Source organism: Pseudomonas sp. NBRC 111130 (assembly GCF_001320485.1).
In the GTDB taxonomy this organism is placed as follows: domain Bacteria; phylum Pseudomonadota; class Gammaproteobacteria; order Pseudomonadales; family Pseudomonadaceae; genus Aquipseudomonas; species Aquipseudomonas vlassakiae.
Window position 1 is genome coordinate 1 of sequence record NZ_BCBG01000018.1, and the last position, 111,179, is coordinate 111,179.

Consider the following 111,179-nt stretch of genomic DNA (forward strand, 5'->3'; position numbering starts at 1 on the left):
GTCGGCCGGGCCGAACACGGCCAGGTAGAACGGTGCGTAGGGGCGGGAGAAATCGATGACGGCGGCACGCTCGGGGTTCTTGCCCAGGCTGGAGATCACCAGGTCGACCTTGCCGGTGGTGAGAAACGGAATGCGGTTGGTGCTATTGACCGGCGTCAGCGCCAGCTTTACGCCAAGCTTGTCGGCCAGCAGCTGGGCGGTGTCGATGTCCAGGCCTCGAGGCTTGAGGTCGGGGCCGACCGAACCGAAAGGCGGGAAGTCTTGCGGCACCGCCACTTTGAGCACGCCACGGGCGCTGATGTCGGCCAGCGCATCGGCCTGCGCGCCTGGCAATGCCAGGGCGCCGCCGCAGAACAGAGTGGCCAGGAACAGGGGGCGGAATATCTTCATCGGATGGCCTCGCAAGCATTCAGGAAGTGGACTGCCGCCAGGGCAGTGCACGGGCCATGCCAGAGTGCGCCCGGGCACATCACGAAGCGGTGGAAAGCGCGCACTGAACGGTCTTACTGGTCTGAACAGTTGCCCGTCGGCCGCCCGCGTCGCCGAGGGCACGCCCCGCTTTCGTGCAGCCGGGCACTACGCTGCGCCAGGGCGGAGCAGCACTTGCCAGCGCAAGGCAATCGCCGTAAAAAGCCAAAGTCATCGCCCTCCGACCGGTCTGAACAGCATGCTCGATACCCTCCCCCGCGCCGTCCCCGAACAGGCCCTGCAAGGCATTCGCAAGCTGATCGACGAAGGCACCTATCAACCCGGCGATGCCTTGCCCTCGCAACGTGACCTTGCCGAGCAGCTGGGGGTGAGCCGGGCATCGCTGCGTGAAGCGCTGTCGTCGCTCAGTGCCCTGGGCCTGGTCAGCGTGCAACCGGGCAAGGGTGTGTTCGTGCAAGCGCCGGTGCCTGCAGCCTCGACGTTTGCCTGGCCTTATGCCGAGCAGGTGTCCGCCAGTGACACCTTCCAGTTGCGTTACGCCCTGGAAGGCTTCGCCGCCGGGCAGGCGGCACTGGCCCTGACCGCAGATGACATCGATCGCCTGGAGGAAAATGTCGAGGCGATGCACCAGGAGTTGCGCGCGGGCCGCTTCGAAGCCGCGGCCCGGCTGGACTTCGCGTTCCACCAGCGGTTGCTGCAAGCCTGCGGCAACCAGGCGATGCTGCAGGTGATCACGGCGAGCCAGGAGATCTTCCTCGAGAGCCAGAAGCTGCCCTTCATTCGCCCGGAACGCGCCCTGGAAACCTGGCAGGAGCACCGCAAGATTCTCCGCGCCCTGAGCCGCCGCTCGCAGGCGGCCGCGCAGAAGGCGATGCAGGAGCACATCCGCAACGCGGCCTCGCGCACCGGCGTGGTGTTTACGGTGTAGCGTCGGCCCGTTGCGGTCGTAACAGGCATCCCGATGTCGCCCTGAACGATGCACCCGCCCCCGCTGACCCGGTCTACTGGCCCTTGATAACAACGATGGCGCGCCTGAGCGCGCCACATTCATCCAGGCTGCCTATGGAAACCGGAGAGCTTCCGTATGTCTGCATCGCATGAGGTATCCCCCGCCACCCTGCGCAGGGTCATCGCCGCTTCGGCCATCGGCAACTTCGTCGAGTGGTTCGACTTCGCCGTCTATGGCTTCCTCGCCACGCTGATTGCCGGGCAGTTCTTCGCCAGCGAAGATGCCAGCGTCGCCCTGCTCAAGACCTTTGCCGTTTTCGCCGTGGCCTTCGCCTTGCGCCCGCTCGGCGGTATCGTGTTCGGTGCACTGGGCGACCGCCTGGGGCGCAAGCGTATCCTGTCGCTGACCATCCTGCTGATGGCTGGCTCCACCACCTTGATCGGCCTGCTGCCGACCTATGCCAGCATCGGCCTTGCCGCGCCGGCACTGCTGACCCTGGCGCGCTGCCTGCAAGGCTTCTCGGCCGGCGGCGAATATGCCGGCGCCTGCGCCTACCTGATGGAACATGCGCCACGCAACAGGCGTGCGTTCTACGGCAGCTTCGTACCTGTGTCGACCTTCTCGGCCTTTGCCTGCGCGGCGGTCATAGCCTATGGTCTGGAAGCCAGCCTGTCGGCCGAAACCATGGCCGCCTGGGGCTGGCGCATCCCGTTCCTGGTGGCCGCGCCGCTGGGACTGGTGGGCTTGTACCTGCGCTGGCGCATGGAGGAAACCCCGGCGTTTCGTGAGGCTATCGCCCAAGGCAAGGAACATGAACATTCGCCGCTCAAGGAGACCCTGCGCAAGCACGGCCGCGCGATCCGCAACCTGGGCATGTTCATTTCGCTGACGGCGCTGTCGTTCTACATGTTCACCACCTACTTCGCCACCTACCTGCAACTGGTCGGCAACCTGACCCGCGCCCAGTCGCTGCTGGTGACCACCGTGGCGCTGCTGTTCGCTGCCGTCGGTTGCCCGCTGGCCGGGGCCTTCTCGGACCGGGTCGGGCGGCGCAAGACCATTGGCTTCACCTGCCTGTGGGTGATGGTCTGCGTGTTCCCCGCTTACTGGCTGGCCAGCTCCGGGTCGATGTCGGGGGCGCTGCTGGGGGGGATCCTGCTGGCGGTGGGGGCGCTGTGCAGTGGCGTGGTGACGGCGGCATTGCTGTCGGAGAGTTTCCCTACGCGGACCCGCTATACCGCTTCGGCGATTACCTACAACGTGGCGTATACGCTGTTTGGTGGGACTGCACCGCTGGTGGCGACCTGGTTGATCGGGCAGACCGGCAGCAGCCTGGCGCCGGCGTTCTACCTGGTGGTGATTGCGCTGGTGGCCTTGGTGGGCGGGTTGGCGTTGCCGGAGACATCGAGGATATCGTTGCATGATGAAGCTGGGGTTGATGTGAGCCCTGCAGTCCGCGCTTCGAGCTGAGGCCCTTGGGGCTGCTTTGCAGCCCTTTCGCGACACAAGGCCGCTCCCACAGGGACTGCGCGATCCTTGTGGGAGCGGCCTTGTGTCGCGAAAGGGCCGCAGAGCGGCCCCGGCGATCTCAATCCTCTTCGCGCCTGTATGCCCACTGATAGAGCGCTGGCAACACCAGCAAGGTCAGCGCCGTCGACGACAGAATCCCGCCAATCACCACCGTCGCCAGCGGCCGCTGCACCTCGGCCCCGGTCCCGGTTGCCAACGCCATCGGAATGAACCCCAACGACGCCACCAGCGCGGTCATCAGCACCGGCCGCAAGCGCGTCAACGCCCCCTCCTCGACCGCCGCACGCACACCACGCCCTTGCTCGCGCAGGTTGCGGATGAAGGCAATCATTACCAGGCCATTGAGCACCGCCACACCCGACAAGGCAATGAAACCCACCCCGGCAGAAATCGACAGCGGAATCTCGCGAAGCCACAGCGCCAGCACCCCGCCGGTCAAGGCAAACGGAATCCCGGTGAACACCAGCAGGCCGTCCTTGAGGTTGTTGAACATCATCAGCAGCAAAGCCATCACCAGCAACAGCGCTACCGGCACCACCACCCGCAAGCGCTCGGCCGCCGACTGCAGCTGCTCGAACTGGCCGCCCCAGCGGGTCCAGTAACCCGGCGGGATCTGTACCTGCGCAAGCAACGTCTGCTCGGCCTGCTCGACAAACGAACCCAGGTCGCGCCCGCGCACGTTGGCGCTGACCACCACCACGCGCTTGCCATCCTCGCGGCTGACCTGATTCGGCCCCAACTGCAGGTTCAACGTGGCCACCTGCGAAAGCGGGATGAAGCCGATCCGTGCCGCGCCGGCCGCCGCGCTGGCGGGGACCGGAATCAGCAGGCTGCCCAGGCCATCGACATCGGTCCGCAGGGTTTCGGGCAGGCGTACCACCATGTCGAAGCGGCGATCGCCTTGGTACACCGTGCCCGCCGTGCGCCCGCCGACGGCGATGGCGATGGCGTCCTGCACGTCGCCCACATTCAGACCATGGCGCGCAGCCTTGTCGCGATCGATATCAATGGTCAGCACCGGCAGGCCGGTGGTCTGCTCGACCTTCACCTCCGCGGCGCCGGGTACCTGTTGCAGGCTGCTGGCGATCTGCGCGGCGGTACGGTTGAGCACTTCCATGTCATCCCCGAACACCTTCACCGCCACATCGCTGCGCACGCCGGAGATCAGCTCGTTGAAGCGCAACTGGATCGGCTGCGACAGCTCGTAGTTGCTGCCCGGCACGCTGGCAGCAGCGCGCTGCACCTCGGCAATCAGTTCCGTGCGGGGCTTGCCGGGGTCCGCCCACTGCTCGCGCGGGCGCAGCATCACGTAGGCATCGGAGATGTTCGGCGGCATCGGGTCGGAGGCGATCTCGGCGGTGCCAGTGCGGGCAAACACCCGCTGCACTTCCGGCACCTGGGCGATGATGGCCTGCTCCAGGCGCTGCTGCATGTCCACCGACTGCGACAGGCTGGTGCCTGGAACACGCAGCGCCTGCAAGGCAAAATCACCTTCGCTGAGGCTGGGGATGAACTCGCTGCCCAGGCGGCTGGCCATGACCCCGGACAGCAGCACCAGCCCGGCGGCTGTGGTGAACGCCAGCTTGCGCCGGCCCAGCACCCAGTTGAGCACCGGTGCGTAGCGCAGGCGGGCGGTGCGCATGAGCACGCCCTCTTCCTCCTTGACCTTGCCGGTGACGAACAGCGCGATAGCGGCCGGCACGAAGGTCACCGAAAGGATCATGGCACCCAGCAGTGCCATCACCACGGTGAAGGCCATCGGGTGGAACATCTTGCCCTCGACCCCGGTCAGGGCAAAGATCGGCAGGTACACCACCATGATGATCAACTGCCCGTAGATCAGCGGCCGGCGCGCCTCACGGGCGGCGGCGAACACCTCGTGGAAGCGTTCGGCACGGGTCAGCATGCGGCCATGGCGCTGCTGCGCATGGGCCAGGCGGCGGATGGCGTTTTCGACGATCACCACCGCGCCATCAACGATGATGCCGAAGTCCAGGGCGCCAAGGCTCATCAGGTTGGCACTGACCTTGTTGCTGAACATGCCGGTGAAGGTGAACAGCATCGACAGCGGGATGATCATGGCAGTGATCAGCGCAGCGCGGATGTTGCCCAGGAACAGGAACAGCACGGCAATCACCAGGATCGCGCCTTCGACCAGGTTCTTCTTCACCGTGGCGATGGCCTTTTCGACCAGGTGGGTGCGGTCATAGACCGTGACCGCGACCACACCCTTGGGCAGGTTGCGATTGATCTCGGCGAGTTTGGCCGCCACCGCCTGGGACACAGTGCGGCTGTTTTCGCCGATCAGCATGAACACCGTGCCCAGCACCACCTCGCGGCCGTTTTCGGTAGCCGCGCCAGCGCGCAGCTCTTTGCCCAAGCCAACCTGGGCAACATGGCTGACGCGGATGGGCGTGCCATCGACAGTGGAAATGACGATGTTGGCGATGTCTTCGGCCGAGGCCACCTGCCCCGGCGCACGAATCAGCAGCTGCTCACCGTTGCGCTCGATGTAGCCGGCGCCCACGTTGGCGTTGTTACGCTCCAGCGCCGCGATCAGGTCGTTGAGGGTGAGCTTGTAGGCTGCCAGGCGCTTCGGGTCGGGGGCGATCAGGTACTGCCTGGCGTGGCCGCCGATGCTGTTGACCTCGGCGACGCCGGGCACGTTGCGCAGCTGCGGCTTGATGATCCAGTCCTGGATCACCCGCAGGTCAGTCTCCGTGTAAGGCGTACCGTCGTCCTTGAGTGCGCCCTGCTCGGCCTCCACCGTCCACAGGAAGATTTCCCCCAGCCCCGTGGAGATCGGCCCCATGCCGGCCTCGATGCCTTCGGGCAACTGCTCGCGAGCGACCTGCAGGCGCTCGTTGACCAGTTGCCGGGCGAAGAACAGATCGGTGCCATCGTCAAAGATCACCGTTACCTGCGACAACCCCGAGCGCGACAGCGAGCGGGTCTGTTTCAGGCCCGGCAGGCCTGCCATGGCGGTCTCGATGGCGAAGGTGATGCGCTGCTCGGTCTCCAGCGGCGAATAGCCCGGCGCGGCAGTGTTGACCTGCACCTGGACGTTGGTGATATCCGGCACCGCATCGATCGGCAGTTTCTGGTAGCTGTGGATTCCCACGGCAGCCATCAGCACCACGGCGAGCATCACTACCAGGCGCTGCTCGATGGCGAATTGGATCAGGCGTTCGAACATGCAAGCATCCCCGCAGTCAATGGCTGTGCTCGGCAGAGGCTTTGCCGAGCTCGGACTTGAGGACGAAGCTGCCGGCAGCAGCCACCTGGGTCCCGGCGGCCAGGCCCGAGGTGATCTCTACCTGGCCGGCGTCGCGGCGGCCGGTGTTCACCGGGCGGGCCTCGAAACCTTCGTCGGTGCGGGCGAACACCACGGTCTGCTGCTCCCAGCTCTGCAATGCGCTTTCGGGCACGACGACGGCCGCCTTGAAGCGTTCGACACTGACCCCGATATTGACCAACAGCCCCGGGCGCCAGGCACCGCTGGGGTTGGCCAGGGTGACGCGCACGGTGGCGGCGCGGTTCTGCTCGCCGAGCAGGCTGCCGACGTAGTTGACCGTGCCTTCGGTTTCGGCGCCGAGGTCCGGCGCGCTGACGGTCACGCTGCGCCCAGTGGTGACCCTCGCCAGTTCGCGGGGTGCGACAGCGAAGGTCGCCCACACGCGGCTGAGGTCGGACAGGGTGAAGGCGTTGCTGGTCTCGTCGACCACTTCGCCTACGGTCAGGTGCTTCTCCACCACCACCGCATCGAACGGGGCACGCAACTCGTAGCGGTTACCGGCACCGGCCGGGCCGACGGCGGCCACTTTATGCCGGGCATTGGCCAGGGCGATTTCGGCTTCTTGCAAGGCCTGGCGCGCCTGCAGGTAATCCTGCTCGGCACTGATGCGCTCCTGCCACAGCTGCTGCTCGCGCTGGAAAGTCAGGCGCGCCAGTTCGAGGCGGCGCTGTGCGGCCTGCTGCTCGCTGCGCAAGTCGGAGATCTGCTGGCTGGCGATGACCGCCAGCACCTGGCCGCGCCTGACCGACTGGCCGAGCTCGGCCTGCACCGCTTCGACCACGCCCGGCACCCGTGGTACCACATGGGCCGTGCGGTCTTCATCGAAACGGATCTCGCCGGGGAAGCTGATGGCGGTACCCAGTTCGCGTGGGCCGGCGGTGGTCAACTGGATGCCGGCCGACTCGATCTGGGCAGTCGACAGGTGCAGTGCGCCTTCCTTTTCCTGATGCGCTTCAACCGCTTCATCAGCGTGACCGTGGCTGTCTTCGCCATGGTCGTCGTGGCGGGGCTCTGCTGGACTGGTCTGGCCTTTGCTGGCCTGGCCAAGGTTGCCGGTCCAGGCCAAGCCACCCATGCCGAGAATGGCAATGGCAGCGGCCAGGAGGGCGAATTTGCGGGGGTTAGTCATTGTTGCTCCTGCTGCTCGAAATGTTGCTCAAACCGTCCAGATCGCCGTAGATCCGTTCGACCTGTGCCCGTGCATCGGTTGCCGTGGCCAAGGCCTCGAGGTACAGGCCGCGCGCGTCGATCAAGGTGCGCTGGGCGTCGAGCACGTCGAGGAAAGCGAATTTGCCCATTTCGAAGCCACGGGTAGCGGTGTCCACGGCCTGCTGCGCCGACGGCAGGATGGTCTGGTCGTAGGCCTGCACCTCCTGCATCGCCGTGCGCCACTGATCAACGGCGCTGCGGGTTTCGCTGCGCAGGCGCAGTTCGACCGCGTTGCGCAGGTCACGGGCCTGGTCGGCGCGGCGTGCCGCGGCGAGCACGTTGCCCTGGTTACGGTCGAACAACGGCAAGGGCATCGACAGCCCGACCACATTGACCCGCTCACGGTCCTCACGGCTGTACTGGCTGCCGACACTGACGGTGAGGTTGGGCACGCGCAGGGCCTTTGCCGACCCCAGCGACGCTTCGCCGCGCTCGACCTGGGCAGCTGCCAGGCGCCATTCGGCGGTCCGTTCGAGCTGGCCGAGCAAGGCCTCGGCCGAAGGTGCGGCGCCAGGCGATAGACTGGCCGTCGGCAAGGTGTCGAAGGTCGCCAGCGAGCTGCCGGTCAACCGCGCCAGGGCCTGGTAGGCCACGGTGCGCTGGGTTTCGGCGCGTCTTACGTCGGCCCGGGCCTGGGCCAGCTGAACCTGGGCACGGGTGACCTCCACCGGTGACGACTGGCCGGCCGTGACCCGGCCCTGGACTACCCGCAGGCCACGCTCGGTCAGCGCTTGCGACTGCTGCGCCAGTTCCACGCCGGTCTGCGCACGCAAGGCGGCGTGATACGCCTGGATCACATCGGCGCGCAGGCTATTGCGCTGCCTTTCGAGGTCAAGCTGGGCAATGGCCTGGCCGGCGCCGGCCACCGCAATGCGCGCACCGCGCTTGCCGCCCAGTTCCAGTGGCTGGCTGAGCGTGACGGTGCTGGTGCTGGTATCGCGGCGGGTGTCTTCCATTTCCCAGGCCAGTTCAGGGTTGGGGATCAACCCGGCCTGGCGCCGCTCGCCCTCGGCAATGCCGATTTCGCGACCGGCTGCGGCCAGTTCAGGGTTGTTGGCAAAGGCGGCGCTCAACGCCTCGGGCAGGCTCATGCCTGGCCCGGCCTGGGCGCTGGCGGTAGCCGCCAGCAACAGGCCGAGCAAGGCGATCTTGCGGGGGGTGGGCACTTCGAGAGTCCTCGTCGACAAGCGTTGGCGATGGACTGTAAAGAAGGCTGGTTATCGAGGCGGTGGCGTCAGCATTACAATTACGTAATCCGGCACGCTGCCGGACAAGTTCGATAATCGCCCACTTTGCCCCCCTGCGACACCTGAGCGGATTGACGGAATTAACCACCCGGTACAAACATAGCGGCATTCAACAACAACAAAGCGATGCCCGTCATGAAGCCCCTTATTCTCGTGCTCAATGGCCCCAACCTGAACATGCTGGGAACCCGCGAACCCGCCCAGTATGGCCATGAAACCCTGGCCGACCTGGCCCAGGGTTGCGCCGACACTGCCCACGCCCACGGCCTGGAAATCGAATTTCGCCAGACCAACCATGAAGGCGAACTGATCGACTGGATCCACGCCGCCCGCGGCCGCTGTGCCGGTATCGTGATCAACCCCGGCGCCTGGACCCACACATCGGTAGCGATTCGCGATGCCCTGGTGGCCAGCGAACTCCCGGTCATCGAGGTACACCTGTCCAACGTGCACAAGCGCGAGCCGTTCCGCCACCTGTCGTTCGTCTCGTCGATTGCCGTGGGGGTCATCTGCGGCCTGGGCAGCCATGGCTACCGCATGGCCCTGAGCCACTTTGCCGAGATGTTCCAGGAGCCGCGCGCATGAGCCAGCCCGCCATCCTCGCCGGCCTGATCGGCCGTGGCATCCAGCTTTCGCGCACCCCTGCCCTGCACGAACACGAAGGCGACGCCCAGCACCTGCGTTATCTCTATCGCCTGATCGACGCCGACCAGCTCCAGCTGGAAGACAGCGCCCTGGCACAGCTGCTCGATGCGGCCCAGCACACCGGCTTTACCGGGCTCAACATCACCTATCCGTTCAAGCAGGCCATCCTGCCGCTGCTCGATGAGCTGTCGGACGAGGCACGTGGCATTGGTGCGGTGAACACCGTTGTGCTCAAGGATGGCAAGCGGGTCGGCCACAACACCGACTGCCTGGGCTTCGCCGAAGGTTTGCGGCGCGGTTTGCCGGATGTTTCGCGCCGGCGCGTGGTACAGATGGGCGCCGGTGGCGCCGGTTCGGCGGTGGCCCATGCGCTGCTGAGCGAAGGGGTCGAGCAACTGGTACTGTTCGAAGTGGACGCAACGCGCGCCCAGGCTTTGGTGGACAACCTCAATGGCCATTTCGGCACGGGTCGCGCGGTACTTGGCACGGACCTAGCGGTCGAAGTGGCCGAAGCCGATGGCCTGGTCAATACCACGCCAGTGGGCATGGCCAAGTTGCCAGGCACGCCACTCCCGGTGGCGCTGTTGCACCCGCGTCTGTGGGTGGCTGAAATCATCTATTTCCCGTTGGAGACCGAACTGCTGAAAGCCGCTCGCGCGCTGGGTTGCCGCACGCTCGATGGCAGCAACATGGCGGTGTTCCAGGCGGTCAAGGCGTTCGAGCTGTTCAGTGGCAAACAGGCAGATGCCGAGCGGATGCAGGCGCATTTCGCCAGCTTCTCCTGACAGACCGCAGAGCCTTCTTCGCGGGTAAACCCGCTCCCACAGGGACTGCGCAGACCTTCAAGGCTTGCGCGATCCTGTGGGAGCGGGTTTACCCGCGAAGAGGCCGGCACAAGCCTACCCTTTCTCATCCAGCAACGCCTTTATCACATTCTCCTGCCCAGCATAATCACCTTCACCAAAGTGCACATGCCGCACCTGCCCATGCCGGTCGACAAAGTAATGCGCTGGCCAGAACTGGTTACCCCAGGCATTCCACACCTGATAGTCGTTATCCACCGCCACCGGATACGCGATACCCAGGCTGGCCACCTTGCTTCGCAACTGGCTGACATCATGCTCGTAGTCGTACTCCGGCGTATGCACGCCCACCACCACCAGGCCCTGGTCGGCATAGCGCCGTGCCCAGTCGTTGACGTGCGGCAGGCTGCGCTGGCAATTGATGCAGTCCCAGGTCCAGAAGTCCACCAGCACCACCTTGCCCTTGAGCTCCGGGGCGTCCAAGGGTGGCGAGTTGAGCCACTGGCTGGCACCGGCCAGCGACGGCATGCTGCCGAAACTGTCGCGAGCCATCAATTGCCCTCCAGCGAGGCCCAGGCCAACCAGCGCCAAGGCCACGCTCGCCACGTTCAGCAGCCGTCGGCGATCAGTTGTCATGGCAACCGCTCGTGGCGTAGCTGCGGTACTCGACGCTCTGATACTGGCCTTGGGAGTCGAGGTAGTCCATGCGCGTCTTGACCGGGCCGCAGGCATTGCGCTGGTCGTCTTTCAGCGACAGCACCTTCTTTACATCCAGGTGATCGCCGTAGCGGTACTGCATGACGCTGGCGTCGTTCATGGACGTGGAACTGGCATTGGCGGCAACGGCAGCGAAGCTGAGCACGGCGAACACACTGGCGCTGGCGATGGTCTTGAAGTTCATGGCATCTCTCCTTGCAACATTTCAGGAATGGGGATCACTGTTCCCCGGTGAGAGCCATTTCACGCCCGCCAGGTATCTCGCATGTGTCGCCCCGGCCTGTGATCTGCTTCCTGCTGTATCTCCACCCAGCCCAGATACACTGCAATACAAACCCGCACAGGCAAGTCCCTACGCGCTCGGTACACTGCGCCCACCCCCCCTTTTGAAAAGGAACGCTGCAAATGGAACATGTCGATCACATCCTGATCGTCGACGACGACCGTGAGATCCGCGAGCTGGTCGGCAATTACCTGAAAAAGAGTGGTTTGCGCACCAGCATCGTCGCCGACGGCCGGCAGATGCGCGCGTTCCTCGAGGCCAACAGCGTCGACCTGATCGTCCTCGACATCATGATGCCTGGCGACGACGGCCTGCTGCTGTGCCGCGAACTGCGTGCCGGCAAGCACCGCAACACGCCGGTTCTGATGTTGACCGCACGCAACGACGAGACCGACCGCATCATCGGCCTGGAAATGGGCGCCGACGACTACCTGACCAAGCCGTTCTCCGCCCGCGAACTGCTGGCGCGCATCAATGCCGTGCTGCGCCGCACCCGCATGCTGCCACCGAACCTGACCATCAGTGAAAGCAGCCGCCTGCTCGCCTTCGGCCAGTGGCGCCTGGACACCACCGCCCGCCACCTGCTCGACAGCGAAGGCACACTGGTGGCGCTGAGCGGCGCCGAATACCGCCTGTTGCGGGTGTTCCTCGACCATCCGCAACGGGTGCTCAGCCGCGAGCAGTTGCTGAACCTGACCCAAGGCCGCGAGGCGGACATCTTCGACCGCTCCATCGACCTGCTGGTCAGCCGCCTGCGTCAGCGCCTGGGCGACGATGCCCGAGAGCCGAGCTGCATCAAGACCGTGCGCAGTGAGGGCTATGTGTTCTCGCTGGCAGTGCAACTGCTCGAGTCACCGGCATGAAATGGCCGCGCACCCTCGCCTCACGCCTGGCACTGATCTTCTTCACCGGGCTGGTGCTGGCCTATGGCTTGTCGTTCAGCCTGCAGGCGTACGAGCGCTACATCAGCAGCCGCTCGATGATGCTCAGCAACCTCGAGCAGGATGTGGTCACCTCGGTGGCCATCCTCGACCGCCTGCCTGCTGCCGAGCGTGCAGCCTGGCTGCCGAGGCTGGAGCGACGCACCTATCGGTACCGGCTGGACGAAGGCTTGCAGGGTTCAGCGATGCCAAGCACCGATCCTCCCATGGCTGCCGAATCGATCGTCAAGGCCATCGGTGCCCAGTATCCGCTGACTTTCCAGGACATTCCCGGCCCCAATGCCCACTTCCAGGCCCACCTGCGCCTGGCCGATGGGGCGCCACTGACCATCGATGTCACGCCGGCACCCGTCCCGGTAGCGCGCTGGTTGCCGCTGGTACTGCTGATCCAGCTGGCGGTGCTGCTGTTCTGTACCTGGCTCGCCGTGCGCCTGGCCATCGGGCCTCTTACCCGCCTGGTCCAGGCAGTGGACACCCTCGACCCGGACAAGCCTGGCGTGCTGCTGGATGAAAGCGGCCCACGCGAGGTCCAGTACGCCGCCGTGGCGTTCAATGCCCTGCAGGCGCGCATCGCCGCCTACCTCAAAGAGCGCATGCAACTGCTTGCTGCCATTTCCCACGACCTGCAAACACCGATCACGCGCATGAAACTGCGGGTCGAGGTGATGGACGATGGCGTCGAGAAGGACAAGCTCTGGCACGACCTGGACGCCATGGAGCACTTGGTCCGCGAAGGCGTGGCCTACGCACGCAGCATGGACATCAACACCGAGGCGCCCTGCCGGATCAACCTTGACGCCTTTCTCGACAGCGTGGTGTTCGACTACCAGGACAGCGGCGCCCAGGTGGAGCGCAACGGTAGTACCGGCAGCCTGCTGGAAACCCGCCCGCATGCTTTGCGCCGCGTGCTGGTGAATCTGGTGGACAACGCCTTGAAATTTGCCGGCAAGGCACAGCTTGAGGTCAGCCGCGAGCGGGGCAAGACGCTGATCCGGGTGCTCGATGAAGGCCCCGGGATCCCCGCCGAAGAGCTGGACGAAGTGCTCAAGCCATTCTACCGGGTAGAAAGCTCGCGCAACCGCAGCACGGGCGGTACCGGCCTGGGGCTTGCCATCGCCCAGCAACTGACCCAGGCCATGGGCGGCAGGCTGACCTTGAGCAACCGAAAAAGCGGCGGGCTATGCGCCCAGATCGAGCTGTAACGACAAACGCGGCGGCCCGCGCGGGCCGTCATACAGCTCCGGTAACTACAGTCCGATACACAAAGCCGCTTTCACCGACACACTGCAGATACTCATTCCCAACACACTCCCGGTCACACAACGATACTCCGGGAGTCACCCATGAAGCCGCTCACCCTGCCCTCCGGCTGGAAACTGTTCACCGCTCTTGCTGGCCTGACCGTGTTCATGACCGCCGTGGTACTGCTCAGCTACCCACCCGGTGCGGATGGCCTGCGCAGTGCCATCCGCGCCACTGCGCGCAGCTCTTTCGCACTGTTCCTGCTGGCCTTCCTGGCCTCGTCAATGGTCACCTTGCTGCCTGGCAATGGCAGCCGCTGGTTGCTCCGCGAGCGACGCTACGTGGGCCTGGCCTTCGCCTTTTCGCATACCGTGCATGGCCTGCTGATCTACCGCTACGCCCAGCAATTTCCTGAACTGTTCTGGGCCGGACGCACGGTCACCTCGAGCCTGCCTGGCAGCATCGGTTATGTGTTTCTGTTGCTGCTCACCCTGACCTCATTCAAGGCACCGATGCGCCTGCTGGGCGGCCGTACCTGGAAAACCCTGCACAGCACCGGCATGTGGGTACTGGCCGGAGTGTTCTGCCTGTCGTTCTACAAACGCATCCCCATGGGCGGCGGGTACTCACTGGCCTTCGCCCTGATGTTCAGCGCCATCGCCCTCAAGCTGACTGCCAAGCTGGCACCGCGTCGCGCTGCCGATGCCCTTTCCTGAGCGAGATAATCACATGAATGCACTGACGACCCGTACCTTCAACCTGATCGATCGCCTCGGCAGCTGGAGTGCCGACCTGCCACTGCGGCTGTTCCTGGCCTGGGAGTTCTTCGAATCAGGTTTGGAGAAGTTCAATGGCAGCAACTGGTTCGGCGACTTGCAAGGGAGTTTCCCATTTCCCTTCAACGCCCTGCCGGCGGAACTCAATTGGCAGTTGTCGATGTGGGCCGAACTGCTGTTGCCGCTGCTGTTGCTGCTTGGCCTGGGCACCAGGCTGGCGTCGGCGGGGCTGATGGTGGTGACCGTGGTGGCGATTGCCGCCGTGCACTGGCCCGCGCAGTGGTCCAGCCTGGCCGAACTGGCGCAAGGCTACGCCATCACCGATCAGGGTCATGGCAACTTCAAGCTGCCACTGATCTACCTGGTCGCGCTGATGCCCCTGCTGCTCAAAGGTTCGGGACGCTTGAGCCTGGACCACTGGATCAAGGCCTGTACACGATGACCCTGCAGCGTTCAGTCATCCAACGGTTTTGGCGGGGCAGCTGGCTTGGCGGGCTTGACCGGTTTGGCTGCCTTGCTGTCCTTGGCCTTGGGTTCCGGCGCAGCGGCCACGGGTTCCGGTGCGCTCACCGCCTTTTCACTCGCCGGCAAATGGTCGACCGCGTCGATGATCACTTGAGGGTCGATCTTATCGCCCGAGTCATCGTCCTTGAGCACATGTCGCTCGCCGTCTTTGCCCACCAGGATCACCTTGGTGCCCTTGCTCGCGCCCAGCTTGAGTTCGCGAATAAGGGCCATGGTGGTCTGTTGTTCAAGGTTCTTGTCCTCGCGCTTGCCCATCGTGTTGACAACGCTGAACATGATCAGGCTGCGCTCTTTGAAGGCTGCCTGGGTGGCGCGATCCTTCAGCGCTTCGTTCAGGCCGCGCAAAGTCGGGTCCTTATCGCTGGGTGCGATGACCACCAGCGGCCTGGCCTTGCCCAGCTCCTTGGCCAGTGGCGCATCACTGTCGGCGGCAAACAACGGGCCGGCGACGGCAAGCAAGGTGGCGAGGGTCAGTGACCGGACGAGCATGCGTATCTCCTTATTCTCTCGATTAACCAAAGACTGCGGATCAGGGAGAAAGATCCGGCCTGCGAGCCTAAACCAGCTGGGCAGGTGAACGCTTGGGCGAAAGGTAACAGCCAGTTTCTGACTGACCGCCAGAAACTTCCTACAACCCAAGCCGCTGACTTTCCTGCTGTGAGCATAGCCCAAGACCATGGCGGCAACGCCCGCCTTAAGGTTCCGGCACTTCTGGCAAGGGTTCCAGGTGATCGCCGATGGCTTGACGCGAGAGCCTCAACATCAATGCCCGCCGTGCCACTTCACGCTCGGCCTGCACCTGGTTCATTTCCTCGAGATAGCGCCCCTCAGGTAGGCTGTCGGAAGCATTCATCAACGCCTCCACGCGGGCATGAAATGTCACATCCAGCGATTCGAAGCGCGCTCCATTGGCCTGCAGCAGATGTTCACGCCAAAAATCGCGCTCGACCAGCGCCTGGCTGAGGCGTTCCGTCGTTTCATTGGCAAGTACATCATTGCGCGCCTGGTCGAGACGCGCCTGATCCAGGCCAGCCACTTCGGCGAACAGCATGTCGCTGGGTTGCGCAGGCAGGTCCAGCGTCGCCCGCAGGCCGACGCGGTACGCCAGCACCACCTCGATCTGGTCCGGGTCTGCACCTGCAGCACGCCGGCTTTCATAGTCGCGTTGGGCAATCCGGTCGACCTCATCCAGTCGCCACAACTGACGGCCAAGCCGCAGGAATGCCGCCTGCTCCCCTCCGGCGGCAGCGTCGACGCGCGCATGCCACACCAGCATGCGCAGCTCCAGGCCGCTGAATGACAAGGACGCGCTGTCCTGGCACGTCACCGGCAAGCTGGCCTGGGCAAACAATTCCTGGCGCAGGGTCTCGTGCTCGCACATCGCCCTGAGCATGGTGAAAACTCGGGTTGCCAGTGCCTCCCGGTGCTGCTGGTAATCGGCGGTTTGCAGCAGACGGATCAGCAAGCTGAAGAAATCGTCGCAACCGTCATACACCTCGAGCTCGTCCCACATCGCCGCCTGGTCGATACGCTCAAGGCTGTCTGCAGCGTCCAGCCAGCGCTGACGGGCTGTGCTCACGCCGATAGCTTCCTCGACGTCTGCCGCCCAGCCGTGGTCTCGCATGAACGCCTGTAACCTTTGCGCATCGACGCGCCCCAACGGGTTGCCCTCCAGGCGTATGCAACTGCTGACCCAGGCCGGTGCCCGATAGAAGCCGCCAGGGATGCTGGTGATGCGATTGTCGCGTAGGTCGGCCATGACCAGTTCGAGACTGGCCAGCAGGCCCCTGGGCAGCTCCGTCAACCCTGTGGCGCGCATGTGCAAACGCCGCAGCCGAGGCATGCTCTGCACCGGGAAAGCGCGACTCAACGGGTTGTAGGACAGGTTCAAGTACTCCAGGTGCGTGCAACGCGCCAATTGTCGGCTTTGCGCAGCATCGAGCACGATCTGGTTACCGAACAGGTCCATTTCCCGAAGGATGCTCAAGCGTCCCAGGCCCGATGGCAGCCGGGTCAGGCGATTACTGGAAAGCTCGAGGATGCGCACGGTCGGGAAAGCGCGCAGAAACCCATCCGGCACATCACTGATGCCCAGTGCCGTCAACGAAAGCTCGCGAACATGGGCGAAGCTCACCAACTCTGGCAGTTCCGGCAGGCTGCTCAGGGTGACATTGCGAATGGTCAGCCGATAATAGAGCGGCAGCTCGCCGCCAGCTCTGGACGCGGTACGCTGCCAACAGTTGCGCAAGCCGTCGGCGAAGCTGCGCCGATCCGCACGCTCAACGCGCGACCTGGCCGTTGCACACCAGCGGTTCATGCAGCTGTCCAAAGCTGCCAACTCAGCCTGCAAGCGCTCCAGATGGGCCTCGACCTGCAGCCCTGCCTGGCGAACCTGGGCCAGCCAGGCTTCAATCTGCGCGTCATCAAAGCTTGGGTAAACCGTGCGAACCATGGCATGAAGTGCCCGCGAACTGCCACGCCCGCGACCACTGAGCGGATAGCCGATGCGCCCGTAAGCCAGCCGCTGAGGTGGCCTGAACCAGCCCCGCGCTGGGGCCTGGCCAAGCAGGCGCCCGAGCTGTTGCCGGCGCGCTCCTGCCAGGGCGCCGAACTGCGCCCGCAAGTTGGCTGCAAATGGCTGCCCCAGGCCCATGATGCGCCGCTGAGCAGGGTCAAAGGCTGCGGCCATGACCTCGAACAGTTCGCCAGGCCCCGCCAGTCGGTGACCCGCCGCATCGAACAAGCGGAACTGCCCCTCGGCATACACAAGATCGACCGCCTTGCCGGCGCCTTGCGGCCCTGCCACCGCCAGCAGCGGCCCCTGTACCGAGCTGTCGAACAGACGCCAGTAGATTCCCGATGGCGCATCCGGCAGAGCTTCGCTCAGGCCCAGGGCAACCCGAGCCAGGTCGGCAGTCTGTGGGGCGTCCAGGTACAAGCCTTCGAGCGCCCTGACCAGGCGGATGTGGTTGACCCTGGTTCGCGCAGCCGTGGCCAGGCGCAGCGGTACGCGTCGCTGTTCATCCATTGCCATACGCTCGGCAGGCGTGGTGTCGCGCAGCAGCGCACGTGCCGCCAGCCGGTGCAGGCTCGGAAACTGTCGGCGTAGCAGTTCCTCGGCAGGGGTCGGCACGGGCTGGGCAGCTTGGTACAGTGCCTGGAAAAGCGACTGCCGTTGATGCGTCGCCAGCTCAGCGAGACCGGCATCATCCGGGACGGCACCGTCGGCCATGTACAACAACTGTTGCAAGGCTTCGCGGTCGTCAGTCATGTGTCCAGCGTCCAAAGCCTCGATCAACCTGCGCAGTCGACTGTCGAGAGCGAAACGCATCACGCTGTCCAGCAGTTCGGCGTCAGGTGCCTGCCCATGCACATACAGGTACCGCAAGTGATCGGCATCCAGGTCATGGGTGAACATCACCAGGTCGATCTGCCGATCATCGAGTTGGCCAAATGCGCCGCCCAAGCGCCGGAACATGCGCGGTGCATCTGCCCATTGGGCCGGCTGTTCGCTCCATAGCCGCCAGGCACCCGCACCATTGTGGCAGAGTTCGGGGCCATACCCAGAGCGGCTGCGCAGGTACCAGCGGCCAGTATCCGGGCGTTGCTCGACCGGATAATGATGCCCCTCCATCTCGACCCAGGCATCGTTGCCGTGCCGATACACCCCTGCCTCGTCACGTACTGCCTGTAACGCCGGTGCGGTGCCTCGATACGGTACCGCATCGTCGTGCCACAGCCGTCGGCTACCGTCGTCGAGCCGTGCCGGGACCAGCCCGTCGACCCATGCAGATCGCGCCCAGAGCCTGCGCACACCTTGAACGCCTGCAGCCGTTGCGGCCACCAGCGCAACATCGGTGGCAACATTTACCAGGTGTTCGAGCGCTTCGGCACTGTTACCTTCGTGCCAGGCCTCGATGCCATGGAACGCTTCATCGAGTACTTCCCAAGCGGCCAGCGCCAGCATCGCCAGGCCCAGCGCCGGCACGAACAGCCCGGCCAGGGTCAGCAAGGTCCAACCCTCGGCCGCCAGCCGCTGCTCGTGGGCCCGGCGGACTTCGAGGTCGACCGCCGCAGTTGCCATCGCGATCACACCAGCATCGTCCTTGATCTGCCTGATCCTGGCCTGCGCCCAGGTGTCGAACAACGGAGCCGGGTATTGGTGCAGACGTTCCTCGAGGTCGGCGTTGGCCAAGTCCGAAAGCCCGTCATAGCAAGCCGCGACCGCGCTGAAGAAGGCCTGGCTGTCGCGACGGCGCACGAAACGTGCGAAGAAGCGCTGATAGCTTGGCGTGCGCAGCCGCTTGCCCAGTGCGTTGGCGAAATGGCGCAGGTCGGCGAATACCTGCCAAGGTGCGTGTGGGTCACCTGGGATATGCACGAGTATCCGGTTGCTGGAGGTGTACAGGGGGCTGTAGCGCTCGTCGCGAACGTCGAGCACGAGTATCTGCTGCATCTGGCAACCCAGCAGGTCCAGACGCTTGGCCTGCACCGGGCGGCCGTCCAAGGTCAGCGGCTGATGGAGCCCGCAAAGGCGCACCAGCAACTGATGTTCCGTTTCGCTCAGCGCCCCTTTGATCAGCCCGACATGGGCATCGGCAAGCATGCCGTAGCGGTGGGCTCGCGCGAACAACGAGAGCACCCGCTGGCGCTGCTCAGCGGCCGCACCCTCCGTATCGGTAGACCCGGATGGTTGCAGGCAGGCGTCCAGGTGCCGCTGGTATTGCCCGCCGAGGTCGAGTTTCCGGCAGATTGCGGCGAAGCGCGTGGCGCTGGGCAGCGTGCGCGCAGGGTCGTCAGGATCGACCAGGCGATTGCCTGACAGTTGGCCATCGCTGCTCGCCTGTTCCTGGGTGAAATTGCCAAGTGCTGCTTCCAGCAACGGTATCTGCCGGTAGACCGGCTCAGTGACCGGGTAGCCGATTGGCTGCGACGTCAGCACCGGTTCGCGGTGCCCCCAACGCAACTGCAGGCGTGCGGCATCGAGTCCGATACCGAAGGCCTGATCCATCGCCAGTTGCAATCTGGGCAGGGCAAATGCCTCAAGACTGCTGACAGTGCCAAGCACTGCCCTGGCCTGCTCGGTAAAGTACAGACTCAGACTCATTGCATCGCCAAGCCAGCGCAGCTGCTGCAGGGTGGCGCCACGCAACCAGCCGGGTAAACGCTCGGCCAGCAACTTGTCCTGAAAAACCCGGTCCGCCGTTTCGCCCTGGCCGTCAGGGTGTTCGCTGAGGTTGAGCACTGGCGTTTCTCCTTCACAAGAAAACGCCAGGTTAGTGCCAGCGGCTCAGGCAGCTGCGGTGGCCGGCTACTACCCGGCTCAGAACAGCGGCAGTTGTTGGTCGGTCAGGCGGGCGAAATCGTCGCCGACCATCGGCAGAATGGCATCAGCCACCGGCTGCAATTGGCGGCTCAGGTAATGCTCGTAGTCGATCGGCGCCTGCAGGTTCTCGAGGGGCTCTGGGCCACTGGTGGTGATCAGGTAACTGATCCAGCCGCCGCGCTGATACTGCCTGGGGCGCCCGACACGACTGTTGTAGTCGTCCGCCAGGCGTGCGGCGCGCACGTGCGGCGGTACATTGCGTTGGTAATCGGCCAGTGGCCGGCGCAGGCGCTTGCGGTAGACCAGCAGCTCATCAAGCTCGCCTGCCAGGGTCTGGCGCACGTACTCGCGCAGGTAGTCGCGATAAGGCTGGCCACGGAAGATCCGCCCATACAGCTCCTGCTGGAAGCGCTGGGCCAGCGGCGACCAGTCGGTGCGCACCGACTCCAGGCCCTTGTAGACCACCTCCTCGCTGCCATCGGTGCGCTGCACCAGGCCGGCATAACGCTTCTTGCTGCCCTCGTCGGTACCGCGGATGGTCGGCATCAGGAAACGCCGGTAGTGCACCTCGAACTGCAGTTCCAGCGCGCTCTCCAGGTTCAGGGTCGTGCGCAGGTGCTCACGCCACCACTGGTTGACCTGCGCCACCAGCTCACGACCGATGCGGGCCGCGGCCTGTTCGTCATGAGCGCCCTTGAGCCAGACGAAGGTGGAGTCGGTGTCGCCATAGATCACCTCGTAACCCTGGGCCTCGATCAGCGCGCGGGTCTGGCGCATGATCTGGTGGCCGCGCAGGGTGATCGATGAGGCCAGGCGCGGATCAAAAAAACGGCAACCGCTGGAGCCGAGTACGCCGTAAAAGGCGTTCATGATGATCTTCAGCGCTTGCGACAGCGGCGCATTGCCTTCGCGCTTGGCCGCTTCCCGGCCCTGCCATACCCGCTCGACAATAGCTGGCAGGCAATGCTGGGTGCGCGAGAAACGACCGCCGCGGAAGCCTTCCACCGAGTGCTGGTCATCGGGCAGACGCAAGCCTTCTACCAGGCCCACCGGGTCGATCAGGAAGGTGCGGATGATCGACGGGTACAGGCTCTTGTAGTCCAGCACCAGCACCGAGTCGTACAGCCCCGGGCGTGAATCCATGACAAAGCCACCGGGGCTGGCCTCCTCCGGACGGCTGCCGAGGCTGGGCGCGACAAAACCCATGCGGTGCATGTGCGGGATATACAGGTGGCAGAATGCGGCGACCGAACCGCCGCTGCGGTCCACCGCCAGGCCGGTAACCGACGAACGCTCCAGCAGGAAGTCGAGCAGCCGGGTGTGGGCAAAAATACGCGTGACCAGCTCGCAGTCCTTGAGGTTGTAGCGGGCGAGCGCCGGTTTGTCCTCGGCGAAGCGGCGGTTGATCTCGTCCATGCGCTGGTAGGGTGTGTCGATGGCCTTGCCTTCGCCGAGCAAGGTCTGGGCAACACTCTCCAGGCTGAACGAAGGGAAACTCCAGGTGGCCGAACGCAGCGCTTCGATGCCATCGATCAGCAGCCGCCCCGGGGCCTCGGCGAAGACGTGGCCACCGCCGGCATGGCTGCGCAAGGTCATCGGCGCGCCGTTGCGCCCCAGCGCCAGTGGCACTTGCAGAAGCTTGGCATGCTCGTGCAGCAGGCGCAGGTCGAACTGGATCAGGTTCCAGCCAATGATCGCATCCGGGTCATGCTCGGCCATCCACTGGTTGAGACAGGTCAGCAACTCGGCGCGATCAGCGCAGTAGTGCAGGTCGAAATCCACGCCATCGGCATCGCCATTTGCCGGCCCGAGCATGTACACCTGGCGCTGGCCGCAGCCTTCCAGGGCGATGCTGTACAGCTCGCCGCGCTCGCTGGTCTCGATGTCCAGCGAGGCCAGGCGCAGCGTCGGGCGGTAATCCGGCAGCGGCTTGAGCTGGGCCTCGCAGTACACGCCCTGCGCGTCCCGCTGGCCGGTGAACTGCACCGGCGCCGTAATGAAGCGCTCCATCAGGTAGCGCTCCGGCGGCCGAATATCGGCCTCGAAGACGTCGATGCCAGCCGTGCGCAGGCGCTGCTCCAACTGCATCAGCTGGCGGTGCTGGCGCGTGTAGAGGCCGAGCATCGGACGCTGGTCGAAGTCTTTCAGGCGCAACGGTTTGAGCTCTGCGCCCTGCTCCTTGGCCAGCAACACCCGGGCGTGTTCAGCCTGCGCCTGCGCAATAAACGCCACTGATTCCTGCGGCGCCAGGCGCAACAACTGTGGCCCGGCATCCGTGGCCAGCCAGAATTCCACGCAAGTGCCTTCGGGCGTGTCATGCCAATGCCGGGTCAGGACAAAGCCCTGCTGCAACTCCACCGCGTCGACCTCTGCTGAAAAGCACGATTCTACGCTGCAATGGCGCTGTTCCACACCATCGGCAAACCCAGGCTCGGCACGATCAGCCTGCGCAACTATTCAGCCGTACAGGTAGTTGATGTCCTTGTAGCCCAGCGGCGGCACCTGGCTGAGCAGGAAGTCGCGCAGCTTGTGCATCTGCCGCGCCTTGGGGCTGCTCTTGAGCCAGGTCATGTAGTATCCGTCACCGGTCGACACCGCATGCTTGAACGGCGTCACCAGGCGCCCGGCGGCGAGGTCGGCACTGGCCAGTACCAGGTCGACCACCGAAATGCCGAGGCCCTGCTGCGCCGCCGAGATGCCCTGGTCGAGGGTATCGAACACCTGGCCCTGGTCGATGCTGATGTCCAGCGCATCCATGCGCGCCAGCCAGCGCCGCCAGTCGCGGCGGTCCGGTGATGGGTGGAGGAACTCACACTGGCGCAGGTCGGCCAGTTCGGGTTGCGCCTGTGCCATGTAGTCCGGGTGACACACCGGGATCAGCCACTCATCGAACAGCTTGATACTCTCCACGTCGGCCGGGAAACGGCCGTTGGCCAGGAGGATGGCGCAGTCGTAAGGCTCGGAGTAGAAGTCCACCGAGTCAATGTCCATCCACACGCTCGACAGCTGCACGCTGCAGTTGTCTTCAAGCTTCTTGAACCCGTCCAGCGCCCGCAGCAGCCAGCGCACGGTCAGCGTCGAAGGGGCCTTCAAGCGCAACCCATAACGGTCCTGACGCAGCAGCGCGCAGGCGTTTTCGATGATCTTGAAGCCCACCTTCAGCTCTTGAGCCAGTACCCGTCCATGCTCGGTAAGGCTCAACTTGGGGCCGCGGCGCTCGAACAGGTCGCAGCCGAACATGGATTCAAGGGTCTTGATGTGATGGCTGACCGCCCCTTGGGTAAGGGCCAGCTCTTCAGCGGCCCGGGTAAACGAGCCGTAGCGCGAGGCCACCTCGAAAGCACGCAGGGCGTGCAAAGCTTGAATCCGTTCCGACATGATGCCCTCGAATCATGAGTAAGACTAATAGTAGGTCATAGTTCCACGCGTTTTACAACGTGAAGAGCGTCTCAGAAAATGCAGGTAAATAACAAAGATAAGTCTCCAACCTGCCTGCATAAGTGTGGAACTCTCTCTTACTTGAATCTCCTGGGGAAATCATGTTTACGGGTTATGGAAACTGCTATCGCCTGGACGCGCTAGAGCTGGCCGATGAACATGTACGGAACACTCAGCACTGGACGCATCAAACCTTACAGCATTTTCGCAGCGTGCTCGCCAACCCCGACTTCCCGTGCCTGTTCGGGCGCAAGGCGGTAGCCGGCGCATCCTGCCACATCCTCTTCGCCCGCGCCGAACAACTGGCCGATGATATCGCCCAGGGCCTGGCCGAATATGTACGCACCATAACCCCTGTGCCGATCAAGCAACGCATCGGCAGCCCACTGGTGGTGTTTCTGCAGACAGCCGCCGACAGCACCCTGGCCGAGCAACAGGCACTGGCCTGGAAAGTACTGCGCGGAGTCCATGCCCGTGACCCGCACCCGTGGCCGCAAGCGGTTCCCACCGACCCGCACGACAACGCCTGGTCGTTCTGCTACGCCGGCATGCCACTGTTCATCAACATGAACTTCCCCGGCCACCAGCAGATGAAAAGCCGCAACCTCGGCCCGCACATCACCTTCGTCATCAACCCGCGGGAGAACTTCGACGAAGTGGCCAACGCCAGCACCGAAAGCGGGCAACGCATTCGTGCCCGCATCCGTGATCGCGTGCGTCACTACAACGAAGGGGTCATGCCCGAAACCCTCGGCTTCTTTGGCCAGGATGACAACTTCGAATGGAAGCAGTACCAACTGCAGGAAGCCGGCTCGCTCAATCCGGCGCGCTGCCCGTTTCATGCCCACGCCCACGCGACACCCGACATTCTGATCGAGAACTGACCGTGAATACCGCACTGACACTGACTTACGCACTCACCGTGCTGCTGCTGATCGCCACCCCCGGCCCGGTGGTAGCGCTGATCGTCAACACCGCCGCGGCCTCCGGCTCACGCAAGGCCATGTTCACCGCCGTCGGCACCAACTGGGCATCACTCGTGCTGATCGGCGCCGCCGCCTGGGTCATCCTCACCAGTGCGGCCATCGACAAGGCCTGGCTCAGTGCCATGAGCCTGCTGGGCTGCCTGTTCATTGGCTACATTGCCGTGGGCACCCTGCGCGAGTGCCTGCAGGCGCCTGCCGTCGACGAAGCCGAGCTGCAACCGGCCAAAGCCGGGCGCGGCGGTTTGTGGCAAGGCTTCATGGTCGGTATTTCCAACCCGAAGGACATCATCTTCTTCATCGCCTTCTTCCCGCAGTTCATCCAGATCACCGAATCGTTCGGCAAGAGCATGGTGGTGCTGTCGCTGTTGTGGGTACTGATCGATTTCGCCGTGCTCAGCCTGTACATCTTCGCCATCGGCAAGATCACCTCGCAGCGCAGCAACCGCCTGATTTCCCTGGCCTCGGGGGTGGTTCTGCTGCTGATTGCCGTCGGTGGCCTGGCTTATAACCTCAAGGAACTGGCGGGCTGAACGCCCGCCATCACACCAGCAGAGAAGGAGCGCCCATGACACCCAGCACGTATGTCCAGGGTCTCGCTTCGCCACTGCATCATGATTACCAGCGCTTTCTGCTGCTGGGCAATCGCCGCGCCCCACACACCCTGCATGTGCACGAGAGCGGCTACCGCTCCTGCACCATCAACACCGATGCCCTTGGCCTGCGCTACAGCCATTGCGCCGGCAAGCGCGTCTCGGTTGCCGAGCGCGGTGCTGCCTCGCGCATCAACCTGCTGGTCGGCGGCTCGACCGCCCTGGGCATCGGCGCCAGCTGCGACGAACATACGGTAGCCTCGCACCTGTCGATGCTGACCGGTGAGGTATGGCTGAGCCTGGCCGGCTGCGGGCTCAACGCCAGCCAGGAGCTGTTGCTGTTCCTGACCCACCAGCATCGCTTCGGCGAAGTGGGCCATGTAGTACTGCTCAGCGGCCTCAACACCTTGGCCCATGAAGCGCTCGGCGAGGTCCTGGCCGGCCCGTATGACCCGCAGCAGGCCAAGGCTCACCAGGCTTACCTGAACAGTTTCAACGAGGGCATGCCACCCGCTGGCCCGGCTCGCCGTGAGTCGCTGTGGCAGCGCCTGGGCCAGGCACTGGCACCACGGCGCAACGAACCTGCCCCCAACTGGTCGCTGTCCGCCCCGGAAAAGCGCCTGGCACGAGCGGCCGACAGCATCGCCCGCACCTTGCGCCAATGGGAACGAATGCTGGCTGACAGTCACGCCACCCTGACCTTCATCCTCCAGCCCCTGCTGCCCTGGTGCCGGGAAACACTGCCGGCGGGGGAACTGGCAATGCTTGCCGCCCTCGAGCAACAACCGGGGAATTTCGACCGCCTGCTCGACGGTGCATTCGACAGCAAGCTGCACATGGCTTTCTTCCGTCGCATCAAAAGCCAGGCAGACCCCGTGCCGTGCTACGACATGAACAGCATGCTCAGCAGCTCGCCGGTATTCGGTGCCGATCTGTTCGTCGACCGCCTGCACTTGAACGATCTGGGCAACAATGCCCTGGCCAAGGTGATTACCGCCAAGTTGGGGCTGGCCCAGGAACGACACAGCCAGCGCAAGGTCACACCGATCAAGCTCGTCTGACTGACGAGTCACGGGGTTTCGGTTTTGACCCTCGCTTCGATAGAATACCCCGTCGTTCCGATTCGCCCGAGGCGTACGCGCAGTTGTGATCACTCATCAAGCCGTTTCCCCCTGCCTGGCAGCCAGCCGGCCTCGTTCATTGAACGGGGCGCGCCTGTGAACCCCGTCGTTCTGGCGTCGGCACTGTTTATCGTGCTGACACCGGTGGCCGCGCACGCGCTCGAAGTACGTATCGACCCACACGCCGACCTGCTTTACCGCCAGGCGCTACCGCTGCTGGAGCAAGCCGACAGCCCGGACGACAACAGCACCCTGCGCACTGCCATAGGCGTCGACCCGGAGCTTAACCGCCAGGGCCGGGCGATGGCGCAAACCCTGCCGACGGCAGTGGCCCTGCTGAAAAAGTCGGTCGAGCTTGGCCACCCGGTGGCGCAGTATCGCCTGGCGCTGTACTACACCACCTACCTGCCTGCAGCACAGATCGCCGATGCCGCCTGCCCGCTGCTGCAGGCCAGCCTGAAACAAGGCTTCGCACCACCGGCGGTTGCAATTGCTACCTGGTGCCAACCCTACAATGCCAGCCCGGCCTACCGCGAAGCCCTCGAGGCGATCCCGGGCATGGCGACCCTGTATGCGCCCTACTTCCCGCAACCCACCGCACGCCTGGCCTGCAGCCGCAGCCGCCCGCAAGGGTTGCAGATGCAGTGGGGGCGCCAGCGCGACTACCAGGCCGAGGTCTACCGATTGCTGAGTGACCTCGATCCACAGCATCGCCAGGCTCTGCTGCAAAAGGCTGTGGAGATCAATGGCTGCGTGGCAGCGCAGCAGCGGCTGACCAGACGATAATCACCTGCCCCGGCGCCAAACCTGATAGGAGCGGCTTTAGCCGCGAGAAACCGGCACAGGCAGCAAACAAGCAAGATCGTTCAAGCCACCCGCCCCGCCGCTCTGTCATGCTGCCCTACCGAGTAAAAAGTGCAGCCATCATGCCCAGCAGTCTCCCCATTGCCCGCCAAGCTTTCCTGCACGGCGCCATCGCCATCCTGCCGCTGTCCCTGGCCGTCGCTCCCTGGGGCCTGCTCGCCGGCTCCATGGCCATCGAGGCCAACCTCAGTGCCTGGCAAGGCCAAGGACTGTCGGCGATTGTGTTCGCCGGTGCCGCGCAACTGGTCGCGATCGGCATGCTCAAGGGCGGCGCCAACCTGCTGTCGATCCTGCTCACCACCCTGCTGCTGACGTCCCAGCACCTGCTCTATGGCTTGTCCATGCGCCCAGTCTTGTCAAACCAGCCGTTGCGCTGGCGGCTGGTCCTGGGCTTCCTGCTCACCGACGAATTCTTCGCCCTCACCAGCCACTACGACCAGCAGCAGTTCAACCGCTGGTATGCGCTCGGTGTAGGCCTGACCTTCTACGTCGCGTGGAACCTGTTCACCCTGGCCGGCATCGTGCTGGGCCAGAATATCCCGCACCTCGACCAGCTCGGCCTGGACTTCTCCATCGTCGCCACCTTCGTCGCGCTGATCGCGCCGCTGGTACGCAATCTCGCCACCGTGGTGTGCGTGGCGGTGTCGCTGTTCTGCTCGGTGCTGTTCAGTTACTGGCATTGGGAGACCGCACTGGTCGCCGCTGGCCTGCTGGGCATGACTGCCGGCTTCGTCTGCCAGAAATTTACCGGAGGCCGCCCATGATCTGGCTGCTGATCTTCGCCATGGGCGCCGTGGTATTCCTCAACCGCTATGCCTTCCTGGAGCCACGCCTGCCGCTGCGCCTGAGCTCAAACGCTCGGCAGTTCCTGGGCTTTGCCGTGCCCGGCATGCTCACCGCGATCTGCGGGCCGATCATCTTCCTACCCGGCCACCAGCTCGACCTGAGCCCACTCAACCCCTACCTGCTCGGTGCCCTGGTGGCCGTTGCGCTGGTGCTGTTGACCCGCAGCGTGTTGCTGAGCATGCTGGCGAGCATGTTGATCTTCTTCTTGCTGCGCAGCTTTCTGGCATGAGCATGCCCCTGCGCGAACAGACCCACCTCTGGCAGGCGCCGGCCCTGGGCGACGTCGAGATGCTGCATGCGCGCTACTTCCAGCAGCGCTTCGCCCCGCATGTGCATGAAGGCTATGTATTCACCGTGATCGAATCGGGCGCGCAGCGCTTCTGGCACCGTGGCAGCGAACATCTGGCGCCGGTCGGCAGCATGGTGCTGATCAATCCGGACGAGCTGCACACCGGCGCCACCGCCCACGAGGCCGGCTGGCGCTACCGGGGTTTCTATCCGGAGCATGAACGGGTGACTGGCGTGCTGGACGAACTGGAACTGGGCCGGCACGGCATGCCGCGCTTCAAGGACAGCGTGATCCAGGACCCGAGCCTGGCGCGGGCCTTCAGCCAGTTGCACCAGCTGTCGGAAGCCGGTGCCAGCGCCCTGGAACAACAGCACGCCTGGCGCCAGGCGGTGCTGGCGCTGGTGCAAAGCCACGGCCATTGCCCGGAGCCCAAGGCCCCGGGCAACGAACCGCTGGCGGTGGCCCGTGCGCGGGAACTGCTGGAAACCCAGTTGGCAGACCCGCCATCGCTGGAGGCCCTGGCGGCTGCAGTCAATCTCTCGCCGTTCCATTTCGCCCGGGTGTTCCGCCAGGCCACCGGTTTGCCGCCGCATGCCTGGCTGAAACAACGGCGACTGGCGCGCGCACGGGAGTTTCTGAAAAGCGGCCTGGCGGCTTCAGAGGTGGCGTTTACCTTGGGCTTTGCCGACCAGAGTCACTTGAGCCGGCAGTTCAAGCAGGCGTTTGGCGTGACGCCAGGTGCCTATCGCAGCGCCTGCCTGCACAGTTAGCGCACGCGACGCCAGGCCTCAGGCAAGCTGGCCAGCCACTGCTACACTGACAGAGCTGAACGGAGGATCCCGCCATGTCCGAAAGAGAGCTCACCACCCTGATATCGCTGATGAACCAGCGCCAAGCCTGCCTGAGCAGTGCCTGCAAGGAAATTGCCGACTGGATCGACCGCCAGGGCGATGTGCCCGCTGCGGGCAAGATCCGCGCCAGCCTCAAGGCCCTGGAGGCCGATGAGGCCCAGGTCCGCAAGACACTGACCTCGCTCACCCTCGAAAGGCCGCTGCCACGCTTCCGTAGCTAAAGCGCGCAGCACAATGAAAAAGGGCCGCTGATGCGGCCCTTTCGTTGGTCAGTGATTCATGTGCATGTGCTCATGCCCGCCGCCAGCCTCGGCGTTGAGCGGGCGGACTTCTGCCTGCACGTCCACGGTTTCCTTGGCGCCCTTGGCATCTTCGATGGTCAGGGTCAGTGGCACCTTCTCGCCTTCCTTCACCTGCTGGGTCAGGCCCATCAGCATCACGTGATAGCCATTGGGGTCGAGGCTCACCGGCTTGCCCGCAGGCAGCTCCACGGCCTTGACTTCCTTCATGCCCATAACGTCGCCGTTCATGGTCATCTCGTGCACCTGCACGGTCTTGGCCACTGGCGATGCCACGCCGACCAGCTTGCTGTCGGTGCTGGCGGTCAGGATCATGAAGGCGCCCGTGGACGGCTGATGCGGCACGCTGGCGCGTACCCAGGCGTCGCTCACGGTGGTTTGCGCCAGGGCCGGCAGGGCCAGGCCCAGCAGGGCGATGGCGGCCAGGCCGCGCTTGATAGGTTGCAGGGATACCGCCATTAGCAAATCTCCATAAGGGTTGCCAGGTCTTCAGCGCATTCCTTGGCATTCAGCGAATGACCCAGGCTCAGGCGCAAGGTGCCACGCGTATCGTAGACGTAGCTGGTGGACGAGTGAGAGATGGTATAGGTGTCACCGGCCGGGACCTTCTCGTAGAACACCTTGAACTCCTTGGCCACCGCGGCGATTTCTTCCGGGGTGCCGGTCAGGGCGGTGAACGACGGGTCGAAGGCCTTGACGTAGGCATCGAGCACTTGCGGGGTGTCGCGCTCAGGGTCCAGGGTGATGAACACCACCTGGAAGATCTCGCGGTCGCGGCCCCTCAGCAGCTTCTTGATCTGTGCCGCGCGCGCCAGGGTGGTCGGGCAGACAGCCGGGCACTGGGTGAAACCGAAGAAGATCATCGGCATGCTGCCGTAGAAGCTCGACAGGGTACGGACATTGCCCTGGGGGTCCTTGAGGCTGAACTTGCGCCCCAGGATTTCGTTGCTCATGTTCTTGCCGTACTTGAACTCGAGCCCCCGGGCCGGGTTGCAGCCTGCCAGCAGGCCGAGCCCGAGAACGCCCATCCCGGCGACAACCGCGCGCCGGGTAAACTGATCATTCATTGAACCATCCTTTACAGGGAAGGTGCCGACCCTCGGGACGGGCCGGCCGAAAAACCGGGGCATTCTGGCATGACACCCAGTGGGCTTCTACCCGACCAAGGCGCTGATGGCCCGCAGCCCTTTAAACACGGGCTGCGGCCTGTTGTCGCAGGGGTTGAAACCGTAACACTTTGTTGCTAAGCCTTGACCTGACGCGGTCGCTGTAGGAGCGGCCGCGCCCAGATCAATAGTAGGCGTTCTCTTTCTGGGAGTGGTCAGTCACGTCACGCACGCCCTTGAGCTCTGGAATGCGCTCGAGCAGGGTACGCTCGATGCCTTCCTTGAGCGTCACGTCGGCCTGGCCGCAGCCCTGGCAACCGCCACCGAACTGCAGCACGGCGATGCCGTCGTCGACCACATCCACCAGGCTCACCTGGCCGCCGTGGCTGGCCAGGCCGGGATTGATCTCGGTCTGCAGGTAGTAGTTGATACGCTCGTTGATCGGGCTGTCTTCGTTGACCATCGGCACCTTGGCGTTTGGCGCCTTGATGGTCAGCTGGCCGCCCATGCGATCGGTAGCGTAGTCGACCAGCGCGTCTTCCAGGAACGGCACGCTGACCGCGTCGAGGTAGGCAGTGAAGCTCTTCAGGCCGACCGGCTCGTCGTCGGGTTTCTCTTCGCCCGGCTTGCAGTAGGCGATGCAGGTCTCGGCGTACTGGGTGCCCGGCTGGGTGATGAAAATACGGATGCCAATGCCAGGCGTGTTCTGCTTGGAAAGCAGATCGGCCAGGTAATCATGGGCGGCGTCAGTAATGGTTATAGCGCTCATGGAAGTTCCTCACAGACTTGCGCCCAAGTGTACGCCAACCTGGCCTTTGAACAAAGTCCTAGTATTTGACTCGGGAAAGCACGAATGCCGGGCTTTGCTCCCGTGGCGCGGCCAGCCACGCCTGCATCCGCCGGTACAGGCCGCGCTCCAGCCACAGATAGCTGAACCACGACATTAGTCCAATGGACGGCACGCACAAGGCGAACACCAGGTACGGGTTCAGGCGCAGGCGCTGGCAGGCGAACCAGCCGGCGTATAGCACCAGCACGTGGATCAGGTACACCGAGTAGGAGCAGTCACCCAATGCCTTGAGCAGGCGGTTGCCCTTGAAGTACGGCTCCAGGGCGATGAACGCCAGCACGATCATCGCGCTTGGCACGCCCCAGTGCAGCAGGCGCTGCGCAGCGTCCAGGTGATAGATCGCATAACCCGCCACGCCCAGCACCGCCAGCGGCAACCACAGCCCTTCGCGGATCAGGCCGCGACGATGGATCACGCCCAGGCCGATGCCCAGCAGGAATTCGTAGATGATGTCGTTGTTGTAGAAACGGCTGAGTACGCCCATGCGGCCGAGTACTTCGCTGACCAGCAGCAGCCCAGCGGTCACCAGCACGAGGTGATGACGCTGGCGAACCAGGAAGGCCAGGCCGAACAGCAGGTAGAAGAACATCTCGAAATTCAGCGTCCAGCCTACGTTCAGGGTCGGGTACAAACCGTAGCCGCCGGGGTTTTCCGCCGGGATGAACAGCAGCGATAGCAACAGGTGATGCCAGTCGAAGGCCTGGTGCGGCATCCATTGGCTGAAGGCCAGCAACAGTAACGCCATCAGCGCGGTGTAGAACCAGTAGGCCGGGACAATGCGCAAGGCCCGGTTGAGCAGGAACTGGCGAGGTTCGATGGGTTTGTCGCGGGTCGACAGGTAGATCACCAGCCCGCTGATGACGAAGAAAATGTCGACGCCTACCGCGCCACGGTCGGTGAGCAATTGGCCGATGGGGCCGGTGGCATGGAAGTCGAAGAAGATTTGCATGAAATGGTGGCAGACCACCACCCAGGCGGCGAACGCCCGCAGTGCCTGAAGCGAATACAGCATGGAATACCTGCGATTGCCGGTGCATTGAGGCCCGCATCGAGTGCACAGGCGAGCGCTGCGCGCTCGTTCGCGGGCAAAACCGCTCCCACGGGACGGAGCTGACTTCAAGAACAGCGCAGTACCTGTGGGAGCGGGTTTACCCGCGAAGGGCTGCAAAGCAGCCCCCAGCAATCGATCAGGACCACCCACCGCTTCCGACCGCAGCGTATTCGGAAAGGTCAGCCCACCCGATCAGAGGTTCTCGTAGCGGTTCATGTCCAGCACCCCGTCCTCCACCGGATCGGTTTCCTTGATATAGGTACTGAGGTCATGGAAGTAGCGCCAGAACTCCGGATGGCTGCGGCGCACCCCCCAACGCATGACGATGCGCTCGAACTTCGCCGGGTCATCCTTGGCGTACTCCATGTCCTCGACGAACTCCGGCACATCCCTGGCCGGAATATTGAAGATGAAGTTGGGGTAACTGCTGAGCACGCCCGGGTACAGGGTCAGGGTGTCCAGCCCGGGCACGTAGCGGTAAGCCTCACCGAGCAGGAACGCCACGTTGCTGTGTGCGCGGTTGCGCAGCAGGCTGTAGACCTGGCGCTGGCCGCCCTCGCCTTCGATGCGCAGCATGGTCGCTTCAGGCAGTTGGCCGATCACCTTGAGGCCGGCGGCCGGGCGTGACACCAAGCGGCTGAGCGACTGCTCGACGTTGCGGAACTCCTCGCTCATCTGCGGCCGCGAGCAGTAGGCGCCGGTGCAGCGGTTGATCGGGTCGGGGGCAGCGTTGAGGCTGGCGGTACGTTGCAGCAGCTTCAAGCCGAAGTCGCGCTTGGGGTCGCGCGGGTCGAGCTTGATGCCGCTCGGCGTGTCGGTGTCGATGTCCTCGTAGTCCAGCCACATCTTCACCTTGCCGCTGTTCTGGTACCAACTGCCAAGGATTTCGCTGCGCTGGTCGGCCGGCATCAGGCGCAGGAAATTGACCTCGGCGCCGTTGCGGATCAGGTCGAAATACAGGCGTGTCTGCAGCTGGTGCGAGACGTTGCCGAACACATCGAAGTTGACCGCCAGCTGGTAGTAGGTGCGCTCGAACAGCGGGTAGTCGAACAACCAGACGGTCAACGGCACGTCGCCGATCAGGCCCTTGGTCACCGAAGCGCTGTCGAAGTGGCGGAAGATGCTCAACAGCGCATTGTCGTTGCCGGCCCACAGGGTTGCCCAGCCCGGAGCCGGCATTTCGGCATAGGCCTCACGCCGCAATTTCTCGTAATCGTTGCGCTTGTCGCGGTAGGCATGCCACAGGTTCAGCACGCTGCCAACATCGTCGATCTGCCCCGGCATGGCCAGCAGCGGCGTGGCTTCGCCGCGGTACTTGGCATCGGTGATGTAACGGTCGTGGGCCGGTTCCTGGAACAATGCCCAGAAGTTGTCGCGAATCACGTCGGTGGCGATCTGCCCGCGGCACACCGGGCCACGGATGAAGGTGCGCACGAAATACTCGGCGTTATCCAGCATGAACTGGTAACGCGCCACCGCCGGGATCGCCTCGAAGGTTTCGAACGGGTTGGCCCGGTGGCGTGGGCCATAGCCCGGCAGCGCGGTGGCATGCCAGTCGCCGGCGTAGAACAGCTGCTTGACGCGCTTGAGCTTCTGCGGCCCCATCGGGTAGGTGATGTGGGTCTTGTGCACGATCACGCCCTGCACCGGGATCAGCCGGTAATAGAAGTCGGTGCCTGGCGGGTCGTTGGGGCGGCGCGTGGCGATGATGTCGACCGGTTTGCCGCTAGGCGTGCGCGAACGCACCCACTGGAAGAAGTGGCCCTGCTCGCCGCCGACGAAGTAGATATGCGCCAGGAACAGGTGCTCGTACAGCCAGCGGCCGACCAGCGCCTCGGTGGAGCCGGGGCGGTTGAGCAACTCCTCCCAGTCAGCGATCTGCCTGGCCTCGGCCGCGCTTGGCTGGATCGGCTGGTACTCGACCGGCGCGCCGGCAGCCAGCCAGCGCTGCAGGGTCTGGTATTGCTTGTCGGTCAGGCCGGTGACCGCCAGCGGCATGCCCTCCTTGGGGTGGGCGCCGGCATAGGCGTCGAACTCTTCCGGCAGCGGGCACATGTTGTTGCGGTTGAGCCCCAGGACGATCTCGTCAGGCAGTTTGGCATTGGGCGTGAGCGGGGTCTTGTGCCCCAGCTCGAGCATGCGTGCCATCAGCGCCGCCTGGCTACCCTGGTTGTCGAGTACCGAATAGAAGCCCTTCTTGCGCCATTCATCTTCACTGTGGGCGTCGTAGAACAACCGCGTGGGTGCCACGGCCTTGCTGCGTTCGCCTTGGTACACCGGCACCTTGGTGGCACCTCGCACTGCACCTTCGGGGCTCTCCAGCTTGAGCTGGCAGGCAGCGTCGTTGCAGGCGTGGCAGGCCACGCATTTTTCGGTGAAGATCGGCTGGATGTCCCGGGTGTAGGAAATCACCGGGCTCGACTGGGGGACTTGCCCTGACGCCACGCCACTGATGAGCAGCGCGAAGACGCTGGCAAGGATACGATGCACCATGTGCGAAAAGTCCTGGGTAGTGAAGCCATCACGATTGTCTGGTCGGCCCTGGGTGCCTTGATGTCACCCAACATGAACAAAATTCATGAAAAAGGGCGATGCGCCTAAAAACCGCGCAGCTTTGTTATGATTCGGCACCTTCTGATATTTGCCCGACCAGGTAGTTCCTATGTCCGACCGCAGCGCTCGTCTCCAAGCACTCCAGCACGCACTCAAAGAGCGCATTCTGATCCTCGACGGCGGCATGGGTACTATGATCCAAAGCTATCGCCTCGAGGAACACGACTATCGTGGCACGCGCTTCGCCGATTGGCCAAGCGACGTGAAAGGCAACAACGACCTGTTGCTGCTCAGCCGCCCGGATGTGATCGCGGCGATCGAGAAAGCCTACCTGGATGCCGGCGCCGATATCCTCGAAACCAACACCTTCAACGCCACCCAGATTTCCCAGGCCGACTACGGCATGGAATCGCTGGTGTACGAACTGAACGTCGAGGGCGCGCGCATCGCCCGCCAGGTAGCCGATGCCAAGACCCTGGAAACCCCGGACAAACCGCGCTTCGTCGCCGGCGTGCTCGGCCCGACCAGCCGGACCTGCTCGATCTCCCCGGACGTCAACGACCCCGGCTACCGCAACGTCACCTTCGACGAACTGGTGGAAAACTACATCGAGGCCACCCGTGGCCTGATCGAGGGCGGCGCCGACCTGATCCTGATCGAGACCATCTTCGACACGCTCAATGCCAAGGCGGCGATCTTCGCCGTGCAACAGGTGTTCGAGGACGATGGCATCGAACTGCCGATCATGATCTCCGGCACCATCACCGATGCCTCCGGCCGCACCCTGTCGGGCCAGACCACCGAAGCGTTCTGGAACTCGGTGCGCCACGCCAAGCCGATTTCCGTGGGCCTCAACTGCGCCCTCGGCGCCAAGGACCTGCGCCCGTACCTGGAAGAGCTGGCGACCAAGGCCGATACCCATGTGTCTGCCCACCCCAACGCCGGCCTGCCGAACGCTTTCGGTGAGTATGACGAAACCCCGGCAGAGATGGCGGCGGTGGTCGAAGAGTTCGCCGCCAGCGGCTTCCTCAACATCATCGGTGGCTGCTGCGGCACCACCCCGGGCCATATCCAGGCGATCGCCGAGGCCGTGGCCAAGTACAAGCCACGCGAAATCCCGGAAATCGCCAAGGCCTGCCGCCTGTCGGGCCTGGAACCGTTCACCATCGACCGCCAGTCGCTGTTCGTCAACGTCGGCGAGCGCACCAACATCACCGGCTCTGCCAAGTTCGCCCGGCTGATCCGCGAAGAGAACTACACCGAAGCCCTGGAGGTCGCCCTGCAGCAGGTCGAGGCCGGCGCCCAGGTGATCGACATCAACATGGACGAAGGGATGCTCGATTCCCAGGCCGCCATGGTCCGCTTCCTCAACCTGATCGCCGGTGAGCCGGACATCTCCCGCGTGCCGATCATGATCGACTCGTCCAAGTGGGAAGTGATCGAAGCGGGCCTGAAGTGCATCCAGGGCAAAGGCATCGTCAACTCGATCTCCATGAAAGAAGGCGTCGAGCAGTTCAAGCACCATGCCCGGCTGTGCAAGCGCTATGGCGCGGCCGTGGTGGTGATGGCCTTCGACGAGGTCGGCCAGGCCGACACCGCCGCGCGCAAGAAGGAAATCTGCCAGCGCAGCTACGACATCCTGGTCAACGAAGTCGGCTTCCCGCCGGAAGACATCATCTTCGACCCGAACATCTTCGCCGTCGCCACCGGTATCGAAGAGCACAACAACTACGCCGTCGACTTCATCGAGGCCTGCGCCTACATCCGTGATCACCTGCCCCACGCGCTGAGTTCGGGTGGCGTGTCCAACGTGTCGTTCTCGTTCCGCGGCAACAACCCGGTGCGTGAGGCGATCCACTCGGTATTCCTCTACCACGCGATCCAGAACGGCCTGACCATGGGTATCGTCAACGCCGGCCAGCTGGAGATCTACGACGAGATCCCGGCCGCGCTGCGCGAGAAGGTAGAGGACGTGGTGCTCAACCGCACGCCGCACGGCACCGACGCGCTGCTGGCGATTGCCGACGACTACAAGGGCGGCGGCGCGACCAAGGAAGTGGAAAACGAAGAGTGGCGTTCGCTGCCCGTTGAAAAGCGCCTGGAACACGCGCTGGTCAAGGGCATCACCGCCTTCATCGTCGAAGACACCGAAGAATGCCGTCAGCAGTGCGCACGCCCGATCGAAGTCATCGAAGGCCCGCTGATGAACGGCATGAACGTGGTCGGTGACCTGTTCGGCGCGGGCAAGATGTTCCTGCCCCAGGTGGTCAAGTCGGCCCGGGTGATGAAACAGGCCGTGGCCCATTTGATTCCGTTCATCGAAGCCGAGAAAGGCGACAAGCCGGAAGCCAAGGGCAAGATCCTCATGGCCACGGTCAAGGGTGACGTGCACGACATCGGCAAGAACATCGTCGGCGTGGTACTAGGCTGCAACGGCTACGACATCGTCGACCTTGGCGTGATGGTGCCGGCCGAGAAGATCCTGCAGACCGCCCGCGAACAGAAGTGCGACATCATCGGCCTGTCCGGCCTGATTACCCCGTCGCTGGACGAGATGGTCCACGTCGCCCGCGAAATGCAGCGCCAGGGCTTCCACCTGCCGCTGATGATCGGCGGCGCCACCACGTCCAAGGCACACACTGCGGTCAAGATCGAGCCCAAGTACAGCAACGACGCCGTGGTCTACGTCACCGACGCCTCGCGTGCGGTGGGTGTGGCCACCCAGCTGCTGTCCAAGGAGCTCAAGCCCGGCTTCGTCGAGAAGACCCGCCAGGAATACGTGGAAGTGCGCGAGCGCACCGCCAACCGCAGCGCCCGCACCGAGCGCCTGAGCTACGCGCAGGCCATCGCTGCCAAACCGCAGTACGACTGGGCCAGCTACCAGCCGGTGGTGCCCGCCTTCACCGGGGTCAAGGTGCTGGAAGACATCGACTTGCGCACCCTGGCCGAGTACATCGACTGGACGCCGTTCTTCATTTCCTGGGACCTGGCCGGCAAGTTCCCGCGGATCCTCACCGACGAAGTGGTCGGCGAAGCCGCCACCGCGCTGTACAAGGATGCCCGCGAGATGCTCGACAAGCTGATCGACGAGAAGCTGATCAGCGCCCGCGCGGTGTTCGGCTTCTGGCCGGCCAACCAGGTTGCCGATGACGACATCGAAGTCTACGGCGCAGACGGCCAGGCCCTGGCCACCCTGCACCACCTGCGCCAGCAGACCATCAAGCCCGATGGCAAGCCGAACCTGTCCCTGGCCGACTTCGTCGCACCGAAGGCCAGCGGCGTCACCGACTACGTCGGCGGCTTCATCACCACTGCCGGCATCGGCGCCGAGGAAGTGGCCAAGGCGTACCAGGACAAGGGCGACGACTACAGCTCGATCATGGTGAAGGCCCTGGCCGACCGCCTGGCCGAGGCCTGTGCCGAGTGGCTGCACGAGCAGGTGCGTAAAGAGCACTGGGGCTATGCCCGCGACGAGCAGCTGGACAACGAGGCGCTGATCAAGGAGCAATACAGCGGTATCCGCCCTGCCCCGGGCTACCCGGCGTGCCCGGACCACACCGAGAAGGCAACCCTGTTCCGCCTGCTCGACGGCAGCGCCATCGGCGAAACCGGCCCAAGTGGCGTGTTCCTCACCGAGCACTTCGCGATGTTCCCGGCGGCGGCTGTCAGCGGCTGGTATTTCGCCCATCCGCAGGCGCAGTACTTTGCCGTGGGCAAGGTCGACAAGGACCAGATCGAGCGTTACAGCGCGCGCAAAGGCCAGGAGGTTAGCGTGAGCGAGCGCTGGCTGGCGCCGAACCTCGGCTACGACAGCTAAGCATCGCCTTGGTGCTGTCGCGCATGCCCGCGACAGCACCAAGCTCGGCACTGCACTCAGACCTGGCTGACCAGGGTATCCCCGGCCCGCTTGCCATCGCGCCGTACGCACATCCATTCCTTGACCTTCTGCCCGAACTCGGTCGGCCACTTACGCCGAAGCGCCGCGTGAATCGCGCAGGTGCCCCCGGTCGTGCCTCGCCGCTCGCCACAGCCATTGCGTAGATCTCGATCTTTTAACGGCACATTCCTGACAGATCCATCAAAAAATGACGGATCCCTCAGAAGATGTCGTTACATTGAATGACTGGTCAATATTGATGGCCATATGGCATCATTGAAATCAAAAAGCATTCCAAAGGGTGAGGCACACACTTAAATCGCAGCGCATCGAGAGCCTGGCGCCATCCCGGTGACCCGGCCGTCCGACCATGCTCTTGACGCCTGCACGCCAACGTCAAGGAGCATTCCATGCAGTTACGGAATATGAAGATCGGCACTCGCGCCAGCAGCGTTTTCGCCCTGTTAGGCGCATTGGTCCTGGCCATGGGCCTCATCGCAATCCATGAAACCCGGCAAATGGACTCCGCCACGGACGAAATCCGTGTCACCTGGATGCCCGCCGTGGTTGCCCTCGGTGAAATCAGCACCAACCTCGGACGCGCCCGCGCCGTCACCTTGCGCGCCGCGCTGGACGACAACCCCGGCGAGCGTGCGCGCAACATCGACATGCTCAAGGGCGTCAACGAACAGCTCAGCAGGGGCCTCAAGGACTACCAGGACACCATCATCGCCGCCGATGATCGCGACCTGTTCACTGCCTTCAATGCGGCCTATACGCAATACCTCGACCTGCAGTCGCGGGTGGTGCAGGACATCGCTGCCGGTCGCATGGACCAGGCCAAGCAGCAGATCAGCGGCCCGCTGACCCAGTACGCCGATACCATGATGAAGGCCATGGCCGCGCTCATTGCCTACAACGGCAAAGGTGCCGAGGATGCCTCGCAGCGCAGCAGCGATGTAGCCGACGAGGCCTTCACCGCGATCATCGCCTCACTGGTGATCATCATGCTTGCACTGGCCGCCATTGCCACGGTGCTCACGCGCAGCATCGTTGTACCGCTGGCCGATGCAGTGGCTGTGGCCGAGCGCGTGGCCACCGGCGACCTGACCCAGGACATCCGTGTCATCGGCCGTGACGAACCGGCTCTGCTGCTGCGCGCCTTGAGCCGCATGCAGAACAGCCTGCGCGACACCATCCGCAAGATCGCCGCCTCCTCCGACCAGCTGGCCTCGGCCTCGGAAGAGCTGCACACCGTCACCGAAGACACCAGCCGCGGCCTGCACCAGCAGAGCGCGGAAATCGACCAGGCCGCCACCGCCGTCAACCAGATGACCGCAGCAGTCGAAGAAGTGGCCAACAACGCGGTGAGCACGGCCGATGCCTCCAAAGGTGCCGACCAGACCACTCGCGATGGCCGTGAGCAGGTCAACCAGGCGCTGGCCTCCATCCAGCACCTGGTCAACGACGTGGCGGGCACCTCCACCGAGATCGAACAACTGGCCAGCAATGCCAACGAGATCAGCCGCGTGCTGGATGTGATCGGCGCGATTGCCGGCCAGACCAACCTGCTGGCACTCAACGCCGCCATCGAAGCCGCACGCGCAGGTGAAGCGGGCCGCGGCTTTGCCGTGGTGGCCGATGAGGTACGCGCCCTCGCCCATCGGACCCAGCAGTCGACGGCAGAGATCGAGCAGATGATCGCCGGGATCCAGAACGGTACCGAGCGTGCGGTGGCGGCGATGCACAGCAGCCGCGGCCGGGCGAACGGTACGCTGGAGGTGGCGCAAGGTGCCGGTGAGGCGCTGGAAGTGATTGCCGAGGCGATCGCCTCGATCAACCAGCGCAACCTGGTGATTGCCAGCGCTTCCGAGGAGCAGGCACAAGTGGCACGGGAGGTGGATCGCAACCTGGTGAACATTCGGGATCTGGCAATGCAGACGTCGGCGGGGGCCAACCAGACCAGCGCAGCGGCGCAGGACCTGTCGCGCCTTGCGGTGGACCTGAATGGCATGGTTGCGCAGTTCAAGGTCTGATCTGAAATGGCTGGGGCCGCTTTGCGGCCCTTTCGCGACACAAGGCCGCTCCTACAGGGAAACGCATACCCCTGTAGGAGCGGCCTTGTGTCGCGAAAGGGCTGCAAAGCAGCCCCTTACAGCAACAGCACTCTATCAGTCGTTGACGCTCACAACCCGCCCCGCCGTCTCGGCCGCCTTGCCACGGGTTGCCAGACAGTAGTACAGCGGCACCGTCACCAGCAGGCCGAACAGCCACGACAGGTCTGCCCCTTCGACAATGTTCGAATACGGCCCCACATACAGCGACGTGTTGGCAAACGGCAACTGCACCAGGATGCCGCAGGCATAGGCAATGATCGCGTGGTGATTGAAGCGGCCATAAATGCCGCCGTCGGCACGGAAGATCGAGGCGATGTCGTACTGGCCCTTCTTGATCAGGTAGAAGTCGATCAGGTTGATCGAAGCCCACGGTACCAGCACCAGCAGCAGCGCCAGGATCAGGCCGATGAACTGGCCGATGAAGCCCGCCGACGCGTTCAGCGCCACCATCGCGCAGCCCACCAGGATCACCACTGCCAGGATCACTCGCACCTTGATGCTCGGCGTCCATTCGGCAATGAAGGTCTGGATCGCTGTGACGATCGACAGCACTGCGCCGTAGAGGTTAAGGGCGTTGTGGCTGATGATGTTGAGCAGGAACAGCACCATCAGGATCGGGCCCAGCCAGCCGGTGGCCTGCTTGACCGCATCCATCGCGTCGGTGCCTTCCGGCACGCACAGCACCGCGATCGTGCCGAAGCTGAAACACAGGATGGTGCCCAGCGTGGCGCCGAAGTACGTGGCCCAGAACGGCTTGGCGATGCCCACTTCACGCGGCAGGTAGCGCGAGTAGTCGGAGGTGTACGGCGAGAAGCTGATCTGCCAGATGATGCCTAGCGACACCGTGGCGATAAAGCCGGACAGGTTGAACGCGCCGCGGCTGAAGAAGTCGGCCGGCAGCTCCTGCACGAACATCATGATGAAGCCGGCCAGTAGCGCCGAACCCATCACCCAGGTACCGATACGGTTGAGGATGTGGATGAAGCGGTAGCCAATTACGCCAATGGCCGTCGCACTCAGCGCACCGATCACGATCGCGCCCGGCATCGGCACGCTCGGGGCGATGCCGTGGATGGTCTTGCCCGCCAGGACGATGTTGGAAATGAAGAAGCCGACATAGATCAGTGCAGTGAAGAACACGATCAGCAGCGCGCCGTAACGGCCGAACTGGCCACGGCTCTGGACCATCTGTGGAATCCCCAGCTGCGGTCCCTGCGCAGAGGCCAGGGCGATGAACACGCCCCCGATCAGGTGACCCAGCACGATTGCGATCAGCCCCCACAGCAGGTTCAGGTGGAACACCTGGACCACCATGGCGCCGGTGACGATAGGCAGTGGCGCGATGTTGGTACTGAACCAGAGGGTGAACAGGTCGCGCGCCTTCCCATGGCGCTCGGCAGGTGGAACGTAATCGACCGTGTGATTCTCGACAAACTGGTGTTGCGACGACGGTTGGGACATAGGATTCAGCTCGAAAGGTCGTTTTTATCTTTGTAAGGAAACCGCATCTAGGCGGCCTCTCAGCTGCGGACCATATTATGGTATTCCAAACTTTTGACAACACTGATCCGCAGTAAAAAACGCCCGCTGATCTGCTCGCACAACCCCTGCGACAAACCGCCTCACCGCTCAATCCCACGGTTTACGTGGCCTTGAGCCGTTCATCGTGAAAAACAAGGGCTGAAAATTCCGCTTGCAAAATAGGTATTACGGTATACCATCAGACACATCAACGATAAAAACCGCGGACCACCGCAGCCCTTTAGAGGTACACCAGATGATCGACGCAAGCATCTACAAGAACGTCCTGGGCTCCTTCCCGTCCGGCGTGACCGTCATCACCACCCTGGACGACGACGGCTCGGTCGTCGGCCTGACCGCCAGTGCGTTCTCCTCCCTGTCGATGGACCCGCCGCTGGTGCTTTTCTGCCCCAACTACACCTCCGACTCCTACCCGGTCCTGATCAAGAACAAGCGCTTCGCCATCCATCTGCTCTCCGGTGGGCAGCAGGCCGAAGCCTACGCGTTCGCCAAGAAGGGCAAGGACAAGGCCGCCGGCATCGAGTGGACCCTGAGCGAACTGGGCAACCCGATCCTGGCCGGCGCCACCGCCGTCATCGAATGCGAACTGTGGCGCGAATATGAAGGTGGCGACCACGCCATCATGGTCGGCAAGGTACACAACCTGATCGTCCCTGAAGACGCACCACGACCAATGGTCTACTGCCGCGGCAAGATGGCCAGCCTGCCGGCCTTTGCCTGAAGCCTATTCTGAATCGAGACACCTGGCGCCTGCGCAGCCTGGCGACAGACACTTTCAAGCGTTGAGGAAAGCCCCATGAAATTTTCGTTGTTCGTGCACATGGAACGTTGGGATGAACAGGTCAGCCACCGCCAGCTGTTCGAAGACCTGACCGAACTGACCCTGATGGCCGAGCGCGGCGGTTTCAGCACCGTGTGGATCGGCGAACACCACGCCATGGAGTACACCATCTCGCCAAGCCCGATGCCGCTGCTGGCGTACCTCGCCGCGCGCACCGAGAAAATCCGCCTGGGTGCCGGCACCATCATCGCGCCATTCTGGAACCCGATCCGCGTGGCTGGCGAATGCGCCCTGCTCGACGTGATCAGCAACGGCCGCATGGAAGTGGGCCTGGCCCGTGGTGCCTACCAGTTCGAATTCGACCGCATGGCCGGTGGCATGCCGGCCACCGACGGCGGCAAGGCCCTGCGCGAAATGGTCCCGGTGGTGCGCAAGCTGTGGGAAGGCGACTACGCCCATGACGGCGAAGTCTACAAGTTCCCGACCTCCACCAGCGTACCGAAGCCGTTCAACGCCACCCCGCCGATGTGGATCGCCGCCCGCGACCCGGACTCGCACAACTTTGCCGTGGCCAACGGCTGCAACGTCATGGTCACCCCGCTGATGAAGGGCGACGAAGAAGTGCTGGACCTGAAGAACAAGTTCCAGGCCGCTCTCGACAACAACCCGGACGTACCGCGCCCGCAACTGATGGTGCTGCGCCACACCCATGTGCATAGCCCGTCCGAGCCCGAAGGCTGGAAAATCGGCGCCCAGGCCATCTCGCGCTTCTACCGCACCTTCGATGCCTGGTTCGGCAACAAGACCACCCCGGTCAACGGCTTCCTCGAGCCGAGCCCTGAGTCGAAGTTTGCCGAAGTGCCGGCGTTCCAACTGGAGAACATCCGCAAGAACACCATGATCGGCACCCCGGAAGAGATCATCGCCCGCATCAAGTACTACCAGGAGCTCGGTGTCGACGAGTTCAGCTTCTGGTGCGACAACAGCCTGCCCCACGCCGAGAAGAAAAAGTCGCTCGAGCTGTTCATCAAGGAAGTGGTGCCGGCCTTCGCCTGAATTCCCACTGCCTGAGACATTGCGGGACACGCCCGCTCCCGTGGGCCCTTGTGGTCCGCGTGAGCGGGCTTTTTTTGGGGTGTACGCCTTGGATTTTGTGGTGTGTTTGAGATCGAGCGCCGCCCGCGCGGCGCATCGCGGGCAAGCCCGCTCCCACATCTGTTTCGGGCCAATCTCTCCTGTGAAGCCAACAGGGACCGCCTTGTTGGCATGGCGATGCATCTCGGTGGAAGCCAACAGGGGCATGGCGATGCATCCTGGCGGGCGCTGATGCTGTTCCACCTGTCTCCAGTCATGCACCAAGGCGGATCCTGTTGGCGGAACAGGTGTAACTGGCCCGAAACAGATGTGGGAGCGGCGGTGCGGCGATCCGACTTGCCCGCGATGCGCCGCGCGGGCGGCGCTCGATCTCACAGGCGCCATACAACTCAAGGCGGACCCCACCTTTCGTCCCCCCGCAAGAGAAATTTCAAGCCACCTCTTGCGCAACAAATATTATGGTATACCATCAGACAACAAGAGCTGATAACCCTCACCAGGAGCCACCCATGAGTTTCGAAATCCGCAAGATCGTCACCTACTCCGAAGAGACCCGCATCGAAGGCGGCAAGGCCACCGACAAGCCGGTGACCATGGTCGGCCTGGCCGTCGTGATCAAGAACCCATGGGCCGGTCGCGGTTTCGTTGAAGATCTGAAGCCGGAAATCCGCGCCAACTGCTCGGACCTGGGTGCCCTGATGGTCGAGCGCCTGACCGCTGCCATCGGCGGCGCCGACAAGATCGAAGCCTACGGCAAGGCCGCGGTGGTCGGCGCCGATGGTGAGATCGAGCACGCCTCGGCGGTGATCCACACCCTGCGCTTCGGCAACCACTACCGCGAAGCGGTACAGGCCAAGAGCTACCTGAGCTTCACCAACAAGCGCGGCGGCCCAGGCACCTCGATCCAGATCCCGATGATGCAGAAGGACGACGAAGGCCTGCGTTCGCACTACATCACCCTGGAGATGCAGATCGAAGACGCTCCGCGCGCCGATGAAATCGTTGTGGTCCTGGGCGCCGCCGATGGTGGCCGCCTGCACCCGCGCATCGGCAACCGCTACATCGACCTGGAAGAACTGGCTGCCGAAAAAGCCAACGCTCAATAACAACAACCAAGACGGGCCGGGGCGTGGCGTGCTTACCCGCCGCGCCCGACCTTCAAGGAGCGCCCTCCATGATTCAGCCTGTCGCTGAACGTACACCCGCCGGCACCAGCTACCTGTCCGTCGGCCAGGGCCAACCTGTGGTACTGATCCACGGCGTGGGCCTGAACAAGGAAATGTGGGGCGGGCAGATCGTTGGCCTGGCCAATGACTACCGCGTCATCACCTACGACATGCTCGGCCACGGCCAGAGCGCGCTGCCGGCCGCCGACACCGGCCTGGAAGGCTATGCCGCCCAGCTGGCCGAACTGCTCGACCACCTGCAGATTCAACAAGCCACCGTGATCGGCTTCTCCATGGGTGGCCTGGTCGCCCGTGCATTCGCCCTCCACTACCCGCAGCGCCTGGCTGCGCTGGTAGTGCTCAACAGCGTGTTCAACCGCACCCCTGAACAGAGTGCCGGCGTTATCGCCCGCGCCGCCCAGGCTGCGGAGCTCGGCCCCGACGCCAACGTCGACGCCGCTCTCGACCGCTGGTTCAGCCGTGAATACAAGGCTGCCAACCCGGCGCAGGTCGCTGCCATTCGCCAAGTGCTGGCGAACAACGACCCGCAGGGTTACCACACCACTTATTCGCTGTTCGCCACCCAGGACATGTACCGCGCCGGCGACCTGGGCAGCATTCAGGTGCCGACCCTGATCGCCACCGGCGAACTCGACTCGGGCTCCACTCCGGCCATGACCCGCCAGCTCGCCGCCAGCATTCCTGGCGCACAAAGCGTGGTCCTCGCCGAGCAACGGCATATGATGCCAGTGGAAGCACCCCGGGAAGTCAACAAGATGCTGCTGGACTTCCTCGCCCAAGCCCGCACCCTCACCGAATCCGCCAAGGGGATTGTTGCATGACCCTCGTTCGTTTCCAGATGTGCATCGATGGCCAATGGCTCGATGCCCAGAGCGGCAAGACCTTCGACAGCCTCAACCCGGCCACTGCCCAGGCCTGGGCGCAACTGCCCGACGCCGACGAAGCCGATGTCGAGCTGGCCGTCCAGGCCGCCCAGCGTGCCTTCGACAGCAAACAATGGCGCAGCATCACCGCCACTGCGCGCGGCAAGCTGCTGCGTCGCCTGGGCGACCTGATCGCCGAGAACAAGGAGCACCTGGCCCAGCTGGAAAGCCGTGACAACGGCAAGCTGATCCGCGAAACCCGTGGCCAGGTCGGTTATCTGCCAGAGTTCTTCCACTACACCGCAGGCCTGGCCGACAAGCTCGAAGGCGGCACCCTGCCGCTGGACAAGCCGGACCTGTTCGCCTACACCGTGCATGAGCCGATCGGCGTGGTGGCCGGCATCATCCCGTGGAACAGCCCGCTGTACCTGACCGCGATCAAGCTGGCACCGGCCCTGGCCGCCGGTAACACCATCGTGCTCAAGCCGTCCGAGCACGCCTCGGCGACGATCCTGGAACTGGCTCGTCTGGCCCTCGAAGCCGGTTTCCCGGCCGGCGTGGTCAACGTGGTCACCGGCTACGGCCCAAGCACCGGCGCAGCCCTGACCCGTCACCCGCTGGTGCGCAAGATCGCCTTCACCGGCGGCGCCGCCACTGCTCGCCATGTGGTACGCAGCAGCGCCGAGAACTTTGCCAAGTTGTCGCTGGAACTGGGCGGCAAGTCGCCCAACATCATCTTCGCCGACGCTGACCTGGACAGCGCCATCAACGGCGCCGTGGCCGGCATCTATGCAGCCTCCGGCCAGAGCTGCGTGGCCGGCTCGCGCCTGCTGGTACAGGACGAGATCTTCGACGAATTCGTCGAGCGCCTGATTGCCCGCGCCAAGCGCATCCGCATCGGCAACCCGCAGGACGACGCCAGCGAAATGGGCCCGATGGCCACCGCACAGCAGCTGGCCGTGGTCGAGGGCCTGGTCGCCGCGGCCAAGGCCGAAGGCGCCAGGCTGCACATGGGCGGCAAACGGGCCGAGGTCGAGGGTGACGGCTGGTTCTACGAGCCGACCCTGTTCGAGTGCGACAGCAACTCGATGACCATCATGCAGGAAGAGGTGTTCGGCCCGGTCGCTGCGGTGATCCGCTTCAAGACCGAAGAAGAGGCGCTGGCCATCGCCAACGACTCGCAGTTCGGCCTCGCTGCCGGCATCTGGACCCGCGATCTGGGGCGGGCCCACCGTCTGGCCCGCGATGTGCGTTCGGGGATCATCTGGGTCAACACCTACCGCGCCGTGTCGGCCATGGCGCCGATCGGCGGCTTCAAGAACAGCGGCTACGGCCGCGAGAGCGGCATCGATTCGGTGCTGGCCTATACCGAGCTGAAGACCGTGTGGATCAACCTGTCCACCGCGCCGATGCCCGACCCGTTTGTGATGCGCTAAGAGGTAGCACGAGATGATCGAACCAGGCATCTACAAAGACGTGATGGGCTCGTTCCCGTCCGGCGTCACCGTGGTCACCACTCTGGACGCCGACGGCGGCATCGTCGGCATCACCGCCAGCGCGTTCAGCGCGTTGTCGATCGACCCGGCGCTGGTGCTGTTCTGCCCCAACTACGCTTCGGACACCTACCCGATCCTGCGTGACAGCAAGCAGTTTGCCATTCACCTGCTGTCCGCCGACCAGACCGCCGAGGCCTACGCCTTCGCCGGCAAGGGCAAGGACAAGGCCAAAGGCATCGAGTGGCAGCTGAGCGAACTGGGCAACCCGCTGCTGACCAAGGCCACCGCGATCATCGAGTGCGAACTGTGGCGCGAGTACGACGGCGGCGACCACGCGATCATCGTTGGCGCAGTGAAGAACCTGGTGCTGCCGGCCGAGCCGGTGACGCCGATGGTCTACCACAAAGGCAAGCTGGGCGCCCTGCCGCCGCTGGGCTGATCCCCCGTCAGGTCGATGCTGGGGCCTTCGTGGGTAAACCCGCTCCCACAGGGATCGCACAGATGCTGAAACCTGTGCAGTCCCTGTGGGAGCGGGCTTGCCCGCGAAGAAGCCAACACCGATGACCCTGTTTTTCAGGGGCCGCGCTAATCGTCTCACCCTCGGTTGCGGCCCCTGTTTTAATCCGGAGTACTGCGCATGAGTAACGAAAAGTACGAGAAAGGCCTGCAGATCCGCACCCAGGTGCTGGGCGAGGCGTACGTCAACCGCTCGATCCAGAATGCCGATGAGTTCACCCAGCCGCTGCAGGAGCTGGTCACCGAGTATTGCTGGGGCCACGTCTGGGGCCGCGAAGGCCTCTCGCTGAAAGAGCGCAGCATGATAAACTTGGCCATGATTTCCGCGCTCAACCGGCCCCACGAGCTCAAGCTGCATATTCGCGGCGCCTTGCGTAATGGCCTGAGCCGTGAACAGATTCGCGAGATCCTGCTCCAGGTCGGCATTTATTGCGGCGTGCCCGCGGCGGTGGACAGCTTCCGCCTGGCCCGCGAAGCGTTCGCAGAAGTCGATGCGGAGTCAACCCGTTAACCGCGGGCTGTTCGAACCCACGCAAGGAGCACCGATGGTTCGTGGTGCTATTGCGGTTGCGGACGTGCAGCCTCATTCAGAGCGCACTTGATGAAACGCCAGCCCCTCGACGACAGCTTCAAGGTCAATCGCAACCCCGTTACCCTGCGCGAAATCGTGCTCGACAAGCTGCGCGGCGCGATCATGAACTTCCACCTGCTGCCGGGCGACCGCCTGGTCGAGCGAGACCTCTGCGACCGCCTCGGCGTCAGCCGCACCTCGGTGCGCGAAGCGCTGCGCCACCTCGAGTCCGAAGGCCTGGTGGAATTCGCCGATGCCAAGGGCCCGCGCGTGGCCATCATTACCCTGGAAGACGCCCGCGACATCTACGAGCTGCGCTGCGTGCTCGAAGGCCTGATCGTGCAGCTGTTTACCCTCAACGCCAAGGCCAAGGACATCCGTGCCCTGGAGCGCGCGCTCGAAGTCAACCGCGAAGCCCTGGAAGAAGGCGAGCTGCAGCAGGTGCTGGACTCGGTACAAGGCTTCTACGATGTGCTTCTGGAAGGCTCCGGCAACCAGGTTGCAGCCCAGCAGCTGCGCCAGCTGCAGGCACGCATCAGCTACCTGCGGGCTACCTCGGTGTCGCAGGAGAACCGCCGCGGCGCCAGTAACCGTGAAATGGAAAAGATCGTCGAGGCGATCAAAAGCGGCGACCCGCTGGTGGCCCACCAGGCATCGGTCGATCACGTGCGCGCCGCCGCCAAAGTGGCCCTGGAGTACCTGCGCCAGAAGCAGGACGACAACCCCAAGGTGCGCGACATGGTCGAGCCCCTGGCCCTGAAGGACCCACGTATATAAGCCCCTGCACAGGCCGCTGACCATGCCCAACGCCCCGCGCTACTGCCCACACTGCACCACGGAGCTGGCCCGGGGCGTTCCCACCGGCGACACCCACGAACGCCTGCACTGCAGCCGCTGCGGGTATATCCATTACATCAACCCGAAGATCATCGCCGGCTGCATTATCGAGCGTGACGGCAAGTACCTGCTGTGCCAGCGCGCCATCCCGCCGCGCCCGGGCACCTGGACCTTGCCGGCCGGGTTCATGGAAGCCGGCGAGACCACCGAGCAGGCAGCCTTGCGCGAGGTCTGGGAAGAAAGCGGCGTGCGCGCCGACATCGTCTCGCCCTACTCGATCTTCAGCGTGCCGAAGATCAGCGAGGTGTACATCATCTTCCGCGCCATCGCCACCGAGGAGACCGGGCAGTATGGGCCGGAGACGCTGGCGTACCGGTTCTTCGCCCCTGACGAGATTCCCTGGGACGACATCTATTACCCGGCGATCCGGCAGATTCTCGAGCGCTACATCCTCGAGCGCCAGGCCGGGGTGTACGGCATCTACATGGGCAATGACGACACCGGCAAGGTGCATTTCATGCGCTGAGGCGTGCCGGCCTCAGCGCCGGCACCGCCCGTTAACGCGGGTTGGCCAGCAAACGTGCGACGCTCTGCGCCAGTTCCGCCTGCCGGTAAGGCTTGCGCAGCACTTCGAAACCCTTGAGTTCCCGCGGCGTGAGGTTGGCATAACCGGTGATGATCAGCACGGGTAGATCCACCCGCCGCTCGCGCATCTGTTGGGCAAAACGCACACCGGTCATCTCGGCCATGACATGGTCGGTGACCAGCACATCCGGCAGCCACCCCCGCTCCAGCAGATGCAGTGCCGCCGCCGCATTGCCGGCCTCGGTCACGTCATAACCCAGGTCGCGCAACTGCGCGGCGGTGGCATGGCGCACGATTTCCTCATCATCCACCAGCAGTACACGGTAGGGCCGGTCAGCCTGCGGCGCCTCGGGTATTTCGCTGTCCTTGCAAGGCGCCGCCACATCGCTGAGCGGCAACCACAACGTGGCCGTCGTGCCCTGCCCCACCTGCGAATCGATGGCGAAGCCCCCACCCGACTGCAATGCCAGGCCCTGAACCATCGGCAGCCCCAGGCCGGTGCCCTTGCCCACGCCCTTGGTCGAGTAGAACGGCTCGATGCAGCGGCGCAATTGCTCTTCATCCATGCCGCAGCCATTGTCACGCACCTGCAGCCAGAGCAGGCGCGACGCAGCCAGGCCCGATGGCCGGGGCGGGCCGTCGGCATCCAGCCCGGCCAGGATCTGCAGCGCTCCGCCGTCGGGCATGGCGTCGCGGGCATTGACCACCAGGTTGAGCAAGGCCAGTTCCAGTTGGTGGGGGTCAGCCACCACCGAGGGCAGTGCCGGGTCTATCTGCACCTGAACGGCAATGGTCGGCCCTAGCGAGCGGGCCATCAGCTCGCGCATGTCCACCACCAGGTCCGCCAGCGATACTGGCTGCGGCTTGAGCGTCTGGCGCCGGGCGAAACTGAGCAGGCGCCCCACCAGGTTGCGCGCCCGCTCGGCCGCCTGCAGACCGCCTTCGATCAGGCGCGGGGCACGTTCGGATTGAGGGTGTCGGCGCAGCAGTTCGAACGAGGCGATGATCGGCGTGAGCATGTTGTTGAGGTCGTGGGCGATGCCACCGGTCAACTGCCCGATCATTTCCAGCTTATGGGCCTCATGCAACTGCAACATGGCCGCCTCGCGCTCGGCCAGCACCGCCGCGACGCGGTCCTCCAGGCTTTCGTTGAGCAGGTGCAGCGCGCGCTCGGCACGGGCGTGGGTGATGGCGGCCCAAGTCTGCTTGGCCGCTTCCTCGACCAACTGACAGTCGTCTTCAAAACACTGGCGCGGGGTATGGAAGTGCACGCCCAGCATCGCCTCCAGGCGCCCGGCGCGCAACACCGGGACATGCAGCGTGGTGCACAAGCCATCGCGGCGTGCCTGGTAGGCCTGCTGCACCACCTGGCCCGCCGCCAACTGCTCTCGCAGCGTCGTGCCAAAGGTAGCGTAGTCATGCTGACCGACCAGGGAGGGCAAGCCGTCGGCCCAGTCATGGGCCACCCGGAAACTGCGGCCGTCGCCCTGATCCTCACCGAAGCACACCCGTGCAGCACCCAGCTCCTGCGCCAGGCGCCTGACCGCATAGGCCTCGATGCGCTCGGCCTCGCCCAGCCCTGGCAAGGTCCGGCCCAGTTCCAGCAAGAACGCCTGGCGCTGCTGGAAACGCACCCGCTCGGTGGTGTCGGCGACCAGGCACAATACGCCGCCGACGCTGCCATCGGCTTCACGCACCGCAGAATAGGACACGTCGAAGTACACGGTTTCGCCAAGGCCCCGGCGTTCTATATAGAAAGGGCGATCCTTGGCCCAGAAGGTCTGACCGGTTTCACGCACGCCGCGCAGCAGCGGCTCGAGGTCGTCCCACAGTTCGCTCCAGTGCTCCTGCGCTGGCCGCCCGAGTGCATGAGGGTGCTTGGTGCCGATCGTCGGGGCGTAGGCATCGTTGTACAGGGCCACATAGGCTTCGCCCCAGAACAGTACGAACTGAGCTTGTGCCGGCAGCAGCATGGCCATCACCGCCTGCAGGTGCGGCGACTAGGTAGGTGGCGGGCCCAGCGGCGAGCTACTCCAGTCCATTGTCTGCAGCAAGGTGCCAATGCTGCCGCCGTTGAGCAAGAAGTTCGACGGGGGTTTCAGGGTGTCCGTGTCGTGTTGCTGAAGCGATCTCATGTCTGGGAGGTCCCGGGCACATTGCCATCCATCTGTGGATAGGAGACCTGCCTTCAGCTTTTCGTTCCGCTGAATTTTACCGAGCGATCAGCGGTGCGCTATTCAGCGCAGCTGGCCGGCAATCAACCCCAGCGCCACCGCCACCATTGCCATGCCAGACAAGCGCCCTACCCACCTGGCTGCGCCGGGTCGGGTGCTCAACACTGCCTTGGCGCCGTAACCCACCAGCGAATAGATGACCAGCGAACTGCACAGGTGCACCAGCCCCAGCAGGAGGATCTGCAATGGCACCGGCCAGCTGGAGTGCGGGTCGGTGAACTGCGGCAGCAAGGCCAGGAACAAGAGAAAAACCTTCGGGTTGAGCCCGCTCACGCAAAAGCCCTTGAATGCCCAGCGCGGCCCCGATTCGCCCACGCTGGCCTGCCCGGCCTCTGGCGCAGCCGGGCTCAGCAGCAGGTTGCCGCCCAACCACAACAGGTAGGCGCAGCCAGCCAGGGTCAGCAGGGTCATCGCCAGCGGGTGACCAGCCAGCAGGCTGCCCACCCCTGCCGCCACCACCAGGGTGGCGAGCAAATGCCCTGACAACATGCCCGCCACCGCAGGCATTACCCAGCGCCCGCGCATCCCGGCAGAGATGGCATAGGCCCAGTCGGCACCGGGAGTAATCACGAACAACAACGACACGGCCCAGAACGCGGACAGCAGGCTGATTGCCACTTGAGTCTTCCTTTCACACAGTTTGCGGGTGAAGAAAGCCTACGGATTCCGCCAGGGGATTTTCTTTCGTATATTTTCCCCCTAGCCATTTTTTCTGGAATATTCTTCCCGATGGACAGAACAGATCGAAAGATCCTTGCTGAACTGCAAAAAGACGGTCGCCTCTCGGTGACTGAGCTGGCCGACCGTGTCGGTCTCAGCCTCTCACCTTGCCATCGGCGATTGAAGGCGCTGGAGGAGTCTGGCGCCATCCTTGGCTACCACGCACGCCTGGCGCCCAGCGCATTGGGGCTGAACTTTGCCGCGCTGGTGTTCGTCACCCTGCGCGAGGTAACCCGCCAGCCGGTGGCGGATTTCGAGGCGGCGCTGGCGGAGATTGCGCAGATCGTCGAGGCCCAGCGGCTGTTCGGCGACCCGGATTACCTGTTGCATGTGGTGGCCAAGGACTTGCCAGCCTTCCAGAAACTGTATGACGAGCAACTGACCAGCATTCCCAATGTGAAACGCCTGAGTTCGACCTTGGTGATGAAGGAAGTGATTCAGGACCGGTTATTGCCGATGTAGCATTTTCTCCTGTGCCGGCGAAGAGGCCGGCACAGGCAAACCTTCAACCTGCCCTGTAAATGCTCGCTGTGCACCATCACGGCCCACCCTGGCTGCCGCCGATCGTCGCAACCCCCTCTATCCCAAGCCCTTCAGCCTACTGGCACCCTCCTTGCTACCGTCCACCGCTTAACCTTTTGTCAGCCTTAGGTTTTTTAAGGTTTATGGGCACATATTTACTAATTTCTCGTTATCCCCGCGCCCCGCATCATCGCTCCAACAAGAACGCGTCGCCCTTCGCCGGCACGCATCCGGGCAGCACCCGATGCCCCACCTTGCCTTGGAGTCAGTCATGACCAGTGCAGCCAATTCGGCACCCCTCATAGAAAAACACACGATCGGCTATGTACCGCCGCAAGACCGCCATGGAAAGGTAAGGGATCTGTTCACATTGTGGTTCGGCGGCAACATCGCGCCGCTGCCCATCGTCACCGGCGCGCTGGGCGTGCAGCTGTTTCACCTGAACCTGGTGTGGGGCATCGTCGCCATCCTGGTCGGCCACCTGGTCGGCGGCGTGCTGATGGCGCTGCACTCGGCCCAGGGCCCGCAGATGGGTATCCCGCAGATGATCCAGAGCCGCGCCCAGTTCGGCACGCTCGGCGCCTTGCTGGTGGTGGTGATCGCCGGGGTGATGTACATCGGCTTCTTCGCCTCCAATATCGTTTTGGCTGGCAAGTCGCTGCATGGGGTGGTCGAGGCCGTACCGGTGCCGGTGGGCATCGTCATCGGTGCGTTGGGGTCGGGCATCATCGGCATCATCGGTTACCGCTTCATCCACGTGCTCAACCGCATCGGCACCTGGGTGCTGGGCATCGGCATCGTGGTCGGCTTCGGCTACATTTTCAGCCATGTGCAAAGTGACGACTTCCTCACCCGTGGCGGCTTCAACCTGGCCGGCTGGCTGGCCACCGTGTCGCTGGCAGCGCTGTGGCAGATCGCTTTCGCCCCGTATGTGTCGGATTACTCGCGCTACCTGCCGGCAGACGTGAAAGTCAGCTCGACCTTCTGGACCACCTACCTGGGTTCGGCGCTGGGTTCGAGCCTGTCGTTCATCTTCGGCGCCGTGGCGGTGCTGGCGATCCCTGCAGGTGTGGACACCATGGATGCAGTCAAGCTCGCCACCGGCACCCTCGGCCCGGTGATGCTGGTGCTGTTCCTGCTCAGCGTGATCAGCCACAACGCCCTCAACCTGTATGGCGCGGTGCTGTCGATCATCACCCTGGTGCAGACCTTCGCCTACCGCTGGATCCCCACCGCCAAGAGCCGTGCGGTGCTGTCGCTGATCGTGCTGGCCGCCTGCTGCGTGGTGGCGGTATTCGCCTCGGCCGACTTCATCGGCCACTTCGTCGACATGGTGCTGGTGCTGCTGGTGGTGCTGGTGCCGTGGACGGCGATCAACCTGATCGACTTCTATGCGATCCACAAGGGCGACTACGACATCCAGTCGATCTTCAAGGTCGATGGCGGCATCTACGGCCGTTACAACCCCCAGGCACTGATTGCTTATGTGGTGGGTATCGTGGTGCAGATTCCGTTCATGAACACGCCGCTGTACGTCGGGCCGATCTCCGAGCACATCAACGGCGCTGACCTGTCGTGGCTGGTGGGCCTGGCAGTGACCTCGCCGCTGTACTGGTGGCTGGCCAGCCGTGACAGTGCCTATCGCCGTCGGCAGACCACTGCCAAGTTGGCAATGGGGCACTGATTCATCTGCACCGGCCTCTTCGCGGGTAACCCCTCTCCCACAGGGAAACTCAAGACTTGAAACTTGTGATATCCCTGTGGGAGCGGGTTTACCCGCGAAAGGGCCGCAAAGCGGCCCCAATGGTCCAGTCAGTACTGCGCCTGTCCTGGTACCCAGGCAGTTCCTGCCAGCGGCACCCGGGCCATGGCAGCGGCCTCGACGGTAAGCGCCACCAGGTCCTCGGGGTCGAGGTTGTGCAGGTGCGACTTGCCGCAGGCGCGAGCCATGGTCTGCGCTTCCAGCACCAGCACCCTCAAGTAGTTGGCCAGGCGCCGGCCGGCCTCCTCCGGGTTGAGGCGCTTGGCCAGGCCCGGGTCCTGTGTGGTGATGCCGGCCGGGTCGCGGCCGTTCTGCCAGTCGTCATAGAACCCGGCGGCCGAGCCGATCTTCTTCAGCTCAGCGTCCAGCCGCGGATGGTTGTCGCCCAAGGCGATCAGCGCCGCCGTACCGATGGCCACGGCATCGGCACCCAACGCCATCGCCTTGGCCACGTCGGCACCGTTGCGGATGCCACCGGAGACGATCAGCTGCACCTTGCGGTGCATGCCCATCTCCTGCAGCGCCTGCACCGCCTGTGGAATGGCCGGCAGGATCGGGATACCGACATGCTCGATGAACACTTCCTGGGTGGCCGCCGTGCCGCCCTGCATACCGTCGAGCACAATCACGTCGGCGCCGGCCTTCACCGCCAGCTTGACGTCGTAGTACGGGCGGCTGGCACCGATCTTGACGTAGATCGGTTTTTCCCAGTCGGTGATTTCACGGATCTCGGCAATCTTGATCGCCAGGTCGTCCGGGCCGGTCCAGTCAGGGTGCCGACAGGCGCTGCGCTGGTCGACGCCGATCGGCAAGGTGCGCATGCCGGCCACGCGCTCGGTCACCTTCATGCCCAGCAGCATGCCACCACCGCCCGGCTTGGCACCCTGGCCGAGGACGATCTCGATGGCGTCGGCCTTGCGCAGGTCATCGGGGTTCATGCCATAGCGTGAAGGCAGGTACTGATAGACCAGGTGCTGCGACTGACCACGCTCTTCCGGGGTCATGCCGCCGTCGCCGGTGGTGGTGCTGGTACCGGCGATGGTCGCGCCACGGCCCAAGGCCTCCTTGGCGTTGGCCGACAGCGCGCCGAAGCTCATGCCGGCGATGGTCACCGGGATCTTCAGGTGGATCGGCTTCTTGGCGAAGCGGTTGCCCAGCACCACGTCGGTGCCGCATTTCTCGCGATAGCCTTCCAGCGGGTAGCGCGACACGCTGGCGCCGAGCAGCAGCAGGTCGTCGAAGTGCGGCACGCGGCGCTTGGTGCCACCGCCGCGGATATCGTAAATGCCGGTTTCGGCGGCACGCTGGATTTCCTGGATGGTCAGGCGATCGAAAGTGGCCGACTCACGCAGTACCGGGGGGAATTGTTCGCTCATGGGAATGCTCCTGGATCAGTACGCGCTGGCGTTGTCGACTTTGAAGTTGTACAGCTGACGGGCCGAGCCGTAGCGCTTGAAATCGGCGGCCTTGTGCGCAAGGCCCGCCTTGTTCAGCAGTTCTTGCAGCTCTTGCAGATGCTCGGCGCGCATCTCCTTCTCGATGCAATCCGAGCCCAGCGATTGCACCGAGCCCTTGACGTAGATGCGCACCTCATAGAGTGAATCGCCCAAGGCATCGCCGGCATCGCCACAGACGACCAGACGCCCGGCCTGGCCCATGAAGCAGCTCATGTGGCCGATGCTGCCGCCGACCACGATGTCCACGCCCTTCATGGAAATGCCGCAACGCGCGCCGGCATCGCCCTCGATCACCAGCAGCCCACCATGGGCGGTGGCGCCGGCGGCCTGGGAGGCGCTGCCCTTGACCCGCACCGAGCCGGACATCATGTTCTCGGCCACGCCGACGCCAACGTTGCCGTGCACGGTGACGCTGGCCTGCTGGTTCATGCCTGCGCAGTAGTAGCCGGCATGGCCTTCGATATCCACCGACACGGCGGCGTTGATGCCCACCGCCAGGTTGTGCTTGCCGTCAGGGTGGGTCACCCGCCATTCACGGTCCTGCACGTCACCATGCAGGGACTGGTTGAGCATGCGCACCGAGGCGCTGGAAAGGTCGATCGTCTTCATGGATGTCTCCAGTGATTCGGTGAGGGTCAGGCGCTTTCGCGTTCCCAGACGTACAGGGTGGCCGGCGCCGGCTCCCAGACCTTGGCCTTGTCTATACCCGGCAGGCTGGCCAGGGCCTGGTACTCGGAGGCCATGGCCACGTAGTCGTCGGTCTCGGCCAGCACGGCCGGCTTGCAGGCGATCGGGTCGCGGATCACGGCAAAGCCGTTGCGGGTGCCGATGGCGAAGGTGAAGAAACCGTCCAGGTCTTGCAGCGCGTCATCCAGGGCCTGGGCCAGGGTGTCGCCCTGCTGCAGGCGCCAGGTCAGGTAGCCGGCCGCCACCTCGGTGTCGTTGTCGGTCTCGAAGCTGATGCCTTCGCGCTTGAGCTCCTGACGCAGACGGAAGTGGTTGGACAGCGAGCCGTTGTGCACCAGGCACAGGTCGGCGCCGGTGGAAAACGGATGGCTGCCTTCCATGGTCACCGCGCTTTCGGTGGCCATGCGGGTATGCCCGATGATGTGGCTGCCCTTCATGCCGGCCAGGCCGAAGCGGCTGGAGATTTCTGCCGGCAGGCCCATGCCCTTGAGGATCTCGATGCTCTGCCCGGCGCTCATGATGCGCACGCCCGGTGCCAGTTCGGCGAGCGCGCCACGGGCGCTGGCTTCATCGGCATGCACCTTGAGTACCGCCGCGCTGGCGTTCTGGAACCAGTCCAGCGAGCAGCCCAGGCGACCTTCCAGCTGGCCCATCAGGGCCGCCCAGGGGTAGTTGATGTCCGTCGCCTGCAGGGTCAGCTTGACCCAGCCATCGGCCACTTCGTCACCGTAGATGGCGAAGCCGGCGCTGTCCGGGCCACGGTCGGTCATGGCTTCGAGCATGGGTTCGAAGAGCTTGCCGAGCTGGGCTTCCAGCGCCGGCTTTTTCAGGTACAGACCTACGATTCCACACATGGTGATACTCCTTCCAGGCAGTGGGTAGCCGCTGCTGTCGCCGCTACCCAGGGATAGGGTTGGCGGTCAGAAGAATTCGGTGTAACGCTGGATTTCCCAGTCTGAGACGTGGCGGCAGTACTCCACCCACTCCATGCGCTTGAGCTTGATGAACTCATCGACGATCTCGGCGCCGAGCACCTCGCGGAACAGCGGGTCGGCCTCCAGGGCGTCGGCGGCTTCCTTGAGCGATTGCGGCAAGGTCTTGATGCCGCGTGCGGCGATCGCTTCCAGGCTCAGGTTGTAGAGGTTCTCGTTGCACATCTCACCCGGCTCCAGCTGGCGGTCGATGCCATCGAGGCCGGCGGCGATGATCGCTGCGGTGACCAGGTACGGGTTGCAGCCGGCGTCCGGCAGGCGAAACTCCAGGCGGCCATAGGGGATGCGCACCATCGCCGAACGGTTGTTGGCGCCGTAGGCAACGAAGGCCGGGGCCCAGGTGGCACCGGACAGCGAGCGGCCGACCACCAGGCGCTTGTACGAATTGACCGTGGGCGCGGCGAAGGCACACAGCGCCGGGCCGTGGGCCAGCAGGCCGGCGGCGAAGTGGTAGGCCAGTTTCGACAGGCCCATGCCGCTGCTGTCGGAGGGGTCGTGGAACAGGTTGTTGTTGCTGCTGCTGGCCAGCGACAGGTGGAAGTGCATGCCGTTGCCGGCGCGCTTGGGGTCTGGCTTGGGCATGAACGAGCAGATCATGCCCAGGTCGTTGGCGATCTCGCCGGCTGCCATGCGGAAGAAGGTGAAGCGGTCGGCCGACTCCATCGCCTCGCTGTAGGTGTAGTTGATCTCGAACTGGCCGTTGGCGTCTTCGTGGTCGATCTGGTAGATGTCGAAGCCGACCGGCTGCAGGGCCTCGGTAAGGCGTTCGAGAAACAGCCGCGAGCGCGACAGGCCCTTATAGTCGTAGCAAGGCTTGTCGAGGTTGTCGGAGGCGTCCACCAGCTGCAGCTTGCCACCTTCGTCACGGCGAAACAGGCTGAACTCGGGCTCAAGGCCGGTATTCAGGGTCCAGCCCTTGGCGGCCAGGCGCTGCACCTGCTGCTGCAAGACGTAACGGCTGTCGTAGGGCCACGGCTTGCCGTTGACATGGCCCACGCACACCACCCGCCCATAGCCCGGCTGCCAGGGCACCGGGATCAATGTGGACAGGTCACCACGGGCCATGAAATCCGGGCCATGGGGCTCCATGCCCATGCCGCAGATGGCGAACCCGGCAAAGCCGGCGCCCTCTTCAGCCACCATCTTTAGGCCCGATACCGGCACCGACTTGGTCTTCGCCGAACCGTGGATGTCGACGAACTGCGCCAGCACATACTTGATGCCGTACTGGTCGAGGGTGCGCTGGGTTTCTGCTGGCAACATGGGTTGATCACTCCTGGGTGAGGGGCACTAATTCCACATGAGAAATTTACTTTCCTCACAGGAATGCAACGTGCTTGCCAACTCTGCCTGATGGCTGGTGTTTGCTTTCTGTTCCGGCCTCTTCGCGGGCACGCCCGCTCCCACAGAGATGGGCGCAAAGTCCCTGTGGGAGCGGGCGTGCCCGCGAAGAGGCCCGCACAGACAACACAAAACCCATGCAGGTTTTTATGCTCTGTTTATGGGAAACTTGTTTTCATCTGAGGAAAGAAGCCGCCAACGCAGCTGCCTTTCGCACTTTCCCAGTGCGAAATCTTTATTCTTGAACTGAAACCGTGCAGGACATTCGATGCCATCCGAAACCCCACCGCGCCTTCGCCTGGAGCAGTACCTGGGCCTGCAGATCAAGCGCCAGCGCCAGGCCCAGTCGCTCAAGCTCGCCGATGTGGCGCGCATCGCCGGCATCAGCCAGGGCATGCTGAGCAAGATCGAGAACGCCCAGGTGTCCACCAGCCTCGATACCCTGAGCCGTCTGTGCGATGTGCTGGGCATGCCGATGGCCAAGCTGTTCAGCCAGTATGACCAGCCCGATGGCAATGCCTTGCTGGTGAAGGCCGGTGAAGGGCTGGAGGTGGTGCGCCGCGGCACCGAGAAGGGCCATACCTACCATTTGCTCAATCACGCCAGGGGGCCGAAGAAGAATTTCGAGGCGTACATGGTGACCATGGATGACGCCAGCGAAGAGTTCCCGACCTTCGCCCACCCCGGTACCGAGTTCCTCCACCTGCTGGAGGGGGAACTGGTCTACCGCCACGGCAACCAGCTCTACCACATGCAGGCCGGCGACAGCCTGACCTTCGATGGCGAAACCCCGCACGGCCCTGAGCAGCTGGTGCAGGTGCCGATCCGCCTGCTGTCGATCATGAATTACGGTGAGGAATAACAAGGCGCTACAAGGCAACAGCCGACGTCGCGATCAGACAAGCACACGTCGCCCGCAATCGGCTTCCAAACCGTGTCTACAAAAATAATACACACATCGACCAGCCCCGCGCCGTGGGCTGATCGGTGTGGTAGTCGCGAGTAAAACAGCCTCGCTTCACAATTCCAACGCTGTGGCGCCTTTTTGCACCGGGCAGTTCGTCCGGGCTCATAACGATAAAACTCCCAGAATCAAAGACCCGCGTCGCGCTGATCGGGAGTGTTTGCGCGCGCCACATTGTGAAGACTTGACTGCCATGATCGCGACTTCAATCCCCGTAGCCGGTGCTGCCACCGGCCACCGTAACGCCCTGTGCGTTGCTCATATCGCCGCTGTGCTGTTCGGCCTGACCGGTATCCTCGGTCACCTGATCGAGGCCGACGCCAGCATCATCACCTTCGGCCGTGCCACCTTCGCTTTCATCGCTTTGGGCTTCGTCGCCGGGCTCAAGGGTACCCGCCTGCTCGACGCGCTGACCCTGCGCAACCTGCCGGTGCTGGGCCTGACCGGTGCGTTGCTGGCCACCCACTGGGTAACCTTCTTCATCGCTGTAAAAGTCGGTGGCGTGGGCTTGGCCACCCTGGGCTTTGCCAGCTTCCCGGCGTTCATCGCCATGATCGAGCGCGGCGTGTTCGGCCAGCGCATCGGCGCCGTGCAAGGTTTGCTGCTGCTGATGGTGACGGCGGGCCTGGTGCTGGTGGTACCGACCTTCGACCTGCTGGACAAGGGCACCATCGGCCTGCTCTGGGGACTGGGATCGGGCCTGGCGTTCGCCCTGCTGACCGTGGCCAACCGCCGCAACCAGTCGAGCATGAACGCCATGCAAGTGGCGTTCTGGCAGAACGTGGTGGTAGCCGCGCTGGTGGCGCCATTTGCCTTTACCCACCTGGGCAACACCAGCCTCGGCAGCAATGACTGGATCAACCTGGCGCTGCTGGGGGTGTTCTGCACCGGGTTGTCGCAGTTCCTGTTCGTCAAGAGCCTGGAAGGGCTGGAGGCGCGTACCGCCGGCATGATCATCGCGCTGGAACCGGTGTATGCGATCCTCGGCGCCTGGTGGCTGTTCGGTGACCAGCCGAGCCTGCGCATGGCGGCCGGTGCTGCGCTGATCGTGCTGGCGACCATTCTGGCGGCGGCGCGCATTGACCTGACCGAACGCGACCGCTGTAGGAGCGGCCTTGTGTCGCGAAAGGGGCGCGTAGCGGCCCCAGAATATCAGCGCAAACGCACAGATTGCTGGGGCCGCTACGCGCCCCTTTCGCGATACAAGGCCGCTCCTACAGGCCTTCGGGTAGAAGGCTCCGGTCGAACATGAACACCCGCTCCCCCTGCGGCGTGTACTGATACAACTGCTGCGGCCGGCCCAGCCTGGGCTGGTTCTTCTCCCCGGTATCCCGCACCCACCCCAGCTCGCGCAGGCGCTCCAGGCGCTTGCGCAGCGAGGTGTTGTTCACCGCCTGCCCAAGGCACGCCTGCACCGCCCCCAGCGCATCGAGCACGGTGAATTTCTCCGCCAGCAGGTACAGCGGCAAGCTGCTATACACCGTCTTCGAAGCCAACCGCTCACGCGCACGCTCGGCCAGCAGGTTATGGTCGAACGGCAGCAACACTTTGCGGTCAATCACGCTGTCCAGGTCGAAAAACGCCAGCTGCTCACCTTCGACCTGCTGTTGCGGGTCGAGCAAAGCCAGGTAGTAGGTACTCAACGACCACCCACGCGGGTCGCGGAAAGCATTGCCTTCGGTACCCACCTGTTCGAGGTAACGTGGCAGTACCTGGGCTTTCTCGCGCAGGGCACGCTCAGCAGCGCCCTCCAGGCTGGTGTCCGGGGTGCGGCCATTGACGATCACGCCGGGCAAGGCCCACTGGCCGATATGGGGCTCGCGCTCACGACGGTGCAACAACACTTGCAGATGCTGGGCATCAGGGGCCAGGCGCAGGGCGACGATGTCGACACTGGCCAGAACTTCGACTGTACTCACCGGGAACTCCTTGTTCATCAACGCAATAATCCACCAGAGCTTCTAAGTATGGCAACCCGCAAACTCACAGCAATTGTCACTTGACATACTTAATACACCAGGTGAATTATATGATCATTCCAGCGAGGAGACCCGCCATGAAGATCGCCAGTTTCGATGTCGACGCGCAGAACGGCTTCACCGCCAACGCCCCTCAGGAGCTGCCGGTGCCGGAAGGCAACGAGATCGTCCCGGACCTCAACGCCATGGCCTTGCGCGCCGACCTGCGCCTGGGCAGCAAGGACGCCCACCCGGCCAACGCTGCCTGGGTGGTGGCCGAGCCCGGCCAGATGCTGCAACCGCTGACCCTGGCCAACGCCGACCTGACCTGGGTCAGCCACTGCGTCCCCGGCACCGCCGGCTTCGAGCTGCTGCCCGGCCTGCCCGCCCCCATCGACTACGACTACTTCGTCTGGAAAGGTGTCGAGCCCGACTTGCACCCCTACGGCGCCTGCTTCCACGACCTCGCCGAGCGCCGCTCCACCGGGGTCATCGAATACCTGAAGGTGCAGGAAGTAGGCGCGGTGATCGTCGGCGGCCTGGCCCTGGACTACTGCGTCAAGACCACCGCCCGGCAATTGCGCCAGGCCGGCTTCCAGGTGCTGCTGTACCTACCGGCGTGCCGCGCCCTGACCCAGGAGGGCGCCATCGCTGCCTGCGGTGCACTGGCCGCCGAGGGCGTGATCCTGTGTGGCGACGAAGCCGCGCTCGACTACCAGCTCTCACTGATCAAGGAAGACCGCCCATGAGCGAAAGCGTTTTCGGCCCACGGATCATCCAGAACCTGCTGGACACCGACTTCTACAAGATCACCATGATGCAGGCGGTGCTGCACAACTACCCCAACGCCGAGGTGGAGTGGGAGTTCCGCTGCCGCAACAATGAAGACCTCTCTCCTTACCTGGCGGAGATCCGCTACCAGATCGAGCAGCTGAGCGAAGTCACCGTCACCCACGACCAGCTGGCCTACCTGGAAAAGATCCCGTTCCTCAAGCCGGACTTCATCCGCTTCCTCAGCCTGTTCCGCTTCAACCTGCGCTACGTGCAGGTCGGCCTGGACGCGGCCGGGCAATTGGCGATCCGCGTGCGCGGGCCGTGGCTGCACGTGATCCTCTACGAGATCCCGTTGCTGGCGATCATCAGCGAGGTGCGCAACCGCTATCGCTATCGCGACGTGGTACTCGAACAGGTGGGCGAGCGCCTGTACCAGAAGATGGACTGGCTCAAGGCCGAGGCCAGTGCCGACGAGCTGGCCGGTTTCCAGCTGGCCGACTTCGGTACCCGGCGGCGGTTTTCCTACCGGGTGCAGGAAGAAGTGGTGTACCTGCTCAAGCACGACTTCCCCGGCCGCTTCGTCGGCACCAGCAACGTGCACCTGGCTCGCGAACTCGAACTCAAGCCGCTCGGCACCATGGCCCACGAATGGTTCATGGCCCACCAGCAACTCGGACCACGGCTGGTCGACAGCCAGGCCGCCGCACTGGAAGCCTGGGTGCGCGAGTACCGTGGCTTGCTCGGCATCGCCTTGACCGACTGCATCACCATGGACGCCTTCCTGGAAGATTTCGACCTGTACTTCGCCAAGCTGTTCGACGGCCTGCGTCACGACTCTGGGGACCCGCTGGTATGGGCGGAGAAAGCCATTGCCCACTATGAGCGGCTGGGGATCGACCCGAAGGGCAAGACGCTGATCTTCTCCGACGGCCTGGATTTCGCCAAGGCGCTGGGCCTGTACCGGGCGTTGCACTCGCGGATCAACGTAAGCTTCGGTATTGGTACCCGGCTGACCTGCGATATCCCCGGGGTAGAGCCGATGAACATCGTGATCAAGATGACCGACTGCAATGGCGCGCCAGTGGCGAAGATCTCCGACAGCCCGGGCAAGACCCAGTGCCGGGATGCGAACTTCGTGGCGTACATGAAGCATGTGTTCAAGGTGAATGGATAGGGCCGGGACGAGCGGGTGGGTCATCTTGGTTGCCCCCGCCCCTTCTCGTATCATCTGCACACCGTACCTGGAATGAACGCCGTGAAGCCGTCACCTGGAAGTGCCCTGCCGACCCCTGTCAACGCCACCGGGCCCAAATGGGATGCAGGTGCGGCGGTCAACCAGCTGTCCTGGGACGACCTGCGAATCATCAAGACCTTGAGTGATTGCGGCAATCGCTCCGCCACGGCCAAGAAACTTGGCATCAACGTTTCCACGGTATCGCGCCGGGTCTCCCAGGTCGAAAAAGCCCTCGGGGTGGCGCTGTTCGATCACCGTAAAGCCGGGTATTTGCTGACGGCCGAAGGTGCGGAATTGCGTGCCCTGGCCGAGCGCGTCGAACTCGACATCGTGAGCGTGACGCGGCGTGTCTCCCGAGCCGGCCAAGGCCCTCTCGGCAAGCTGCGGATCACCACGAGCGACTCATTGCTGCTGTACTTTCTCACCCCGATCATCGCGGACTTCAAAGCGCTCAATGAAGGCATAACCATTGAAGTGCTGGTCGGGAACGAGACGCTGAGCCTTGCCCGCGATGAGTCTGATATCGCCGTCCGTGCGACCCGTAAGCCAGCGCAAAGCCTGGTCGGCCGAAAGTTGGCCAACATCGCCTGGGCCCCCTATGCCAGCATCAAGCAGCCTCTACCTGCCAACCCCTTTGCCGAAGGCCACGGATGGGTTTCCTATTCCGCGGCGCTGTGCGGTTTGAAAGCGACAAGCTATGTCGAATCCAGGGTTGCGCCCGAGTCCATTGCCTATCGCACCGATTCAGTGGCCGCAGCCAGTGCAGCCATTGCGGCGGGCCTGGGTTACGGGTTCCTGCCCTGCATGCTGGGCGACATTACGCCAGGCCTGGTTCGCCTCGGCCCGGTAGTGCCGCAGCTGCAGGACGAATTGTGGTTGCTGACCCACCAGGACATACGCAAGTCCTGGCGGGTCAAAGCCTTCATGACATTCTGCGCGGCTGCCGTTGCCGACCTGAAACCGTTGGTTGAAGGGCAGCAGGCGGTCTCGGCCTGACAGGCTGATGGCGGGAACGCAGGTCAGCGGGTTCGGGCGCCAATCACCGCCCGGCAGGCGATTTCGATCAGCTGAGGGCGTTGGGCGAGCCTCGACACACCAATGATGTTACTCGCCGCCTGCGGGCGTTCCGAACCATAGGCCGCCTTGCGTACCTTGCCGACCACGGCGAAGGCTGCATCCATGTCCAGCACGTAAAGGGTTTCTTCGACGACATCATCAAGGCTGGCGCCGTAGAGGGCGAGTAACGACGAGATGTTGTCATAGGCCACACGCATCTGTTCCCCCATCGATGAGAAATCGCTGGGTCTGCCGTCGGCATCCAGAGGCGCCGGAGCGACCAGATTGCCGTCCTGGTCATGGTTGAACTGGCCCGATACGAAAATCTCTTTACCTACCCGCCGGGCTTGCGGATAGCCGTAGCTTGCTTCCCAGGGGACGCCCCAGTAGGCGGTGTCGTCGTTGAAAGGTCGTGATGCGGCCACTGCATTCTCCAAGTGAATGACGGATCGTAGTGATCCGGGTAGCGCAGAGGCTAGCACCGTACCCAGCGCAACAGGTGGCGCATTAATGCGCCTTTAGCGACGCAAAAGTGCGCCACCGAATCGCTGATGATTTGGTTATCGTTTGCTGGCACTCGGCGAGAACCGCTGAGCAAACCTTCGCCACAAACCAGCACAGGGATTAGCAATGAGCACGCCAAACACTGAAGTCCTGACCCCGTTCAACAGCCAGCTGATCTTCATCGATCAACAACCGCAGATGGCTTTCGGCGTCCAGAGCATTGATCGACAAACGCTGAAGAACAACACCGTTGGCCTGGCCAAGGCGGCCAGGATCTTCAACGTGCCGACCATCTTCACCACGGTCGAGACCGAGAGTTTCTCCGGGCACACCTACCCCGAGCTGCTAGCGGTATTCCCTGATGCGCCGCTGCTGGAACGGACTTCCATGAACTCCTGGGACGATCAGAAGGTTCGTGATGCCCTGAAGAACAACGGCCGCAACAAGATCATCGTTTCCGGCCTGTGGACCGAGGTCTGCAACACCACATTCGCGCTGTCCGCCATGCACGATGCCGGCTACGAGATCTACATGGTTGCCGATGCCTCCGGCGGCACGACCAAGGAGGCCCACGACTACGCCATGCAGCGCATGATCCAGGCAGGCGTCGTGCCGGTGACCTGGCAGCAGGTGCTCCTGGAGTGGCAGCGCGACTGGAACAATCGCGCGACCTACGACGCCGTGATGGAGCTGGTCAAAGAACACTCCGGCGCATACGGCATGGGCGTGGACTACGCCTACACCATGGTCCACAAGGCGCCTGAGCGCGTTAAGCATGGCCCCACCTTGGCGCCGGTTGCCGCGCCTCTCTGATCCCGCATCAGCCTCCCTCAGCGGGCACAGCTGCCCGCTGAGCGTTCTTCCCTCGCGAACAGGAATGGACCTTCATGAACAGTGGCGATTGCACTGTGCTGGCGACTGTCGCCTTGAAATCGACCAGGCAGCTCAAACCTTGGCAATTGCGGACCGCCAAGCAGATGATGCTGGCGCATCTGGACGTGGGCATATCGGTGACCGAGCTCGCCGAGGCATGCGCGCTGTCGCGCAGCCACTTCAGCAGAATGTTCAAGGAAAGCACCCGGGTGCCGCCACAGCAATGGATGCGCGAGCAACGGATCAGGAAAAGCAAGCAACTGCTGCTCGACGCGAGGATGCTGCTGGCAGATATCGCGCTCGATTGTGGGTTCTACGATCAAGCGCACTTTTGCCGAGCTTTCATGAGGGCTGAAGGGCTGACACCTTTGGCCTGGCAAAGGCTGACCCATCATCGCCCGGCATCATCGAGCCGCCCCACGCACAATTCCATGAACCGCGCCGCCGCCCGCGAAGGCGTGGCAGCATGGGGCAACAGAATGGAAAAGCGCCTGACCAGTGGCGCTGGCGCAATCCGCACCTGCCGCAATGCCCCGTCCTCATGGCGGATCGACATGGCCGAGACGAACCCAACGCCCATCCCGGCCCGCACCGCCTCCTTCACCCCCTCCACCCCGGCAATCTCCAACGCCACGCGCATCGCTACGCCGTAGCGGGCAAACGCCCGCTCGACGATCTGCCGGACCCCCGAGCCGCTTTCGCGCAGTACCAGTGGGTAGGCGCCGAGTGACGCCAAGGTATGCTCCTCGGCCTCGGCAAGCGGATGATCACTCGGCACGATGGCCACGATCTCGTCCTCGCGCCACGCCGTCACTTGCGTGCCCAAGGGCAGATCCTGCCCGGGCGGCCCCTCGATCAAGGCGATATCGACACTGTCCAACGCCGCCACGATCTCCGTGGTGTTGCCGTGGGAGGTGCTGACCAGCACGTCCGGATAACGCTTGTGAAAATCGGCAATCAGGTACGGCAGCAGGTAGCTGGCCGGCGTGGTGCTGGCGCCGATGCGCAAGGTGCCGCGCTCCAGCCCGCGCATGGCCTCGCACAAGGCCTGGGCCTGGCGGAAGGTATCGCGCAGGCGCTGGGCATGGGCCAGCAGTTGCTCGCCGGCAGCGGTCAGGCGCACGCCACGGCCGGCGCGCTGGTACAGGGGTTCGCCAAAGTCTTCCTGCAGCAACTTGAGCTGACCGGACACCGCCGGTTGCGACAGATGCAGGGCCAGGGCCGCATGGCTGATGTTGCCGTGCTCGGCTACGGTGGCGAAGGTTATCAGCTGTTCTGGGGTCATCTAGTAAAAATATCAGCAAAACGGATATTTGCCATCCTAAATTACGATTTTTTATAAGCTTATAACCAGATTAACGTAGGTCATGTCGAAACATTTTCCGGAGGACTCACATGGCCACGGCAACTTCCAACCCCACGTTGGCGCCTACCCTCTCCACCCGAGGGCGGCTCAACGGCATCCTGTTCGTCGCGCTGTTCGCGCTCGCCGTCACCCAGTTGGCAGCCCTGCCGGCCATCGCCGGCCTGGGCATCAGCCCGCTGATCGTCGGGATTGTCGCCGGCGCCCTTTATGGCAATGCCCTGCGCGATGGCGTGCCGGCCAGCTGGGCAGCCGGTATCAACTTCTCGGCCCGTGGGTTGCTGCGCATCGCCGTGGCCTTCTTCGGCCTGCGCGTGAGCCTGCAGGAGATCGCCGAAGTCGGCTGGTCCGGCTTGACGGTATCGTTGCTGGTCGTGACCAGCACCTTGCTGATCGGCCTGTGGTGCGGCACCAGACTGTTCAAGCTGGACCGCGATACTGCCCTGCTCACCGCAGCGGGCAGCGCGATCTGTGGTGCTGCCGCCGTGCTGGCGTTCGAATCGGCACTGCGCAGCGCCCCGCACAAGAGCGCCATGGCCGTTGGTAGCGTGGTGCTGTTCGGCACCCTGTCGATGTTCCTCTATCCACTGGCGATCAACGCCGGCTGGCTGCACCTGGACACCCTGGGCGCCGGCCTGTTCCTCGGCGGGACCATTCACGAAGTGGCGCAAGTGGTGGGCGCGGCCAGTAATGTCAGCCCCGAAGCCACGCACATCGCCACCATCGTCAAGATGACCCGGGTGATGCTGCTGGTGCCGGTGCTGCTGGTGGTGGGCCTGTGGATCAGCCGTTCGCGCCAGCCCGGCCAGGCGCAAGGCAACGGCCGCATCGCCATGCCCTGGTTCGCCTTCGGTTTCCTCGCCCTGGTGCTGGTGAACTCGCTGCAGGTGCTGCCGGGCAGCGTGACCCAGGCGGTCAACAGCCTGGACACCTTCGCCCTGACCATGGCCATGACCGCGCTGGGCATGGAAACCCGCTGGAGCCAGATCCGCCAGGCCGGGCCCAAGGCACTGATCACCGGGGCAGTCCTCAACCTGTGGCTGGTGGCCGGTGGCCTGGCAATCACCCTCGGTGTGCAACGCCTTTTAGGTTGACGCGCCTTGATCGGTATGGTGTTGTCTTGCAAGGATGTTTTTACCTGCACAGGAACGACTTAGATGCCTCAACGCCATGTCATCAATGCATCCGTCAGCCCCAAAGGCAGCCTGGAGACGCTGTCGCAACGTGAAGTCCAGCAACTGAGTGAAGTCGGTACCGGCAGCCTCTACACTTTGTTCCGCCAGTGCGCCCTGGCCATTCTCAACACCGGCGCCCATGTCGACAACGCCAAGACCATTCTCGAAGCGTACAAGGACTTCGAAGTCCGCATCCACCAGCAAGACCGCGGCGTGCGCCTGGAGCTGCTGAACGCTCCAGCCGACGCCTTCGTCGATGGCGAAATGATCGCCAGCACCCGCGAAATGCTGTTCAGCGCCCTGCGGGACATCGTCTACACCGAAAGCGAGCTGGCCAGCCAGCGCATCGACCTGGAAAGCTCCCAGGGCATCACCGACTATGTCTTCCACCTGCTGCGCAACGCCCGGACCCTGCGCCCTGGCGTGGAGCCGAAGATGGTGGTGTGCTGGGGTGGCCACTCGATCAGCAGCGAGGAGTACCAGTACACCAAGAAGGTCGGCCACGAACTGGGCCTGCGCAAACTGGACATCTGCACCGGCTGCGGCCCGGGCGTGATGAAGGGCCCGATGAAGGGCGCGACCATCGCCCATGCCAAGCAACGCATGCACGGCAGCCGCTACCTGGGCCTGACCGAGCCGGGCATCATTGCCGCCGAGGCGCCGAACCCGATCGTCAACGAGCTGGTGATCCTGCCGGACATCGAGAAGCGCCTGGAAGCCTTCGTCCGCGTCGGCCACGGCATCATCATCTTCCCCGGCGGCGCCGGCACTGCCGAGGAATTCCTCTACCTGCTCGGCATCCTCATGCACCCCGACAACCAGGACCTGCCCTTCCCGGTGGTGCTCACCGGGCCGCGCAGTGCCGAACCCTTCCTGCAGCAGCTGCATGCCTTCGTCGGTGCCACCCTCGGCGAGGCCGCGCAACGCCACTACCAGATCATCATCGATGATCCGGCGGAAGTGGCCCGGCACATGGTCGAGGGGCTCAAGCAGGTCAAGCAGTTCCGCCGCGAGCGCAATGACGCGTTCCACTTCAACTGGCTGCTGAGGATCGACGGTGGCTTCCAGCACCCGTTCGACCCGACCCACGCCAACATGGCCGAACTGGCCCTGCGCCGTGACCTGCCAGCCCACGAGCTGGCGGCCAATCTGCGCCGGGCGTTTTCCGGCATCGTTGCGGGCAACGTGAAAGACAAAGGGATCCGGCTGATCGAGGAGCACGGGCCGTATCAGATCCGCGGTGATGCGGCGGTGCTGGAACCGTTGGGGCGCCTGTTGCAGGCGTTCGTCGACCAGCACCGGATGAAGCTGCCAGGTGGCGCTGCTTATGTACCTTGCTATCAGGTCGTGACCTGAGATTGCAGGGGGCCGCTTTGCGCCCCCTTCGCGGGCACGCCCGCTCCCACAGGGGTTTCACAGACATCGAAGCCAGCGGTATTCCTGTGGGAGCGGGCGTGCCCGCGAAGGGGCCAGCATCAATCTATCTGACCGGACTCGCCACGGTCCGGTCAACCAGGCGGATGCTGTCACGCCCGCCCCGCTTGGACTGGTACAACGCCACATCCCCCTGCTCGATCAACGCCGCCAGGCTGGCCGGTGGCTGATCGAACAGGTTGGCGCCGATACTCAAGGTCACCGCCTGCGGGGTCGGCATCGCCTCCCTGGCAAACTGCTGGAACTGTTCGCGCAGCTGGCTGCCCAGTGCCACCACCTTCTCGCTGCTGGCACCATTGAGCAGGATGACGAACTCATCGCCGCCCAGTCTTGCCGCCAACGAACGCTCCGGCAACACCGCACGAATCATCTCGCTCAAGGCAATCAGCAGGCGGTCACCCGCCGCATGTCCATGCAGGTCATTGACCAGCTTGAAATTGTCGATGTCGATCAGCAGCAACGCCCCCGGCTGAGCCGGGCTGACCGCCTTGAACAGGTGCGTCGCCCGCACTTCCAGGGCCCGACGGTTGTACAACGCCGTCAGCGGATCGCGAGCAGCCAGCCGGGCGATGCGTTCTTCACGGCGATAGCGCTCGGTGCCGGTCATCGACAGCGCGATCAGCATGATCGCCATCGCCCCTTCGACCAGCGAAACCTGGATGATCAGGCCGCCAAAGGTCGCCAGGTCGATCAACGTGCCCGGTATCACCGCCACGGCCGCCTTGGCTACATAGAACAGGCCATGGATCAACAGCACGTAACGCAGTTGCACCGCCCCCACACTCAGCGACTTGCCATGCGGGCGCAGCAGGTAGCTGGCCTTGAGCGTGAGCGACGCTACCAGCAGCGAGTTGACCATCAGCATCAGTTTTGACCACTGCGGCCCCACGGGCAGAAGCAACAAGCCGAACCAGATCACCACGATCAGCAGCCATGCCCGCGACAGCCGGGCCTGGGTGAAACGCACCACGCCCAGCAGAAAGAACGCATGGGCAACCACCAACAAGCCATTGGCGAACCAGATACCGATCAGCAGCAGGCCGATCCCGCGCAACAGTGCCAGGGTCGAACCGACGGTGATCGTGGCGAAACCGGCGCTCCAGAACAGCAGCGACGATTCGCGGACACTGCGCCACTCGATCGCCAGGTACAGCGCAGCGGCAGCGGCCAGGGCGATGGTGATCGTCAGCATTGTGGGTGGATCAAGCGCCATATACGGTCTGGCCTGTCTGATAACGTGGAAAAGGCCGATTGTATGCGCTTGGCATGACTTTTCAGAGGGGCGAACGGTCACGCTGCATGCAAATGAGTGTAACCGTTCAAGGTACGACAGGTCCGGTGGCGATCCCCGCCTCCATCAAACGCACCAACGCCTGGTTTTCCACCGGTTTGCTGAGCAAGAAACCCTGCACCTCGTGGCATTGGTCATCGCTGAGCAGCGCCAGTTGTTGCGGGGTCTCGACACCCTCGGCAGTGACGGTCATGCCCATGGCATTGCCCAGGTTGATGATGGCCTGAACCACGCTGCGGTCACTGTCGCTCTTGCCCAGCGACTGCACGAAACGCTTGTCGATCTTGATGCTGTCGAACGGGTAGGTACGCAGGTAGCCGAGTGACGAATAGCCAGTGCCGAAATCGTCCATGTTCAGGCGCACGCCCAGTTCCTTGAGCGCATTCATGGTATGTAGCGCGCCCTCGACATCGTTGAGCATGACGTTTTCGGTGATTTCCAGCTCCAGGCGGTGCGCCGGCAGGCCGGTGTGCCTGAGCGCCTCCGCCACGTCACGTACCACATCGCTGCGGCGAAACTGCGCCGGCGACATGTTGACCGAGACCAGCACGTCAAGCGGCCAGCTGCGCGCACGGCTGCAGGCTTCATGCAGCACCCAGCTGCCCAGTTGCACGATCAGGTCCGACTCTTCGGCCAACGGGATGAAACGGTCCGGGTGCAGCAGCCCCAGGCGCGGGTGATGCCAGCGCACCAGCGCCTCGACGGAGGCCACCGTGTTGCCATCGACCTTGAAGCGTGGCTGATAATGCAACAGCAACTCGCCACGCGGGATGCCCGCACGCAGTTCGCCTTCGAGCGTGCGTTTTTCCAGCAGCGCCGCGTTCATCTGCGTCGAGAAATAGCGCCAGGTGTTTTTGCCGGCCTGCTTGGCGCTATAGAGGGCGACGTCGGCATAGCGGATCAGGTCGCCGGGGGTGCCGGGGTACTCGGCCGAGAGCACCACCCCCAGGCTCGCGCCGACCTGCACGGCATGGCCACCCAGCGTGATCGGCCGACGCAAGGTGTCGATCAGCCGCGCACAGAAGCGGTCCATTTCCTCTCGCTGACCAGGCCGCACCAGCACGACGATGAATTCGTCCCCACCCAGGCGCGCCACCAGATCACTGTCACGGGTCACCTCGCCGAGGCGCCGGGCTACCTCGATCAGCACCGAATCGCCAGCCGGGTGGCCGAGGCTGTCATTGATCGGCTTGAAGTTGTCCAGGTCGAGCATCAGCACGGCCACGGGCACGGGCTGGTCCTGCTCGAGAAAACGGAACAGTTTGTTGCGATTGGGCAGGCCGGTAAGCGCATCGTGCAAGGAAAGGTGCTGGATCTGGGCGTGGGCAGCCACTTCGTCGGTAATGTCACTGCAGGTACCACGGAAGCCTTTGCAGATACCCTGCTCGATGATCGCCCGCGCCGCGATGCGGCACTCACGCTGCTGGCCCAGGCGGTCGCGGTACTGGCAGCGCAGGCTGGCGGTCGCTTCGGTGGCTGCCAGATTATGCAGCCAGGTCTCGACAGGGCTGGTGTCGCAGGCCAGCAGTTGCGTGAGGGGGCGCTGCAGCCATTGCTCGACAGGGTGGCCGGTCAGCTCGGCGAACCGTGCGGAGAGGTAGGTCAGGTGCTGCTGGACATCGGTTTCCCAGATCCAGTCCGAGGCCGCCTCGGCGACGGCCTTGAAACGCGCCTCGCTGGTTTCCAGGGCGTTCTTGGAGGCCGCCAGCTGGCGGTGGCTGCGGTCGATACGGGCGCTGGCGCGGATGGCATAGCGGGTGAGCAATGCCGTCAGCAGGCCAAACACCAGCAATACCAGGCTCAAGGGTGCGACCACCGTGCGCAACAAGGTGGTGCCGGGGCGCTCGATTTCCCAGGTCAGGGCCTGCCCGGTGCCTTCCAGCGGCAAGTAACCCAGGCCCGCTTGCGGGACTTTGCTCGCGGTGGTGGCGAAACCACTCAAACCGACCGCCTTGGCCAGCTCTGCGAGCATGACCGCGTCCAGTGCACGCACGAACACCAGCACCGCATTCGGCGCCGCCACATGGTGCGGTGTCGAGGGGGAGCGAATGACGGCAGCAGAAAACAATGCAGGTTGCCCGGCGAACATGACAAACCCGGACGCGGCCTGATCCTGCTTGACCGCGGCACGCGCCACTTGCATGACCCTGCTGCCGCTGGCGCTGAAATCGTCAAACGTGCGGGTGCTGAGTTCGCCTTTGATCACCGCATAGTGGGTACCGTCATCGTCCAGCACAAACACGCCCTCGTAGCCATTGTCGCTATAAAGGGTCTGGCCGACATTATCCTCATCATACGCCCAGTGGCTGTCCACCGGCCCTGCCAGGTGATCGTAGGCGGCCTGCCAGAAAGCGTAGCTGAGCAGGTAGGCACGCTCGTTTTTCTGGAGTTGCTCAAGGGAAGACTGCGTGTGAAAACTGCTTTGGCTACGTTCGCGCTCATCGAGTGACTGGGCGATCCGGTACAGCGAGACCATGCCCAGCACCAACGCCACCAACAACAGTGCCGAGAAGGCCAGGACCAGCTGTCGGACCACGAGACTGCGCGGCGAGCCATTGCCAACAAGTGATTCCATTCGCAGAGCCTTTTACCAGGGTTCGTCAAAGTGGACCCCGACCGATTGGCAAGGATCGATCCAGCTGACGACTGGCGGCCTACAGGACCCTTTTGATCAACGGCTCCAGCCGGCTGTAGCGCAGGCGCCGCAGGAACTTGCGCACTTCCTTGGGATGCTCGGCTTTCTCGCCCAGCTCATCCACCGTGCCGATCTGCGGCGCATGCCGGCGAATGCCCTCCAGCTCCACCGCCCGTGGCACCAGCCACTGCCCGTGCGGGTCATCGATCAGCAGCCCGTTCTCCAGGTCCAGGTTGAACCCGCGTGGGTTGAGGTTGTTGCCGGTCAGCAGCGAATAGCGCTGGTCGACCCACACCCCCTTGGCATGGAAGGTGTGGCCCGGATCGTTCCATATCCGTATCAGCAACTGGCCGCTGGCAATCGCGGCCTGACGGCGCCGGGCAAAGGCCCGCAGGTTGTCCTCGTACAGGTACGGCAAGGCACCACTGGCACTGAACGGCTCGCCCGGGGCGATATAGAAGTCGTTGGCGGTGCGGTGGCCGACGATCAGCTCGATGCGCACGCCCCTGCCCAGTGCATGGTCGATCTCGCGCATCACCACCCGAGGCGGGTTGAAATACGGTGTGCTGATGATGATCTGCGCACGTGCCACCGCCAGCAGCGCGCACAGCGTGCGGTTGAGCGGGTTGCCACGGCCGACGCCCAGCAGCGGGATGACACGCAGCCCCTGCCCCGCAATCGCGGGCGGTGCGTCATAGGCCATACGCCGCAGGCGCGCACGCAGGCGCCGGATATCGCCGCGCAGGCTGCGGGTTGCAGGGGCAGCAGGCAGGTCCAGACGCGGCGTCGCGGTGTGGTGCAACACGCGTCGAACCAAGCCGACCATGGCATCGGCCAGGGCCGGCGACTGGAACAGGTGGTAACGGTCGAGCCGGTAGCGGTCGAACCGGTGGAGATAGACGTTATTGAGGCTGGCACCGGTGTAGATCACGCAATCGTCGATCACGCTGCCTTTCAGGTGCAGTACACCGAACAGCTCGCGGGTCTGCACCGGCACACCATGAATCACCACATCCAGCCCACGCAACTGGCGCTGGGCCTGATACCAGGCGGCATTGCCCGGCTGGCGCCCGCCCCCCAGCAGGCCACGGCGGGCACGGAACCAGTCGACCACGATGACGATCTCCAGGCCCGGCCGCTCGGCCTTGGCCTGGTACAGGGCATCGAGCACCTCCTGGCCGGCCTCGTCCTCTTGCAGGTACAAGGCAACGATCACGATTCGCCGGGTCGCCGTGGCGATGCGTTCCAGCAGGCAGGTGCGGTAGGCCGCGGCATCCGGCAACACCTGGATCGCTTCGGGGGCGATGGCGAAGCCTGGCAACGCCGCCAGCATGGAGTCAGGGTTCAAATCGAGTCACCTTTGGTCTGCAATCAGGTCCGTGCTGGCGGACACGTCTATTGTTCATCGCGCCACCGCGTCAAGCCGAAAACCTTAACGTGAGGAACCGACCGTGGCAATGTATCCAGCCAAGCTCATGCGCGTTGCCTACACTGTTGCTGATTGCCGCTGATTCTTCAGGAGCCACCATGGACGATTCCAGCCAGGGCAAGCCCCCGACCTTCTGGCAGATGCTGCACAGCATTCTCGCCGCCGCCTTTGGTGTGCAAAGCGGCAAGAACCGCGCCCGCGACTTCACCCACGGCAAGGCCAGCCACTTCATCGTGCTGGGCACGCTGTTCACCCTGGTGTTCATTGCCGTACTGATCGGCCTGGTGCAACTGGCGCTGCACCTCACTGCGCGCTGAGCACGCTGAAATAAAACGCAAACGCCTGCGAGATTCCCTCCCGCAGGCGTTCTGCCTGGATCACGGTCTTGAGTTCAGGTCACTGGTGGCTGACCCAATACACCGCGGTGACCACCACCAGGACGATCAGGCAAAGGATCGCCCAGGCATCGACACTGCTGTCAGCTTTGCGGACCTTGGTAGAGTTTCCCATTGCATTGCCTCTTGTAGTGGTTATGGGAATGCACTTCACCACCAGCAGTTAAGACGAGCTATGCCCTTCACTCAAGCAAGGTCTTTCAATAGTCGACGGGTGACGTGAGAAACGGATACTGGTAGCTCGGCGGCTGCCCTTGGGCGCTGTAATGCTGGAAATCGACACCGTAGTCGCCGCGCTCCAGTAGCTTCAGCCAACGCCGTGCCTTGGCCTGGTCGATCGACTGCAGCACGGGCAGCACATGCTCTTGCTTACCGTCGCGGTTGACTTGCAGGCCTTGGGCATCGTCGTGCAGCAATACCATGGCCCAGCCCCCCAGGGTGGTATGCCCGCCCATCAGCACGCCAAGGCGCCCATCGATCCGGGCGCGCAAGGCTTGCGGCGAGCTGTTGACAGCGGCGAACACCACGTCGCGCCCAGGCTTGCGCCCGGCTTCCTCGAACGCCTGCATGGCACCGAAAGCCATCTGGTCGTTGGCTGCCCACACCAGCCGGGTCCGGGGATAGCGCTGCACCAACTGTTTGGCTTGCTCGTAGGCGCGCTCGCGGTTCCAGCCGCCATACACCACCTGGCGCAGGCGCACCTGAGGAAAGTCTGCCAACGCCTGGCGCATGCCTTCTTCACGCAACTGCGAAGCCGGGGTGGTCTTGACACCGGCAAAGGCCACCAGGTCGATCGGCTCATTGTCTCGGGGCAACAATGCGACCATCTCGTGCAGCATGCGAAAGCCTGCCTGCTGATCGTTGGCGGTCAAGGTACCGAGCACCTGCCCATATCTGTCAGGCTGGGCCTGGATGCTCCGGGCCTGGTTGGCGGTGAGGCCGTTGTTGACCAGGAACAGCTTGACCCCGGTCCCACGGGACAAGCGGATGATCTCTGGCGCCAGGTACTGTTCGTTGACCAGCACCAGGTAGTCCGGCCGCTGCGGGCCATCGAGCGTCGCCCGGGCCTGGCTCATCGCCCGCGCGGCATCTCGCTCGCTGTACTCGACCCGCAGGGTCATGCCCAGCTCATCGGCGGCGGCCTGCATGAAACGCGAGTAATTGACCCAGAACGTCTCGTTGGAGTGGCCAGGGTTCAGGAAGACCACCGAAGCGGCCTGAGCGGAAGCTGCCAAAGGCAGGCTCAGGCACAAGCTTTGGCAAAGCGCCTTGAGCATGCGGATACACCCTTTGAAACAAACCACTGAGTATAAACCCGTCGCCTGATGGGGGAACAAATGCCAGTCAGTCTCACTTAGTTCGTTTGGTTCTTTTCATATGCAAAAACATCACTTTAGCGCATAAACCCAACCTGCTATCGTTCCCCGGCTCCGAACCGGAGTGCGCGGCCGTGCGCGCGAATAGCTGCATGCAGCCTGAGACAGGACTTTTATGTACGTATACGACGAGTACGATCAGCGGATCATCGAGGACCGCGTCAAGCAGTTCCGTGATCAGACCCGCCGCTACCTGGCCGGTGAGCTGAGCGAAGAAGAATTCCGCCCTCTGCGCCTGCAGAACGGCCTCTACATCCAACGTTTCGCGCCGATGCTGCGCGTCGCCGTGCCGTACGGCCAGCTGAACGCCAAACAGGTTCGCACCCTGGCCAAGATCGCCCGCGACTACGACAAGGGCTACGCCCACATTTCCACCCGCCAGAACGTGCAGTTCAACTGGCCAGCGCTGGAAGACATCCCGGATATTCTCGCCGAACTGGCCACCGTGCAGATGCACGCGATCCAGACCAGCGGCAACTGCCTGCGCAACACCACCACCGACCAGTTCGCCGGTGTGGCTGCGGATGAAATCGTCGACCCGCGCCCCTGGTGCGAAATCGTCCGCCAGTGGACCACCTTCCACCCGGAGTTCGCCTACCTGCCGCGCAAGTTCAAGATCGCCATCAACGGCTCGAAAGAAGACCGCGCCGCCATCGAGGTGCACGACATCGGCCTGGAGCCGGTGCGCAACGCCGCTGGCGAGCTGGGCTTCCGCGTGCTGGTCGGTGGTGGCCTGGGCCGTACCCCGGTGGTCGGTTCGTTCATCAACGAGTTCCTGCCGTGGCAGGACCTTATCAGCTACCTCGACGCCATCCTGCGCGTGTACAACCGTTACGGTCGTCGTGACAACAAGTACAAGGCGCGGATCAAGATCCTGGTCAAGGCTCTGACCCCTGAAGTGTTCGCCGAGAAGGTCGAGGCCGAAATGGCCTACCTGCGTGGCGGCAGCACCACCCTGACCGAGGAAGAAGTCCAGCGCGTCTCGCGCCACTTCGTCGATCCGGATTACCTGGCCCTCGACAACGTCGACTACAGCGCCCAGGATGCCGAGTTCCCGGGCTTCGCCCGCTGGCGTTCGCGTAACACCCGCGCCCACAAGCGCCCTGGCTACGTGGCCGTGACCCTGTCGCTGAAGCCGACCGGTGTTGCCCCGGGCGACCTGACAGACAAGCAGCTGGACGCCGTGGCCGACCTTGCCGAGCGCTACAGCTTCGGCTTCCTGCGTACCTCCCACGAGCAGAACATCATCCTCGCCGACGTCGAGCAGCGCCAGCTGCACGCGCTGTGGATGGAACTGCGCGAAAACGGCTTCGCCACGCCGAACATCGGCCTGCTGACCGACATCATCTGCTGCCCGGGCGGCGACTACTGCTCGCTGGCCAACGCCAAGTCGATCCCGATCGCCGAATCGATCCAGCGCCGTTTCGACGACCTGGACTACCTGTTCGACATCGGCGAGATCGACCTGAACATCTCTGGCTGCATGAACGCCTGCGGCCACCACCACGTCGGCCACATCGGCATCCTCGGGGTGGACAAGAAGGGCGAGGAGTTCTACCAGGTATCGCTGGGCGGCAACGCCGCGCGCGACGCCAGCCTGGGCAAGATCCTCGGCCCGTCCTTCGCCCAGGATGACATGGCCGATGTGATCGAGAAGCTGATCGCCGTGTACGTCGAACAACGTACCGAGGAAGAGCGTTTCATCGACACCTACCAGCGTATCGGCATCGACCCCTTCAAGGAACGCGTCTATGCAGCGAATCATTAAGAACAACCAGATCGTCGACGAAACCTGGCACCTGCTGCCCAAGGACACCGCGTTCGACGAGCTGACCAACTGCGACGACTACATCGTCCCGCTGCAGATGTGGCGCGACCACGCCCACGTGCTCAAGGCCCGCGATGGCGGCCTGGGCGTGTGGCTGGACAGCGACCAGGAAGCGGAAGAAATCGGCGAGGACGTGCAGCACTTCCAGGTCATCGCCCTGAACTTCCCGGCCTTCACCGACGGGCGCAGCTATTCCAACGCGCGCCTGCTGCGTGACCGCTATGGCTTCAAGGGCGAGCTGCGCGCCATCGGCGACGTGCTGCGCGACCAGCTGTTCTTCATGGCCCGCTGCGGCTTCGACGCCTTCGCCCTGCGTGCCGACAAGGACCCGGAAGATGCCCTGCAAAGTCTGAAGGACTTCTCGGTTACCTACCAGGGCGCCACCGACGAGCCGCTGCCGCTGTTCCGGCGCCGCTGATCGGCACCTGCAATGCCCTACGGCCCGCCTTTTGGCGGGCCGTTTCGTTTGTGCGCAATACACATTCAGGTTTCCTGATGGCACGCCGATAGCATGGATACCCACAGAATCCGCATGGAACGCCGATGGTGAACCCGATAGCTGCCGTTCGCACCTTTCCCGTCCAGATCGCGCCTGCAGCGACAGCCCAGATCAACGCAGCCAGCCAAGCCCCCGGCACGGTGACGCGCGCCAGTACGCAGGTGATCCTCGGCCAGCCAACGGTCGGCACGGACAGCGACATCTACTCCGCCAAAGGCAACTTAGGCAACACCTCGAACCGCTACATCTGGGAAACGCCGGCTGTCGACAAGCTCAGCCAATACATGGCCAGCGCCGTGCAATCGGGTGCAACCAGCACACGCTTCCAGGGCCTGGGGGCGGCGCTGCTGGCGCAACTGGCCGCCAATGGCGGTGAGACCATCGCCCAATCCGGCTTACTGGTCAGCGATACATCCGCGCCCAACGAACTGATCCTCGGCCTGCAGCAGTCGCGCCTGCGCGAATACGCCAGCAATAGCATCACTTTCAACCTCACCACCGCTTCCGGCGCCACTGTGACCTTGGGCCTGTACAGCAGCGAGCAAGGCCTGGCCGTGGATGCGCAGGTACAAGGCGGTACGCTCAGCGCCAAGGAGCTCGATGGCCTGGCAGCGCTCGCCAACGGCTTCCAGTCGGCCATCAACGGCCTGACCCAGGAGCCGCCGAGCCTCCAGCTGGGCGCACTGGTCAAGCTCGACCCAAACCTGTTCACCGGCCTGCAACTGGACGCGCAACTGGTCACCAGCAGCGGTGAACGACAAACCTTCGAACTGCGCCTGGACGACCAGACCCGTAGCCTGAAACTGCTGGGGCCCGGTGGCGAAGTGAAGATGAACTTCGACACCCAGGGCGGCGCTTTGCTGGGTAATCAGGCCATGCGTCAGGCTGCGGTGGCCAACTACCTGACGCAATTTGACGCCGCGCAGCAACGCGGCCATGGCGACGAACACCTGATGAGCCTGTTCAAGGATGCCTTCAGCCAGCTCAACAGCGTCGATGACGACAGACCTCGCACAGCCGGTGCGGCAGCCGCCCTGAACCGCAACAGTCGCCTGCTGCTCAACGGCCTGGCCGACTTCAACGCGTCTGTCAGTCAGCCCACGCTGCAGCCCAATCCGGTGAAGCCGGAAGAGGCAGACTACTTCAGCTACCAGGTTTCACAGGCAACCCAGATCAAGGGCGGCACCCACCTGTCCGTGGAGCAACAGCAACAGGCCAGTCTGAAGGCCGCTTGGCACCAAGGGTTCAACCCACTGGTGGCCCTGCAGCTGACCCGTGACAGCGAATCGCAGAACTACCGCTATCACGAGGTCGACGACCAGTCGAACAGCACGACCCGCCTCGGCTTCAGCAACGGCGTTCTGACTGAAGCTCGCGTGTCGCAACAGGCTAGCCAGACGGAGCGGGTCCGTTCCTACCAGAATGGCATCGAGATCTCGGATGTCGACAAGCACTTCTCCAACAGCAAGGATCGGGACCTGCTGGGCGTCCTCGACGCGCTGCTGCGAAAGGACAGTGAAGCACAGCGCATCGGCGCGCAGTCGACCTTGGAACAACAACTGCTGGGACTGAGCCAACTGTGGTTGCTGCAATCCAATCCGGCGCAGATCAAGCATTGATTGCACCACCTTGCCTGAATTGCATGACCTCAGGGGTCATTTTTGACTTCAAGTCAAATGACCTTGGCCCTGCCCTGCCTTAATCAAACACGCTGAATCCCGCACACTGCTCCTTACCGTTCTCTCACCTGGAGCAGATTCATGAGCATCCCATCCTTCGGCCTCGGCACATTCCGCCTAACCGGCCAAGCCGTCATCGATTCGGTCAAGTCGGCCCTGGAACTGGGCTACCGGGTCATCGACACGGCGCAGATCTACAAGAACGAAGCTGACGTCGGGCAGGCCATCGCCGAAAGCGGCGTGCCACGCAGCGAGTTGTTCATCACCACCAAGATCTGGGTCGAGAACTACGCCGCCGACAAGCTGATCCCCAGCCTGCGCGACAGCCTGCAGAAACTGCGCACCGACTATGTCGACCTGTTGCTGATCCACTGGCCGGCCCCAGGCAACGGCGTTGAGTTGGCCGAATACATGGAAGCCTTGGCTGAAGCCAAGACATTGGGCCTGACCCGTCAGATCGGCGTCTCCAACTTCAACATCGAGCTGACCCGCCAGGCCATCGCCGCGGTCGGCAAAGGCGAAATCGCCACCAACCAGATCGAGCTCAGCCCGTACCTGCAGAACAGCAAGCTGACCGCGTTCCTCAAGGAACAAGGCATCACCGTCACTTCGTACATGACCCTGGCCTACGGCAAGGTGCTGAAAGACCCGGTACTGGCCGAGATCGCCAACAAGCACAAGGCCACCGTCGCCCAGGTTGCGCTGGCCTGGGCCCTGCAGCTCGGTTACGCGGTCATCCCGTCTTCAACCAAGCGTGAAAACCTGGCCAGCAACCTGCTCGCCCGCGACCTGCACCTGGATGACCAAGACATGGCGCGCATCGCCACGCTCGAGCGCAATGGCCGTGAAGTCAGCCCTGAAGGCCTGGCGCCGATCTGGGACTGATGCCATGACTGTCGCCGAATACCGATTGCAGCACGTTCATCACACCGCGCAGGAGGCTGCATCATGAAAGCCGGACGTGTCCTGTTCGCCCTGGCCATCGGTGCCTTTGGCATCGGCACCACCGAATTCACGCCGATGGGCCTGCTACCGGTGATCGCCCAAGGCGTGGACGTCAGCATCCCCAGCGCTGGCATGCTGATTACCGCCTATGCCATCGGCGTCATGGTCGGGGCGCCGATCATGACCTTGCTGTTCAGCCGCTTCGGCAAACGCGCGGCACTGATGGCATTGATGGCGATTTTCACCGCAGGCAACCTGCTCTCGGCGCTGTCGCCAGACTATTACACCCTGCTCGCCTCACGCCTGGTCACCAGCCTCAACCACGGCGCTTTCTTCGGCCTGGGCGCCGTGGTGGCCGCCAGTGTCGTGCCCAAGGAAAAGCAGGCCAGCGCCGTGGCGACCATGTTCATGGGCCTGACCATCGCCAACATCGGCGGTGTGCCGGCGGCCACCTGGATAGGCCAGCAGGTCGGCTGGCGCATGGCCTTCGCTGGCACTGCGGGGCTCGGCCTGCTGGCCATGGCGGCCCTGTGGTATGCCCTGCCCAAGGGTGAGCGCGGCAGCGTGCCACATGTGCGCAAGGAACTGGCGGTGATCGCGCGCCCCAGCGTGCTGCTGGCGATGGCCACCACGGTGCTGGGCGCTGGCGCCATGTTCACCTTGTATACCTACGTGGCGCCAGTGCTGGCGGCGCTGACTGGCGCCTCGGACAGTTTCATCACCCTTGGCCTGGTGCTGATCGGCGTTGGCTTCACCTTGGGCAACAGCCTGGGTGGGCGCCTGGCCGACTGGTCGCTGGACGGCTCGGCGCGGATCTTCCTCGGCGTGCTGGCGGTGATCATGCTGTTGATGCCGCTGGTGCTGGGCAGCCATATCGGTGCCGCCATCGCTTTGCTGGTGTGGGGCATGTTCACCTTCGCCGTGGTGCCGCCACTGCAGATGCGGGTGATGATCGCCGCCATCGAGGCACCTGGGCTGGCGTCGTCGATCAACGTCGGTGCGTTCAATCTGGGTAACGCGCTTGGCGCAGCCTTGGGCGGCGCGGTAATCAGCCTGAACCTCGGCTATGCCGCAGTGCCGATGGCCGGTGGTGTGCTGGCGGCTGCCGGGTTGCTGCTGGTATGGCTCGGTGGGCGCAGCAAGGCTGCGGATAAAACCCTGGGCACCGCCTGACCTCACGGATAGCGCCGAACCTGAGGGAGCGGCGCTCTACCTGTCAGAATCTCAATCCTACGTTGATCATCCCCGCAGCCCCTCCCAGCACCACGAACTCGGCCCCCACCGGCCCCCAATGCACGCTGAACGACGGAATGATCACCGGCGCAACGCCGAAGTGGTTCAACGGGATCTTGTCATCATATTCGCCCTTGTACCCCTCGATCAGCCCAGTGCTGAGCTTGGCATACACGGGATAACGCTCGTGCTCCCAGACCTTGCCCAGGTAGGCGTAGTAAGAGCGCTGGGAGAACGAGTTCTTGAAGGTCGCCGCGCCCCATAGCAGGCCGTCAGTGTAGATACGCTCGATGCCGATCAATTCCTGGTGGTTGTTGTGCTCCGGTCCGTGGGTCCAGGATTGCAATTGCGCTGAAGCGGCCAGCGGCCGAATTGGGCAATGAATCAGAATTGGACTACACATCATGGCGAAAACAGCTAAGCGCCTTCGTGCCACACTCAGGCACGACCTCTTATCAGGACCGCCAAGATGCCATCCTTTGATGCCTTTTTACCGTGCCAGCGCTATGATGTCCCCTATGCACACAATCTGTTTCAGGTTGTCTGGAGGTATCTACCCATGGCTGCAAAAGCCAAGCATGCCACTGAAACTGAGCTCGACGCACTGGAGCAGTTGATTCCCGACTGCGCCACTGAAGCGACGCATTCCGCTTATCTGCGGGCGCTGCAAGTGAGCCGGCACGGCGTACTGCGCACCGATGATGGCCATCTCGTGCGGGTTGCTGCTGACGGCTCCAGAACAGTCGTGGCCAAGGCCAAACCCCGGCGCAGAGTCAATATTGGCGAGAAGATCAGCGTAAGGAAGGTCAGCGAGAATCCGACCCAGTGAAGGCCCGCAGGCTGCGGGTATTCGCCGGCCCCAATGGATCTGGCAAAAGTACTATCAAGGCTGACCTGCCGGCAGCCCTCACGCGAATTTTCGTCAATGCCGATGAATTGGAGAGAGAAGCCAAGGCCACTGGCTTTATCGACCTGGCAGTCTTTGAAATCGAAGCCAGCCTGGCTGAGCTGGTTCTATTTCACACCGATCATTACCTGATACGGCAGAAGCAACTGACTGATGAAGCCAGAATGCTGGGCCTGCACGGCTCGTGCGTCGACTACAGGCAGATCAAGGTGAATTCCTATTTCGCCTCCGTTCTGTCTGACTTCATTCGGCACCGCTTGCTCGATGAGGGTGTCAGCTTCAGTTTCGAAACTGTCATGTCGCACCCCAGCAAGGTCGAGTTCATGCGCAGTGCCCAAGCGCGGGGCTACCGTACTTACCTTTACTTCGTCTCGACTGAAAACCCTGAAATCAATATCGACCGGGTACACATTCGAGTGCAGGAAGGTGGGCATCCAGTCAGACCGGATCTAGTCAGAGAGCGCTACGCACGGGCATTGGACTTGCTGCCGGACGCTATCGCAGTCAGCAATCGCGCCTACGTATTCGACAACTCAGGTGAGTGTGCTGTGTGGCTGGCGGAGATTACTGAAGGCACCGAGCTTGAGTACCGAGCTGAACAGATTCCTGACTGGTTCTTCGATGCGTACATCGACGAAGTCGAGCCCTGAAAACTGGCAAAGACGGGGAAACCTGCCACTGACCACTACCACACCGCCGTGCGCTATGCCTACGAATACCGGCCTGAGCCACCTGAGCCTCTGATCAGCACACTGGCAAGCTGACCTTGACCTCCAGCCCGCCGCCCGGGCGGTTGGCCAATGTCACACTGCCGCCTTGCTCCAGCAAGATCGCGCGTACCGCCGGCAAGCCGAGGCCGGCACCACCGGTGTCACGATTGCGCGAACCTTCGATGCGGAAAACGGCGCGAACACGCGCTCCTGTAACTCGGGCGCGATGCCCGGCCCGCGATCCAGCACGGTGATTTCCAGTTGCTCGGCGGTTACCGCCAGCCGCAGCTCAGGCGCCAGACCGTATTTGACCGCGTTGTCCACCAGGTTCACCAGCACCCGCTTGATACCCACCGGCCTGCCAACGTAGACGCAGCGCCGCGGCGCGTCGAGTTTGTCACTCAGCTCGATCATCAGGGCGTAGCCGCGCGCGGGTTCGAACTCCCACGGTTCGGACGCTTCAAAGGCCTGGATCCGAGCATCAGGCCGTTTCAACAAGGCCCGCAGGGTTGGCGCGCCCTGGCGAAACTCGGCATCGACCAGTTCCGGTATACCGGCCTGGTCACGGCTGCGCAGCCATTGCACGGAGTAAGAACCATCGCCTGCTGCGCTGGCGATGCCGGGGCGCTGTATCGAGGATGCGAGTGACCGCGGCGACCTTCTCGATCACGCCGCTCTCCAGCAGCGGTGGTTGCGCCCACACGCTCAGCAGCAGGCTGAACAGCCCCTTGAGCAACAGCAGGATGAACATCGCCGTCAGGGTGGTCAGGGCAATCCAGCGGGCGATGGTGATGCGTGGCCGCGGCAAGGCCCTGCGCAGCCTGCTCAACAGCGTCATCGCCTGACCATGCTGGCAGTGAACAGGTAGCCGACATTGCGCAACGTGCAGATCAACGGTTCGGCACCCGCGTCGCTCTCCAGCTTGCGCCGCAACCGGCTGACTTGCACGTCGATGCTGCGGTCATAGGCTTCATACGACTCACCCCGGGCCTGATCCTCAGCCGTTATCGGGAACGTTATGCCGACGGTGGCGATACCCAGCGCCACGAAGTGCATCGCCGCATACCGATCGCCACGCTGTTGAAGTGGATGGCCAGGGCAGGCACGTCATAACGCGACACCCGCCTACTGAATGTCCGAATCGCGACAGTGGGTGCCTGTTCGGCGTGAGACAGGCATTGCCCGGCTGGATAACCTTCGTCGGGCAATGCCTTGCCATCATTCGAAAAAGAGCCTCGCCCATGACGACTCCTGCCGCCACCTTGGCCCCACCCACCACCGCCGACCAACCCCTGGGTTTTCTGGTCCGCATCGTCGGTGCCGCCGCCTTCGCCCACCTGCTCAACGACCTGATCCAGGCCGTGCTGCCGTCGATCTACCCGATGCTCAAGAGCGACTTCTCGCTGAGCTTCGCCCAGATCGGCTGGATCGCCCTGATCTACCAGGTCACCGCCTCGCTGCTGCAGCCGTGGGTCGGCATGTACACCGACAAGCGCCCCATGCCTTACCTGCTGCCCACCGGCATGCTGTTCACCCTGGTGGGTATCGCCCTGCTCGCCTTCGCCAACAGCTACCCGATGTTGCTGTTCGCCGCTGCGGTGGTGGGTATCGGCTCGGCGACCTTCCATCCCGAAGCCTCACGGGTGGCGCGCATGGCCTCCGGCGGGCGCTTCGGCACCGCACAGTCAACCTTCCAGGTCGGCGGCAACACCGGTTCCGCCATCGGCCCGCTGCTGACCGCCGCCATCGTCATCCCCCACGGTCAGCCTGCCATCGCCTGGTTCATGCTGGCGGCCGCCCTGGCGATCTTCGTGTTGCTGCGCGTCACTGGCTGGACCATCCGCCACGGCCAGACCCAGCTCAAGGGCCTGGCCGGGCAACAGGCGCCAGGACTGCCCACAGCCGCCATGTGGCGCGCAGTGGGCGTGATCGCCGTACTGATGTTCGCCAAATTCGTCTACATCGCGTCGTTCACCAACTACTTCACCTTCTACCTGATCGAACACTTCGGCCTGAGCGTGCAGCAAAGCCAGCTGTATCTGTTCGTGTTCCTTGCTGCCGTGGCCCTGGGCACCTTTGCCGGCGGGCCGGTGGGTGACCGTATCGGGCGCAAGGCGGTGATCTGGATTTCTTTCCTCGGTGTAGCCCCGTTCGCCCTCGCCCTGCCCTACGCCAACCTGGCCTGGACTGCGGTGCTGGCGGTGGCCATCGGCCTGGTGATGTCGTCGGCCTTCGCCGCGCTGGTGGTGTACGCCCAGGAGGCAGTGCCTGGCCGCGTCGGCATGGTCTCGGGGGTGATGTTCGGCCTGATGTTCGGCATCAGTGGCATCGGCGCTGCAGGCCTCGGCGAACTGGCCGATCTGCATGGCATCGAGTGGGTCTACCAGGTGATTTCGTTCCTGCCGCTGCTGGGCTTGGCCACCGCGCTGCTGCCGGCCACCCGCTCGAAAGCACGGCCTGCCCGCTGCTGCTAAGATGGCCGCGCCTGTTGGACTGGACACGATCATGGTCAAACCCCAGCACGAACTGCTGATGGAGGTCGATGAATGGACCTGGGAGGTGGGTAGCCGGGCAACCGACTACCCGCCAGACTGGTACATCGCCCCTCACTCGCACGCCAAGCACCAACTGATCTACGCCATCAAGGGGCTGATGCTGGTCGAGTCCGAGGCCGAGCGCTGGACTGTGCCACCCAGCCGCGGCATCTGGATGCCCAGCGGCCAGGTGCACGCCATCCGCTGCGTCGGTGACGTGAAGATGCGCAGCGTGTTCGTGCGCCCTGATACGGCGCTCGAACTGCCGCTGCAAAGCAAGGCCATCAGTATCTCGCCGCTGCTCAGCGAGCTGATCAAGGCGTCGGTCGACTTCGCTGGCCCTTTTGTCGAGGACTCACGCGAGGCGCGGATCATGCGCCTGATCCTCGACGAGATCTGCGTGCTGCCGACCTTGCCGCTGAAACTGTTGCAGCCCAGCGACAAACGCCTGCGCACGCTCTGCTCAGCCTTGCAGGCACGCCCCCACGACACGTCGACCCTCGCCGACTGGGGTGTGCACCTGGGCGTTGACGAGAAGACCATCCAGCGCCTGTTCCGCAAGGAAACCGGCATGACATTCGGCCAGTGGCGCCAACAGGCGCGCCTGATGCAGGCGCTGGAGCGCATCGCTCTGGGCGAACGCATCGTCGATATCGCAGCCACGCTGGGCTATGACAGCCCCAGTGCATTCGCCAGCATGTTCAAGCGCCAGTTCGGTATCACGCCCAGTCAGTTCTTCAAGTGACCACCGCCAACTGCCAGGCGCCCGGGCGATGGTGCCGCCTGGCAATTGCTACATAAAGTTGCAGCCAAGGTGAAAACGCCTTGGCTGCGCTGGCCACGCTCATGGCGACGACGGCCTGCCGCGAAGCTCAGCAAATACGGGCATTTGGCTGACATTCAATGCACATGAATTGAAACAGCTAGCAGGCGGATTTGTAGGACGTTTCTTCCGAGCGCTGTAGGCAGAATCGCCGCATCGCCCCTTTCCTGTATGAAACCCCAGTTTCTGCAAGATTTTGTCACTGATACGGTCCACTTTTCCTACAACGGCACGGACGCCAATGCCGCGAGAGCAACATGGATCAATACGACAAATCTGGCCTGGCCTTACAGAAAAATCTGCTCAATCTGCGTCGTGAACGGGATCGCTTGAGGACCGAAGGCAAGCATCAGGAGGCTGAACGACTGGCGCAGGAAATTTCGCGCATCGAAGCGGTGGTGGCTGCATTGCCCGCAGAGGCCAAACCACCAACGTTGCAGTAGGTAAGCAAACGGCCCTTGCCTGTATCAAGAAATACACTGTGGTCGATCCTGATAATTAATTTGTGAGGGGGCCGGATCATCCCTACCGTATGACGCTAGTCAAGTCTGGGAAGCAAAGGCCCCTTTCATGAACGACCGTGAGTTCATCAATGCCATCGACGCCGATGGGCTACCCCTGAACATCGCCGTGCGCGGCGGCCGCATCAGCCACCTCGGCGCGCACCGCGCCCGCACCGCCGCCATTGAGACCATCGACCTGGAAGGCCTGCTGGTGCTGCCCGGCTTCGTCGACGGCCACATCCATCTGGACAAGAGCTTTGTCGGTGACCGCTGGCGCCCGCACCAGCCGGTCGCCAGCCTGCGCGAGCGCCTGGCCGTGGAAAAACGCGAACTTGCCAGCGCCCCACCGATCGTCGAGCGCGCCGACGCGCTGATCCGCCAGGCCGCCTCGTTCGGCACCCTGGCCATGCGCTGCCATGTCGACGTCGATGCCACCACTGGCCTGGCCAACTTGCGCGCCATCCTTGAAGCCCGCGACAAGTGGAAAGACCTGGTCGACATCGAACTGGTGGCTTTCCCGCAGGCCGGTGTAGTGACCTGCCCTGGCACCGCGCAGGTGATGGAGGCCGCCGTGCGTGAAGGTGTGCAGGTGGTTGGCGGCATCGACCCGACCACCCTGGACGGCGATGCCGACGCCCAGCTTGATATCGTTTTCGGTATTGCCGACCGCCATGGCGTGAAGGTGGACATTCACCTGCACGAACCCGGCGACAGCTGCATCGCCCAGCTCGAGCGTATCGCCGCCCGTACCCAGGCACTGGGCATGCAAGGCCTGGTGGCGGTCAGCCATGCCTACGGCCTGGGTGATGTCAGCGACGCCGTGGTTGACCGCACTGCCGAAGTGCTGGCCCTTGCCGGCGTTTCGATCATGACCAATGCACCCGGCGACCACGCCTTCCCGCCTGTGCTGCGCCTGCGTGCCGGTGGCGTGCGGGTGTTCACTGGCAACGACAATATCCAGGACGCCTGGTGGCCCTATGGCAACGGCGACATGCTGCAGCGGGCGATGCTGGTCAGTTACCGCTCTGGTTTCAATACCGACGAGGAGCTGCGCGTAGCATTGGAAATGGCGACCGTGGCCAGCGCCGGGGTGATGGGCAAGCAGGATTACGGGTTGAAGGTCGGCAATGAAGCCAGCTTCATCCTGTTCAAGGCTCCGAATGCAGCAGCGGCGGTGGCGGCAGCCATTCATGAACGGGTGATCGTGCGCCACGGCGCCTTCTGGGGTGGGCCTGCGCAGCTACAGCTGAAGGCTGCGCAGTTCGCCACCGAACTGCGTCGCTAGCGAGAGCCATGGCAAAGCGCGCTTACTGAATGTGCTTGAGCTTTTCGAGCATGGCGGCGCTGCCCTTGAGGTAACCGGTGACCTCGCCATCGTCCCGTTTGAATTTGATGCCCATCACCTTGTTGTCCAGCTTGACCAGCTCGACCGATGCCCGGATGACTTCGTGGGGATGAGTGACTTCTGCGGGCGCCTTGCCTTTCTGGATGGAAACTTCGCTGACGGTCTGCTCGAACCTGTTGTGTTCAGCATCAAACGACCAGGACGACTGCTGCACGATCTTCTGCATTGAGTTCTTTTCGCTGAGGATCAGAAAGTCGGTGGCCGAACCGTCTGCCCTGAGTAGCAACAACGCCAGCGCCTGGGACGTGCCATCATCGGCGTTGGAGTACCAGACGCCATACAGGTCGCTTTTCAGGTACCTGGGCGCTGTGTTTGCCGTTTCACTTGGCGGCTTTGCTGTGCCGGGTGTGGAACAGGCGCAGAGCACCAGCGGAGCCAGCAGTGCGATTGCTACGGTGAGGTACTTTCTCATTACATTCCTGGGGCTTTTCAGTATCCGATCCGCAGCCTCACCCTTTCTTGACTGGCCGCGGGTTTCCTTTGAACAGGCTCAACCTGCCTGCATCGACAAACAGCGCTGCAACTGCAGCGCATTGGCGGTCGCTGCACCCGAGGCAGTGTTGTCGAAAATACACCATGTGCGGTGTCCGGCTGCGCAACTGAGGCGCAAATGTTCAGCCAAACCATTCAGGTACTCACCCGAATACTCGCTGTGATAGATCCGCGGTTCGCCGTGCAAGCGCCAATAGTTCAGGCCTGGCCATCCAGCCGGCGATGCGTCGGTGCCGAATCGCGCTGGGTTGGCCGCAACCTGAGCTACCTGCTGTTCCATCAACAACGCCTCTGCGTCATGCCAACTGCTGTGCCTCGGCTCCAGAGCCAGCGGGCCTTCATAGCATTCACGCACCCTTTCGAAAAAACGCCGCGCAACGGCGTAATCATAGATCAGCGACGGGGGTAGCTGTATCAACAGGCATCCCAGGCGGCTACCCAGTTGCCCACATTGGGCCAGGAATTCGGCAAGCGGGCTCTCGCAGCCCTGCAAGCGCAGCTCGTGGGTGATCCTTTTGGGTACCTTCACTGCGAAGCGAAAATCCTCAGGCACAGACGAAGCCCAGCGAGCGTAGGTTTCTGGCCGATGGGGTCGGTAGAACGAACTGTTGATCTCCACTGCGTTCAACTGGCCAGCGTAGCGTTGCAGGTGGGACCCCGACTGTGGAAAGTGCTCGGCATAGCGACTTGGCAGGCTCCAGCCCGCACATCCCAGATGGATCATGATGATCCTCCCTGCTTACCCGTTACTGATAATCGATCGGGATGAACACCAGCCCTTTGCATACTGAAAGGGCTGGCGAGACATGGGCTTGCCAATCATGGGGTGAAACCCAGCCCGGCAGAAAGGTCAGAGCCTTCAGCTTTGCGGCCCGCCTGTGATGACCCGGCATCACCCGCCTGATGGATAGACTGCTCGACCGACGTCTTCACCTCGCTGCCCTTGGCCTTGAGGGTATCGGTCAACCGGTCACTGCTGGCGCCCATCAGTTGATCTTCTTTGTGCGTGCTCGGTAGCGCCGCCCCCAATGCCGCACCCAGGGCGATGCCCAAGGCTGCCAGCACCAGCGGCTGTTCTTGCAGCAGATGATCGAATTGCCCCTTCAATGCCGTGGTCTGGTCCGCGACCCTGTGTGCGGTACTGCGCACGGTATCAGCTGACGCACCCACAGAATCGCGCGCACCGCTGCCCAGCTCACTGGCCCGATCGCGCACGTCATGGGCCTTCATGCGTGCTTTCTGGCTTGCGTCGTGCATCGCTGCTCCGGCATGGGCGAAGGCATCTTTCACCGTGACTACGGCATCGCCGAGTTTCTCGCCCAATCCGGGACCGTCATGCGCCGGCCCAGGGTTGAACGGGCGGTTCTGATTCAGGCCCAGCCATGCCAGGCCCAGCACCGTCAAGGTAGCGGGTACCGGATTATTTTTGAGCGTGGTGCCGAGGTTCTGGAAAAACTCGCCACCATGGCCTTTGGAATAGGCCAACACCCGGTCAAGCATCTGGCCTGGGCTCAGGCGCTGTTCGAGTGCATCTACCAGGTCGCTGATATGCTCGCGCTTGGCGTTGATTTCCTGCTCCAGCAGCTGCGGGTCTTTTTGCGCATCAGTCTCGAAAGGAGTGGTCATGGCAATTTCCTCTTCAGCGTGTCCTTGTCCTGTTGCATGGCATGAAAGGTGCGATCAGGTGCCAAATGGCCGGGCTCGAATTGCTTCTTGCCAGACTGCAGCATGATGAAGCCAATCACTACCGTGACTGCGCCGACGATCAACGCCGCCAACCACGGCGCGACCACCAGCGCCAACGCGTAGACCGCCGCCATCAGAAGGATGACAAAGCCCGCCAGCACCACGATCGCCCCGGCTGCCACCGCCGCCGTACCCGCCTTCAAGGTGGCCAGGTTGTGCTGCAATTCAGCCTTGGCCAGCGCCAGTTCCTTGGTGAACAGCTCGGGCACTTCCCGCATCAATTGGCGCAGCAGCCCACCCACGCCGACCGAATCGTTTTCCGAGGAGTGCAAGCCTGTGTTATGCAAAGGATCGTTGTTCATCATTCACCTCCTTTGAGCGGGTCGCGCTCGAACGGGCTGCCACTGACTGGCGTACCGGCACCTGTCCCAACGGGATCGTTCGGGGTGTAAAGAGTGCTGGTGGATATGTCGCTGCCTCTGTCAGGTGTTTCTGGCTGCGCAGGATGCGGCGGGCTGAAAGCCGCAGCCGCAGGACGGTCTGGTTCCTGGGTGGCAGTGGCTCGGAGGAAACGTGACACGGCAAAGCCGACTGCAACGCTACCGGCCAGAAACAGTGCCGGGTTGCTGCGGGCAAGCTGTGCGCTGCGTTGCAGCAGGCTCTCGGCGCTTTCGTGACGTACCTGTTCGGCGAACTCGCCCACATATTCAGCCGCCTGGCTCAGATAGTGCGAGAGACCCAGGCTGTCGTTGCCTTCCAGCGCCGACGCCGCTGATCGCGCCCCCTCCTTCAGCGAATCGAGCTGGTCGGCTGCAGTATCGCGATAATGCTCAAACTGTTCGCTGCCCTGGTGCCTGGCTTCACCCAGCAACGCTCCGGCCTCTTGATGGATGGCATGCACGTGGTCCTGGAGGTTGCCGGGTGGGGATGTCGAGCTTTGGTCGGTCTTTTCCATCGTTGTACCCTCGAAGCTGATTGGAAGTGAATGCCGGTTTTGAGAGGCATTCTTGCGAGGGACGCGTTGCAATCGAAGGGAGTTCAGCGCGCATGACCTGTGACATTTGCTTAAGGACCCAAAGGTAATCGTGACATCAACCGGGCTGCTGATAACCGCCGCGCATGCTTTGACGGCGTATCCGCTAGCGTGAAACGCCCCCCGCAGTCCGCTTGGCCATCTACCAAAGTCTGGATCTCGGCGAAGACCTCTGAGGTCACGCAAAGGGACTCCGCTGCATCCCGAACAACTCGTGGACCATGATTGCCTGGGCTATCTGTTCTTCGATCAAACCGCCGCCTGTAGAGGTGCTCAAGCGCGAATGCTTCGTGGCCGATCGCGACCGGAATTGAATTCTTCGTTGGTTTCGAGACTCTCTGTAACGATCAGCAAGCGCTAGAGGAGCGGCCTGCCCGATGCTTGAACAACAATGAAAATGGAATAGAGAATGGTCACATTCGATCTGCAACGGATGCTGATAGGCGAGCTCCCGCTAACCTTCCTTCTCGAGGTTGCCTTGCGGGTTTCTGCAGCATTCCTGGCCGTATTCTTTTTCTTGAAGTTCAGTGGCCGACGTGGAATCAGACAGCTCTCCCGATTCGAACTCGTCGTCATTCTTACCCTTGGTTCTGCAGCAGGCGATGTGACCTTTTACGAAGATGTGCCCCTGCTTCCGGTCGCGCTCGTTTTCCTCACGCTATTGCTGCTCTATCGCGGCACCCTCTACCTCATGCGGCGAAGCAAAACCTGTGAAGCGTGGATCGATGGCTTACCCATCACGGTGGTAAAAGACGGGATGTACGAAATCCATTCTCTGCGGAACCTGAACATATCCTCCAATGAACTGTTCATGGAGCTTCGTCAACAAGGTGTGGAACACTTGGGCCAGGTACGTCTTGGCCTGTTGGAAACCGATGGGGATCTCAGCCTTTATTTTTACGCTGCTGAAGACACTCGTCCTGGCCTATCGGTGCTCCCTGAAGAACACCGGTCAGAGTTTGCATCACCCCCGACTGCAGGCCTCTACTGCTGCGTGAACTGCGGATTCCCGACTTACCACGAGGCGCAGGACTCAGTCTCTTGCACCCGATGCGGCCATACCATCTGGTCTCCTGCTCTAGATACCCTACGCAACCGCTAATGAGCCATCTGGCACCCGATCCAATCAACGCATTGGATTGCGGTGATCCCTGGTGCATAGCCAGCCTGGCCCAGCAATCGCGGACTTCGTCCGAGAGTCCGTAACGCTTTGCCATCACAGAATTCCTTTTCGTTAATGGCGAGGGGACTCTACAAAATCTCAGTGATCTTGTGGCGGCGATTGGGTTTCTCGGAATTTCGTATAGAGCCTGGAGAGCCAGCGCCCCGGGCCAACATTTGCGAACGATAGGGTTGGTAGGGCCTGGCTGGTGACGCTTCAATTGTTACCTAGGCACCGACACCGGAACAGTAGTTTCAGTTTTCAAAAGACACTACAAGCGCGCCAATGATCAAACACAAGCTCGCCACAATCGTTAAGTTCATTCGCATAGGTAAATACCACTCAGGCAAAAAATTCATCAATTTACGATCTTGCCAAAAGTCTCCAATAAAGCCAAAGCATAAAAGGAAGCAGCCCCATGGCGCAGGCAACAACATGCCAATCCAACCGATAAGGGCTGGAATCACACTCCACACGAGCCTCTCCTGTCGCTCAGCCGCAGGCAAGCCCTGTAGCGTCATAGCGAACCCCCAATGCAGAGCCCCCACAAAACTCAGTATCACAGCCCCATAGCCAACCAATGCAATAGATAGAAACTCTCGATACTCAGCCGCCAAACAAATCAGCAGTGTCAAACCAACAAATGGCAGCAATCCACTGTAACCCAACACTGTAAAGCGACGTGGAGATAACGAATCGAAAACAGTACTCATTGGTACGTCACTCCTCTAAGGCTCAGGATCAGTTTTCAGGTGTGTCGCCCAATGAGCTTCAGGAATTCGTACCGGGTAGTCGGGGACTCTCGGAACTCACCAAGCATTACCGACGAAATCATCACCGAGTTCTGCTTTTCTACACCTCGCATCATCATGCACATGTGCTTAGCCTCGATAACTACCCCAACCCCTGCAGCGTCAGTCACTTCCTGTACGGCACATGCAATCTGTCTGGTTAAATTCTCTTGAATCTGCAAACGGCGGGCGAACATATCAACTAAGCGTGCCACTTTGGAAAGACCTAATACACGCCCTGTTGGCAGGTAAGCAACATGCGCCTTTCCAATAAACGGCAACATGTGATGCTCACATAATGAGTACAGTTCAATATCGCGAACCACGACCATCTCATCGTTCTGGCTTTCGAACAAAGCACCATTGACTATCTCATCCAGGCTCTGGGTGTAGCCATTGCATAGGTATTGCATCGCTTTAGCAGCACGTTGGGGCGTATCCAAGAGGCCTTCTCGCTGCGGGTCTTCACCCACGCCGACAAGGATTTCACGATAAGACTCGGCTAGCGAACGCGACATTTGGATTCCTCACCTTTGCAACGTTGCCCACCCTCGGGATGAGGGAGCCAGGCCAAACCAGGCCTCAAAAGACAGAACAATCTGTAAAAAACCGAAAGAAAAGGACGTAGCGGACGCCAAGCCAGTGGAGCTGCCCAGATTCCTACACCGGCAGCACGCCAACTCCACAAGGTTGCGTCCAAGCCTGTGACCCACTGATCGTTCGCGAACCTTGCGTGCAAGCACGACCTCAATTGTTCAATCGTCAGGCCCAAGGGTCTGGGATCGAAGCCATCGCCATCGATATCGATCAGGATGAGCTTTGCTGCGGTAGAGCGCCTGCGCAGGAAGGCCACCTCCCTGGAGCACAATGGGCACGCGCCGTCGAAGTACAGCGTCAAAGGCCACTGGCAATACATGTACAAGACCTCGTATTTGTACAGGTTTTGTATAAGTTAGCGGAACCCAAGAAATTAGCAATGGCCGTGATGAAAGATCACCTCGCAAAGCGCCCATTAGCCTGGGGCTGGCGGGATCAGGCGCCGTGCAGATAGCGGTAGGCGACTGGAGTCAGCAGGTGTCAGTCGAGATCGGGTGGAACGAACACCGGTCGGTGCAGGGATTGGCTCCTGCCAGATCACACCCCGATGCATCTTCAGAACAGTCAAAAAAATTGAATCAGCTAATTGCCTGCTCGGTCAGGAATTATGAACGCAGTAAATCTGACGAGGTAACAGCAATGACTATCCAGGCAGAGACACTCGCTCAATTGACCAAAGCTCTCCAAGAGCGCGGCATGAAACTCGTAACAGACGTTGCATTTACCAGAGCGCCATACCGGCAAAACCATCGGTGGATCTGCATCGTCGAGTAGCAACTCTATTTGCCGGCGGCTCGGGCTAAGACCCCACCGCCGGCTCTGCCCACTCAGCCAACAAAGCAGCCCAAGCCCTGGGAGCGGCCGCTCAATTGCCACGGCTGCGGACGCTTCATCAGCCGGGACGGCCGATTGACTGCCAAGAACTGCGGCGCGAAGGACTGCCCATGACCCTCCGGCGCTGCCTGCCAGAGTCTTCCCCGATCTCGCAACTCCATTACCACTCTCCTTGTTTGGTAAGCGGCGAAGCATATCACTCGGCGCTGCCCGCCAGCGCCTTGTCAGACAGCACCCGGTTCAAGAATCCGTCCCCAGGTTTCGATCAGTAAGGAAACTTTCACGGGTGGTGCCCTTTACGCAAGCACTTACAAGATGAGCAATATCGCTCGTTCTTGGAGTTTTACCTGTGATCATCGGACGCCTGATTCTGATGAAGCGAAGGCGAGGGAGTTTTACCTCGATTTTCCGGGCTTCAGTGTCGAATTCGAGCATCGCTTCGAAGCGGATCTTCCCCTCTACCTAGGGCTCAGCCGGGATGGAGTGCACGTCCACCTTTCTGAGCATCATGGTGACGCAAGCTCAGGAACGACCATCTTTGTTCCCATGCAGAACATTGAGCTATTTCGGGACGAGTTGATCACCAAACGCTACGGTTTCGGGCGACCCGATATTGTGGAACAGGGATGGGGAAAGCTTTTGGCGGTATACGATCCGTTCGGTAACCGTATCCGTTTCTGCCAAAGCTGACTCGAATGCTTTCAGGAGTTAGCTTCCGTTCTTAGAATCAACGAGGCGCCTGTTCAAATAAATGAGATTGAGCAGGCTTCCTTGTATGCAAATACTTGATCTCGGTTAGCTAGGCTGGCGTCCATTGATGCGGTAGCAGTTGTTCGATTTCACTGGCCTTCTGCGTCGGCAAGCGCGTCAGCACTTCCTTGAGATACGCATATCCCTACGTCTGATAGACGCTTCCCTTGCCCGCCTAGCAGCGGGCTTTTTTTCCGCAAATGTCATCGGATCCGGCCATTCGTCCATTGACCTGTCCGCTTGAACGGGCATGATCTATACGTATCGCAAAATTACACTGACGTGGTTGCGGGCGCATAAAACCAGTGAGATTGAGCACTTTTTTCCGCACAAGTGGATGAATGACTTTGGCTAATCCTTTAGTCGTTTCAGCTTAGTGATCCTGCGTACAAGGGTTAAAAACCTCAGTCACGTCGATTGTTGTATGCCACGGGATAGCAGTGCCTGACACCAGTCCGCCTACGGTTTGTTTTCGACCCGAATTGCGCACATATCCGCCGTCTGTTCCAGTGAAGACGTGCTGCCCGGGCTTCGTCAGATAGTCGAAGAAACTGATTTTCACAGGCCCATTCATTTTTCCACCAGGCGTAATCACGGCGAGCATGATCGCTTGGTCTTGGGTGAATACAACGAACGGTTCGACTGCCGTGCGACCACCACCTGTCTTCACGCATTGCACTTGTTCCGGAAGGATGCGTGCGGTTTCAACGTAGGTGTGGTTTTTGTAGAGGCTGAGGATCAGGCCTTTGCTGGTCAACACTCCCAGGCCTTGAGTGACTCTGCAGCTGGCATCGCTTCCATATGGGAATAGGCACCAGTTCGTTTCCGACACGGCTTGAATATCCGATGGTGCAATTTTCAGATCACGCTGGATTTGGGCTTTTGATTCCGGCGTGTCGTAAGGGATCATCACGCAACCCCCGACTGTCGTTGCTGCGATGAGGCCTATGACCGCAGCTACGTTTTGAATGGATGATTTGAAAATGTTAATTGTTCGCTCTCCTTGCTGTATCGCCACCACTGGAAGGCTGTGGTGATTTGGGTGGCGAACCTTACAGCATGGGCGGCAAGCAGTCACCCTCATGCTGAGAGCTGGTTCGGTAGATGATTTGACTGGACGCTTATCCTGCAGATCTAGCCCCTCATACCAGACCAGAGCCACTCACGTGTGCAGGAACTCCATTTCCCGGCTGTCCGTCGCCTAGTGAAAATAAAAAAAGGCCGACAATTCCTTGCAGGCCTTACCGCCAATGATTAGCGGCCACTCCTCGCACATGACTAGGGCGTCTAGAACAAAGGCAGCGTGTACGTCAGGATCAACCTGTTCTCATCGATATCGCGCTGGTAATTGGAGCGCAGCGTGGCGTTGCGCCAGAGCATGCTAACGTTTTTGAGTGGGCCAGACTGAACGGTGTAGCCCAGATCGGTGTCACGCTCCCACTCTCGCCCTTCCCCTGCATGGGTAGCCGGATTTGCATGGTTGCCTCGGTTGTAGCGTGTGGAGAAAGTTAACCCCGGAATACCTAGCGCAACGAAATCGTAGGCATACCGCAGCTGCCAAGTGCGCTCTTCGGCCTCCATGAAGTCAGCTGCCATCATGTAGTTAGTAAGGTAGGCATCAGTGCCTATGAGATAAGGCATGGCAGTCGAACCAGACAACCCTTGATAAGCGAGGCCAACGCTGTGGCCAACCTGGCTGTATGTAAGCATCACGTTGACGGTGCGATTATCAACCTTGCCCGCCCTTGCCTGCCCCGTGTCGGCACTGACGAAATAGCGTCCGTCCAAGGCTAATTTTCCTTGCCCCATGGGGGTACTGCCGATGACACCGAAATAGTGCTGACCATAGGTACCGTCGAGTTCGCCATATTGGTAGCTCAGGCTTAGGTTGGGATTGACCGCGTAGTCGATACCGCCCATGCGAAAGTCGTCGGTTTGCGGCGTGCCGCTGAAGCGTCGATTCTTGTTGACTAGACTCATGGCCTCGCTATGGGAGTAATCGCGCTTTGTGGTGCGATCTATTAGGGCATACGTAACTATCAGACGATCGAACTCTTGAGAGGTCAGCACGCCGCCTTGGAAGGTCTGCGGCAGAATCCGCCCGGTGCTAGATGCGATAGTCGGATATTTGAGCAATTGCGTACCGATCTTGAGTTCTGTTTTGGACAGACGCGCTTTAGCAGTGAGACCGAATTTACTGTATTCGTCGGGGGCACGACCATCGCCACCTACCGGGAGCAGACCTGTACCACTGCGATCGGGTGAGGAGTCGAGCTTGATGCCAAGCATGCCGAGGGCATCAACGCCGAAGCCAACCACTCCCTGGGTGTAACCCGAGCGGAAGTCGAGGACGAAGCCTTGGGCCCACTCCTCGCGCTTTGACACACCTGGGTCTTCCCGAAAGTCCCGGTTCAAATAAAAATTCTGGGCTTTCAGGGAGGCTTGGCTATCCTCGATAAAGCCTTCGGCCTGCGCCGGCAAAGTGAAGGACAGCAGGACTGCAGTCGGAAGCATTTTGTTGTTTTTGTGCATGACTGATCCATACGGCCCGCTGAGCACGAGCCAGTTTTCTTGATGTTGATGGGTGAAGCGCGTTGGACAGAGGCGTCTCTAGCCAAAGGCGATTAACACAGGCTCAACTCACGCAAGGACGCCAATCTGCCATGGGCAGAACTCGTCCTCACCCAAGCCATTCTCTTCACTCTTGGTCGGCTCCCCTGAGGCGTGGGCGAGCAGCCGCTCGAAGATCTCCTGGCCCATTTCGGCGATGGTTTTGTCACCATCAATGATTTGGCCGCAGTTGATGTCCATGTCGTCTGCCATGCGGTTGTACATCGGTGAATTGCTGGCAAGTTTGAAAGTAGGTGCCGGCACTGAGCCAAAGCACGAGCCACGGCCTGTGGTGAACGCAATCATGTTCGCGCCGCCAGCGATCTGGCCTGTGGCTGAAACCGGGTCGTAGCCAGGGGTGTCCATGAACACCAAGCCCCGAGTTTTGACCGGGTACGCGTATTCGTAAACATCCATTAGAGGTGCATTACCGCCCTTCTTGGCACCGCCCAGCGACTTCTCCAGTACGTTGGCCAGCCCCCCTGCATTGTTGCCAGGGCTGACACGACCATTAATCTGTGTGTCTCGACCACGGTTGTACTCCAGCCACCACTCGATGCGGTCGATCAACTTACGCCCTATCACCTTCCGGTGCCTCACCAGTAGGTTGATAGCATCGCAAGCGAAGGCCTTCTACATCGATATCGTCAATGCGCCAGCCCTCAGGTACCGGTGGAGTGCAATGTCGGCAAGCCTGCAAAAATGCGGCACGGCGAGCAGAACAACAAAACCGCCGTTTCCGGCCAGGCATTGGGCTTTCGGCAGCTCAACTTGCGCGAGCAGACAACGCTTTGAACAACCACTCCTTGAACTGTGAAACTGCATGAGGCTGCGTAGGTCGGCGTGGATGCACCAGGTAGTGACCCACGTAGCGAACGCTATTGCTGACGTGGCGAAGCGGACTGACCAAGCGACCGCTAGCTAACTCCTGCTCGGCTACCAGATCAGACTCAAGTACTACCCCCAGCCCTCCTGCCGCAGCAGCTATACCCATAGAACTCCTGTCAAACGCCAACCCGTAGCTACTTGGCGGCTGCATGCCGTTAGCTGCAAACCAGCCTTTCCACTGGATGGACTGACCATCGCTTTGGATCAGGAACTGAGAATACAAGTCCTGGGGGGTACGAAGGTGCTTGGCTACCTCCGGGCTGCACAGCGGTGTTAGTTCCTCAATGCGCAACGGCATCTTTTCGTGAGGCGACGATCTCGGTTCGCCGTAGACGATATCTAGGTCGAAATCATCGTTATCAAACAGCGCATAGTCGGTGCTCGCCGAGATGCGCAGATCAATGCCTGGATGGTCTTCAAGAAAACTCGCCAACCGCGGCACCAACCACTGGCTGGCGAATGTGGGCGCGGTATGCAGACGCAGAGGTACCGCGGGCTCGTTGGTCGCGATCGCAAGGCCTCGACTCATTTCTTCGAACCCCCTCTGAATGTGCTCCAGCAGCATGGCGCCTTCTGACGTCAGAGACGTGTTGCGGGTGTTTCTCAAGAAGAGAGTTAGTCCAGTGGCCGCTTCCAATTTGCGAATCGCATGGCTGACCGCGCTCGGGGAGAGATCAAGCTCCCTTGCCGCCTCGACAAATGAGCAGGTGCGACCCGCAGCTTCAAAAACCCTAAGACCAGGAAGAGGCACCCGTTTCAAAAACTTCATTGATGAATCCTGTTCATTACTAGGCGAATTTAAACCTTTTGTCGCGCGATTATTTTTACACGAATATCAGGATATTACTCAATTCAGATGCTGACTGATGAAGAAGCTGCGTCAGTAATCCCGGATCGCTGGTCACCAATGGAGAACAATATGACCGAGATTCACCACCCGCACTTGGCCCGGATGTCGGAACACGCTTGGCGTATTCGGCGTTTCGCATTGCGTATGGGAGAGGTTCAAGGCCAGGGCTATGTGGGCCAGGCATTGGGCTGGGCCGACGTGCTTGCTGTTGCCTACTGCCACGCCATGAATATTCGAGCTGATGACCCTGAATGGGAAGGCCGTGACCGCTTCCTTCTGTCACACGGGCATTACGCCATTGCTCTATACGCCGCCCTCTTGGAGGCTGGAGTTCTTCCAGAAGAAGAGCTTGAAACCTACGGCTCCGACGACAGCCGACTGCCGATGTCCGGGATGGCGACCTATACGCCCGGCATGGAGATCTCGGGTGGCTCGCTCGGTCAAGGTTTGGCGATCGCTGTAGGCCAAGCCCTTGCTCTGCGCATGAAGGGCAACGATGCCTTCGTCTACAACTCGATGTCCGACGGAGAACTGGATGAGGGCGCGGTATGGGAGGCGGCCATGTCGGCCTCGCATCATCAGTTGGGCAACCTGATCAACCTGATAGACATCAATCGCCAACAGGCCGATGGCCCTTCCCATGAAATTCTCCAGTTCGAACCCCTGGTTGATAAATGGGCAGCGTTTGGCTGGCATGTACAGCGTGTAGACGGCAACGACCTGCAGGCGGTGATCGAGGCGTTCGACAGCGCTCGCGGTTTTACGGGGGCCAAACCTCGCGTGATCCTGTTCGACACCCTAATGGGTAAGGGTGTGCCATTCCTGGAGCAGCGGGACAAGAACCACTTCATCCGGGTCGAGCCCGAGGAGTGGCAGCAAGCACTCACAGACCTCGACGAGATTTACGCGACCAGGAGCCCACAATGACCGCCGCCACTCCTACAAAGCCAAAACTCACCACTTCGTCCATGATCGCCTCTATCGCAAGCGAGGGGCAGCGCACCACCTCGGCGCCGTTTGGCCACGCTCTGGTCAAGGCAGGCCAGAAGAATCCGCGTATTGTCGGCATGACGGCGGATCTGGCCAAGTACACCGACCTGCACATTTTCGCCCAGCGCTATCCAGAGCGTTTCCTGCAGATGGGTATGGCTGAGCAGTTGCTCATGGCTGCTGCCGGCGGCATGGCCAAGGAAGGCTTCGTGCCTTTCGCCACCACCTACGCGGTATTTGCCACCCGACGCGCTTATGACTTCATTCATCAAGTCATCGCTGAGGAAAACCTAAACGTCAAAATCTGCGCAGCGCTGCCCGGCTTGACGACTGGGTACGGGCCGAGCCATCAGGCTACAGAGGATCTGGCGATGATGCGCGCGATTCCGCAGATGATGGTTATCGATCCTTGCGATGCACTGGAAACCGAGCAGTGCGTGGCCGCGATCGCTGAGCACGACGGCCCAGTCTATATGCGCCTGCCTCGTGGGCGGGTACCGCTGATTCTCGACGAGTACGATTACCGTTTCGAGCTCGGTAAAGCCCAACTCCTACGAGATGGCAACGATGTGCTGGTCATTTCCTCCGGCCTTATGACAATGCGTGCTCTGGAAGTCGCAGACGAATTGGCCAAGCACAAAGTGGACACCGCCGTTTTGCACGTTCCGACAATTAAGCCGCTCGATGTCCAGACCATCCTGGAGCAATGCCGACGCGAAGGCCGCCTGGTAGTCATTGCGGAAAACCACACTCAAATCGGCGGCCTGGGTGAGGCCATCGCCATGGCCTTGTTGCAGGCCCGCGTACAGCCTGAAATACGTCACGTTGCGCTGCCCGATCAGTTCCTAGATGCAGGCGCACTGCCGACATTGCACGACCGCTACGGCATCTCCAAAGACGTCATGGTCGCCAACATTCAGCGCTGGCTAGGCTGACCATTCCCTGACCATACGGTGGTACCCGCTCACGTTAAACGCCCTTCTGCCTGGGCTCGTTGAGCGGGTTCTTGCCGTACAGCCCGTTACTCCTCTGGATCGTCCCAATAAGTACAAAGGTGATGGCGATGCAAAAAGGCACCAGTCTCCTGAAGAAAAAACGTGTATGGATCTATGCGTTTCTCTTCACCCTGACCTTAATCAACTACGTCGACCGGGTCTCGCTCTCAGTCGCATCCAAAGTCCTCAAGGAAGAATTCGATATCTCGCCAGTTGCGATGGGATACCTCTTCTCATCGTTCGTGTGGCTCTATTTTCTCGCTCTCATCCCCATGGGCTATCTGGTGGGCCGCTTCGGCCCCAAGAAGGTTAATGGTTATGGGATCGGTGTTTGGTCGGTTGCAACGGCTTGCACTGCATTGTCGACTGGTTTCATCTCGTTGCTCAGCTGCAGGCTGATCATGGGCATGGGGGAAGCTACCACCTACCCCGCCGGTGCGCGGGTGATTCGCGAATGGATGCCGCTTAAAGAACGCGGCATGGCCACAGCGGTCTTCCACAGCGGCAGCCTGGTTGGGCCGGCCATTGGTGCCATTGGTTTCGGCTGGCTGATCAGTACATTCGGCTGGCGCATCGCATTTGTCGTGGCCGGTGCATTGGGCTTCGTCTGGCTGGCTGCCTGGTTGAGGTGGTACAGCCATCCCGCTAAAGCGCCGTGGCTGGGGGATGCCGAACGCGCAGAAATTGCCGCTGGCAGCATCTCCACCAGCGCAGACCCTGCTCGAACTGTTTCCCTTGGTCTGAAAGGCCTCGCTCGCTCAAGCAGCATGTGGGCCATCGCCCTGTCCCATGGATGTGCGGTCTATGCCACCTACTTCTTCCTGACCTGGTTGCCAAGCTATCTGCAAGCCGAGAAAGGTCTGACGGTGATGTCGAGCGGTATCTACACCGCGATTCCGTATCTGGGCGCTGCAGTGCTTGCCATCGTCATTGGTCGCTTGAGTGACAAAGTGATGCGCCCAGAGGCCGCAGAATCGGGACAGAGGCGCATGGTCGTTGCCAGCGTTCTGCTGGCGTCTTCGGTCATCTTCCTAGTTCCTGCAATCGACAATACTTGGGCAATTCTTTTCGTAATCACGCTTTCGCTAGCCACTTGTGCCTCAGCGATTTCCCTGAACCTCTCGCTGGTCAACGATCTGGTGCGCTCGGAAGACGATGTCGGCACTGCAGCTGGCTTTATCACTGCAGTCGGCAATCTGTTCGGTCTCCTCGCTCCCATCGTGACTGGCTACGTGGTGGCCGGCTCTGGCAGCTTCGCCTTGGCCTTCGTCGTCGTCGGCGCATTACTTGTGATCGGCTCAGTCCTCTCGATGTTCTGCACGCGTCGGCCGATCGGCTTTGCAGCCTCCGGCAAACAGGCCATGGCCTGAATCAATAGCAAATGAAGGAAGTAGTAGCGTCATGAATCAACGTAGTAGTGAATCCCGTAGCAACGGCCAGGCCTCGGCTGGTCAAAGCGGGAAATGGCGTCTGGCGACCGTCGTGTTAGCCCTGGCGCTGGGGGCATTTGGCATAGCCCTTTTTGGCGGAGGCGTATGGCTGATGGCTTTGGGCGGTAGCTGGTATTACGCCCTCACCGGGGCGGGATGCGTAGTAACCGCTGTTCTGCTGTGCAGGCAACGATTTGCAGCCGTGTACCTGTTCGCCGTGATCTGGGGCCTGACGCTGATTTGGGCTTTATGGGAAGTCGGACTCAACTGGTGGGGGCTTGTACCACGTCTCGTGGCAATCACCGTCATCCTGTTGTTGATCCTTGCCGTGTCGCCGTCACTGCGTCGCGCCCCCCGCTCTGCTGCGTAAAGAGGTTTGTCATGTTCCAATCAGTCAAATGCAGAAGCGCACTGGCGCTCGCCGTTTCTTGCGCGCTTCAGGCGCAGTTCGCTCAAGCTCAGCAGATGCCGCAGGTCGGCAGCGATTGGCCATTCTATGGCGGCGATCACAACGCTCAGCGCTTCAGCCCACTCAAGCAGATTACGCCGGAAAACGTCGGGCGCCTGGAGCGCGCATTTGTGTATCACACACGGGATTTGCCGAACTCTGGCAGTCGCTACTCGCCTGAAACAACCCCGGTCAAGGTCGGCAACGACCTGCTGATGTGCTCTGCCAAAAACATCCTTATTTCGATCAATGCTGCAACCGGCAAGGAAAACTGGCGTCACGACCCTGGAGTACCTGATCAGGCCATTCCTCACGCAGCAGCATGCCGCGGCGTGGCGGTGTACACCGCACCAGAGATCCCTGAGTCCGCACAATGCCGCAACCGTGTGGTAGAAGCGACACTGGATGCGAGGCTGGTAGCTGTAGATCTGCGCACAGGCGAGCCATGCAAGGACTTCGGACAGAACGGTACTGTGGATCTTTGGGAAGGTCTGGGGAAAAAAGTCCCCGGCTGGTATGCGGTTACAGCCCCTCCTACCATCGTCAATGGCGTAGTGGTCACAGGAGCACAAATTCGCGACGGTCAGGATGAGGATGCACCTTCTGGGGTGATCCGCGGCTACGACGCAATCACCGGGAAAATGGCCTGGGCTTGGGATCTGGGTAACCCTCAAAACGTTCATGGCCCAGCCGAAGGCAGCACATACACCCGTGGCACCCCGAATATGTGGACGGCTGCAGTGGGCGATGAGCAGCTTGGCTACGTCTACCTACCGATCAGCAATTCCTCGATTGATTACTACGGCTCCAACCGTAGCGAGGCAGAAAACAAGTATTCGACCTCACTGGTCGCCGTCGACGTGAAGACGGGGAAGGACGTGTGGCACTTCCAGACCATCCGCCACGATGTGTGGGATTATGATTTGGGCAGCCAGCCGACACTTCTTGATTTCCCTGGCAAAGACGGAAAACCAGTGGCTGCAGTGCTGCTGCCAACGAAGCAGGGAGACATCTACATCCTGGATCGCGCAACTGGCGAGCCTCTGGTTCCGATTGGTGAAGTCAAAGCGCCAAAAGGCGGCTCCGTTGAACCCCAATTCCTAGCTGATACCCAGCCTACCTCCGAGTGGCATACCCTGCGTAAGGCCCCGAAAACCGAAGCGGACATGTGGGGTTTTTCACCACTTGATCAATTGATGTGCCGCATCCAGTTCCGCCAGGCCAACTACGAGGGCTACCTGACGCCACCATCGGTGGATCGTCCGTGGATTCAATACCCGGGCTACAACGGTGGCTCCGATTGGGGCTCGGTCGCGATCGACCCAGTACGACGACTGCTAATCGCCAATTACAACGACATTCCTAACCTCAACCAGCTCATACCGCGTGAGCAGGCAGACAAGATGGGGCTCAAACCTATCTATGCACCAAAGGTTGATGAAACCTCGTTGAACAAGGCTGGCAGCAAATCGGGCAAGGGCGAAGGTGGGGCATCGACCTATCCGCAGGTCAACGCACCCTACGCGATCAGTGTGAATGCGGGTTGGCGTAACTGGGGCACCGGCGTACCGTGCTCGGCACCACCGTATGGTGGAATTCGTGCAATCAGCCTGGATACCGGGAAGACCGTATGGGACGAGCCGCTGGGTACCGCGCGTCGCAACGGCCCTTTCGGCATCCCGTCGCATCTGCCACTGAATATCGGCTTGCCGAACAATGGCGGAACGGTGGTCACCGCAGGTGGACTCACCTTCGTCGGCGCGGCAACTGACAACTTGTTCCGTGCCATCGACACGGCTACCGGTAAGGTGCTGTGGGAAGACACGTTGACGGCGGGCGCCCAAGCCAACCCGATCTCGTACGAGGTTGATGGTGAGCAGTATGTGCTCGTTTCAGCGTCTGGCCACGCCTTCATGGAAACCGGCACCAGCGACGAAATCATCGCATACAAACTGCGTAAGTAATGCCTTGACGGGGCCCGCTTGGGCCCCGTCTTGACGCTGTTCACAGAGGAGTTTGATCATGGATTTGGGCTTGCAAGGTAAACGCGTACTGGTTAGCGGCGCTTCCAGGGGTATCGGGCGGGCAATTGCCAAGTTGTTTCTCGATGAGGGCGCCAAGGTGGCCTTCTGTGCTCGGGGTACCGCAGGCGTCCAAACGACGCAACAAGCACTCGGTCATGACGCCATCGGTACCGCCGTTGATGTCACCCAGCCCGACCAGGTGCAGGCATGGGTCACAGATGCAGCGCAGCGTCTTGGAGGAATCGATATCGTCGTGCCGAACGTGAGCGCTCTGGCTGGCGGAGATGACTTGCAGACATGGCGGCGAGCCTTCGATACCGATTTACTGGGAAGTGCGACGATGGTCAAAGCCGCCTTGCCCGCCCTGCGTGAATCGCAAGCCGCATCGGTTGTCCTAATTTCCAGCGTATCGGGCCGCGAAGTCGATATGTTCGCCGAGCCATACGGCGTATTGAAAGCAGCCTTGCTGCACTACGGTAAAACGCTTTCTGCACGCCACGCGCGCGAAGGTATTCGGGTGAACTCTGTCTCCCCAGGAAACGTATATTTTCCTGAGGGCGTATGGGGTGATATAGAGCGCGACCAGCCCGAGACCTTCGCGAAATGCTTGGCTGAAAACCCGTTGGGCCGCATGGCTACACCCGAGGAAGTAGCCAAAGCAGTCGTATTCCTGGCCAGCCCTGCTGCAAGCTTTACCACCGGCACAAACTTGCTCGTGGATGGCGGACTGACACGCTCTGTACAGTTCTGAGCATCCAGGCCCAACGGTAGCAATCCGGATAAAATTTGAATGATGAAACTGTATATCTACGAACATTGCCCGTTCTGCACGCGTGCTCGGATGATCGTTGGACTCAAGAGCCTCCCGGTGATGCTTCAGGTCATCATGGAGGGCGATGCAGAAACACCCCTGCGCCTGATTGGAAAAAAGGCTGTGCCGATCCTGCAAAAGGAAGACGGCAGCAATATGGGGGAAAGCCTAGATATCGTGCGATATCTCGATGGCATCGGCCCGACAGTACTGGTGGCGCCGCAAGACCCAACCTTGGACGCTTGGGTCAAAGAAGCCTGGCCCACGGCACTCAAGCTATTCATACCACGCTTCGTCCAGGCAGACTTCGCAGAAATCAACACGCCAATGGCAAGAGAGGCGTACCGGCTGCGGGAGGAACAAGCCTTCGGGGATCTGGAGGCTTTGCGTGGAGCCACATCCAAGCTGGTGGCGGAACTGCAACCTCTGATCTACGACCTTGTTCCGCTGGTAAAGGACAGAACAACAATCGGCATCAACGATGTGACGCTTTGGCCCGTATTGCGCTCGCTTTCCATCGTTCGAGCTGTTGATTTCCCAGATCAAGTGCTCGATTACATGCATCGATTGAGTGAGGCAAGTGGCGTTCCCCTGCTCTTCAACCAAGCTGCTTGACCTATAGATAGATGGCTATTTTGGAGCCCAGCGTAAGCTCCCAGAAAGGCGTGGGAGGCGATTCCTTCCAAGGATGTCCTGATGATCAGCGAGCTTTCACGACGCCCGTGCGTGAGCTCATCGTGGATGCAAGCACGCGGACAGTCAGATTCGAGGATCTTCACTTTCCGCTCAAGGCCACGTCTTGCCGGCTTTTGACATTGCTCCTTCGCCATCAAGGAAACGTCGTGAGCCGGACGACGATCTATGAGGAAATTTGGGGATACCAGTTCAATCCCGGCACCAAGATTATAGAAGTGCAGATTTGTTATCTGAGAAAGGTGCTTAAATCCCTCCAGGCGCCGTTCGAAATCAGGACACTACGCGGTAGAGGGTTAACCATTCGGGCAGTTGAGGGGGATCTTGATCGGCTACGCATGAACGTATCTTGAATCGGAGAATGCGATACCTGGGCGGTCAATCAGGCTCGCCTGTCACAAGGCTGAGGTGCATAAAGGAAAGTGCGGTACATCGAAGATGTCACTAAAGCCGGCTAGGCTCTGTACGAAATCCCGAGAAACCTAATCGTCGCTGCTTTAGCGCTCAGATTTTGTAGAGTTACGCGCCATTAACGGAAAGGAATTCTGTGATGGCAAGGCGCTACGAACTCACGGACGAGGCCTGGGATGTGGTCTCCGATCTCTTCATCGAAACCCATGGCCGA

100 protein-coding genes and 5 pseudogenes are annotated in these 111,179 nt (G+C 62.4%); 60 read left to right on the plus strand and 45 right to left on the minus strand.

Going from position 1 to position 111,179, the window contains the following annotated elements; genetic code table 11:
- Positions 1 to 390: transporter substrate-binding domain-containing protein (locus APH33_RS10630; protein WP_156351929.1), on the minus strand; the 390-nt coding region annotated here is incomplete at its 3' end.
- A gap of 277 nt (positions 391 to 667) precedes the next feature.
- On the opposite strand from APH33_RS10630, the gene APH33_RS10635 reads away from it, so the two are divergent.
- Together APH33_RS10635 and APH33_RS10640 are read left to right on the plus strand one after the other, a co-directional pair.
- Entirely contained in the window at positions 668 to 1,357 is a 690-nt protein-coding gene (locus APH33_RS10635) for a FadR/GntR family transcriptional regulator (protein ID WP_054885091.1), read from the plus strand.
- A 156-nt stretch (positions 1,358 to 1,513) separates the two neighbouring features.
- Positions 1,514 to 2,848 carry an MFS transporter gene (locus APH33_RS10640; RefSeq protein ID WP_054885092.1) on the plus strand — a complete coding sequence of 445 codons (1,335 nt, stop codon included), beginning with the start codon at positions 1,514 to 1,516 and terminating at the stop codon, positions 2,846 to 2,848.
- A gap of 118 nt (positions 2,849 to 2,966) precedes the next feature.
- Here the strand turns inward: APH33_RS10640 and APH33_RS10645 are convergent, their stop codons facing one another.
- Genes APH33_RS10645 through APH33_RS10655 form a run of 3 tightly spaced genes read right to left on the minus strand, consistent with a single transcriptional unit; the run spans position 2,967 to position 8,578 of the window.
- Positions 2,967 to 6,104 carry an efflux RND transporter permease subunit gene (locus APH33_RS10645; protein ID WP_054885093.1) on the minus strand — a complete coding sequence of 1,046 codons (3,138 nt, stop codon included), beginning with the start codon at positions 6,102 to 6,104 and terminating at the stop codon, positions 2,967 to 2,969.
- 16 nt (positions 6,105 to 6,120) lie between these two features.
- Positions 6,121 to 7,332, minus strand: coding sequence for an efflux RND transporter periplasmic adaptor subunit (locus tag APH33_RS10650; RefSeq protein ID WP_054885094.1), 1,212 nt, complete (start codon positions 7,330 to 7,332; stop codon positions 6,121 to 6,123).
- Positions 7,325 to 8,578, minus strand: coding sequence for a TolC family protein (locus APH33_RS10655; protein ID WP_054885095.1), 1,254 nt, complete (start codon positions 8,576 to 8,578; stop codon positions 7,325 to 7,327). The genes APH33_RS10650 and APH33_RS10655 overlap by 8 nt, the downstream gene beginning before the upstream one ends.
- Before the next feature lie 216 nt (positions 8,579 to 8,794).
- Here APH33_RS10655 and aroQ point away from each other — a divergent pair, with 216 nt between their 5' ends.
- Together aroQ and APH33_RS10665 are read left to right on the plus strand one after the other, a co-directional pair.
- Positions 8,795 to 9,244, plus strand: a complete 450-nt coding sequence (gene aroQ / locus APH33_RS10660) for a type II 3-dehydroquinate dehydratase (RefSeq protein WP_054885096.1) — start codon at positions 8,795 to 8,797, stop codon at positions 9,242 to 9,244.
- Positions 9,241 to 10,089: a shikimate dehydrogenase gene (locus tag APH33_RS10665; protein ID WP_054885097.1), complete on the plus strand. Its 849-nt coding sequence runs from the start codon at positions 9,241 to 9,243 to the stop codon at positions 10,087 to 10,089. Before aroQ ends, APH33_RS10665 begins: the two co-directional genes overlap by 4 nt.
- A gap of 114 nt (positions 10,090 to 10,203) precedes the next feature.
- Here the strand turns inward: APH33_RS10665 and APH33_RS10670 are convergent, their stop codons facing one another.
- Both APH33_RS10670 and APH33_RS10675 read right to left on the minus strand, forming a co-directional pair.
- Positions 10,204 to 10,743: a thioredoxin family protein gene (locus APH33_RS10670; RefSeq protein ID WP_054885098.1), complete on the minus strand. Its 540-nt coding sequence runs from the start codon at positions 10,741 to 10,743 to the stop codon at positions 10,204 to 10,206.
- Positions 10,733 to 11,008, minus strand: coding sequence for a DUF2790 domain-containing protein (locus APH33_RS10675; RefSeq protein ID WP_054885099.1), 276 nt, complete (start codon positions 11,006 to 11,008; stop codon positions 10,733 to 10,735). The genes APH33_RS10670 and APH33_RS10675 overlap by 11 nt, the downstream gene beginning before the upstream one ends.
- 221 nt (positions 11,009 to 11,229) lie before the next feature.
- Between APH33_RS10675 and APH33_RS10680 the strand changes: the two genes are divergently transcribed.
- The 4 genes from APH33_RS10680 (at position 11,230) to APH33_RS10695 (ending at position 14,508) form a co-directional block, all read left to right on the plus strand.
- Positions 11,230 to 11,970: a response regulator gene (locus APH33_RS10680; RefSeq protein ID WP_054885100.1), complete on the plus strand. Its 741-nt coding sequence runs from the start codon at positions 11,230 to 11,232 to the stop codon at positions 11,968 to 11,970.
- Positions 11,967 to 13,250 (plus strand): HAMP domain-containing sensor histidine kinase, encoded by a 1,284-nt coding sequence (locus tag APH33_RS10685; protein ID WP_054885101.1) that lies wholly within the window; start codon positions 11,967 to 11,969, stop codon positions 13,248 to 13,250. Before APH33_RS10680 ends, APH33_RS10685 begins: the two co-directional genes overlap by 4 nt.
- A gap of 141 nt (positions 13,251 to 13,391) precedes the next feature.
- A complete protein-coding gene (locus APH33_RS10690; protein ID WP_054885102.1) occupies positions 13,392 to 14,006 on the plus strand; it encodes a ferric reductase-like transmembrane domain-containing protein in 615 nt (204 codons plus the stop codon).
- Positions 14,007 to 14,019: 13 nt separating this feature from the next.
- A complete protein-coding gene (locus APH33_RS10695; RefSeq protein ID WP_054885103.1) occupies positions 14,020 to 14,508 on the plus strand; it encodes a DoxX family protein in 489 nt (162 codons plus the stop codon).
- A gap of 11 nt (positions 14,509 to 14,519) precedes the next feature.
- Here the strand turns inward: APH33_RS10695 and APH33_RS10700 are convergent, their stop codons facing one another.
- From APH33_RS10700 to APH33_RS10715, 4 genes are all read right to left on the minus strand, one after another.
- A complete protein-coding gene (locus APH33_RS10700) occupies positions 14,520 to 15,080 on the minus strand; it encodes a DUF4174 domain-containing protein (RefSeq protein WP_054885104.1) in 561 nt (186 codons plus the stop codon).
- Positions 15,081 to 15,285: 205 nt separating this feature from the next.
- On the minus strand, positions 15,286 to 19,836 hold the full coding sequence (locus APH33_RS10705) for an NEL-type E3 ubiquitin ligase domain-containing protein (RefSeq protein ID WP_054885105.1): 4,551 nt from the start codon (positions 19,834 to 19,836) through the stop codon (positions 15,286 to 15,288).
- A 78-nt stretch (positions 19,837 to 19,914) separates the two neighbouring features.
- A complete protein-coding gene (locus APH33_RS10710) occupies positions 19,915 to 22,275 on the minus strand; it encodes a DNA polymerase II (protein WP_054885106.1) in 2,361 nt (786 codons plus the stop codon).
- Positions 22,276 to 22,374: 99 nt separating this feature from the next.
- A complete protein-coding gene (locus APH33_RS10715) occupies positions 22,375 to 23,295 on the minus strand; it encodes a LysR substrate-binding domain-containing protein (RefSeq protein WP_054885107.1) in 921 nt (306 codons plus the stop codon).
- 161 nt (positions 23,296 to 23,456) lie between these two features.
- Here APH33_RS10715 and APH33_RS10720 point away from each other — a divergent pair, with 161 nt between their 5' ends.
- The 8 genes from APH33_RS10720 to APH33_RS10755 all read left to right on the plus strand — a co-directional run bounded on the left by APH33_RS10720 (position 23,457) and on the right by APH33_RS10755 (position 29,123).
- Entirely contained in the window at positions 23,457 to 24,239 is a 783-nt protein-coding gene (locus APH33_RS10720; RefSeq protein ID WP_054885108.1) for a YqcI/YcgG family protein, read from the plus strand.
- Between the two features lie 2 nt (positions 24,240 to 24,241).
- Positions 24,242 to 24,871, plus strand: a complete 630-nt coding sequence (locus APH33_RS10725) for a LysE family translocator (protein WP_054885109.1) — start codon at positions 24,242 to 24,244, stop codon at positions 24,869 to 24,871.
- 35 nt (positions 24,872 to 24,906) lie between these two features.
- Positions 24,907 to 25,992, plus strand: coding sequence for a hypothetical protein (locus APH33_RS10730; RefSeq protein WP_054885110.1), 1,086 nt, complete (start codon positions 24,907 to 24,909; stop codon positions 25,990 to 25,992).
- Between the two features lie 156 nt (positions 25,993 to 26,148).
- Complete coding sequence (locus APH33_RS10735) at positions 26,149 to 26,838, plus strand: hypothetical protein (RefSeq protein WP_054885111.1); 690 nt, start codon at positions 26,149 to 26,151, stop codon at positions 26,836 to 26,838.
- A gap of 140 nt (positions 26,839 to 26,978) precedes the next feature.
- Complete coding sequence (locus APH33_RS10740; RefSeq protein WP_054885112.1) at positions 26,979 to 27,680, plus strand: AzlC family ABC transporter permease; 702 nt, start codon at positions 26,979 to 26,981, stop codon at positions 27,678 to 27,680.
- On the plus strand, positions 27,677 to 27,991 hold the full coding sequence (locus APH33_RS10745; protein WP_054885113.1) for an AzlD domain-containing protein: 315 nt from the start codon (positions 27,677 to 27,679) through the stop codon (positions 27,989 to 27,991). The genes APH33_RS10740 and APH33_RS10745 overlap by 4 nt, the downstream gene beginning before the upstream one ends.
- Positions 27,988 to 28,821 carry an AraC family transcriptional regulator gene (locus APH33_RS10750; RefSeq protein ID WP_054885114.1) on the plus strand — a complete coding sequence of 278 codons (834 nt, stop codon included), beginning with the start codon at positions 27,988 to 27,990 and terminating at the stop codon, positions 28,819 to 28,821. Before APH33_RS10745 ends, APH33_RS10750 begins: the two co-directional genes overlap by 4 nt.
- 74 nt (positions 28,822 to 28,895) lie before the next feature.
- Positions 28,896 to 29,123 (plus strand): hypothetical protein, encoded by a 228-nt coding sequence (locus APH33_RS10755; protein WP_012313790.1) that lies wholly within the window; start codon positions 28,896 to 28,898, stop codon positions 29,121 to 29,123.
- A 48-nt stretch (positions 29,124 to 29,171) separates the two neighbouring features.
- On the opposite strand, the gene APH33_RS10760 is transcribed toward APH33_RS10755, so the two are convergent.
- The 5 genes from APH33_RS10760 to APH33_RS10780 all read right to left on the minus strand — a co-directional run bounded on the left by APH33_RS10760 (position 29,172) and on the right by APH33_RS10780 (position 34,701).
- A complete protein-coding gene (locus APH33_RS10760; protein ID WP_054885115.1) occupies positions 29,172 to 29,660 on the minus strand; it encodes a copper chaperone PCu(A)C in 489 nt (162 codons plus the stop codon).
- Complete coding sequence (locus tag APH33_RS10765) at positions 29,660 to 30,268, minus strand: SCO family protein (protein WP_054885116.1); 609 nt, start codon at positions 30,266 to 30,268, stop codon at positions 29,660 to 29,662. The genes APH33_RS10760 and APH33_RS10765 overlap by 1 nt, the downstream gene beginning before the upstream one ends.
- 223 nt (positions 30,269 to 30,491) lie before the next feature.
- The gene (gene nfuA / locus APH33_RS10770; RefSeq protein ID WP_016393607.1) at positions 30,492 to 31,076 is read right to left on the minus strand and encodes a Fe-S biogenesis protein NfuA; all 585 of its coding nucleotides are present in this window, start codon (positions 31,074 to 31,076) and stop codon (positions 30,492 to 30,494) included.
- A gap of 58 nt (positions 31,077 to 31,134) precedes the next feature.
- Entirely contained in the window at positions 31,135 to 32,169 is a 1,035-nt protein-coding gene (locus APH33_RS10775; protein ID WP_054885117.1) for an acyltransferase, read from the minus strand.
- A 231-nt stretch (positions 32,170 to 32,400) separates the two neighbouring features.
- Positions 32,401 to 34,701 carry a fatty acid cis/trans isomerase gene (locus APH33_RS10780; RefSeq protein ID WP_054885118.1) on the minus strand — a complete coding sequence of 767 codons (2,301 nt, stop codon included), beginning with the start codon at positions 34,699 to 34,701 and terminating at the stop codon, positions 32,401 to 32,403.
- 169 nt (positions 34,702 to 34,870) lie between these two features.
- On the opposite strand from APH33_RS10780, the gene metH reads away from it, so the two are divergent.
- Positions 34,871 to 38,578: a methionine synthase gene (gene metH, locus APH33_RS10785; RefSeq protein WP_054885119.1), complete on the plus strand. Its 3,708-nt coding sequence runs from the start codon at positions 34,871 to 34,873 to the stop codon at positions 38,576 to 38,578.
- Between the two features lie 485 nt (positions 38,579 to 39,063).
- Positions 39,064 to 40,674 (plus strand): methyl-accepting chemotaxis protein, encoded by a 1,611-nt coding sequence (locus tag APH33_RS10790; protein WP_371263248.1) that lies wholly within the window; start codon positions 39,064 to 39,066, stop codon positions 40,672 to 40,674.
- Positions 40,675 to 40,809: 135 nt separating this feature from the next.
- On the opposite strand, the gene APH33_RS10795 is transcribed toward APH33_RS10790, so the two are convergent.
- Positions 40,810 to 42,216 carry a cytosine permease gene (locus APH33_RS10795; protein ID WP_054885121.1) on the minus strand — a complete coding sequence of 469 codons (1,407 nt, stop codon included), beginning with the start codon at positions 42,214 to 42,216 and terminating at the stop codon, positions 40,810 to 40,812.
- A 316-nt stretch (positions 42,217 to 42,532) separates the two neighbouring features.
- Between APH33_RS10795 and APH33_RS10800 the strand changes: the two genes are divergently transcribed.
- The 9 genes from APH33_RS10800 to APH33_RS10840 all read left to right on the plus strand — a co-directional run bounded on the left by APH33_RS10800 (position 42,533) and on the right by APH33_RS10840 (position 50,169).
- Positions 42,533 to 43,018 (plus strand): flavin reductase family protein, encoded by a 486-nt coding sequence (locus APH33_RS10800; RefSeq protein WP_054885122.1) that lies wholly within the window; start codon positions 42,533 to 42,535, stop codon positions 43,016 to 43,018.
- Between the two features lie 75 nt (positions 43,019 to 43,093).
- Positions 43,094 to 44,134 (plus strand): LLM class flavin-dependent oxidoreductase, encoded by a 1,041-nt coding sequence (locus APH33_RS10805; RefSeq protein WP_054885123.1) that lies wholly within the window; start codon positions 43,094 to 43,096, stop codon positions 44,132 to 44,134.
- A 548-nt stretch (positions 44,135 to 44,682) separates the two neighbouring features.
- Entirely contained in the window at positions 44,683 to 45,279 is a 597-nt protein-coding gene (locus tag APH33_RS10810; RefSeq protein WP_016715710.1) for an amino acid synthesis family protein, read from the plus strand.
- 68 nt (positions 45,280 to 45,347) lie between these two features.
- Positions 45,348 to 46,181, plus strand: coding sequence for an alpha/beta fold hydrolase (locus tag APH33_RS10815; protein ID WP_054885124.1), 834 nt, complete (start codon positions 45,348 to 45,350; stop codon positions 46,179 to 46,181).
- Entirely contained in the window at positions 46,178 to 47,659 is a 1,482-nt protein-coding gene (locus APH33_RS10820; protein WP_054885125.1) for an aldehyde dehydrogenase, read from the plus strand. The genes APH33_RS10815 and APH33_RS10820 overlap by 4 nt, the downstream gene beginning before the upstream one ends.
- 13 nt (positions 47,660 to 47,672) lie before the next feature.
- Complete coding sequence (locus APH33_RS10825) at positions 47,673 to 48,158, plus strand: flavin reductase family protein (protein ID WP_054885126.1); 486 nt, start codon at positions 47,673 to 47,675, stop codon at positions 48,156 to 48,158.
- A 198-nt stretch (positions 48,159 to 48,356) separates the two neighbouring features.
- Positions 48,357 to 48,746: a carboxymuconolactone decarboxylase family protein gene (locus APH33_RS10830; RefSeq protein WP_054885127.1), complete on the plus strand. Its 390-nt coding sequence runs from the start codon at positions 48,357 to 48,359 to the stop codon at positions 48,744 to 48,746.
- A 90-nt stretch (positions 48,747 to 48,836) separates the two neighbouring features.
- Positions 48,837 to 49,583, plus strand: a complete 747-nt coding sequence (locus APH33_RS10835; protein ID WP_054885128.1) for a GntR family transcriptional regulator — start codon at positions 48,837 to 48,839, stop codon at positions 49,581 to 49,583.
- A gap of 22 nt (positions 49,584 to 49,605) precedes the next feature.
- Entirely contained in the window at positions 49,606 to 50,169 is a 564-nt protein-coding gene (locus APH33_RS10840) for an NUDIX hydrolase (protein ID WP_054885129.1), read from the plus strand.
- A 31-nt stretch (positions 50,170 to 50,200) separates the two neighbouring features.
- On the opposite strand, the gene APH33_RS10845 is transcribed toward APH33_RS10840, so the two are convergent.
- Positions 50,201 to 52,207 (minus strand): ATP-binding protein, encoded by a 2,007-nt coding sequence (locus APH33_RS10845; protein ID WP_371263246.1) that lies wholly within the window; start codon positions 52,205 to 52,207, stop codon positions 50,201 to 50,203.
- Positions 52,208 to 52,465: 258 nt separating this feature from the next.
- Complete coding sequence (locus APH33_RS10850) at positions 52,466 to 53,080, minus strand: LysE family translocator (protein ID WP_054885130.1); 615 nt, start codon at positions 53,078 to 53,080, stop codon at positions 52,466 to 52,468.
- Between the two features lie 111 nt (positions 53,081 to 53,191).
- Between APH33_RS10850 and APH33_RS10855 the strand changes: the two genes are divergently transcribed.
- Positions 53,192 to 53,644 carry an Lrp/AsnC family transcriptional regulator gene (locus APH33_RS10855; protein ID WP_054885131.1) on the plus strand — a complete coding sequence of 151 codons (453 nt, stop codon included), beginning with the start codon at positions 53,192 to 53,194 and terminating at the stop codon, positions 53,642 to 53,644.
- Between the two features lie 331 nt (positions 53,645 to 53,975).
- Positions 53,976 to 55,388, plus strand: coding sequence for a cytosine permease (locus APH33_RS10860; RefSeq protein WP_054885132.1), 1,413 nt, complete (start codon positions 53,976 to 53,978; stop codon positions 55,386 to 55,388).
- A gap of 128 nt (positions 55,389 to 55,516) precedes the next feature.
- On the opposite strand, the gene APH33_RS10865 is transcribed toward APH33_RS10860, so the two are convergent.
- The 4 genes from APH33_RS10865 to glnT form a co-directional block, all read right to left on the minus strand.
- Positions 55,517 to 56,842, minus strand: coding sequence for an FMN-binding glutamate synthase family protein (locus APH33_RS10865; protein ID WP_054885133.1), 1,326 nt, complete (start codon positions 56,840 to 56,842; stop codon positions 55,517 to 55,519).
- Positions 56,843 to 56,857: 15 nt separating this feature from the next.
- The gene (locus APH33_RS10870; RefSeq protein WP_054885134.1) at positions 56,858 to 57,532 is read right to left on the minus strand and encodes a protein glxC; all 675 of its coding nucleotides are present in this window, start codon (positions 57,530 to 57,532) and stop codon (positions 56,858 to 56,860) included.
- Between the two features lie 26 nt (positions 57,533 to 57,558).
- A complete protein-coding gene (locus tag APH33_RS10875; RefSeq protein WP_054885135.1) occupies positions 57,559 to 58,464 on the minus strand; it encodes a glutamine amidotransferase family protein in 906 nt (301 codons plus the stop codon).
- Positions 58,465 to 58,530: 66 nt separating this feature from the next.
- Positions 58,531 to 59,865, minus strand: a complete 1,335-nt coding sequence (glnT, locus tag APH33_RS10880) for a type III glutamate--ammonia ligase (protein ID WP_054885136.1) — start codon at positions 59,863 to 59,865, stop codon at positions 58,531 to 58,533.
- Between the two features lie 346 nt (positions 59,866 to 60,211).
- Between glnT and APH33_RS10885 the strand changes: the two genes are divergently transcribed.
- Together APH33_RS10885 and APH33_RS10890 are read left to right on the plus strand one after the other, a co-directional pair.
- Entirely contained in the window at positions 60,212 to 60,805 is a 594-nt protein-coding gene (locus APH33_RS10885; RefSeq protein WP_054885137.1) for a cupin domain-containing protein, read from the plus strand.
- 295 nt (positions 60,806 to 61,100) lie between these two features.
- Positions 61,101 to 62,159 (plus strand): DMT family transporter, encoded by a 1,059-nt coding sequence (locus APH33_RS10890; RefSeq protein WP_256218617.1) that lies wholly within the window; start codon positions 61,101 to 61,103, stop codon positions 62,157 to 62,159.
- Here the strand turns inward: APH33_RS10890 and APH33_RS10895 are convergent.
- Positions 62,122 to 62,826: an NUDIX domain-containing protein gene (locus APH33_RS10895; protein ID WP_054885181.1), complete on the minus strand. Its 705-nt coding sequence runs from the start codon at positions 62,824 to 62,826 to the stop codon at positions 62,122 to 62,124. The two genes, APH33_RS10890 and APH33_RS10895, sit on opposite strands and share 38 nt — an antisense overlap.
- Before the next feature lie 137 nt (positions 62,827 to 62,963).
- Here APH33_RS10895 and APH33_RS10900 point away from each other — a divergent pair, with 137 nt between their 5' ends.
- The 3 genes from APH33_RS10900 (at position 62,964) to APH33_RS10910 (ending at position 65,869) form a co-directional block, all read left to right on the plus strand.
- Complete coding sequence (locus tag APH33_RS10900; protein ID WP_054885138.1) at positions 62,964 to 63,614, plus strand: isochorismatase family protein; 651 nt, start codon at positions 62,964 to 62,966, stop codon at positions 63,612 to 63,614.
- Positions 63,611 to 64,813: a nicotinate phosphoribosyltransferase gene (gene pncB / locus APH33_RS10905; protein ID WP_054885139.1), complete on the plus strand. Its 1,203-nt coding sequence runs from the start codon at positions 63,611 to 63,613 to the stop codon at positions 64,811 to 64,813. Before APH33_RS10900 ends, pncB begins: the two co-directional genes overlap by 4 nt.
- 72 nt (positions 64,814 to 64,885) lie before the next feature.
- A complete protein-coding gene (locus tag APH33_RS10910; RefSeq protein WP_082433547.1) occupies positions 64,886 to 65,869 on the plus strand; it encodes a LysR family transcriptional regulator in 984 nt (327 codons plus the stop codon).
- 23 nt (positions 65,870 to 65,892) lie between these two features.
- Here APH33_RS10910 and APH33_RS10915 read toward each other — a convergent pair whose 3' ends face one another.
- Complete coding sequence (locus tag APH33_RS10915; RefSeq protein ID WP_054885140.1) at positions 65,893 to 66,354, minus strand: RidA family protein; 462 nt, start codon at positions 66,352 to 66,354, stop codon at positions 65,893 to 65,895.
- 205 nt (positions 66,355 to 66,559) lie between these two features.
- Here APH33_RS10915 and APH33_RS10920 point away from each other — a divergent pair, with 205 nt between their 5' ends.
- Positions 66,560 to 67,246: a hydrolase gene (locus APH33_RS10920; RefSeq protein WP_054885141.1), complete on the plus strand. Its 687-nt coding sequence runs from the start codon at positions 66,560 to 66,562 to the stop codon at positions 67,244 to 67,246.
- A gap of 74 nt (positions 67,247 to 67,320) precedes the next feature.
- Positions 67,321 to 67,689 (plus strand): annotated as a pseudogene (locus APH33_RS26550) (helix-turn-helix domain-containing protein); the annotation flags it as partial.
- An 8-nt stretch (positions 67,690 to 67,697) separates the two neighbouring features.
- On the opposite strand, the gene APH33_RS10925 reads toward APH33_RS26550, so the two are convergent.
- The gene (locus APH33_RS10925) at positions 67,698 to 68,591 is read right to left on the minus strand and encodes a LysR family transcriptional regulator (RefSeq protein WP_054885142.1); all 894 of its coding nucleotides are present in this window, start codon (positions 68,589 to 68,591) and stop codon (positions 67,698 to 67,700) included.
- A 110-nt stretch (positions 68,592 to 68,701) separates the two neighbouring features.
- On the opposite strand from APH33_RS10925, the gene APH33_RS10930 reads away from it, so the two are divergent.
- Positions 68,702 to 69,763 carry a YeiH family protein gene (locus APH33_RS10930; RefSeq protein WP_054885143.1) on the plus strand — a complete coding sequence of 354 codons (1,062 nt, stop codon included), beginning with the start codon at positions 68,702 to 68,704 and terminating at the stop codon, positions 69,761 to 69,763.
- Between the two features lie 63 nt (positions 69,764 to 69,826).
- On the plus strand, positions 69,827 to 71,200 hold the full coding sequence (gene ppnN / locus APH33_RS10935) for a nucleotide 5'-monophosphate nucleosidase PpnN (protein ID WP_054885144.1): 1,374 nt from the start codon (positions 69,827 to 69,829) through the stop codon (positions 71,198 to 71,200).
- Between the two features lie 124 nt (positions 71,201 to 71,324).
- Here the strand turns inward: ppnN and APH33_RS10940 are convergent, their stop codons facing one another.
- From APH33_RS10940 to pssA, 3 genes are all read right to left on the minus strand, one after another.
- The gene (locus tag APH33_RS10940; protein ID WP_054885145.1) at positions 71,325 to 72,491 is read right to left on the minus strand and encodes a GGDEF domain-containing protein; all 1,167 of its coding nucleotides are present in this window, start codon (positions 72,489 to 72,491) and stop codon (positions 71,325 to 71,327) included.
- A gap of 106 nt (positions 72,492 to 72,597) precedes the next feature.
- Positions 72,598 to 75,144, minus strand: coding sequence for an EAL domain-containing protein (locus APH33_RS10945; RefSeq protein WP_054885146.1), 2,547 nt, complete (start codon positions 75,142 to 75,144; stop codon positions 72,598 to 72,600).
- A 79-nt stretch (positions 75,145 to 75,223) separates the two neighbouring features.
- On the minus strand, positions 75,224 to 76,552 hold the full coding sequence (gene pssA / locus APH33_RS10950) for a CDP-diacylglycerol--serine O-phosphatidyltransferase (protein WP_082433549.1): 1,329 nt from the start codon (positions 76,550 to 76,552) through the stop codon (positions 75,224 to 75,226).
- A gap of 179 nt (positions 76,553 to 76,731) precedes the next feature.
- On the opposite strand from pssA, the gene APH33_RS10955 reads away from it, so the two are divergent.
- Positions 76,732 to 76,950 (plus strand): DUF2970 domain-containing protein, encoded by a 219-nt coding sequence (locus tag APH33_RS10955; protein ID WP_054885148.1) that lies wholly within the window; start codon positions 76,732 to 76,734, stop codon positions 76,948 to 76,950.
- Between the two features lie 278 nt (positions 76,951 to 77,228).
- On the opposite strand, the gene APH33_RS10960 is transcribed toward APH33_RS10955, so the two are convergent.
- Complete coding sequence (locus APH33_RS10960) at positions 77,229 to 78,305, minus strand: ABC transporter substrate-binding protein (protein WP_054885149.1); 1,077 nt, start codon at positions 78,303 to 78,305, stop codon at positions 77,229 to 77,231.
- A gap of 214 nt (positions 78,306 to 78,519) precedes the next feature.
- Between APH33_RS10960 and APH33_RS10965 the strand changes: the two genes are divergently transcribed.
- From APH33_RS10965 to APH33_RS10985, 5 genes are all read left to right on the plus strand, one after another.
- Positions 78,520 to 80,172: a nitrite/sulfite reductase gene (locus APH33_RS10965; protein ID WP_054885150.1), complete on the plus strand. Its 1,653-nt coding sequence runs from the start codon at positions 78,520 to 78,522 to the stop codon at positions 80,170 to 80,172.
- Positions 80,156 to 80,650: a DUF934 domain-containing protein gene (locus tag APH33_RS10970; RefSeq protein WP_054885151.1), complete on the plus strand. Its 495-nt coding sequence runs from the start codon at positions 80,156 to 80,158 to the stop codon at positions 80,648 to 80,650. Before APH33_RS10965 ends, APH33_RS10970 begins: the two co-directional genes overlap by 17 nt.
- A gap of 125 nt (positions 80,651 to 80,775) precedes the next feature.
- Positions 80,776 to 82,350, plus strand: a complete 1,575-nt coding sequence (locus APH33_RS10975) for a hypothetical protein (RefSeq protein WP_156351932.1) — start codon at positions 80,776 to 80,778, stop codon at positions 82,348 to 82,350.
- Between the two features lie 141 nt (positions 82,351 to 82,491).
- Positions 82,492 to 83,295 (plus strand): 2,5-didehydrogluconate reductase DkgB, encoded by an 804-nt coding sequence (dkgB, locus tag APH33_RS10980; RefSeq protein ID WP_054885152.1) that lies wholly within the window; start codon positions 82,492 to 82,494, stop codon positions 83,293 to 83,295.
- 63 nt (positions 83,296 to 83,358) lie between these two features.
- A complete protein-coding gene (locus APH33_RS10985; RefSeq protein ID WP_054885153.1) occupies positions 83,359 to 84,528 on the plus strand; it encodes an MFS transporter in 1,170 nt (389 codons plus the stop codon).
- 43 nt (positions 84,529 to 84,571) lie between these two features.
- Here APH33_RS10985 and APH33_RS10990 read toward each other — a convergent pair whose 3' ends face one another.
- Positions 84,572 to 84,934, minus strand: coding sequence for a sn-glycerol-3-phosphate transporter (locus APH33_RS10990; protein WP_313431935.1), 363 nt, complete (start codon positions 84,932 to 84,934; stop codon positions 84,572 to 84,574).
- A 213-nt stretch (positions 84,935 to 85,147) separates the two neighbouring features.
- Here APH33_RS10990 and APH33_RS10995 point away from each other — a divergent pair, with 213 nt between their 5' ends.
- Positions 85,148 to 85,417, plus strand: a complete 270-nt coding sequence (locus tag APH33_RS10995) for a hypothetical protein (RefSeq protein ID WP_054885155.1) — start codon at positions 85,148 to 85,150, stop codon at positions 85,415 to 85,417.
- Positions 85,414 to 86,145, plus strand: coding sequence for a zeta toxin family protein (locus tag APH33_RS11000; protein ID WP_054885156.1), 732 nt, complete (start codon positions 85,414 to 85,416; stop codon positions 86,143 to 86,145). The genes APH33_RS10995 and APH33_RS11000 overlap by 4 nt, the downstream gene beginning before the upstream one ends.
- A gap of 94 nt (positions 86,146 to 86,239) precedes the next feature.
- On the opposite strand, the pseudogene APH33_RS26555 reads toward APH33_RS11000, so the two are convergent.
- Positions 86,240 to 87,043: pseudogene (locus APH33_RS26555) on the minus strand (sensor histidine kinase).
- A pseudogene (locus tag APH33_RS27645) lies at positions 87,040 to 87,201 on the minus strand (winged helix-turn-helix domain-containing protein); the annotation flags it as partial. The pseudogenes APH33_RS26555 and APH33_RS27645, both read right to left, overlap by 4 nt.
- Positions 87,202 to 87,446: 245 nt before the next feature.
- Here APH33_RS27645 and APH33_RS11020 point away from each other — a divergent pair.
- The 4 genes from APH33_RS11020 (at position 87,447) to APH33_RS11035 (ending at position 91,350) form a co-directional block, all read left to right on the plus strand.
- Entirely contained in the window at positions 87,447 to 88,679 is a 1,233-nt protein-coding gene (locus tag APH33_RS11020; protein WP_054885160.1) for an MFS transporter, read from the plus strand.
- Between the two features lie 31 nt (positions 88,680 to 88,710).
- Positions 88,711 to 89,484 (plus strand): helix-turn-helix transcriptional regulator, encoded by a 774-nt coding sequence (locus tag APH33_RS11025; RefSeq protein WP_054885161.1) that lies wholly within the window; start codon positions 88,711 to 88,713, stop codon positions 89,482 to 89,484.
- Positions 89,485 to 89,819: 335 nt separating this feature from the next.
- The gene (locus tag APH33_RS11030) at positions 89,820 to 90,005 is read left to right on the plus strand and encodes a hypothetical protein (protein WP_054885162.1); all 186 of its coding nucleotides are present in this window, start codon (positions 89,820 to 89,822) and stop codon (positions 90,003 to 90,005) included.
- 127 nt (positions 90,006 to 90,132) lie between these two features.
- Positions 90,133 to 91,350: an amidohydrolase family protein gene (locus APH33_RS11035; protein ID WP_054885163.1), complete on the plus strand. Its 1,218-nt coding sequence runs from the start codon at positions 90,133 to 90,135 to the stop codon at positions 91,348 to 91,350.
- 22 nt (positions 91,351 to 91,372) lie between these two features.
- Here APH33_RS11035 and APH33_RS11040 read toward each other — a convergent pair whose 3' ends face one another.
- The 5 genes from APH33_RS11040 to APH33_RS11060 all read right to left on the minus strand — a co-directional run bounded on the left by APH33_RS11040 (position 91,373) and on the right by APH33_RS11060 (position 94,603).
- A complete protein-coding gene (locus APH33_RS11040) occupies positions 91,373 to 91,882 on the minus strand; it encodes a hypothetical protein (RefSeq protein WP_054885164.1) in 510 nt (169 codons plus the stop codon).
- A 78-nt stretch (positions 91,883 to 91,960) separates the two neighbouring features.
- Entirely contained in the window at positions 91,961 to 92,686 is a 726-nt protein-coding gene (locus APH33_RS11045; protein ID WP_054885165.1) for a DUF72 domain-containing protein, read from the minus strand.
- A 95-nt stretch (positions 92,687 to 92,781) separates the two neighbouring features.
- Entirely contained in the window at positions 92,782 to 93,588 is an 807-nt protein-coding gene (locus APH33_RS11050; RefSeq protein WP_054885166.1) for a DUF3618 domain-containing protein, read from the minus strand.
- Positions 93,585 to 94,010 carry a phage holin family protein gene (locus APH33_RS11055; protein ID WP_054885167.1) on the minus strand — a complete coding sequence of 142 codons (426 nt, stop codon included), beginning with the start codon at positions 94,008 to 94,010 and terminating at the stop codon, positions 93,585 to 93,587. The genes APH33_RS11050 and APH33_RS11055 overlap by 4 nt, the downstream gene beginning before the upstream one ends.
- Entirely contained in the window at positions 94,010 to 94,603 is a 594-nt protein-coding gene (locus APH33_RS11060) for a hypothetical protein (RefSeq protein ID WP_054885168.1), read from the minus strand. Before APH33_RS11060 ends, APH33_RS11055 begins: the two co-directional genes overlap by 1 nt.
- 487 nt (positions 94,604 to 95,090) lie before the next feature.
- Here APH33_RS11060 and APH33_RS11065 point away from each other — a divergent pair, with 487 nt between their 5' ends.
- The gene (locus tag APH33_RS11065) at positions 95,091 to 95,783 is read left to right on the plus strand and encodes a DUF421 domain-containing protein (protein WP_054885169.1); all 693 of its coding nucleotides are present in this window, start codon (positions 95,091 to 95,093) and stop codon (positions 95,781 to 95,783) included.
- A gap of 314 nt (positions 95,784 to 96,097) precedes the next feature.
- On the opposite strand, the gene APH33_RS11070 is transcribed toward APH33_RS11065, so the two are convergent.
- The 3 genes from APH33_RS11070 to APH33_RS26560 are packed head-to-tail and all read right to left on the minus strand — an operon-like array spanning position 96,098 to position 97,550.
- Positions 96,098 to 96,556, minus strand: coding sequence for a DUF3429 domain-containing protein (locus tag APH33_RS11070; RefSeq protein ID WP_054885170.1), 459 nt, complete (start codon positions 96,554 to 96,556; stop codon positions 96,098 to 96,100).
- A gap of 35 nt (positions 96,557 to 96,591) precedes the next feature.
- Complete coding sequence (gene folE / locus APH33_RS11075) at positions 96,592 to 97,152, minus strand: GTP cyclohydrolase I FolE (protein ID WP_054885171.1); 561 nt, start codon at positions 97,150 to 97,152, stop codon at positions 96,592 to 96,594.
- Positions 97,137 to 97,550 (minus strand): thiol-disulfide oxidoreductase DCC family protein, encoded by a 414-nt coding sequence (locus APH33_RS26560; protein WP_082433551.1) that lies wholly within the window; start codon positions 97,548 to 97,550, stop codon positions 97,137 to 97,139. Before APH33_RS26560 ends, folE begins: the two co-directional genes overlap by 16 nt.
- Positions 97,551 to 98,437: 887 nt before the next feature.
- Here APH33_RS26560 and APH33_RS11080 point away from each other — a divergent pair.
- Positions 98,438 to 98,755, plus strand: a pseudogene (locus APH33_RS11080) (glyoxalase superfamily protein); the annotation flags it as partial.
- A gap of 109 nt (positions 98,756 to 98,864) precedes the next feature.
- On the opposite strand, the pseudogene APH33_RS26565 reads toward APH33_RS11080, so the two are convergent.
- The 5 genes and pseudogenes from APH33_RS26565 to APH33_RS11100 all read right to left on the minus strand — a co-directional run.
- A pseudogene (locus APH33_RS26565) lies at positions 98,865 to 98,957 on the minus strand (transposase domain-containing protein); the annotation flags it as partial.
- 231 nt (positions 98,958 to 99,188) lie between these two features.
- Positions 99,189 to 99,725 carry a hypothetical protein gene (locus APH33_RS11085; RefSeq protein ID WP_177332385.1) on the minus strand — a complete coding sequence of 179 codons (537 nt, stop codon included), beginning with the start codon at positions 99,723 to 99,725 and terminating at the stop codon, positions 99,189 to 99,191.
- Between the two features lie 377 nt (positions 99,726 to 100,102).
- Positions 100,103 to 101,347: an OprD family porin gene (locus APH33_RS11090; protein WP_054885173.1), complete on the minus strand. Its 1,245-nt coding sequence runs from the start codon at positions 101,345 to 101,347 to the stop codon at positions 100,103 to 100,105.
- Between the two features lie 108 nt (positions 101,348 to 101,455).
- The gene (locus APH33_RS11095) at positions 101,456 to 102,025 is read right to left on the minus strand and encodes a hypothetical protein (RefSeq protein ID WP_371263247.1); all 570 of its coding nucleotides are present in this window, start codon (positions 102,023 to 102,025) and stop codon (positions 101,456 to 101,458) included.
- Positions 102,026 to 102,191: 166 nt separating this feature from the next.
- Entirely contained in the window at positions 102,192 to 103,082 is an 891-nt protein-coding gene (locus APH33_RS11100) for a LysR substrate-binding domain-containing protein (RefSeq protein ID WP_054885174.1), read from the minus strand.
- A gap of 150 nt (positions 103,083 to 103,232) precedes the next feature.
- On the opposite strand from APH33_RS11100, the gene APH33_RS11105 reads away from it, so the two are divergent.
- From APH33_RS11105 to APH33_RS27965, 8 genes are all read left to right on the plus strand, one after another.
- Positions 103,233 to 104,090, plus strand: coding sequence for a transketolase (locus APH33_RS11105; RefSeq protein ID WP_249342001.1), 858 nt, complete (start codon positions 103,233 to 103,235; stop codon positions 104,088 to 104,090).
- Positions 104,087 to 105,088: a transketolase family protein gene (locus tag APH33_RS11110; RefSeq protein ID WP_054885176.1), complete on the plus strand. Its 1,002-nt coding sequence runs from the start codon at positions 104,087 to 104,089 to the stop codon at positions 105,086 to 105,088. Before APH33_RS11105 ends, APH33_RS11110 begins: the two co-directional genes overlap by 4 nt.
- A 128-nt stretch (positions 105,089 to 105,216) precedes the next feature.
- Entirely contained in the window at positions 105,217 to 106,518 is a 1,302-nt protein-coding gene (locus APH33_RS11115; RefSeq protein WP_054885177.1) for an MFS transporter, read from the plus strand.
- Positions 106,519 to 106,549: 31 nt separating this feature from the next.
- Positions 106,550 to 106,948: a glucose dehydrogenase gene (locus APH33_RS11120; RefSeq protein ID WP_082433553.1), complete on the plus strand. Its 399-nt coding sequence runs from the start codon at positions 106,550 to 106,552 to the stop codon at positions 106,946 to 106,948.
- Between the two features lie 11 nt (positions 106,949 to 106,959).
- On the plus strand, positions 106,960 to 108,990 hold the full coding sequence (locus APH33_RS11125) for a pyrroloquinoline quinone-dependent dehydrogenase (protein ID WP_054885178.1): 2,031 nt from the start codon (positions 106,960 to 106,962) through the stop codon (positions 108,988 to 108,990).
- 58 nt (positions 108,991 to 109,048) lie between these two features.
- Entirely contained in the window at positions 109,049 to 109,801 is a 753-nt protein-coding gene (locus APH33_RS11130; RefSeq protein ID WP_054885179.1) for an SDR family NAD(P)-dependent oxidoreductase, read from the plus strand.
- A 39-nt stretch (positions 109,802 to 109,840) separates the two neighbouring features.
- Complete coding sequence (grxB, locus tag APH33_RS11135) at positions 109,841 to 110,476, plus strand: glutaredoxin 2 (protein ID WP_218187127.1); 636 nt, start codon at positions 109,841 to 109,843, stop codon at positions 110,474 to 110,476.
- Between the two features lie 11 nt (positions 110,477 to 110,487).
- Positions 110,488 to 110,907, plus strand: coding sequence for a winged helix-turn-helix domain-containing protein (locus APH33_RS27965; protein ID WP_082433555.1), 420 nt, complete (start codon positions 110,488 to 110,490; stop codon positions 110,905 to 110,907).
- Positions 110,908 to 111,179: the final 272 nt, after the last annotated feature.

Excerpts from the sequence above, each read along its gene's own strand:
- APH33_RS10635 (WP_054885091.1), top strand. The coding sequence starts at position 668 with ATGCTCGATACCCTCCCCCGCGCCGTCCCCGAACAGGCCCTGCAAGGC.
- APH33_RS10640 (WP_054885092.1), top strand. The coding sequence starts at position 1,514 with ATGTCTGCATCGCATGAGGTATCCCCCGCCACCCTGCGCAGGGTCATC.
- APH33_RS10645 (WP_054885093.1), bottom strand. The coding sequence starts at position 6,104 with ATGTTCGAACGCCTGATCCAATTCGCCATCGAGCAGCGCCTGGTAGTG.
- APH33_RS10650 (WP_054885094.1), bottom strand. The coding sequence starts at position 7,332 with ATGACTAACCCCCGCAAATTCGCCCTCCTGGCCGCTGCCATTGCCATT.
- aroQ (WP_054885096.1), top strand. The coding sequence starts at position 8,795 with ATGAAGCCCCTTATTCTCGTGCTCAATGGCCCCAACCTGAACATGCTG.
- APH33_RS10665 (WP_054885097.1), top strand. The coding sequence starts at position 9,241 with ATGAGCCAGCCCGCCATCCTCGCCGGCCTGATCGGCCGTGGCATCCAG.
- APH33_RS10670 (WP_054885098.1), bottom strand. The coding sequence starts at position 10,743 with ATGACAACTGATCGCCGACGGCTGCTGAACGTGGCGAGCGTGGCCTTG.
- APH33_RS10675 (WP_054885099.1), bottom strand. The coding sequence starts at position 11,008 with ATGAACTTCAAGACCATCGCCAGCGCCAGTGTGTTCGCCGTGCTCAGC.
- APH33_RS10680 (WP_054885100.1), top strand. The coding sequence starts at position 11,230 with ATGGAACATGTCGATCACATCCTGATCGTCGACGACGACCGTGAGATC.
- APH33_RS10685 (WP_054885101.1), top strand. The coding sequence starts at position 11,967 with ATGAAATGGCCGCGCACCCTCGCCTCACGCCTGGCACTGATCTTCTTC.
- APH33_RS10690 (WP_054885102.1), top strand. The coding sequence starts at position 13,392 with ATGAAGCCGCTCACCCTGCCCTCCGGCTGGAAACTGTTCACCGCTCTT.
- APH33_RS10695 (WP_054885103.1), top strand. The coding sequence starts at position 14,020 with ATGAATGCACTGACGACCCGTACCTTCAACCTGATCGATCGCCTCGGC.
- APH33_RS10700 (WP_054885104.1), bottom strand. The coding sequence starts at position 15,080 with ATGCTCGTCCGGTCACTGACCCTCGCCACCTTGCTTGCCGTCGCCGGC.
- APH33_RS10715 (WP_054885107.1), bottom strand. The coding sequence starts at position 23,295 with ATGTCGGAACGGATTCAAGCTTTGCACGCCCTGCGTGCTTTCGAGGTG.
- APH33_RS10720 (WP_054885108.1), top strand. The coding sequence starts at position 23,457 with ATGTTTACGGGTTATGGAAACTGCTATCGCCTGGACGCGCTAGAGCTG.
- APH33_RS10730 (WP_054885110.1), top strand. The coding sequence starts at position 24,907 with ATGACACCCAGCACGTATGTCCAGGGTCTCGCTTCGCCACTGCATCAT.
- APH33_RS10740 (WP_054885112.1), top strand. The coding sequence starts at position 26,979 with ATGCCCAGCAGTCTCCCCATTGCCCGCCAAGCTTTCCTGCACGGCGCC.
- APH33_RS10745 (WP_054885113.1), top strand. The coding sequence starts at position 27,677 with ATGATCTGGCTGCTGATCTTCGCCATGGGCGCCGTGGTATTCCTCAAC.
- APH33_RS10750 (WP_054885114.1), top strand. The coding sequence starts at position 27,988 with ATGAGCATGCCCCTGCGCGAACAGACCCACCTCTGGCAGGCGCCGGCC.
- APH33_RS10755 (WP_012313790.1), top strand. The coding sequence starts at position 28,896 with ATGTCCGAAAGAGAGCTCACCACCCTGATATCGCTGATGAACCAGCGC.
- APH33_RS10760 (WP_054885115.1), bottom strand. The coding sequence starts at position 29,660 with ATGGCGGTATCCCTGCAACCTATCAAGCGCGGCCTGGCCGCCATCGCC.
- APH33_RS10765 (WP_054885116.1), bottom strand. The coding sequence starts at position 30,268 with ATGAATGATCAGTTTACCCGGCGCGCGGTTGTCGCCGGGATGGGCGTT.
- nfuA (WP_016393607.1), bottom strand. The coding sequence starts at position 31,076 with ATGAGCGCTATAACCATTACTGACGCCGCCCATGATTACCTGGCCGAT.
- APH33_RS10775 (WP_054885117.1), bottom strand. The coding sequence starts at position 32,169 with ATGCTGTATTCGCTTCAGGCACTGCGGGCGTTCGCCGCCTGGGTGGTG.
- APH33_RS10780 (WP_054885118.1), bottom strand. The coding sequence starts at position 34,701 with ATGGTGCATCGTATCCTTGCCAGCGTCTTCGCGCTGCTCATCAGTGGC.
- metH (WP_054885119.1), top strand. The coding sequence starts at position 34,871 with ATGTCCGACCGCAGCGCTCGTCTCCAAGCACTCCAGCACGCACTCAAA.
- APH33_RS10790 (WP_371263248.1), top strand. The coding sequence starts at position 39,064 with ATGAAGATCGGCACTCGCGCCAGCAGCGTTTTCGCCCTGTTAGGCGCA.
- APH33_RS10795 (WP_054885121.1), bottom strand. The coding sequence starts at position 42,216 with ATGTCCCAACCGTCGTCGCAACACCAGTTTGTCGAGAATCACACGGTC.
- APH33_RS10800 (WP_054885122.1), top strand. The coding sequence starts at position 42,533 with ATGATCGACGCAAGCATCTACAAGAACGTCCTGGGCTCCTTCCCGTCC.
- APH33_RS10805 (WP_054885123.1), top strand. The coding sequence starts at position 43,094 with ATGAAATTTTCGTTGTTCGTGCACATGGAACGTTGGGATGAACAGGTC.
- APH33_RS10810 (WP_016715710.1), top strand. The coding sequence starts at position 44,683 with ATGAGTTTCGAAATCCGCAAGATCGTCACCTACTCCGAAGAGACCCGC.
- APH33_RS10815 (WP_054885124.1), top strand. The coding sequence starts at position 45,348 with ATGATTCAGCCTGTCGCTGAACGTACACCCGCCGGCACCAGCTACCTG.
- APH33_RS10820 (WP_054885125.1), top strand. The coding sequence starts at position 46,178 with ATGACCCTCGTTCGTTTCCAGATGTGCATCGATGGCCAATGGCTCGAT.
- APH33_RS10825 (WP_054885126.1), top strand. The coding sequence starts at position 47,673 with ATGATCGAACCAGGCATCTACAAAGACGTGATGGGCTCGTTCCCGTCC.
- APH33_RS10830 (WP_054885127.1), top strand. The coding sequence starts at position 48,357 with ATGAGTAACGAAAAGTACGAGAAAGGCCTGCAGATCCGCACCCAGGTG.
- APH33_RS10835 (WP_054885128.1), top strand. The coding sequence starts at position 48,837 with ATGAAACGCCAGCCCCTCGACGACAGCTTCAAGGTCAATCGCAACCCC.
- APH33_RS10840 (WP_054885129.1), top strand. The coding sequence starts at position 49,606 with ATGCCCAACGCCCCGCGCTACTGCCCACACTGCACCACGGAGCTGGCC.
- APH33_RS10845 (WP_371263246.1), bottom strand. The coding sequence starts at position 52,207 with ATGGCCATGCTGCTGCCGGCACAAGCTCAGTTCGTACTGTTCTGGGGC.
- APH33_RS10855 (WP_054885131.1), top strand. The coding sequence starts at position 53,192 with ATGGACAGAACAGATCGAAAGATCCTTGCTGAACTGCAAAAAGACGGT.
- APH33_RS10860 (WP_054885132.1), top strand. The coding sequence starts at position 53,976 with ATGACCAGTGCAGCCAATTCGGCACCCCTCATAGAAAAACACACGATC.
- APH33_RS10865 (WP_054885133.1), bottom strand. The coding sequence starts at position 56,842 with ATGAGCGAACAATTCCCCCCGGTACTGCGTGAGTCGGCCACTTTCGAT.
- APH33_RS10870 (WP_054885134.1), bottom strand. The coding sequence starts at position 57,532 with ATGAAGACGATCGACCTTTCCAGCGCCTCGGTGCGCATGCTCAACCAG.
- APH33_RS10875 (WP_054885135.1), bottom strand. The coding sequence starts at position 58,464 with ATGTGTGGAATCGTAGGTCTGTACCTGAAAAAGCCGGCGCTGGAAGCC.
- glnT (WP_054885136.1), bottom strand. The coding sequence starts at position 59,865 with ATGTTGCCAGCAGAAACCCAGCGCACCCTCGACCAGTACGGCATCAAG.
- APH33_RS10885 (WP_054885137.1), top strand. The coding sequence starts at position 60,212 with ATGCCATCCGAAACCCCACCGCGCCTTCGCCTGGAGCAGTACCTGGGC.
- APH33_RS10890 (WP_256218617.1), top strand. The coding sequence starts at position 61,101 with ATGATCGCGACTTCAATCCCCGTAGCCGGTGCTGCCACCGGCCACCGT.
- APH33_RS10900 (WP_054885138.1), top strand. The coding sequence starts at position 62,964 with ATGAAGATCGCCAGTTTCGATGTCGACGCGCAGAACGGCTTCACCGCC.
- pncB (WP_054885139.1), top strand. The coding sequence starts at position 63,611 with ATGAGCGAAAGCGTTTTCGGCCCACGGATCATCCAGAACCTGCTGGAC.
- APH33_RS10910 (WP_082433547.1), top strand. The coding sequence starts at position 64,886 with ATGAACGCCGTGAAGCCGTCACCTGGAAGTGCCCTGCCGACCCCTGTC.
- APH33_RS10920 (WP_054885141.1), top strand. The coding sequence starts at position 66,560 with ATGAGCACGCCAAACACTGAAGTCCTGACCCCGTTCAACAGCCAGCTG.
- APH33_RS10925 (WP_054885142.1), bottom strand. The coding sequence starts at position 68,591 with ATGACCCCAGAACAGCTGATAACCTTCGCCACCGTAGCCGAGCACGGC.
- APH33_RS10930 (WP_054885143.1), top strand. The coding sequence starts at position 68,702 with ATGGCCACGGCAACTTCCAACCCCACGTTGGCGCCTACCCTCTCCACC.
- ppnN (WP_054885144.1), top strand. The coding sequence starts at position 69,827 with ATGCCTCAACGCCATGTCATCAATGCATCCGTCAGCCCCAAAGGCAGC.
- APH33_RS10940 (WP_054885145.1), bottom strand. The coding sequence starts at position 72,491 with ATGGCGCTTGATCCACCCACAATGCTGACGATCACCATCGCCCTGGCC.
- APH33_RS10945 (WP_054885146.1), bottom strand. The coding sequence starts at position 75,144 with ATGGAATCACTTGTTGGCAATGGCTCGCCGCGCAGTCTCGTGGTCCGA.
- APH33_RS10955 (WP_054885148.1), top strand. The coding sequence starts at position 76,732 with ATGGACGATTCCAGCCAGGGCAAGCCCCCGACCTTCTGGCAGATGCTG.
- APH33_RS10960 (WP_054885149.1), bottom strand. The coding sequence starts at position 78,305 with ATGCTCAAGGCGCTTTGCCAAAGCTTGTGCCTGAGCCTGCCTTTGGCA.
- APH33_RS10965 (WP_054885150.1), top strand. The coding sequence starts at position 78,520 with ATGTACGTATACGACGAGTACGATCAGCGGATCATCGAGGACCGCGTC.
- APH33_RS10970 (WP_054885151.1), top strand. The coding sequence starts at position 80,156 with ATGCAGCGAATCATTAAGAACAACCAGATCGTCGACGAAACCTGGCAC.
- APH33_RS10975 (WP_156351932.1), top strand. The coding sequence starts at position 80,776 with ATGGTGAACCCGATAGCTGCCGTTCGCACCTTTCCCGTCCAGATCGCG.
- dkgB (WP_054885152.1), top strand. The coding sequence starts at position 82,492 with ATGAGCATCCCATCCTTCGGCCTCGGCACATTCCGCCTAACCGGCCAA.
- APH33_RS10985 (WP_054885153.1), top strand. The coding sequence starts at position 83,359 with ATGAAAGCCGGACGTGTCCTGTTCGCCCTGGCCATCGGTGCCTTTGGC.
- APH33_RS10995 (WP_054885155.1), top strand. The coding sequence starts at position 85,148 with ATGGCTGCAAAAGCCAAGCATGCCACTGAAACTGAGCTCGACGCACTG.
- APH33_RS11020 (WP_054885160.1), top strand. The coding sequence starts at position 87,447 with ATGACGACTCCTGCCGCCACCTTGGCCCCACCCACCACCGCCGACCAA.
- APH33_RS11025 (WP_054885161.1), top strand. The coding sequence starts at position 88,711 with ATGGTCAAACCCCAGCACGAACTGCTGATGGAGGTCGATGAATGGACC.
- APH33_RS11030 (WP_054885162.1), top strand. The coding sequence starts at position 89,820 with ATGGATCAATACGACAAATCTGGCCTGGCCTTACAGAAAAATCTGCTC.
- APH33_RS11035 (WP_054885163.1), top strand. The coding sequence starts at position 90,133 with ATGAACGACCGTGAGTTCATCAATGCCATCGACGCCGATGGGCTACCC.
- APH33_RS11040 (WP_054885164.1), bottom strand. The coding sequence starts at position 91,882 with ATGAGAAAGTACCTCACCGTAGCAATCGCACTGCTGGCTCCGCTGGTG.
- APH33_RS11045 (WP_054885165.1), bottom strand. The coding sequence starts at position 92,686 with ATGATCCATCTGGGATGTGCGGGCTGGAGCCTGCCAAGTCGCTATGCC.
- APH33_RS11050 (WP_054885166.1), bottom strand. The coding sequence starts at position 93,588 with ATGACCACTCCTTTCGAGACTGATGCGCAAAAAGACCCGCAGCTGCTG.
- APH33_RS11055 (WP_054885167.1), bottom strand. The coding sequence starts at position 94,010 with ATGAACAACGATCCTTTGCATAACACAGGCTTGCACTCCTCGGAAAAC.
- APH33_RS11060 (WP_054885168.1), bottom strand. The coding sequence starts at position 94,603 with ATGGAAAAGACCGACCAAAGCTCGACATCCCCACCCGGCAACCTCCAG.
- APH33_RS11065 (WP_054885169.1), top strand. The coding sequence starts at position 95,091 with ATGGTCACATTCGATCTGCAACGGATGCTGATAGGCGAGCTCCCGCTA.
- APH33_RS11070 (WP_054885170.1), bottom strand. The coding sequence starts at position 96,556 with ATGAGTACTGTTTTCGATTCGTTATCTCCACGTCGCTTTACAGTGTTG.
- folE (WP_054885171.1), bottom strand. The coding sequence starts at position 97,152 with ATGTCGCGTTCGCTAGCCGAGTCTTATCGTGAAATCCTTGTCGGCGTG.
- APH33_RS26560 (WP_082433551.1), bottom strand. The coding sequence starts at position 97,550 with ATGTATTGCCAGTGGCCTTTGACGCTGTACTTCGACGGCGCGTGCCCA.
- APH33_RS11085 (WP_177332385.1), bottom strand. The coding sequence starts at position 99,725 with ATGATCCCTTACGACACGCCGGAATCAAAAGCCCAAATCCAGCGTGAT.
- APH33_RS11090 (WP_054885173.1), bottom strand. The coding sequence starts at position 101,347 with ATGCACAAAAACAACAAAATGCTTCCGACTGCAGTCCTGCTGTCCTTC.
- APH33_RS11100 (WP_054885174.1), bottom strand. The coding sequence starts at position 103,082 with ATGAAGTTTTTGAAACGGGTGCCTCTTCCTGGTCTTAGGGTTTTTGAA.
- APH33_RS11105 (WP_249342001.1), top strand. The coding sequence starts at position 103,233 with ATGACCGAGATTCACCACCCGCACTTGGCCCGGATGTCGGAACACGCT.
- APH33_RS11110 (WP_054885176.1), top strand. The coding sequence starts at position 104,087 with ATGACCGCCGCCACTCCTACAAAGCCAAAACTCACCACTTCGTCCATG.
- APH33_RS11115 (WP_054885177.1), top strand. The coding sequence starts at position 105,217 with ATGCAAAAAGGCACCAGTCTCCTGAAGAAAAAACGTGTATGGATCTAT.
- APH33_RS11120 (WP_082433553.1), top strand. The coding sequence starts at position 106,550 with ATGAATCAACGTAGTAGTGAATCCCGTAGCAACGGCCAGGCCTCGGCT.
- APH33_RS11125 (WP_054885178.1), top strand. The coding sequence starts at position 106,960 with ATGTTCCAATCAGTCAAATGCAGAAGCGCACTGGCGCTCGCCGTTTCT.
- APH33_RS11130 (WP_054885179.1), top strand. The coding sequence starts at position 109,049 with ATGGATTTGGGCTTGCAAGGTAAACGCGTACTGGTTAGCGGCGCTTCC.
- grxB (WP_218187127.1), top strand. The coding sequence starts at position 109,841 with ATGATGAAACTGTATATCTACGAACATTGCCCGTTCTGCACGCGTGCT.
- APH33_RS27965 (WP_082433555.1), top strand. The coding sequence starts at position 110,488 with ATGGCTATTTTGGAGCCCAGCGTAAGCTCCCAGAAAGGCGTGGGAGGC.